Source organism: Myxococcota bacterium, assembly GCA_040387835.1.
Taxonomy (GTDB): Bacteria; Myxococcota; UBA727; order UBA727; family JABDBI01; genus JAZKCZ01.
Window position 1 is genome coordinate 433,937 of record JAZKCZ010000001.1, and the last position, 94,115, is coordinate 528,051.

The 94,115-nt window shown below is 47.2% G+C and carries 97 protein-coding genes, 1 tRNA gene and 1 pseudogene (1 of these 99 cut by a window edge); 47 read left to right on the top strand and 52 right to left on the bottom strand.

Annotated elements, in window-relative coordinates:
* The 7 genes from V4534_02145 to rfbB form a co-directional block, all read left to right on the top strand.
* Positions 1 to 160, top strand: the 3' portion of a protein-coding gene (locus V4534_02145) for a 5-deoxy-glucuronate isomerase (protein MES2503658.1). It extends 425 nt beyond the left edge of the window; only the last 160 of its 585 coding nucleotides appear in the window; the start codon falls outside the window, past its left edge; it ends in the stop codon at positions 158 to 160.
* Positions 157 to 828, top strand: coding sequence for an SDR family oxidoreductase (locus tag V4534_02150; protein MES2503659.1), 672 nt, complete (start codon positions 157 to 159; stop codon positions 826 to 828). The genes V4534_02145 and V4534_02150 overlap by 4 nt, the downstream gene beginning before the upstream one ends.
* A complete protein-coding gene (locus V4534_02155; protein MES2503660.1) occupies positions 825 to 2,015 on the top strand; it encodes a hypothetical protein in 1,191 nt (396 codons plus the stop codon). The genes V4534_02150 and V4534_02155 overlap by 4 nt, the downstream gene beginning before the upstream one ends.
* Before the next feature lie 172 nt (positions 2,016 to 2,187).
* The gene (locus V4534_02160) at positions 2,188 to 3,117 is read left to right on the top strand and encodes a glycosyltransferase family 2 protein (GenBank protein MES2503661.1); all 930 of its coding nucleotides are present in this window, start codon (positions 2,188 to 2,190) and stop codon (positions 3,115 to 3,117) included.
* Positions 3,107 to 4,249, top strand: coding sequence for a glycoside hydrolase family 57 (locus tag V4534_02165; GenBank protein ID MES2503662.1), 1,143 nt, complete (start codon positions 3,107 to 3,109; stop codon positions 4,247 to 4,249). Before V4534_02160 ends, V4534_02165 begins: the two co-directional genes overlap by 11 nt.
* Entirely contained in the window at positions 4,233 to 5,048 is an 816-nt protein-coding gene (locus tag V4534_02170) for a hypothetical protein (protein MES2503663.1), read from the top strand. The genes V4534_02165 and V4534_02170 overlap by 17 nt, the downstream gene beginning before the upstream one ends.
* Positions 5,045 to 6,019 carry a dTDP-glucose 4,6-dehydratase gene (gene rfbB, locus V4534_02175; protein ID MES2503664.1) on the top strand — a complete coding sequence of 325 codons (975 nt, stop codon included), beginning with the start codon at positions 5,045 to 5,047 and terminating at the stop codon, positions 6,017 to 6,019. The genes V4534_02170 and rfbB overlap by 4 nt, the downstream gene beginning before the upstream one ends.
* 20 nt (positions 6,020 to 6,039) lie before the next feature.
* Here rfbB and V4534_02180 read toward each other — a convergent pair whose 3' ends face one another.
* The 3 genes from V4534_02180 to V4534_02190 are packed head-to-tail and all read right to left on the bottom strand — an operon-like array spanning position 6,040 to position 8,097.
* On the bottom strand, positions 6,040 to 6,849 hold the full coding sequence (locus V4534_02180) for a methyltransferase domain-containing protein (protein ID MES2503665.1): 810 nt from the start codon (positions 6,847 to 6,849) through the stop codon (positions 6,040 to 6,042).
* Positions 6,850 to 6,877: 28 nt separating this feature from the next.
* Entirely contained in the window at positions 6,878 to 7,753 is an 876-nt protein-coding gene (gene rfbA, locus V4534_02185; GenBank protein ID MES2503666.1) for a glucose-1-phosphate thymidylyltransferase RfbA, read from the bottom strand.
* Between the two features lie 20 nt (positions 7,754 to 7,773).
* Positions 7,774 to 8,097 (bottom strand): EamA family transporter, encoded by a 324-nt coding sequence (locus tag V4534_02190; GenBank protein MES2503667.1) that lies wholly within the window; start codon positions 8,095 to 8,097, stop codon positions 7,774 to 7,776.
* Positions 8,098 to 8,116: 19 nt separating this feature from the next.
* Here V4534_02190 and V4534_02195 point away from each other — a divergent pair, with 19 nt between their 5' ends.
* The gene (locus V4534_02195; GenBank protein MES2503668.1) at positions 8,117 to 9,010 is read left to right on the top strand and encodes an EamA family transporter; all 894 of its coding nucleotides are present in this window, start codon (positions 8,117 to 8,119) and stop codon (positions 9,008 to 9,010) included.
* Here V4534_02195 and V4534_02200 read toward each other — a convergent pair.
* Genes V4534_02200 through ffh form a run of 3 tightly spaced genes read right to left on the bottom strand, consistent with a single transcriptional unit; the run spans position 8,949 to position 14,162 of the window.
* Complete coding sequence (locus tag V4534_02200; GenBank protein MES2503669.1) at positions 8,949 to 10,646, bottom strand: tetratricopeptide repeat protein; 1,698 nt, start codon at positions 10,644 to 10,646, stop codon at positions 8,949 to 8,951. The two genes, V4534_02195 and V4534_02200, sit on opposite strands and share 62 nt — an antisense overlap.
* 26 nt (positions 10,647 to 10,672) lie before the next feature.
* Complete coding sequence (locus tag V4534_02205; GenBank protein MES2503670.1) at positions 10,673 to 12,706, bottom strand: hypothetical protein; 2,034 nt, start codon at positions 12,704 to 12,706, stop codon at positions 10,673 to 10,675.
* Between the two features lie 13 nt (positions 12,707 to 12,719).
* Entirely contained in the window at positions 12,720 to 14,162 is a 1,443-nt protein-coding gene (gene ffh, locus V4534_02210; protein MES2503671.1) for a signal recognition particle protein, read from the bottom strand.
* Positions 14,163 to 14,220: 58 nt separating this feature from the next.
* On the opposite strand from ffh, the gene V4534_02215 reads away from it, so the two are divergent.
* Genes V4534_02215 through V4534_02235 form a run of 5 tightly spaced genes read left to right on the top strand, consistent with a single transcriptional unit; the run spans position 14,221 to position 17,079 of the window.
* Positions 14,221 to 14,502, top strand: coding sequence for an integration host factor subunit beta (locus tag V4534_02215; protein MES2503672.1), 282 nt, complete (start codon positions 14,221 to 14,223; stop codon positions 14,500 to 14,502).
* Complete coding sequence (locus tag V4534_02220; protein ID MES2503673.1) at positions 14,495 to 15,193, top strand: molybdopterin-binding protein; 699 nt, start codon at positions 14,495 to 14,497, stop codon at positions 15,191 to 15,193. Before V4534_02215 ends, V4534_02220 begins: the two co-directional genes overlap by 8 nt.
* A complete protein-coding gene (locus V4534_02225) occupies positions 15,190 to 15,984 on the top strand; it encodes a hypothetical protein (GenBank protein ID MES2503674.1) in 795 nt (264 codons plus the stop codon). The genes V4534_02220 and V4534_02225 overlap by 4 nt, the downstream gene beginning before the upstream one ends.
* On the top strand, positions 15,888 to 16,466 hold the full coding sequence (locus V4534_02230; GenBank protein MES2503675.1) for a Maf family protein: 579 nt from the start codon (positions 15,888 to 15,890) through the stop codon (positions 16,464 to 16,466). The genes V4534_02225 and V4534_02230 overlap by 97 nt, the downstream gene beginning before the upstream one ends.
* A gap of 55 nt (positions 16,467 to 16,521) precedes the next feature.
* Positions 16,522 to 17,079, top strand: a complete 558-nt coding sequence (locus V4534_02235; protein MES2503676.1) for a glycoside hydrolase family 19 protein — start codon at positions 16,522 to 16,524, stop codon at positions 17,077 to 17,079.
* Position 17,080: 1 nt separating this feature from the next.
* Here the strand turns inward: V4534_02235 and V4534_02240 are convergent, their stop codons facing one another.
* From V4534_02240 to V4534_02255, 4 genes are read right to left on the bottom strand one after another with little or no spacing between them, the layout of a single operon-like run.
* Complete coding sequence (locus V4534_02240; GenBank protein ID MES2503677.1) at positions 17,081 to 17,536, bottom strand: hypothetical protein; 456 nt, start codon at positions 17,534 to 17,536, stop codon at positions 17,081 to 17,083.
* A 32-nt stretch (positions 17,537 to 17,568) separates the two neighbouring features.
* Positions 17,569 to 18,525 carry a transketolase C-terminal domain-containing protein gene (locus V4534_02245; GenBank protein MES2503678.1) on the bottom strand — a complete coding sequence of 319 codons (957 nt, stop codon included), beginning with the start codon at positions 18,523 to 18,525 and terminating at the stop codon, positions 17,569 to 17,571.
* Positions 18,507 to 19,499, bottom strand: coding sequence for a thiamine pyrophosphate-dependent enzyme (locus tag V4534_02250; protein ID MES2503679.1), 993 nt, complete (start codon positions 19,497 to 19,499; stop codon positions 18,507 to 18,509). The genes V4534_02245 and V4534_02250 overlap by 19 nt, the downstream gene beginning before the upstream one ends.
* Positions 19,496 to 21,235, bottom strand: coding sequence for a transglycosylase SLT domain-containing protein (locus tag V4534_02255; GenBank protein MES2503680.1), 1,740 nt, complete (start codon positions 21,233 to 21,235; stop codon positions 19,496 to 19,498). The genes V4534_02250 and V4534_02255 overlap by 4 nt, the downstream gene beginning before the upstream one ends.
* On the opposite strand from V4534_02255, the gene V4534_02260 reads away from it, so the two are divergent.
* From V4534_02260 to folB, 3 genes are read left to right on the top strand one after another with little or no spacing between them, the layout of a single operon-like run.
* Positions 21,234 to 22,682, top strand: coding sequence for a trypsin-like peptidase domain-containing protein (locus V4534_02260; protein MES2503681.1), 1,449 nt, complete (start codon positions 21,234 to 21,236; stop codon positions 22,680 to 22,682). The genes V4534_02255 and V4534_02260 overlap by 2 nt on opposite strands.
* Complete coding sequence (locus tag V4534_02265) at positions 22,682 to 23,158, top strand: hypothetical protein (protein MES2503682.1); 477 nt, start codon at positions 22,682 to 22,684, stop codon at positions 23,156 to 23,158. The genes V4534_02260 and V4534_02265 overlap by 1 nt, the downstream gene beginning before the upstream one ends.
* A complete protein-coding gene (folB, locus tag V4534_02270; protein MES2503683.1) occupies positions 23,125 to 23,499 on the top strand; it encodes a dihydroneopterin aldolase in 375 nt (124 codons plus the stop codon). Before V4534_02265 ends, folB begins: the two co-directional genes overlap by 34 nt.
* Positions 23,500 to 23,557: 58 nt before the next feature.
* On the opposite strand, the gene frr is transcribed toward folB, so the two are convergent.
* Both frr and pyrH read right to left on the bottom strand, forming a co-directional pair.
* On the bottom strand, positions 23,558 to 24,115 hold the full coding sequence (gene frr / locus V4534_02275; GenBank protein MES2503684.1) for a ribosome recycling factor: 558 nt from the start codon (positions 24,113 to 24,115) through the stop codon (positions 23,558 to 23,560).
* Positions 24,116 to 24,120: 5 nt separating this feature from the next.
* A complete protein-coding gene (gene pyrH / locus V4534_02280) occupies positions 24,121 to 24,825 on the bottom strand; it encodes a UMP kinase (protein MES2503685.1) in 705 nt (234 codons plus the stop codon).
* A 67-nt stretch (positions 24,826 to 24,892) separates the two neighbouring features.
* On the opposite strand from pyrH, the gene larC reads away from it, so the two are divergent.
* On the top strand, positions 24,893 to 26,071 hold the full coding sequence (larC, locus tag V4534_02285) for a nickel insertion protein (protein ID MES2503686.1): 1,179 nt from the start codon (positions 24,893 to 24,895) through the stop codon (positions 26,069 to 26,071).
* Here larC and V4534_02290 read toward each other — a convergent pair.
* Entirely contained in the window at positions 26,068 to 27,324 is a 1,257-nt protein-coding gene (locus V4534_02290) for a dicarboxylate/amino acid:cation symporter (GenBank protein ID MES2503687.1), read from the bottom strand. The genes larC and V4534_02290 overlap by 4 nt on opposite strands.
* 67 nt (positions 27,325 to 27,391) lie before the next feature.
* Here V4534_02290 and V4534_02295 point away from each other — a divergent pair, with 67 nt between their 5' ends.
* Entirely contained in the window at positions 27,392 to 29,053 is a 1,662-nt protein-coding gene (locus V4534_02295) for a hypothetical protein (protein MES2503688.1), read from the top strand.
* A 1-nt stretch (position 29,054) separates the two neighbouring features.
* On the opposite strand, the gene V4534_02300 is transcribed toward V4534_02295, so the two are convergent.
* The 6 genes from V4534_02300 to gmk all read right to left on the bottom strand — a co-directional run bounded on the left by V4534_02300 (position 29,055) and on the right by gmk (position 35,594).
* Positions 29,055 to 30,119 carry a Fic family protein gene (locus V4534_02300; GenBank protein ID MES2503689.1) on the bottom strand — a complete coding sequence of 355 codons (1,065 nt, stop codon included), beginning with the start codon at positions 30,117 to 30,119 and terminating at the stop codon, positions 29,055 to 29,057.
* 77 nt (positions 30,120 to 30,196) lie between these two features.
* Positions 30,197 to 31,819, bottom strand: a complete 1,623-nt coding sequence (gene uvrC, locus V4534_02305) for an excinuclease ABC subunit UvrC (protein ID MES2503690.1) — start codon at positions 31,817 to 31,819, stop codon at positions 30,197 to 30,199.
* A complete protein-coding gene (locus V4534_02310; protein MES2503691.1) occupies positions 31,800 to 32,582 on the bottom strand; it encodes an ABC transporter permease in 783 nt (260 codons plus the stop codon). The genes uvrC and V4534_02310 overlap by 20 nt, the downstream gene beginning before the upstream one ends.
* A complete protein-coding gene (locus V4534_02315) occupies positions 32,579 to 33,505 on the bottom strand; it encodes an ABC transporter permease (protein ID MES2503692.1) in 927 nt (308 codons plus the stop codon). The genes V4534_02310 and V4534_02315 overlap by 4 nt, the downstream gene beginning before the upstream one ends.
* Complete coding sequence (locus V4534_02320) at positions 33,502 to 34,983, bottom strand: ABC transporter substrate-binding protein (GenBank protein ID MES2503693.1); 1,482 nt, start codon at positions 34,981 to 34,983, stop codon at positions 33,502 to 33,504. Before V4534_02320 ends, V4534_02315 begins: the two co-directional genes overlap by 4 nt.
* On the bottom strand, positions 34,983 to 35,594 hold the full coding sequence (gene gmk, locus V4534_02325) for a guanylate kinase (protein MES2503694.1): 612 nt from the start codon (positions 35,592 to 35,594) through the stop codon (positions 34,983 to 34,985). The genes V4534_02320 and gmk overlap by 1 nt, the downstream gene beginning before the upstream one ends.
* 30 nt (positions 35,595 to 35,624) lie before the next feature.
* Here gmk and V4534_02330 point away from each other — a divergent pair, with 30 nt between their 5' ends.
* On the top strand, positions 35,625 to 36,905 hold the full coding sequence (locus tag V4534_02330) for an amino acid permease (protein ID MES2503695.1): 1,281 nt from the start codon (positions 35,625 to 35,627) through the stop codon (positions 36,903 to 36,905).
* Here V4534_02330 and V4534_02335 read toward each other — a convergent pair.
* Positions 36,895 to 37,908: a hypothetical protein gene (locus V4534_02335; protein MES2503696.1), complete on the bottom strand. Its 1,014-nt coding sequence runs from the start codon at positions 37,906 to 37,908 to the stop codon at positions 36,895 to 36,897. The genes V4534_02330 and V4534_02335 overlap by 11 nt on opposite strands.
* Before the next feature lie 94 nt (positions 37,909 to 38,002).
* Entirely contained in the window at positions 38,003 to 41,056 is a 3,054-nt protein-coding gene (locus tag V4534_02340; GenBank protein ID MES2503697.1) for an error-prone DNA polymerase, read from the bottom strand.
* 37 nt (positions 41,057 to 41,093) lie between these two features.
* Here V4534_02340 and lexA point away from each other — a divergent pair, with 37 nt between their 5' ends.
* The 4 genes from lexA to V4534_02360 are packed head-to-tail and all read left to right on the top strand — an operon-like array spanning position 41,094 to position 44,033.
* Entirely contained in the window at positions 41,094 to 41,699 is a 606-nt protein-coding gene (lexA, locus tag V4534_02345; GenBank protein ID MES2503698.1) for a transcriptional repressor LexA, read from the top strand.
* Entirely contained in the window at positions 41,681 to 42,427 is a 747-nt protein-coding gene (locus tag V4534_02350) for a hypothetical protein (GenBank protein MES2503699.1), read from the top strand. The genes lexA and V4534_02350 overlap by 19 nt, the downstream gene beginning before the upstream one ends.
* Complete coding sequence (locus tag V4534_02355) at positions 42,342 to 43,619, top strand: DNA polymerase Y family protein (GenBank protein ID MES2503700.1); 1,278 nt, start codon at positions 42,342 to 42,344, stop codon at positions 43,617 to 43,619. Before V4534_02350 ends, V4534_02355 begins: the two co-directional genes overlap by 86 nt.
* A gap of 27 nt (positions 43,620 to 43,646) precedes the next feature.
* The gene (locus V4534_02360) at positions 43,647 to 44,033 is read left to right on the top strand and encodes a DUF4156 domain-containing protein (GenBank protein MES2503701.1); all 387 of its coding nucleotides are present in this window, start codon (positions 43,647 to 43,649) and stop codon (positions 44,031 to 44,033) included.
* A 5-nt stretch (positions 44,034 to 44,038) separates the two neighbouring features.
* On the opposite strand, the gene V4534_02365 is transcribed toward V4534_02360, so the two are convergent.
* Complete coding sequence (locus tag V4534_02365) at positions 44,039 to 44,713, bottom strand: hypothetical protein (protein MES2503702.1); 675 nt, start codon at positions 44,711 to 44,713, stop codon at positions 44,039 to 44,041.
* Positions 44,714 to 44,839: 126 nt separating this feature from the next.
* Here V4534_02365 and V4534_02370 point away from each other — a divergent pair, with 126 nt between their 5' ends.
* Positions 44,840 to 45,223: a DUF4156 domain-containing protein gene (locus V4534_02370; GenBank protein MES2503703.1), complete on the top strand. Its 384-nt coding sequence runs from the start codon at positions 44,840 to 44,842 to the stop codon at positions 45,221 to 45,223.
* Positions 45,224 to 45,255: 32 nt separating this feature from the next.
* On the opposite strand, the gene V4534_02375 is transcribed toward V4534_02370, so the two are convergent.
* Positions 45,256 to 45,729, bottom strand: a complete 474-nt coding sequence (locus V4534_02375; GenBank protein ID MES2503704.1) for a hypothetical protein — start codon at positions 45,727 to 45,729, stop codon at positions 45,256 to 45,258.
* A gap of 505 nt (positions 45,730 to 46,234) precedes the next feature.
* Positions 46,235 to 47,614, bottom strand: a complete 1,380-nt coding sequence (fumC, locus tag V4534_02380) for a class II fumarate hydratase (protein MES2503705.1) — start codon at positions 47,612 to 47,614, stop codon at positions 46,235 to 46,237.
* Between the two features lie 17 nt (positions 47,615 to 47,631).
* On the opposite strand from fumC, the gene V4534_02385 reads away from it, so the two are divergent.
* The gene (locus V4534_02385) at positions 47,632 to 48,300 is read left to right on the top strand and encodes a CYTH domain-containing protein (GenBank protein ID MES2503706.1); all 669 of its coding nucleotides are present in this window, start codon (positions 47,632 to 47,634) and stop codon (positions 48,298 to 48,300) included.
* On the opposite strand, the gene V4534_02390 is transcribed toward V4534_02385, so the two are convergent.
* Together V4534_02390 and V4534_02395 are read right to left on the bottom strand one after the other, a co-directional pair.
* Positions 48,297 to 48,833, bottom strand: a complete 537-nt coding sequence (locus V4534_02390) for an SRPBCC family protein (GenBank protein MES2503707.1) — start codon at positions 48,831 to 48,833, stop codon at positions 48,297 to 48,299. The two genes, V4534_02385 and V4534_02390, sit on opposite strands and share 4 nt — an antisense overlap.
* Before the next feature lie 18 nt (positions 48,834 to 48,851).
* Positions 48,852 to 49,319: a VOC family protein gene (locus V4534_02395; GenBank protein MES2503708.1), complete on the bottom strand. Its 468-nt coding sequence runs from the start codon at positions 49,317 to 49,319 to the stop codon at positions 48,852 to 48,854.
* 77 nt (positions 49,320 to 49,396) lie between these two features.
* Between V4534_02395 and V4534_02400 the strand changes: the two genes are divergently transcribed.
* A tRNA-Arg gene (locus tag V4534_02400) sits at positions 49,397 to 49,473 on the top strand.
* A 201-nt stretch (positions 49,474 to 49,674) separates the two neighbouring features.
* On the top strand, positions 49,675 to 49,953 hold the full coding sequence (locus tag V4534_02405; protein MES2503709.1) for a hypothetical protein: 279 nt from the start codon (positions 49,675 to 49,677) through the stop codon (positions 49,951 to 49,953).
* A gap of 196 nt (positions 49,954 to 50,149) precedes the next feature.
* Here V4534_02405 and V4534_02410 read toward each other — a convergent pair whose 3' ends face one another.
* On the bottom strand, positions 50,150 to 51,058 hold the full coding sequence (locus V4534_02410) for an alpha/beta hydrolase (GenBank protein ID MES2503710.1): 909 nt from the start codon (positions 51,056 to 51,058) through the stop codon (positions 50,150 to 50,152).
* A 228-nt stretch (positions 51,059 to 51,286) separates the two neighbouring features.
* Here V4534_02410 and V4534_02415 point away from each other — a divergent pair, with 228 nt between their 5' ends.
* The gene (locus V4534_02415; protein ID MES2503711.1) at positions 51,287 to 51,451 is read left to right on the top strand and encodes a hypothetical protein; all 165 of its coding nucleotides are present in this window, start codon (positions 51,287 to 51,289) and stop codon (positions 51,449 to 51,451) included.
* A 201-nt stretch (positions 51,452 to 51,652) separates the two neighbouring features.
* Here V4534_02415 and V4534_02420 read toward each other — a convergent pair whose 3' ends face one another.
* The gene (locus V4534_02420) at positions 51,653 to 52,489 is read right to left on the bottom strand and encodes a nucleotidyl transferase AbiEii/AbiGii toxin family protein (protein ID MES2503712.1); all 837 of its coding nucleotides are present in this window, start codon (positions 52,487 to 52,489) and stop codon (positions 51,653 to 51,655) included.
* Between the two features lie 2 nt (positions 52,490 to 52,491).
* Positions 52,492 to 53,076, bottom strand: a complete 585-nt coding sequence (locus V4534_02425) for a type IV toxin-antitoxin system AbiEi family antitoxin domain-containing protein (protein ID MES2503713.1) — start codon at positions 53,074 to 53,076, stop codon at positions 52,492 to 52,494.
* Between the two features lie 298 nt (positions 53,077 to 53,374).
* Between V4534_02425 and ubiG the strand changes: the two genes are divergently transcribed.
* Positions 53,375 to 54,085 carry a bifunctional 2-polyprenyl-6-hydroxyphenol methylase/3-demethylubiquinol 3-O-methyltransferase UbiG gene (gene ubiG / locus V4534_02430; protein ID MES2503714.1) on the top strand — a complete coding sequence of 237 codons (711 nt, stop codon included), beginning with the start codon at positions 53,375 to 53,377 and terminating at the stop codon, positions 54,083 to 54,085.
* Between the two features lie 103 nt (positions 54,086 to 54,188).
* Here ubiG and V4534_02435 read toward each other — a convergent pair whose 3' ends face one another.
* Positions 54,189 to 54,923 carry an endonuclease/exonuclease/phosphatase family protein gene (locus V4534_02435; protein ID MES2503715.1) on the bottom strand — a complete coding sequence of 245 codons (735 nt, stop codon included), beginning with the start codon at positions 54,921 to 54,923 and terminating at the stop codon, positions 54,189 to 54,191.
* Positions 54,923 to 55,414 carry a GyrI-like domain-containing protein gene (locus tag V4534_02440; protein ID MES2503716.1) on the bottom strand — a complete coding sequence of 164 codons (492 nt, stop codon included), beginning with the start codon at positions 55,412 to 55,414 and terminating at the stop codon, positions 54,923 to 54,925. The genes V4534_02435 and V4534_02440 overlap by 1 nt, the downstream gene beginning before the upstream one ends.
* Before the next feature lie 271 nt (positions 55,415 to 55,685).
* On the opposite strand from V4534_02440, the gene V4534_02445 reads away from it, so the two are divergent.
* Positions 55,686 to 56,426, top strand: a complete 741-nt coding sequence (locus V4534_02445; protein MES2503717.1) for a hypothetical protein — start codon at positions 55,686 to 55,688, stop codon at positions 56,424 to 56,426.
* Between the two features lie 189 nt (positions 56,427 to 56,615).
* Here the strand turns inward: V4534_02445 and V4534_02450 are convergent, their stop codons facing one another.
* Positions 56,616 to 57,296 carry a hypothetical protein gene (locus V4534_02450; GenBank protein ID MES2503718.1) on the bottom strand — a complete coding sequence of 227 codons (681 nt, stop codon included), beginning with the start codon at positions 57,294 to 57,296 and terminating at the stop codon, positions 56,616 to 56,618.
* Between the two features lie 85 nt (positions 57,297 to 57,381).
* Between V4534_02450 and V4534_02455 the strand changes: the two genes are divergently transcribed.
* Entirely contained in the window at positions 57,382 to 58,014 is a 633-nt protein-coding gene (locus tag V4534_02455; protein ID MES2503719.1) for an RING finger domain-containing protein, read from the top strand.
* 848 nt (positions 58,015 to 58,862) lie between these two features.
* Here the strand turns inward: V4534_02455 and V4534_02460 are convergent.
* Complete coding sequence (locus V4534_02460; protein ID MES2503720.1) at positions 58,863 to 59,780, bottom strand: Rieske 2Fe-2S domain-containing protein; 918 nt, start codon at positions 59,778 to 59,780, stop codon at positions 58,863 to 58,865.
* A 58-nt stretch (positions 59,781 to 59,838) separates the two neighbouring features.
* On the opposite strand from V4534_02460, the gene V4534_02465 reads away from it, so the two are divergent.
* A complete protein-coding gene (locus V4534_02465; protein ID MES2503721.1) occupies positions 59,839 to 60,051 on the top strand; it encodes an RNA-binding S4 domain-containing protein in 213 nt (70 codons plus the stop codon).
* Between the two features lie 353 nt (positions 60,052 to 60,404).
* Entirely contained in the window at positions 60,405 to 60,974 is a 570-nt protein-coding gene (locus tag V4534_02470) for a GrpB family protein (protein ID MES2503722.1), read from the top strand.
* On the opposite strand, the gene V4534_02475 is transcribed toward V4534_02470, so the two are convergent.
* Positions 60,930 to 61,835, bottom strand: a complete 906-nt coding sequence (locus V4534_02475) for an alpha/beta hydrolase-fold protein (GenBank protein MES2503723.1) — start codon at positions 61,833 to 61,835, stop codon at positions 60,930 to 60,932. The two genes, V4534_02470 and V4534_02475, sit on opposite strands and share 45 nt — an antisense overlap.
* A 24-nt stretch (positions 61,836 to 61,859) precedes the next feature.
* Positions 61,860 to 62,705, bottom strand: coding sequence for an aminoglycoside phosphotransferase family protein (locus tag V4534_02480; GenBank protein ID MES2503724.1), 846 nt, complete (start codon positions 62,703 to 62,705; stop codon positions 61,860 to 61,862).
* Between the two features lie 102 nt (positions 62,706 to 62,807).
* Between V4534_02480 and nfi the strand changes: the two genes are divergently transcribed.
* Positions 62,808 to 63,521: a deoxyribonuclease V gene (nfi, locus tag V4534_02485; GenBank protein MES2503725.1), complete on the top strand. Its 714-nt coding sequence runs from the start codon at positions 62,808 to 62,810 to the stop codon at positions 63,519 to 63,521.
* On the opposite strand, the gene V4534_02490 is transcribed toward nfi, so the two are convergent.
* The 4 genes from V4534_02490 to V4534_02505 form a co-directional block, all read right to left on the bottom strand.
* Positions 63,507 to 64,271, bottom strand: a complete 765-nt coding sequence (locus V4534_02490) for a YoaK family protein (protein ID MES2503726.1) — start codon at positions 64,269 to 64,271, stop codon at positions 63,507 to 63,509. The genes nfi and V4534_02490 overlap by 15 nt on opposite strands.
* Before the next feature lie 102 nt (positions 64,272 to 64,373).
* Positions 64,374 to 64,790, bottom strand: a complete 417-nt coding sequence (locus V4534_02495; GenBank protein ID MES2503727.1) for a PQ-loop domain-containing transporter — start codon at positions 64,788 to 64,790, stop codon at positions 64,374 to 64,376.
* A 59-nt stretch (positions 64,791 to 64,849) separates the two neighbouring features.
* Entirely contained in the window at positions 64,850 to 65,614 is a 765-nt protein-coding gene (locus V4534_02500; protein ID MES2503728.1) for an SDR family oxidoreductase, read from the bottom strand.
* Between the two features lie 18 nt (positions 65,615 to 65,632).
* Positions 65,633 to 66,193 (bottom strand): alpha/beta fold hydrolase, encoded by a 561-nt coding sequence (locus V4534_02505; protein ID MES2503729.1) that lies wholly within the window; start codon positions 66,191 to 66,193, stop codon positions 65,633 to 65,635.
* Positions 66,194 to 66,368: 175 nt separating this feature from the next.
* On the opposite strand from V4534_02505, the gene V4534_02510 reads away from it, so the two are divergent.
* Positions 66,369 to 67,586, top strand: a complete 1,218-nt coding sequence (locus V4534_02510; protein MES2503730.1) for a saccharopine dehydrogenase NADP-binding domain-containing protein — start codon at positions 66,369 to 66,371, stop codon at positions 67,584 to 67,586.
* Between the two features lie 185 nt (positions 67,587 to 67,771).
* Here the strand turns inward: V4534_02510 and V4534_02515 are convergent, their stop codons facing one another.
* Both V4534_02515 and mqo read right to left on the bottom strand, forming a co-directional pair.
* Complete coding sequence (locus V4534_02515) at positions 67,772 to 68,155, bottom strand: hypothetical protein (GenBank protein MES2503731.1); 384 nt, start codon at positions 68,153 to 68,155, stop codon at positions 67,772 to 67,774.
* Positions 68,155 to 69,603: a malate dehydrogenase (quinone) gene (gene mqo / locus V4534_02520; protein ID MES2503732.1), complete on the bottom strand. Its 1,449-nt coding sequence runs from the start codon at positions 69,601 to 69,603 to the stop codon at positions 68,155 to 68,157. The genes V4534_02515 and mqo overlap by 1 nt, the downstream gene beginning before the upstream one ends.
* 193 nt (positions 69,604 to 69,796) lie before the next feature.
* Here mqo and V4534_02525 point away from each other — a divergent pair, with 193 nt between their 5' ends.
* Genes V4534_02525 through V4534_02535 form a run of 3 tightly spaced genes read left to right on the top strand, consistent with a single transcriptional unit; the run spans position 69,797 to position 72,312 of the window.
* Positions 69,797 to 70,141 carry a hypothetical protein gene (locus V4534_02525; protein ID MES2503733.1) on the top strand — a complete coding sequence of 115 codons (345 nt, stop codon included), beginning with the start codon at positions 69,797 to 69,799 and terminating at the stop codon, positions 70,139 to 70,141.
* 60 nt (positions 70,142 to 70,201) lie between these two features.
* Complete coding sequence (locus V4534_02530) at positions 70,202 to 70,747, top strand: heme NO-binding domain-containing protein (protein ID MES2503734.1); 546 nt, start codon at positions 70,202 to 70,204, stop codon at positions 70,745 to 70,747.
* A 53-nt stretch (positions 70,748 to 70,800) separates the two neighbouring features.
* Complete coding sequence (locus tag V4534_02535; GenBank protein MES2503735.1) at positions 70,801 to 72,312, top strand: ATP-binding protein; 1,512 nt, start codon at positions 70,801 to 70,803, stop codon at positions 72,310 to 72,312.
* A gap of 11 nt (positions 72,313 to 72,323) precedes the next feature.
* On the opposite strand, the pseudogene V4534_02540 reads toward V4534_02535, so the two are convergent.
* Positions 72,324 to 73,448, bottom strand: a pseudogene (locus V4534_02540) (DEAD/DEAH box helicase).
* Positions 73,449 to 73,820: 372 nt separating this feature from the next.
* Here V4534_02540 and V4534_02545 point away from each other — a divergent pair.
* Together V4534_02545 and V4534_02550 are read left to right on the top strand one after the other, a co-directional pair.
* Positions 73,821 to 74,690, top strand: a complete 870-nt coding sequence (locus tag V4534_02545) for a hypothetical protein (protein ID MES2503736.1) — start codon at positions 73,821 to 73,823, stop codon at positions 74,688 to 74,690.
* 122 nt (positions 74,691 to 74,812) lie between these two features.
* Positions 74,813 to 76,117, top strand: a complete 1,305-nt coding sequence (locus V4534_02550) for a S8 family peptidase (GenBank protein ID MES2503737.1) — start codon at positions 74,813 to 74,815, stop codon at positions 76,115 to 76,117.
* Here V4534_02550 and V4534_02555 read toward each other — a convergent pair.
* Positions 76,114 to 76,947, bottom strand: coding sequence for a hypothetical protein (locus V4534_02555; protein MES2503738.1), 834 nt, complete (start codon positions 76,945 to 76,947; stop codon positions 76,114 to 76,116). The genes V4534_02550 and V4534_02555 overlap by 4 nt on opposite strands.
* Positions 76,948 to 77,082: 135 nt before the next feature.
* Between V4534_02555 and V4534_02560 the strand changes: the two genes are divergently transcribed.
* The 4 genes from V4534_02560 to V4534_02575 all read left to right on the top strand — a co-directional run bounded on the left by V4534_02560 (position 77,083) and on the right by V4534_02575 (position 82,300).
* Positions 77,083 to 78,573 (top strand): hypothetical protein, encoded by a 1,491-nt coding sequence (locus tag V4534_02560; GenBank protein MES2503739.1) that lies wholly within the window; start codon positions 77,083 to 77,085, stop codon positions 78,571 to 78,573.
* A 72-nt stretch (positions 78,574 to 78,645) separates the two neighbouring features.
* Entirely contained in the window at positions 78,646 to 80,184 is a 1,539-nt protein-coding gene (locus V4534_02565; protein ID MES2503740.1) for a hypothetical protein, read from the top strand.
* A gap of 46 nt (positions 80,185 to 80,230) precedes the next feature.
* Positions 80,231 to 81,676, top strand: a complete 1,446-nt coding sequence (locus V4534_02570; GenBank protein ID MES2503741.1) for an RNB domain-containing ribonuclease — start codon at positions 80,231 to 80,233, stop codon at positions 81,674 to 81,676.
* 39 nt (positions 81,677 to 81,715) lie between these two features.
* Positions 81,716 to 82,300 (top strand): hypothetical protein, encoded by a 585-nt coding sequence (locus V4534_02575; GenBank protein ID MES2503742.1) that lies wholly within the window; start codon positions 81,716 to 81,718, stop codon positions 82,298 to 82,300.
* Between the two features lie 142 nt (positions 82,301 to 82,442).
* Here V4534_02575 and V4534_02580 read toward each other — a convergent pair whose 3' ends face one another.
* The gene (locus V4534_02580; GenBank protein ID MES2503743.1) at positions 82,443 to 83,018 is read right to left on the bottom strand and encodes a hypothetical protein; all 576 of its coding nucleotides are present in this window, start codon (positions 83,016 to 83,018) and stop codon (positions 82,443 to 82,445) included.
* Positions 83,019 to 83,077: 59 nt separating this feature from the next.
* On the opposite strand from V4534_02580, the gene V4534_02585 reads away from it, so the two are divergent.
* Positions 83,078 to 84,007: a phospholipase A gene (locus V4534_02585; protein MES2503744.1), complete on the top strand. Its 930-nt coding sequence runs from the start codon at positions 83,078 to 83,080 to the stop codon at positions 84,005 to 84,007.
* Here the strand turns inward: V4534_02585 and V4534_02590 are convergent, their stop codons facing one another.
* On the bottom strand, positions 84,008 to 85,495 hold the full coding sequence (locus tag V4534_02590) for a hypothetical protein (GenBank protein MES2503745.1): 1,488 nt from the start codon (positions 85,493 to 85,495) through the stop codon (positions 84,008 to 84,010). It lies immediately after the preceding gene.
* 107 nt (positions 85,496 to 85,602) lie between these two features.
* Between V4534_02590 and V4534_02595 the strand changes: the two genes are divergently transcribed.
* Entirely contained in the window at positions 85,603 to 86,766 is a 1,164-nt protein-coding gene (locus V4534_02595) for a Fic family protein (GenBank protein MES2503746.1), read from the top strand.
* On the opposite strand, the gene trpA is transcribed toward V4534_02595, so the two are convergent.
* Genes trpA through V4534_02615 form a run of 4 tightly spaced genes read right to left on the bottom strand, consistent with a single transcriptional unit; the run spans position 86,735 to position 89,808 of the window.
* Positions 86,735 to 87,520: a tryptophan synthase subunit alpha gene (trpA, locus tag V4534_02600; GenBank protein MES2503747.1), complete on the bottom strand. Its 786-nt coding sequence runs from the start codon at positions 87,518 to 87,520 to the stop codon at positions 86,735 to 86,737. The two genes, V4534_02595 and trpA, sit on opposite strands and share 32 nt — an antisense overlap.
* Positions 87,517 to 88,692, bottom strand: a complete 1,176-nt coding sequence (trpB, locus tag V4534_02605) for a tryptophan synthase subunit beta (GenBank protein MES2503748.1) — start codon at positions 88,690 to 88,692, stop codon at positions 87,517 to 87,519. Before trpB ends, trpA begins: the two co-directional genes overlap by 4 nt.
* The gene (locus V4534_02610; GenBank protein ID MES2503749.1) at positions 88,682 to 89,056 is read right to left on the bottom strand and encodes a VOC family protein; all 375 of its coding nucleotides are present in this window, start codon (positions 89,054 to 89,056) and stop codon (positions 88,682 to 88,684) included. The genes trpB and V4534_02610 overlap by 11 nt, the downstream gene beginning before the upstream one ends.
* Entirely contained in the window at positions 89,053 to 89,808 is a 756-nt protein-coding gene (locus V4534_02615; protein ID MES2503750.1) for an RMD1 family protein, read from the bottom strand. Before V4534_02615 ends, V4534_02610 begins: the two co-directional genes overlap by 4 nt.
* Before the next feature lie 88 nt (positions 89,809 to 89,896).
* Between V4534_02615 and V4534_02620 the strand changes: the two genes are divergently transcribed.
* Entirely contained in the window at positions 89,897 to 90,754 is an 858-nt protein-coding gene (locus V4534_02620; protein ID MES2503751.1) for an oxidoreductase, read from the top strand.
* A 43-nt stretch (positions 90,755 to 90,797) separates the two neighbouring features.
* On the opposite strand, the gene mscL is transcribed toward V4534_02620, so the two are convergent.
* The 3 genes from mscL to V4534_02635 form a co-directional block, all read right to left on the bottom strand.
* Positions 90,798 to 91,190 (bottom strand): large-conductance mechanosensitive channel protein MscL, encoded by a 393-nt coding sequence (gene mscL / locus V4534_02625; GenBank protein ID MES2503752.1) that lies wholly within the window; start codon positions 91,188 to 91,190, stop codon positions 90,798 to 90,800.
* Positions 91,191 to 91,199: 9 nt separating this feature from the next.
* Complete coding sequence (locus tag V4534_02630; GenBank protein ID MES2503753.1) at positions 91,200 to 93,281, bottom strand: DNA translocase FtsK 4TM domain-containing protein; 2,082 nt, start codon at positions 93,279 to 93,281, stop codon at positions 91,200 to 91,202.
* Positions 93,282 to 93,303: 22 nt separating this feature from the next.
* On the bottom strand, positions 93,304 to 94,115 hold an 812-nt coding region (locus V4534_02635), incomplete at its 5' end, for an FAD-linked oxidase C-terminal domain-containing protein (GenBank protein ID MES2503754.1).

A 94,115-nucleotide genomic window follows, 5' to 3' on the forward strand; every position in this document is an offset into this window, starting at 1 on the left:
AGATGGCACCTCTGTAGACGCAATATGGCCCGTTGAAAATCAAACATTCAGTACCATTCCAATGGGGTATCACCCCGTAGTCGGCGAACCAGGAGTAAAGGTATCTTACGTTTGGGCCTATCTCGCAAAAAAGAAAGAATGGGAAAAAGTTACCGTATGACAAAAACCGCGGTCGTTGTTGGGGCTACGGGAAATATTGGGAAAGCTGTATGCCAAATATTGCGAGAAGCAGGATACGCAATTGATCCCACCTGGTTGGGAGCAGAGCGGCCAGATGCAACGCAAAAAGAGTCCTATCTTAACTTGCCTCCTAAGATAGATTTTGCTCTTTATCTTGCGGGAATTAATCATATCTCTAAAGCGGAAATACTATCGGACGAAGACTGGGATAAAGTGCATGATGTTAACCTCAAAGGCGCTTTCCTGTTTGCCAAAGCGGCCTTTCCCAGCCTGAAACAGGCTCCATCGTCCAGCTTTGTCACCATTTCCTCTATTATGGTTACCCACCCCTACCCCAATCGTCTAGCATACGCCACGGCGAAAGCTGGCTTAGAAGCTATGACCAGAGTTTTAGCGGTCGAATGGGGATCCTATAATATTAGCACCCATTGCCTACGACTTGGGCATATGAATAGCCTGATGAAGAGCACCAGCGCCAATCCTGCCTTACTTGCTGCAGCCCGTCAGCTTACTCCCACCAAACAGTTAATTGAGCCCTCTTCAGTTGCAAAGTATATTCTTTGGCTGGCCGAAGGTGGTTGCAAGTCCATTTCAGGGAGCGTTCTAGACTTCGACCCCGCATATACGATCAATCGGTGGCCACTATGAGCTCGAAACCAAAAGCAATTTGGGTTTTTGCCGGAGGGCCTATGCAAAAGCCCCTGGCTGAAAAAGTTAAGCAACGTGGCTATCAGCTGATTTTAACAGACCCATCCGAATTCCCATTTTGTGGGTCGGTTGCCGACAAGATAGTCAAACTTGATACCCATGATTTAAAGGGTAACTTAGATGCTTCCGAATCGATAGCCGAAGCATATGATGTTCGAGCTGTCATAACGGCTAGCTCCGACGCATGCGAAGGTCCTGCGTTATTAGCGCAAAAATTAGGCCTTTCAGGTGTCGATCCGGCAATTGCCCACATTTGCAGACAAAAGCACCTTACTCGTGCAGTTTTAAAGCAAGCCGGAATCCCTCAACCTGATATTCGATTAGCTCAAACGTTTGAAGAGGCGAAACAAATTGTCCAAGAGATAAAGCTTCCAGTTTGTTTTAAGGCTACTGACAGTTCCGCGAGCAGAGGTTTCTCAGCACTGCGCGTTGCAACAGATGTTAGTGAAAAAGCTTTTAACGACGCAAAATCCAATGGGAGCACGGGATCGATCATTATAGAAACCCTACTAGAGCCAATTGAGACCGAAATTGCTGAACAGTCCCTGGAAACCCTTTGGTATAATGGAAAGATGTATTGGCTTAATTGGGTCGATAGAATCTTCAGAAAAGATATATTTTCATACGATGATCTTGCCATCTATCAATCAGCTGACCTATCTTGGGGAATTGAAGTCGGACATTTGAACCCTGCCTTACACCCAAACCAAACCTTAGATGCCGTACGCGAAATGGTCTATTCTGCCGGGGTCGCCCTCGGTCTTCACCTGCAGAAAGGTGGGCACATTATGAAATGCGACACCATGTTAACGAAACAAGGGCCGGTTATCCTAGAAGTAACTTTGCGTTTATCTGGCGGTTGGGATTCGGGCGGTAGCTCCCTACTAAGAGGCGCCGATTTCATTGGCGGAGCAATCGAAATGGCGCTGGGTAGAGAGTTAACTCTAGATTTATACTATAAGTATTTCACTTTTAAATACCCAGCACTCCATGCAGCGGTATTAACAAAGATTCCGTCCGATTCTAAAGACTGTATGGGCCGAATGTTTTCGATTGGCGCAGGCAACTCAAGACAGCATGCGATCGCAAATGCCAAAGAAAGACTTGAGGCTGGATTCTTCGTCTAATTACTCCATTTAGCAGGTGGAATATGACCATAACAGCATATCGGAAATTAAGTCACGCAAGCAAATTGCGAGAGGAATCGTTGGAAAAGAACTTGAAGCGCGTCTTTTTTGCGACAAAAATTCGCTCAACCAAGCGGATGGGAAATTGTTCTTCAAAAGGTGAATGAGAGTAATGAAGTTATCCATTGTTTCAACGCTTTACAAATCGGAGTCCTATGTAGCTGAGTTTTGTGAGCGATGTGAACTAGCTGCCCAATCTCTTGTCGGCGATAGCTATGAGATAATTCTAGTCAACGACGGTTCTCCGGATCGAAGTTTAAGTTTAGCCCTAAAGGCACAGAAAACACTATCTAATTTAGTCGTATTAGATCTATCTAGAAACTTTGGGCATCATAAAGCTATCATGGCAGGTCTGCATGAAAGCAGTGGTGACAAAATTTTTATGATCGACTGTGATTTGGAGGTCGCACCAGAGTCATTAATCGATTTTTGGAATTCGTTTGAGCATGATGCTTCTGCAGACGTTATTGTCGCAACCGTCGAGTCAAAAGGGAACTCATTTTTTAAAGGTTTGCTGAGCAACGCTTTTTACTTCATCTACAACAAGCTGGTCGATTTAAAATTAGACAATAAAGAACTGGCAACAAGATTGATGAATCGAAGCTACCTTGACGCGCTACTCCAATATCCCGAGTATGAATTGTATTTAGGAGGACTACTGCATGATGTTGGTTTCAAACAAGTGAACATTTTGGTGTCCCGGACCTCCAACAAAGTTTCATCCTATTCACTAAAGAAGCGAGTAGACCTAGCACTGACTGCGTTGTTTTCTTTCAGCTCAAAGCCCTCACTCTATATTTTCTACTCAGGCATATTTTTCTCTGCCATATCCGTTGGTTATTCTGCATTTATTATATCTCAAAAGTTAATCAGCGGACGACCTTTACTGGGATGGACTTCTCTGATGGCTGCAATATGCGTCATTGGCGGTATCACCATCTCTTCGATCGGTATTATAGGGATTTACACTTCAAAAATATTTTTTGAGGTGAAGAATAGGCCATTATATCATATCAAAAAAATCTATCGCCATGGAAACTAGCGCAACTCAAGCTTGGGCCATTTTCTATTTAAATTTAATGTTCTCTTCCATTGAGGAAGAGCGGCGGCTTGAAGTAATCCAGAAATGCTATTGGCCGCTATTAAGGGTAATAGAAGAAACAGGATTTCCTTCCGGCATTTCCATGGCAGGATATACGCTGTCAGAAATTGGACGACTAGATCCGGCCTGGATAGCTGCACTTAAGAATTTGATGGAGCGGGGCTTGGTGGAATTTATTGCAGCCGGTCAATTTCAAATCATAGGTCCTTTGGTCCCTAACGCAGTCAATCGAGCCAATTATCGTTTGGGCAACACGACGTATAGAAATATCTTAAATCAAGTACCGAAGTTAGTCCTTGTGAATGAGCAATGCTTTAGTAATTCAATGATAGATCACTATATTGATGCAGGTTATCAAGGCTTTATTATGGACTGGGATAATATCCAGCTTGCCAATCCAGGACTTAACCCTTTGTGGCGTCATGCGCCCCAGATCGCAGTGAGTGCCAGCGGTCGTCTATTGCCAGTCCTTTGGGATCAATCGATCGCTTTTCAGAAATTCCAACGTTTTGTACATGGTTTAGACTCTCAAGACTTATACGACGAATGGCTCAATCGTTATCTTCAAGCAAAGCCAGCCGCAATAAGCATTTACTGCAATGATGTTGAGATTTTTGATTTTCGCCCGGGTCGTTTCGTCAATGAGCCCATACACACAGGGCCATCTGAATGGATAGCTATTGGAAAACTGCTATCGAGCTATCTTCATAACTCGCAGCTTAAATGTGTTTTACCTCACAAATTACTGACGAACTGTAATGCGAAGCCAGAAACAGCACTAAAATTGACGACGGCAGCAATGCCGATACCAACAAAAAAGCAGGAACACTATAACGTTTTAAGATGGGCAGTCTCGGGACGAGATAATATACATATAAATAGCAGGTGCTTAGCCTTGGCTCGAGCGTTGGACGACTCCAAATTAACCGAGGAGCCACACTGGGAGGAACTTTGTTATCTTTATGCCAGCGATTTTCGAACCCATATTACGGAGCGTCGTTGGCAATCTTATCTTCAACGGCTAGCCAGTTTTGAAAGTAGGTGGATTAAACCCAATGCCTACAACCAATAACAACACTTTGATCCGCATAGAAACCAATTCAATGGGTATCGAATTGAATACAAAACATGGATTAGACATTCAGAGGCTGTGGCTCAACAACGAACCAAATAAGGCTATTTTGGGTAGAATACCTCTAGGCTATTTTGAAGATATTCGGATCGGAAGTGAATTTCACAGTGGACATGTTGTTTTTCAACAACCCGGGCATTTGCTCAACAACGATTTGATCCCCTGTGTTGCAAATCTAAGCGAAACAGAAGGTTTCAAGAGGGTTCATACTCAGCTCCGAATGCCTTTAGGTCCCATGGAAAAGGAATATCGAATTTACAACGCGACAAATCGTGTAGATCTAATATGTAGACTTAATTGGACCTCATATCCGCATGGCTTGCTTCGGCTCGGACATATAACACTTCTTCCAGATGCTTTCGATGCTGGTAGCCTGTGGTACGCCACCCATAATGGTGGGCCAGCCTTGGAGAAATTTTATCTAGACGGGCCAGATTTCAACCAACGTCGACCTGTCTCATTCGGAGTATCTGCAACGACCGCGGTAGGAATGACCGAGAATATCATGTTAATTGGTGACAATAAATATCATTTAAAAATCGGCATTAAGAGAGAGGACTTAGCAGTAGTTCCGATGATTATTTGGCAAAAACATAGCGAGAGTTTTCTTATGCAAGTTAATTTCTCGGCGGGCGAGCTCGACGACACGAGGCACGGAAAGACAGCAGAGAAATCAAACCAACCATTAATATTTCATATGAGTCTGGAAATTTCGACTATGGATATGACAGAAAAATGAGCTCCGTCCTTCTGGTCTCAGGCGCAGCTGGTTTTATCGGCAGCTTTTTTGTGGAAGTGGCTATCGCTGCCGGCTATCGCGTTATCATACTAGATAGCCTTACCTATGCTGGCAAACTCGAAAATCTGGAGGCAGTTCTCGCGTCCACCCAAGCAGAGTTAGTAATCGGCAATATTTGCAATGGCGAGCTGGTGACAAGGCTTTTGACCACCAACAATATAGATGCCCTCATTAATTTCGCTGCCGAATCCCATGTAGATCGCTCCATTGAAAACTCCGCTCAGTTCATCCAAACCAACATCATCGGTACCTATACCCTCTTAGAAGCTGCTCTTACTCATTTCCAAAGCAATCCCAACTTCCGCTTCATCCAAATATCTACCGACGAAGTCTACGGCGAACTGGGCCCAACTGGTAAATTTAACGAAGAAACCCCCGAAAGGCCAAACTCGCCCTACTCCGCCTCGAAAGCCGCAGGCGATATGCTCGCGAACGCGTGGTTCCACACCTATGGCCTGCCAGTTATCACCACGCATTGCTCCAATAACTACGGCCCAAGGCAGGACTCCGAAAAGCTTATACCGCATTTGGTACGCTGCGCCCTGGAAGGTAAGAATCTACCTGTCTATGGCGATGGCACGCATGTGCGAGATTGGATTCATGTAGAAGACCATTGCGATGGGATTATGTTGGCTTTGGAAAAAGGCGCTCCTGGCCAAAACTATTGCTTCGGCGGCGATGCTGAACGAACCAGCCTACAAATTGCGGAGTTTGTCTGTGATACCATGGGCGTCGATAAGAGCCGCATTGAGTTCATTGCCGACCGCCGGGGGCATGATAGACGTTATGCCATTGATGATTCCAAAGCTCAGCGTGAACTAGGGTTTAAACGCAAGCACGAGTTCGAGCAAAGCCTAAAAGAAACCATCCACTGGTATGTAGAGCAATACAATTCGGTCCTTGTGCCTTAACAGCAAACTGCAGCTTAATTCTAGCTTTGCAGTACACCAATCAAACTGCTTCCTACAGGAATTTTGAGGCCTCGGTTGATAAATAATAATTCTGCGGCATTGATACCGTTGAGCACTCTCTGCGCAATTAAACCTGCCTGATGATTTTCTGACTCGGACCGAGTGACCTCAATAACAGGGCGTCTTCTACCAAAATGGTAGGGCATAGATCTCAAAAGAAATAGTGGCAAAATAGCATAAGAAAAAAAGTAGCTGGACCAAAGCCAATTAAATCCAGCTTGTTTTGCTAACTTCTTCATGGTCTTAGTCGTGTGGCGCCTGAAATGGCCAGCCGCCGAGTCAACATCAGACCAAAGGAATTGATAAGCAGGCACTGTGAAGTAAACATATGCGCCACGGGGAATGTGGTTTCTTAACTGAGTCATGAATTGGACGTCATCGTCAACATGCTCGATCACATCAAACAATCCGATGCCACCAACTCGGTTCGCAGAAAAATCAAAGTTCTGAAAAAACATATTATACACATTTGAAATGCCCCGGCTCCGGGCATTGAGGCAGCCCTGATATCCTGGCTCGATTAAAAATGAATCTCGCTCTGGGAAGGACCTGGCTATCTGTTGGAGTTGGTAGCCATTTCCGCCACCAATGTCGGCAAAACCATTTTCAAAGGGAAATTGCCTAATCACGCTTGAAATGACCTCATTTCGATGCCGAAACCAAAAGCTTAGGTCCTCTATTTTCAGACATTCGTCATTGCTACTATCCGGATATGAAATGCTAAGATCTTCCTTTCCCACCCACACGCCATTTTTATCAAGCTGCAACATAAGCTTTAAACTAACCTTAAATCGCCGGTTAAATCAGCAATAATTTTGTCAAATAGTTGGCGTATTCGTTTTTAGGGCCTAACTCTTCGGCGCGTTTGAGAATGTCTTCATCCGTCAGCCAGCCTCTTCGCCAGGCGATTTCTTCCAGGCAGGCCATCTTGAATGCTTGTCTGCGCTCTAAAGTTGCTACGAAGTTGCTGGCATCCAACAGGCTGTCATGCGTGCCAGAATCCAGCCAAGCGAAGCCTCTGCCTAGCATTTCTACATAGAGTTCGTTTTGTTGTAGATAGACGCGGTTTAGATCGCTGATTTCCAGTTCGCCTCTGGGTGAGGCTTTTAGGCTGCGCGCTATTTGAACCACTTGTGAGTCGTAAAAATACAAGCCTGTCACAGCCAAATCGGATTTGGGTTGTGCAGGCTTTTCTTCTATAGAAATCGCTTTGCCGGCTTTATCCAGCTGCACGACGCCGAACGCGGTGGGATTGTTGACTTGATAGGCAAAGACGGTGGCGCCTTTGGTCCGGTTTCTGGCGCGTTTAAGATGGTCGGATATGCCTTGGCCGAAGAATATATTGTCGCCTAGGATCAAACTCACGCTGTCTTGGCCAATAAACTCGGCGCCGATTAAGAAGGCTTGAGCAATGCCTTCGGGGCGGTCTTGCGTTGCGTAGGTGATATTTAGGCCTACGTGAGCCCCTGAGCCTAATAACTGTTGGTACGAGGGCAAATCACGTTCCGTTGAGATAATCAGAATATCTCGGATATCCGCCAGCATTAAGACTGACAGCGGATAGTAAATCATGGGTTTGTCGTAAACAGGCAACAAATGTTTTGAGATCACCTGGGTGAGTGGATGCAGCCTGGTTCCCTGCCCGCCTGCTAAGATGATGCCTTTCCAACCCATGAGATATTTTAGTATATAAGTTAAATGTTAATCAAGATGATGCCGATTAATATTAGGAAAAGGCCGGCCAGGCCGAACAGACTAATTTTTTCCGCTAGAAAATACCAGCTGACAAAGGTGATACCGCCGATGACGAAGGCTGCTGAAAATGGTTGAGCGAAGCTTAAGGGGATTTTTTGCAGACACCAGTAATAAACGATATAGGATACACCAAGCAGGCTGATGCTGCTAAAGACCATGGGGGAAAAGAAGCTCTGCCCTTTTAAGCTCGCGCATTTCATGACGTAGCTTCCACCTAAACTGAGTATGTTAGAAAGTAAAAGCGCGCCAAAATACGGATCCATGAGTAATTATTAACATAAGATGGCACCTCGATTCTTTCTACTGTCTGCAATTTTTCTCTGGGCAACGGCCTTTGTGGGCATCAGAGTTGCGTTGACGGATTTTTCTCCGGGCGCCCTTGCTCTATTTCGCTTTTTGGTTGCGGGTATTTGCCTGGTGCCGCCTTATTTGCGGGTTAAGAACAAATCTCGCATCGGGCTGCGGGAGTTGGGTTTGTTGGTTTTAATCGGGCCAATTGGCATGGGCTGTTACAGCGTTCTGCTCAATCAAAGTGAACTACAAATAACTGCAGGGATTGCTAGTCTGGTGGTCTCGTTGACGCCGGTTCTCTCGAGTTTAATGGCTATCACTTGGCTTAAAGAAAAACCTTCCACAGGTATGTTTTTGGGAATCTTACTGAGCTGTCTAGGTCTACTGCTTATCGCTTTTGAAAATATCACAGACTTCGAATATAACTGGGCCATTTTCTTGGTTGTCCTGGCTGTGGTTTGTGGGGCAATTCAGTCGGTTTCCCAAAAGGTGCTGCTGAAGAACTGGACGGCACTGGAGCTGGTGAGTTTTGCGATGTGGTTAACGTTGTTGGCACTTACGCCTTATACGTTGGACCTTGTGCACGAGATTCACACGGCTTCTTATTTTACAATTATTGCGTGTATCTATTTAGGGATCGTGCCAGCTTTTTTAGCGCAGTGGCTTTGGAGTCATGGGTTGTCTAAAGTGCCGTTGATACATGCCAATAGTTACTTGTTCACCATGCCGTTAATCACTGCGCTGATTGGTTGGTTGGCTTTGGGTGAAAAGCCTGGGCTATTTGGGGTACTTGGGGGCCTAGTGGCGCTTTTGGGTGCTTTTGTTAGCGTTCGTCAACGGTCAATGCCCAGAGAAGATCTTGAGTATATTGACTCCCCGGGTTAGCGGCGAAGGCTTTCCGAGCATGCTTCCTGGCGGTTGGTAAATCGCCGAGTCGCCAGCGTATCTGAGCTAAAGTCGCGTGCGCTTCGGAGAAATTAGGTGAGAAAGTGAGCGCTTTTTGCAGGACGGACTCCGCTTCTTTAAAGCGCTTGCTTGAGAAATAACAACGGCCGAGATTCGATAGAAACTGTGCGTCATCTGGCGACAGAGCCACGGCTTTTTCTAGAGCGATGATGGCGACATCTTGATGACCGCATTCCAGGTGGGCGATACCCAGTCCGTTGGCGATGTCTGGGTCGTCGGGCAAGAGCCGCATCGCTTTTTCCAAAAAAGAGATGGCTTCTTCGAACTGGCCGGTTTCGATGAGCGCTCTGCCTAGAGCATGGTTAATATCGCCGTCACCAAAGTTATAGCGATACGCCACACGGAACATTTCGACAGCCTTAGGCCAATTTTGGATGAGCTCGTAGGACAGGCCGCGCAAATACTCGGAGCGGCCAGGTGGTAGCGCCGATTTGGCTTCGCCGGCTGCTTCAACTAGATCGAAATATGGGCCTGGGATATCCCGCCAGGCAAAGTTGCCGCACGGGTGTTCGGGCAATTCTAGGAGTGCATCATATTCTAAAGCATCGACACCATCGGCAGATTGGTCGTGTACGAGAATATCTGCTTTATGCTTAAGATCTTTGATTAAACTTTCGGGTGTCTTGGGGTCCACAATCAAAATCGAATCTTCGCAGAAGCTCACAACTCGCACTTGGTCAATGTCCGGCCTAAATGGCTTAATCGCGCCTACCACGAGTTCCGGAAACGCTGCAATACTAGCGATTTGATCGCCAACCAAGACGGCAGCGAATAAGTCCCTGTCTTCGTGCAGATAGACGACGCAGTCAAATTTCCGAACGCCCATTTGGCGTTTAGATTCGCGCCAATAGTGTTCGAACAGTTGAGCAGAATCCCCAACGATGGGCCGTAGAGAATCTTCAAAAGCGCATTCTACTGCCCAAACGGATTTGCGATGCTGCTGAATTAACGCGCCAGGCCAGGCTTTTTGAAATCCTAATGAGCGCAGCGAAATTTGAACGGGTTTGCCTAAATACTGCCAATCGACTTCTCTTAAAGGCTCGGACCATTCGGAAATCATTCGGCGCGAAAAGAGTGCAGATTCGAGTGCAGGCTCCCAGGAAATCCCGGTTGGTAAAATGTTTTTCAAAGACTGCAGCAGTTTGAGCCGTTGGTTTACTTTTGCTTTATGGCTTTTGACAGTGGTCTCAATTTCTTGACCAAGCCAAAGGCTTTCGGAGGCAGGTCCTAAGGAATCTTCTTTGGCAAAGAAAATAACTTGCGTGCTATGCGTTGCACGCCACCCCGAATAAGCCGGATGCAGATGTTGGTTCTGGTGAATAATTTCCTGCCAGGTTAGGATTTGAAACCGATTGCTCGGATGCTTTCCTGGCAGAATATTTTGCTGAATTTCTTTGGCAATCTGTTTGGTTTCATGCTCCGAATAATGATAGCTCTCTGGAATTAATAAAATATAAACCCAGTCGCTGAGCATGAAAAATAGAATTGTTTGTTCTTCTTCGACTCGCTCAAAAGCGTCTCTAATTTTTTGCTTTAAAGCCAAAGAAGTTTGCATCGAATTAAGAGTCTAACATGAGACTCTTAGTGTTTTGGCCAAACTCCCAATAAAAAGCGTTCTCCCAGACTAATTGCTCTTGCCCGCTCGGCCATATCCGAAAAGCGAATTTTATCCGCCGGCCTGCTTGCTTTATTTCGAAGGTCATCAAAATCTGCCACTGCTTGCTCCGACTGACCAACTTGAGATTTAGCCAAAGCATAGAGCCTTTTAGATTCCTGTCCGACCCATCCTTCTAAGTTGGTTGGCATCAACAAAAGACCGGTATCGAAGTTTCCAGCTAAGATTTGAAATCGGGAGAGTAGGTACAATGCACTGTCTTTCGACAAATCGTTATCGTTTGCCTTGCCAAGAAAATAGCCTAATTTACCATAGGCGGCACCTGCCGTTAGGACGTCCTCAGGCTTTGCATTAAGAAGTTCAAGACTTGCTTTAGCGTAAGGCGCATCATTGACAAGTGCACTTTTAATGGCCAACTCGCGCTGACGATAGATGGGCAGTTCATCGGTCTTCAAAGCTGCCGTAGGATTTTGGGGAACTGCCTGAACTGTGGAGCCCTTTTCGCAGGTAGCGAGTAAAACAGATTTTTCCGAAAAATCGTTAGCAACGGACGGCAACGCATCAGGTGGTAGAGGCAAATTTTGGAGCTCGAGGCGGTAGGCATTTAAAAAGGAGTCTCTCAAGTTAACTTGCCCCGCCTCTGCTAACCTGCGCACCGCTTTTGCTCGACAAACTTGGGTATGGCACTGCTTATCAATCGTCGAGCCTAACAAAGCAGCCGAAGCGACATAAGCTCTGGAAGATGATTGGGACCAGAACGACCATAAATCAGTTTCCAACAGATTTTCAGGATGCTTTTCAAAGCCCAAGCGATACAGTGCTGCAGCTTGTTCTTTCAGATCCAGGTCATTTTGAAGGCTTAACTCAGGCGTCAAATAAGTCGCTAACCCTTCGGACAAGCCTAAGTTCGGCAAGACGCCAAAAACGCCAGGCAGGCCCCAGAGTGTGCCGCCAATCTCTCCGATCAATACATGGGCGATTTCGTGGCCTAAAGTTGGGTGAGGTATTTGCGAATGCGTAATATGAATCTGCCGGTGCGCAGGCAGTGTAAAGTGCACATGCTTTGCGCCCGTGTGATGCGCCAAAGAATCCATCGAATCATATAACCAGATATCTATCGAGCGGTGCGTTTCGATGCCTGTTCGCTGCTTTAATCGCTCGAGCCAAAAGCTTGCTTCCTGCAAAATGCCCTGCGCATGATCTTCGCCTACAGAGGCCAAGCGGGTATGCAGCGTAATTGGTCCGCGCACCAAGACATCGGGATAATCCTTTTTACGCTCACGCAATGAAGGCGAGATTAAAGCAGAGCTCTTAACTTGCACCACCAAGGCCGAAGCACCTAAAAAGAAAACCAGCCAAAACTGCGTTGCATGTTTTTTCCAAGGCATTCCCAAAACAAACAAAGCCGCCGCATAAAGCAGCGCGCTCATGCGATAAGCGACCAACGTAGGAGGAAGTTCCTGGCCCTTGAGCAAATCTCCAGCAAGCAAAAACCAATACGGGTCGTAAAAGCGCATCGATGGATTTGACCACCAGAGGGCTAGATGAAAGCCGGTATAGAGGGCCCAAATAGCCAGTCCTAAAACAACCGCAAAATGGAGTCTGCCGACCAGTCGTCCGAGCCAAACGCCCGTAACCAAACTCAAACAAAGCTGCGGCACTAAAATGGCGACAAAAGGCAAAATGCCTGATGACGGGCTGCAACTTTGAAAGCTCCAAGAATGAATTAAAATCGTCAAGAAATAACCAAGGACCGCAAAAAACACCCAGGTACCTTCACGGTAAACGTCATTAACGAAACCTTTATTGCTTCTTAATGCACCGCGGCAAATGCCAGCAATGTAGCAAAGAGGCGCTAAAAAGATGCCTAAGAAAAGAGCCGCTTCTCCGGTTGGCGTGCTTAAAAGTGGTGAGGACCAAGCAAATATCAATGCCGCAATTGATGCAAGCACCAAGAGCATGGACGCAGTCGACGGAAATCTATTCTTTTTCAGGTTCATTATCTCATTAAAGTTACCGTTTTTTATTTTTCTTACGGGCTAGCTTTTCTCTCCTTCTTTTATCCTTTCGGTCTGGTGATGGTTTTGGCATCGAAAAACCTGGGCTTGGTGCCATACTACGCATACCCATCGCAGGATTCAAGCCTGGCATTTTGCCTAAATTGCCCATCATATCTTTCATCATCTGAAACTGTTTCAAAAGCGCGTCTACCTCTACTTCGGTTCGCCCGGATCCAAGTGCAATCCGCTTTCGGCGGGATTTAAACTTAGCAATGACTTCCGGTTGCTTGCGTTCTCGAGGGGTCATGGACAGAATCATGGATTCAATCTTGCGCATCTGCCCTTCCCCATCGGCCGCTTTAATTTGAGCGCCCATTTGACCCATCCCAGGCAGCTTTTCCATTAGGCCGGCCAATGGTCCCATTTTGCGCAGCATTCGGATTTGATTTAGAAAATCTTGCAGTGAAAATTGGCCTTTGAGCATGCGTTCGGCATCTTTTTCAGCTTGGACTTTATCTACATGCTCTTCAAAATCCTGCACCAAAGACGCGATATCGCCCATGCCTAGGATCCGACTGGCCAAGCCTTCAGGTCTGAACTCTTCTAAATTAGCGGCCTTTTCGCCGGTTCCTAAAAACTTAATCGGCTTTTTGGTGATGGCCTTAATGGACAAGGCCGCGCCGCCGCGTGCATCACCGTCCAACTTGGTGAGAATAAAGCCGTCAATTTCCAGGCGGCGGTTAAATTCAAATGCCGTGGTCACCGAATCTTGACCAATCATGGCATCGACAACCAGCAAGATCTGATCCGGCTTCGCCAGATTTTTAATAGATTCAAGCTCACGCATCAACGTGTCATCTATGGCCAAGCGACCTGCGGTATCGAATATGACCAGATCGCAGCCCAGCTCACGCGCCCTTGCAAAGGCGTTTGCGCATAATTGCGGGGGCGCCAGCGCGGCATCGGCATACACTGGCACACTCATCTCGGCGCCCAAAATCTCAAGCTGTCTGACAGCGGCGGGCCGATAAATGTCTGCAGCCACCAACAACGGTTTGCGCGATTTCTTTTTAAAATAGGCAGCCAACTTGGCAGTGGTAGTTGTTTTTCCTGCACCTTGAAGACCAACCATCATGATGCTGCCAATAGGTTTGGACAGCTCCACGCTGGTGCTTTCGGGGCCCATCAAATTTACCAGTTCATCTTGGCAAATTTTAATAAAATGCTGAGCGGGGCTGACTTTGCGCTTTTGAAAAGCGGTGGTGACTTCTTTGCCTAGAGACTTCTCTTTCACCGCAGCCAAAAATTGTTCGATGACATCAATATTGACGTCTGCTTCCAAAAGAGAATCTCGAACTTCACTTAGCGCCGTGTTGATATTACTTTCTGTCAGGACAGCTTGCCCATTTAGAAAATTTCTGGCATTTCGAAAACCTTTAGATAACGTATCAAGCATGTTCGCCTTCTTAGCTTGGCGTTTGCTAAAAGCCAAATACCTGTTGTAGGTTTTAAAGATGCTGAAGAGTGAATTGATCGAACGATTAGGAGATGAATCAAAAGGCATCTCCGGAGAAGACATAGAAACCGTGGTCAAAACTATTTTTGACACCATGAGTGAAGCTTTATGCCAGCATCACCGTATTGAAATACGAGGTTTCGGATCTTTTTCCGCTAAAAAACGCCGTTCCAGAAACGCACATAACCCTAAGACGGGCGTCAAAGTAACGGTGCCAGAAAAATGGGTGCCCTTCTTTGTGCCCGGTAAAGAGCTCCGCGAGCGCGCCAACAATGCCTAGGGCTTCCGCGATTATCATTGGCAATGAGATCTTAAATGGCAAAGTTCAAGACGCCAACACTCAAACCCTTGCGCGGGTGCTCTTTGAGTGCGGCGTTGCCTTAAAATGTGTCGAGACCATCCCTGATCATACTGAAACCATCGTGGAGACTGTCAGAAAGCATAGCGCGACTTACGATTTGGTTTTTACTTCAGGCGGTATCGGGCCCACCCATGATGACATCACCTACGATGGCGTTGCGAAAGCTTTTGGTCAAAATCTCGCCTTGCATGCTGAAACCGTTCGTCGCTACAGAGAGTTTCACGGCAAAGAGCCCAATGAGGCAAGAAAGCGAATGGCGCTGCTTCCGGAGAACGCCGAAGTTTTTTTCAATGACGGCTTATGGGTGCCTACAGTTTATTTGAGGCCAGTTTATGTTTTGGCAGGCATCCCTGAATTATTTACCCAAATGCTGGAAGGCATTAGACACCGCTTCACCTATCAAAGTTTTGAACGAGCGCTGATTTATACTGACCGTTTAGAAGGCGATATTGCAGCTGAACTTGAACAGGTTCAACAGCAGTTTTCAGATGTTGAGATTGGCAGTTATCCTCAAAAACCTGGCTCTGACCATCGTGTGATGCTGAGCGTTGAAGGCGCAAACGCTGAACATGTTCGACAAGCGGCCGATTTGATCGAGAAGTTTGTTTGAATCAATACACCGCGTTTGGTCTAAAGATTTCCAGCGAAATTACGCTGCCTCCCTTACCATCCTCAGCGTTTGACGCGCCCGACATTTGCATCAGGCAAGGCCCAATTGATAACCCGACTTTCGCCATTCCTACCATTGGCAAGTTCCTGGTTGCTGGGATTGAGGAAATCATATTCGAACCAATGCCAGCTGCATCGCATAAAGATATAATTCCGTTTATTTTAGGCTCATGCTTAGGCATTTTGCTGCAAAGGCGTGGCAACTTAGTGTTGCACGGCAATGCCATCACAGCAGGCAATCAATGCGTCATATTCATCGGCCCCTCGGGAGCAGGCAAATCGACCCTCGCAGGTGGCTTTTTAAGGCAAGGTTACTCAATTCTGAGCGATGATTTATGCGTCATTACGCCTGAACACCAAGTATTGCCGGGTTATCCGCAAATTAAGCTATGGCGCGACTCTGCGCAAATGCTTGGGTATGACTGCTCAGGTCTAGAGCCTGTCTTTCAAAGGCAAGATAAGTTCGCGATTCCTATTGCCGATAATTTCACTGGATCGGCAAAGCCCCTCAAGCAAATTTATGTATTGGCGCCTTTTGAGCAAACGCCGTTTAGTTCACTCAAATCCCTTATCGACAATACTTACAGGCTAACGTTTATTGAAAGCAGCGAAGAACGTGCTAAGCACCTTTTACAATGTCAATCAATCTTAACAAATATCCCTCTAAAATCGCTCTCGCATCGAGCTCCCCTAGACGACGTGAACTTTTACAAAGCCTTGGTTTTGAATTAACTTTATTGGACCCCAATATTGACGAGTCTCAGCGTCCAGATGAAACGCCTGAAAATTTGGTGTTGCGGCTTGCGGTTGAAAAGGCCCAAGCAGTGGCTCACCTCACGGACCTGCCCATCATGGCTGCCGATACGGTCGTGGTTGTTGAGGGTGTTATCCTGGGCAAGCCGCATGACATCCATCACGCACGTGACATGATTTTGCAGCTGTCTGGCAAGGAGCACTTGGTACTGACGGGGTACGCCCTCTCCTACCAAAACCGACTAGTCAATAATCTGGCGCAAACAACAATTACATTCCGAGATTTGTGCGATTACGAAGTAGATAACTATCTGCAAACAGGCCAATGGGCAGGCAAAGCCGGCGCATGCACCCTACAAGGCGCCAGCGGCCCGTTCGTGAACAACATCAACGGCAGTCTTGCGAACGTCTTAGGCCTACCCCTAAACGAAGTCCTAGCCGCCCTACAAAAGGTTGCATAACCCCTCTCCCGAGCCACATTTGCAAACGCAGGTTGAAGATTTTATGAGTATTTCTATGAAACTTTTTAATTCTTTCGCTTTAAGTTTCCTAATTAGCTCATGCCTCTCTGCTGAAGAGGATTACTGTCTTGCTAGCCCGAGAGAACGCGCTCAAGTTTTCATCACAGAGCAGTTCAAACTGCAGAACTTTAATAACCCAATGCATCTTGCCTATATCCTTGCTACCGCAGAACATGAAACCGCCAATTTCACTTCGATGAAGGAAATTGGTGGTGAGAGAAAGAAGTACGCGCCTTGGTACGGGCGTGGTTACCCTCAGCTGACGCATAAGGCGAACTACGAGAAATATACTAGATTTCTTGGCGTTGATTTAATGACGAATCCGGATCTGATGCTTAGGGAAGACGTTTCGGCGCGCGTTATCGTTCATGGAATGATGTATGGCTGGTTCACAGGCGTGAATCTGACTCATTTTATCAATCCCAATCGATGTGACTTTGTTGCGGCTCGCATTACGGTGAATGCTAGAGACCGGGCTGAGAAAATTGCTGGGGTTGCTCGGAGGTGGGCAAAATGGTTTGGGAACAGGGAAAAGCCCTCTCCCGATTTTTAGCTTATTTTTTTAGTTTTTGTACAGCCTTTAGGCCGTCTTCGGTTAGTAGGTAGCGTTTGGTTTTTTTATCTTGCGATACTTGCTTAATATAATGGTTATGGCTGTGTACCATTCTCGAGACGTTAATTGGGTATAGCTCTACTTCGGCCGCTTGAAAGACTAACGCGCTGACGTCATGCACACTGATGCCATCATAATATGCAGCATCATCTGCGGCTTTAAATGCCCATAGGATCCACGCTAGGCTTCGTTTGCCATCAAGTTCTGCTTCTTGATGAAGCAAAGGCAAGTCATGTGGATGCAGGCGGCGGTAGATTTGGTCTGCGCGCTCTGAATAGATAGGCTCAAAGGATTTAGATATCTTGAGGTTATCTAATTTCTTTTCCGAAGTTTTGGCTTCGGGTAAGGAAGACTTGAACGACTTAAAGACCATCTTAAGCAAGCGTTTCATAACCATAGTTTTCGCTATGCCAAGGCCTAGACTAAAGTTCAATACGCCATTAGGCGGATTGCTTCCTCGTAGATCGCTTCGTTTGACGTCAAATAGTCTGCTTCCAGCGCCGGTGAATATGGCACAGGTGTGTCTTTAGAACCTAATACGCAAATGGGAGCATCCAGCTGTTCAAATAGGTTTTCAGCGATTTGCGATCCGATTGATTCAAGCACGCTGCCGCGTTTGGTGTCCTCGCCTACCAAAAGCACGCGGCCCGTTTTACGAATGCTTTGAGCGATAGCTTCGAAATCAAGCGGCACCAACGTTCGCAGGTCTAGGATTTCACAGTCGAGCTCACTCAAAGTTTTCAGTACTCGGTGCACATAAGCGCCGTAACTAATTACCGTCAGTTTGGATCCGGCCTTTCGAATCGCCGCTTTGCCGAGTTCGACCGGCTCGTCGCTCAAGTCTTCTCTTAGCGAGGGGTCGCGGTAAAGAGCGATATGCTCGTAGTAAAGCACCGGATCTTGTTCCCGACTGGCCGCGTGTAATAATGCTCGTGCATCTGATGGCGTGGACGGCGCAACGACTTTCAACCCTGGTGTTCGATAAAACCAAGCAGATGTGTCCTGCGAGTGAAATGGTCCAGCATGTCTCAGACCACCCCAAGGCATACGCAGAATAAACGGGGCTGGTTTGCCCAAGCGATAGCGTGCTTTCGCAGCATTATTGACCAGCTGGTTAAAGCCCGATGCCACAAAATCGTTAAACTGCATCTCGGCAATTGGCAGCAAGCCTTCCAAAGCCATGCCCACACAAGCGCCAATGATGGCATTCTCCGAAATAGGCGTGTTGATAAACCTTGGCCACAAGGCTTGAGGCATCGCTTTAAATAGCATGAAAACATTGCCATACGGCGGGGCCACATCTTCCCCAAGCACATAAGCTTTGGGATTTTGCTCTAAAATTTCCTGAATTCCCAAAGCGATGGCTTCTAAATAGGTTTTGGCCATGGACGAGATTTTACTTCAGCCAGTGCTGCTTCACAAGCTTGCAACGCTTTTTCTTTCATGCTGTCGATTTCAATGCTCGTACAAATTCCGGATGCAACAAGTTTGCTGGCGTAAGTTTTTAAAGGATCCTTTGCACGCCAATGCGCAAATGCCTTTGCATCCGCGTAGCCACCTGTTTTTAACTCCGGCAATTCAAAGCTCAGTGTTGGCTCTTGACCCAAATAAAGCATATCGTCGTGATGCGCATGCCCGCACATGCGCATGCTGGTAAGCTCGAGCATCACCGGCCCTTTGCCAGACTGGGCGTGCTTTGCGCCCCATGCAAATGCTTCATAAATGGCTTCGGGATCGGTGCCATCCAATGTTTTGGCTGGCATGCCATAACCGACAGCCTTGTCAGCGAAAGTTTGCGCTGCGGTTTGAGAGCCTAGTGGTGTGGATAAAGCTGTTTGATTGTTTTCAATACAAAATATCAATGGCAATTTTTGCACCGCAGCAAAATTAATCGCTTCGTGCCATTCGCCTAAAGAAGTGCCGCCCTCGCCCATAAAGCTGACCCCGATTCGGGATTCACCCTTAAGCTTCATCGCTAAGCCCATGCCGACCAATGTCGCAGTGCCAATGGCTAAAGGCGCTGCGGGAGATAGCACGCCTTGGTCCAAGTCACCGACATGCAAGTCCCTGCCATGAGACGGCAAGCCTGATTTCCCCGCCTGAGCATTTAACGCCAAAGCAATGTCGTTGTTGGTCATGGCTAAGATAGCGCCCAAGTCGCGTATCATGGGCGCGATGACGTTGTGTCCGCCTAGCTGTTTGATGGCGTACCCAGCAGCATAGATCGCTTCTTGCCCCAGGCTTCTAAACCCTTTGCCTTGAAAGCCTACGCTGGTCATAAACATGCGCTTCAGCGTATTATCTACTGCACGCGTTAAAATAATGCCGTACAGAATTTGCTTTTTATCAATGGGCGTCATGGCTTATTCTGGATCAAATAGAGAGGCTTTTTCAACCTGCCATTGAGCCAGGCATAACTTGCCCAAGCGCTGGTCACTTTCTTGACATAATTTCGAGTTTGCTCGTAAGGGATTTGTTCTACGAAATAGTCCATAGGAACGTCCGGCGCATATTGCTTCGCCCATCTCTGCACGGGTCCGGCGCCAGCATTATAGGATGCTATGATTTTGATAGGATGGTCCAACTTCTGGCTCAGCTCGTTCAAGTGCTTGGCGCCGGCGTCTATATTAACCAACGGGTCTAAAAGCTGGCTTTCGGTCAACTTCGCTGTGGTTGGCATAAGTTGACAAAGACCTACCGCGCCAGCCCAAGAAATAACGTCTTTGTCGAACATGCTTTCTTCTCTAGACAGCCCCATCAACCAATCCACGGGGATTTTTTCGAGCTCAGCTGCTCTATGATAGGCTTCAGAAAATGCCTTGGGGAAGGATAAATACCAAGGAAACTGCGTCACAAACTCCGGCTTGTTTGTTCTAGGAAAGGCAAGGCCCAAACCACGCATCGCTTGATGAGCCTTATCGGGGCGGTGTAGCTCCAAATAAGCGTTGGCCAGATTGAAGCGGTCGTTTTCGCCGCGATACTGCCGCATCAGTCTATCTACCACCCAAACCGCCTCTTGCGTCTTTCCATGCTCTTTCAGGCAAGACATGATTTGAAAAGTGGGATCCGCTTTTAGCGCCTGACTTGGCGGCAGCATAAAAACCGGGGGCTTTAACGACGATTTAGTCTTAGTTAGCTGAGCCGCCCAGTGGCCATAGTAATTAAAAGGCATTTCTTTAGCTAAATTTTGGAGGATTTCCTTACCCTCATGGCGTTGTTTACGGTCCGGATTTAGCTTCAGGCTTTCAAACTGCGGATACATCCGAAGGCGCCCTGACCAATACATGCCTTGAGGCGTTTTGAGAGTTTCAAACAAATGAATGGCAGGGTTCATCTGGCCCAGGCGGGCAAACTGCATCGCGCGCTCAAAAATGGTTTGCTCGCGCATGTCGCCTTTGGGATGCTCGTTAAAAATCTGATTTAGCACCTGAGCGCCATCCACTTCACGATCTAAATCTAAAAGTGTGTGCGCTTTCCATAAAAGTACGTCATCGGTAAAACTGTCGTTTGGATACTTGGCCAAAAAGTCATCTAAAACAGCAACCGCTGTTTCCGAAGGATTCATTGCCGCAATGCGAGCATTTAGAAAGAGCGCCTTCTTTTTAAAATCGCCTTCACAGGTATCCGCAGCCAATCGCAAAGTTTGACGAGCCTGAGCATAATTGCGGAGCTTTCGGTGAGCGAGACCTGTCAAATAGGTTGCCTCACAAGTATTCACCGTGGCTAAAGCGGCCACCACTTCAGCATTTCGATTCCAAGTGGTTAACACTCTGGCTCGTTGTAAAAGCTTATCGGCAGAAAAGTTTAGATTAGTGCAATAAGCTCTCGAGGCTTTTGTTTCAGCTAAATCTACACATAGTTTCTCATGCATATCTGCGGATTTTAAAGGGACTTCTGATAGAATTTCTGCTAACTTTTCACGACGCAGCATATCCAGATTAGCCGGCGCAATTTTAAGCGCTAATTCTACTTTGTTTTCAGTCGGCAGATTAAATACTTCTGTGTTCCAGAAATCGGCGGGGATCGGGCATATGGCGAGGGCCCATAAAATTCCCACTTGAAATTTGGTGCTAAAATAGTTTTTAATACGATCCATGAGAAAAATCCTACTCTTACTTAGTGTAACAATACCATCGTTGTGGTTAGTCGGCTTTTTTGGGGACAAACCGGCCGTAACGCCCAGTATCGCCAACGAACTTTGGGTCGAAATAACCCCAGAACAAAGTAAAAATTCGATTATTCCTATCCCTTCTCTGGCACCGCTCGTCAACCGCGTGAAGCCAGCGGTGTTGGTGGTTGCCACTGAATCGGTGATGCAGCGTAATCAGCAAGTGCCTCCAGGGTTTGAGGACCTTTTCCGCTTTTTTGGCCCAGGCGCAGGCGGCCCTAATATGAGGATGCCTGAACAAAAAAGTACCGGCCTTGGCAGCGGATTTATTATCCATCCATCCGGTCTTGCATTAACCAACAATCACGTGATTGAAGGTGCCAATAAAATCAAAATTAAAGTAGGCGGTGATTTGAAAGAATACGATGCTGAAGTGGTGGGTACAGACCCAGATACAGACGTCGCGCTAATTCAAATTAAGAGCGACAGAAAAGACTGGCCTGTTATCCCGCTAGGAAGCTCCTCTCGAATGCAAGTCGGAGATTTTGCGATGGCCATCGGTAATCCTCTGGGACTTGAAAACTCTATCTCTTTTGGGCCGATTTCAGCCAGAGGCAGAAGAGACATTCAACCTTCTGGCAAACGAGGCCTTTTCGATTTCATGCAGCTCAGCGCGGCCATCAACCCAGGTAATTCCGGTGGCGCTTTGTTAAACATGTCAGGCGAAGTGATTGGTATCAATACCGCCATCAGTGCCTCAGGTCAGGGCATCGCCTTTGCCATTCCAATTGATCAAGTCAAATTAATCCTGCCAGCGCTCAAAAAAGACGGTAAAGCCTCTCGATCAGGTATGGGCGTTAAAATCGAGAACGTAACGCCTGAACTCGCCAAAGAACTTGGCCTGGCGTACACCTACGGCGCCCTAGTGCGCGAAGTTATGCCTGGCAGCGCGGCCTCCAAAGCTGGCATTCAGCCTGGCGATGTTATCATCGAATTTGACGGCAAGGTTATTAACGACGCAAGCTCTCTGATGGTGGAAGCTGGTCTTGCACGCGTGGGCAAAAGCGCTCCCGTCAAAGTTTTTAGAGAAGGCAAGACTTTGACATTCCGCATCACCTTGGAAGCGATCAACAACAACAAAGAAGCGGCTCTGCCAAAAGCAGAATCGAAAGGCCTAGAAGAACTGGGAATCAGGGTCGCAAGTCATAAAGACCAGATGATTCAAGGTGCGCGCATCGTTGAAGTGAACGCTCACTCGGTGGCTGCTATGGTAGGCTTAGAAAAAGACGATGTGATCATCAAAGTAAATAATCAGCTGATTAAAGATGCCAACACCCTTGCCACTTTAGTGAAAAAGGTTCCAGCAGGCGGCATTTTAAGGGTATTGCTCAGACGAGGCCCAAGCACCTTGTTTGTCGCGATTCAAAAACCGTAATGTTAAGACTCATGCTCATGCGTCATGCGAACAGCCCTTTCGGGCCGCCTGACCATGAGCGCACGCTTTCTGAGGTAGGGCGTGCCAGTGTGCCTTTAATCGCTCAGCAGGTGGCAGATTTGGACTGGCTTCCAGAGCTTATTTACGTGAGCGATGCAAAAAGAACTCTGGAAACCTGCGCCTTGTTTATCAAAGCATTCACCCCCACTCCGGCTGTGCAGCAGGCCCACGATTTATATCAGGCGGATGCCTGGGGAGTTGTCGATTTTATTGCGCGCGTTAACCCGGTAGTTCAGACTTTTCAAATTGTCGGACATAACCCAACCATGGAAAAAACTTTGGAGATGCTCTGCGGGGTGCGTGAAAGCTTTGAACCCGCAAGCATCGCCTTACTGGAGCACCCTGGATCTTCTTGGTCAGAAGCGATAGAAGACGAGGATTCATGGAATCTAATACGATTTATATCCGCGACTTAAAGGTTGCTTGCATTATCGGCGTGCATGCCCATGAGCGAGAAGCGCCGCAAACTTTGGTTATCAACGTCAAGTTGCATTTAAGTAATTTGCGGGCTCGCTGCAGCGATAAGCTTGAAGATACGGTGGACTATTCGAAATTGGAGCAAGTTTTGGTGGAGACAGCTCAAACGAGTAGGTCTCAGTTAATCGAAAAACTGGCGCAAGTTTTAGCGGACGCGTGCCTGGCTTTCGATTCGCGGATCAAAAGCATAGAAGTTGACCTAGAGAAACCAGCGTGCTTAAAAAACGCACGGTCGGCCGGCATTAACGTTGTGAGCTATCAAATGTCACCCCGGCCTTGAGCCGGGGCCCAGCGCTGTGCAGAGGGCTGGATTCCGGCTCAAGGCCGGAATGACAGAATCAGACCGTCATGATTTCGGCTTCTTTGTGTTGTAGAAGCTTGTCGATTTCGGCGATGGTTTGGTCTGTTAAATCTTGGGTTACTTTTAAGCCGCGCTTTTCATCATCTTCAGACATGGTCGATTCCTTGACCGCGTCTTTAAACATCTCGTTCGCATCTCGCCTTGCATTTCTAACCGCTACTTTGGCATCTTCGCAACGTTGTTTGGCCTGTTTCGCAAACTCTCTTCGGCGCTCTTCTGTCAGCGAAGGCACTGGCACGCGCACCACGTCACTGTCCACCATGGGGTTTAGACCCAAGTTTGCCTCTGAAATCGCTTTTTCAATAGGCTTCAGCATTCCTTTGTCCCAAGGCTTGACCATCAATGAGCGAGCATCTGGGCAGCTCACGGTGGCGACTTGACCGATAGGGCTTGGGGTGCCGTAGTAGTCGACCCGAACGCCATCCAGCAGTGATACGCTGGCGCGGCCCGTTCTAATCGTCGCTAAATTCTTTTTAAGAGCTTCGATGCCTTTATGCATCTGGTCTTTGGCTTCGCTGCAAATATCGTCCAACATCTCGTCTACTCCTGTACCACGGTGCCGATTTTTTCACCGCTCAAAATTCGTTTAATATTGCCCGGTTCAGTCATATTGAAGACGTAAATTGGCATATTGTTATCTTTCGAAAGTGAGATTGCCGTTGAATCCATCACTTTTAAATCTTTGTTTAGAACATCTTTATAAGTCAGATTGGCAAACATCTGCGCGTTGGGATTATGGGCCGGATCGCTGTCATAGACGCCGTCGACCTTCGTGGCTTTGAAAATGGCATCGGCGTGGATTTCCATCGCTCTCAGCGCTGCGGTTGTATCGGTGGTAAAATACGGGTTTCCGGTACCAGCGGCGAAAATAACCACACGGCCTTTTTCCAAATGCCTAACAGCTCGTCTTCGAATGTAGGGCTCGCACAACTCAGACATGGTAATGGCCGATTGCACGCGCGTAGGCACCCCTTGTCTTTCCAAAGCATCTTGAAGGGCCAACGAGTTAAGAACAGTCGCCAACATGCCCATGTAATCCGCAGATGAGCGGTCCATGCCTTGCGTGCTCGCAGCCAAGCCACGGAAAATATTTCCGCCGCCAATCACAAGCGCTACCTCAATGCCCATGGCGTGTATTTCTTTGATTTCTTCGGCCATGCTTAGAATCACTTTGGGATCGATTCCGAAGCCTTGGCTGCCTTGAAGGGCTTCGCCAGACAATTTCAGTAGAATTCGTTTGAACATAAGACCATCTATTTTGACGAATTTATTTCAAGAAAACAAGGGCTGTGTTACAAATTAGCCAATCACTATGTCTTCTTCTCGTCTTTTACATTTCGACCTAAGCAATGGTTGTACCGGTCGATCACTTTGCGCTGCTCTGATCGACCTCGGCGTATCGGCCAATATCTTAAAGCAGGCATTTTCTGCCATTAACTTAAATGCCATTCAACCAGTATATTCAAATCATAATTTAGAATTTTTAGATGAGACTGGTCGTTCTATTGATAGCCCTGCCATCGCTCAGTCAAATATCTCTGATAAAAACACCGCCTTCAAAGCAAAACCAAAATGGCACTTATCCCTTTCGCATCAGGATGCACCTAAGATGGCGCTGCCTGATGTGGGTGATTTAGCAAAAAATCTAGACCCGATTCCAGCGGCGCTGTTTCAGAAAGCAAAACGCTTTCTCGAAGATGCCGGCCACCGCCCCAGCCTAGCCGATTACTGTGACATGGTCAGCTTTTGCGTTCTTTTGGCAGAGCTTGACCCCAGCTCAATCTCGGCCAGTCGCGTCCCTCTAGCGTTTTCACACGACAACCCGAATCGTAGCGTTATCTTAGCCCTCAGCGAATCAATCCCCGTGTTTGAAAAAGAATGGCCTGCGCCAACTTGTGATGTCACGGGTCTTGCACTTTTAAAGGCAAGCGCATCTCATTTTGGCGCAAGAGGCGAAAGCCAACTCCTCAAAATGGGCATAGCCAAAATGCCCGAAATCAGAGCGCTACTTTGTCAAAAAAACGTTACCACGGGACCTAAATTGGATGCCGTGGTAGAAATCAGCGCGCAAATCACCAATACGCAAATCCTATCCGAAATCATTCACAGGCTAAATCAAATTGGCACCAAGAAAGTCTGGACCACTCAAGTGATGGACCAAGGTTTCGGATCCAAAACGCTCATCAAAGCTATCGCCCTGGAAAGTGATAAAACCAAAGTTATCGAAGCTCTCTTGATTTTAGCAGAGGCCTCAGACGTTCAAGTTCAAACCATCGAACAGTTCAGCCTACTAAAGCGCGTAACCGCTGTCACCTTAGGCCGCTCCCAAAAACTCCAAGTTTGCAGAGTCAACGAGTGCCTCTGGGGCGAGCGAATTCTACGAGTCGATCCTTTGTTAGAAGATTTACAAGCTCTGGCCAAAGAATCTAACAGCGCCCAAGAAATCATTCGCGCAGACGTGTTAAGTGCTTGGAAGAAAAGCAACTCTTAAGCGGTCTTTATATTTTTACGTTCGCTATAATCAACAACTGTTGCGCAGACAAGATCTCCGCTGACATTCAAAACGGTACGACACATATCAAGCAGGCGATCGACTCCGAGCACCAAACCGATTCCCTCAACGGGAATGCCTACAGACTGCAGGACAATGGCAATCAACGGTATTGACCCGCCTGGAACACCAGCGGTGCCCATACCAGCTATAACCGACATAAACAAAACAACGATTTGTTGATCAAAACCGAGCTGAATGCCGAATATCTGAGCCAAGAACAAAACAGTCACACCTTCAAACAAAGCGGTACCGTTTTGATTGGCAGCCGACCCAATCGTCAAGACAAAGGAGCTTATATTCCTATCTAAGCCTAGATTGGTCTCCGCGACTCGAATCGAAGTTGGCAAAGTAGCATTGGAAGACGAGGTCGAAAAAGCCGTGACCATCACTTCACGAATCTGCGTAAAAAACTGCAACGGCGATTTTTTGGCATAAAGCTTTAAGATTAAACTAAAAACAACAAACTGTTGAACCGCAAGCCCTAGCAACACCACAACAACAAATTTACCCAGATTACCAATCAGCGAAAATCCAAACTTGGCAGTCATGGAAAACATTAGCCCGGCTACTCCAAATGGCGCCAGCATCATCGCAAAATCCACAATCTTCATCGAAACATCGCGTAAGCTTTCCAGCACACCAACCAGCGGATCTTTGGTTTGATCTTTTCCAACCAGCAATAAAGCGACCCCAAAAATCAGCGAGAACACCATAAAGGCAACCATGTCGCCCTCGAGCGCTTTGGTCGCAGCCAAGAGAGGATTTTTAGGGATAAGCGAAACCAACGATTCTGTAAAAGTCTGATTAGAAACCGGCGGCGGTACCACAGGCATCATGGGGCCAAGCTGTTTAATAATATTCGGGTCAAGCCCAGCGCCCGGTTGCAAAAGCGTCACCAAAACGAGCCCCACCAAAACCGATATGGGCGCTGCTATCAACGTATAGAGCAGCGATTTGACCCCCACCCTGCCCAATTTGGAAAAATCCTTCAACTCAACGATGGCAATCACCAAAGATGAAAAGACCAATGGCACCACAACCATAAAGATTAGGCGCAAAAAGAACTGACCCATCGGCTGAGCCACATACGCAATAACGACGTCAAGCCACGGGCCCTGCCACTGATGGCACAGCAAACCTAGGAAAGTTCCTAAAACTAATCCGAGAATAATCCAAAGCGGTCGGTTCATGTGGCTTGGCAATCTGCATGAATTGCCGATATTCATCAAGGGGTGTTAAAGTCGGCTATATGCTAACATGGAATCTATGGTCACTCGTCCAGGCAATTTTAACGCAGTTACTCATGAAATAACTGAAGTGGAGCACGAATCACAAACACAGCATTTAGAGCCCTCCCTTCTGCTTGAGTCGCTGCCGACGTCTAAAATCGCAGCACCCTCTGCGCCAGCGCCCAACTTTAAATCGATTCAAGAAGGGTGCGCTGATTTCGATGTTCCGGCTTTTTTAACCGGCAAATATGCTGACCCAAAGGCGCAAGCAAAGAATCATCAAGTTCTCGATCAGTCGGTGGCTTCTTTAAAAACATTGGCGCACAGCTACATTCAGCGTGGCTTATCCAAACCTGATGCATACAAACAAGTCCTGAGAGATATTGACTCGCATGATGATGAACAGTTCCAAAGCTATCGCGCCGCTCCAACAAAAACCGGACTTTCAGCGCCTAAAAGCACATACGCTGTCCGCACCGCTTTACTAAAAGCAAGTCTAGATGAATCCGGAGGCCTTGAAAGCTATCAAGTCTACATGCGGAATTCAGAGCAACTTTTAGCTGACCCCAGCAAGAAGTGGGAAGCTATTGAGAATCCTCGAAACTGGGTGTTTGAAGCTCAAGGTAAGCATGCCAACTATCTATTGTTCAGCTACGTGAAGGCAAGAGAATTGGCGAAAGGCGTCCGCAGCAGCGATAGAAGGTCATTGGTACTTTTGAAAGGCGGATTTGGCGCAGGCAAAACAGCTCATGCCAAAACCGAATACGGCTCGATGGTCAACGGTGTGGTCGCGCCGGATGGTGCTAAACGCGACGCAGGGCGAAAATCCGATGAAACGATTACCCATGCCGCCGTTCATGTTGAAGGTTCACAGATGGCTTACGAAGTGTTCGATGAACTCATTAAAAGCGACCTCAAACAGGTAGCATATGATTCTTCCTTAAGTAGACCTAGTGATTTAAAGGCCTATTTGGAAAAGGCTGAAAAAGGCCAGCGAGTAGCGCTCGTGCGCGATATTTCCAGGCCAGATACACTGCGCATGCTCACGGTCCTGAAAAGAAATGTGAATGGAGAAGATCCCAGAATTCCCGTACGCGACGTTATTGCCGGTGCTGTGAGAGACAAGGCCGGGCGCGCTGAAGTCATGAACACATTGATGAAACGTCAAACGGATTCTAAACACGAATATCATCTGGTTTGCGGCGGAGATGATGGTTCGCCATTTCGAGAAGTGGTTCAGTTCCTTTCAGATGGAACACCTCCCAGAATCTCCGATCCAAGGCTTTTGGAAAGCCAAGGGGTCAGGTGGGACGAAGCGAGCAGGCAATTTAAAGCGCTTCAAACAGAAGGTGAGCTCAAAATGACCCTGGAGACACAAATGCGGCGCTCTGTGAGAGAAACGCTGGCCGACTACACCGGACTTTCGACAAGGAGTAGCCAGGATTATGAGACCACTTTTACTAAACGCATCTTGCTTGATACGCCTCTTACAGGCGCAGATCCCCACGCTTGGTACACCGCCCTGAGCCCGCGAATGCGGCAAGCTATATCAGAGAGCGATTTCGTTGCAGTGATGAACACAATCGATTTTGCTACCTTAAGCGGAAAGCAGCCTATTACTTTTATGGACTTGCCTCTTGGTGCGGCTTTGGATTTCAACTCCAGGCTTCGCTCGAATCCATGGGCTTAGTTTACAGGCTTTTTTGGGAGCCTTGGCTATACCACACGCCTCTACCTTGGCCGTGGCGGTCGAGACTGCCCCCAGCCACCAGTTTTTTTAAGTGAAACTTAATTGAACTTTTAGGAGCATCTATGGCCAGTTCTATATCATGCATCGTTAGTCTCTCTTTCTGTTTAGAGAGTTCATGTATTTTTTCAGATAATTCAGGCAAACTAGATGTCTTCAAGGTCGTTTCAAATTTTGCTTCCAAGTTTCGTTTTTGCTTTTGTAGCGCTCCAAAAAAGAATCTCAGCCAAGGGTCATAAACGGGTTCATCGCCTTTTAAAGTTCCTTGAGTTCTTCTTAAAGCGATATAATAGCGATCTTTATTTGCTTCAATAACTGTTTCCAAAGACGAGTAAGGCACGTATTCGTATCCAGATTTTAGCAATAACAATGTTGTTAATATGCGAGATAATCGCCCATTTCCGTCCTGGAATGGATGAATCGCTAAAAAATGAACAGTAAAGATAGCGATGACCACCAACGGGTGCATGCTTCGATCTTCGAAATGATCGCGTGCCCAATCTACAAGGTCTTTCATAGCTCTAGGCGTATCAAATGGTGTTGCCGTTTCAAAAACAACGCCGATGCTTTTTCCGTCAGCGTCAAATGCCTCTACGTGATTCGAGAATTTCTTATAATCTCCACGATGCCTTTGATCCTTGGCCACATATTGAAGTAGACGGGCATGCAGTTGCCTGACGTAGTTTTCGGTTAAACGCAGTTCTTGGTACGATTCATAGACCAAATTAATGGCTTCTGCGTAGCCAGCGACTTCCTCTTCATCACGGTTTTTAAAAGAATTTAAATCAAGTCTTTCCAATAGCTCAGCGATCTCTTGGTCGGTTAGTTTTACGCCTTCTATCCGGGTGGAAGAGCCAATGCTTTCAATTGTAGCAACTTTTCGAAGGAGATTTAACTTTTCGCGCGGAATGCCCGCAGCGTTCGAAAAGCGTCCCTTAAATTCGTCCACTTCACTCAGGATTTGAACAATTTCAGAGGTGAGTTGAATCTCAACCGGCAATTGCGCCATTTTACACTCCTTGGCCGATCTTGGCCGATCTTGGCCGATCTTAGCCGATTAAGCGTAAAAAGGCAATAATTGGCGTTTTAAGGCTTCTGAAATATTCGTTTTTGGCGCTTGGCCCGGTGGGTTGTAATGGCAAAACGGTGAGCTTCATCTCGAATTCGCTCAAGCAAATACCGCTCTTTGCTGTGCTCTTTCAGCATGATGCCATCTTTGCGGTTAGGCAAAAACAGCCGTTCAGGATCCTTGGCAATGGCTGCAATGTTGAGTTCCAGACCCGCATCTTTCGCTACCGCGAGCGCAACCCCAAGTTGGCCTTTACCACCGTCGACCAAGAGCAAATCGGGGAAATCACCTTTCTTTAGTCTTCGGGTGAGCACTTCGCGCATCATGGCGTAGTCGTCTGTGCCTTCCACAGTTTTGATATTATACTTTCGATAGCGAGATTTTTCGGGAACACCGTCGATAAAGCAGACTTGTGAAGCCACGGCATCGGTACCTTGAAAAAGCGATACATCGAAGCACTCGATGACTCTTGGTATTGCCTGCATTTCGGCGCACTTTCGCAAGGCTTCTAGGCTGTCTTCATGCGATTGGATTCTTTTGAGGCGCTCCTCAAGAGCGTGTCTTGCGTTTTGTTCGGCGATCTCCAACAGGGTTTTTAAAGGGCCACGTTGCGGGGTGACAATCTTTGGAAAACCTTCGCCTGATGTCGGCAGACCGGAATCGCCTTCGACCAAAACCAGAGGACAAACCACTTGATGCGGCCAGTCTTCACTCGGCAGATTCGCATAAAATTGTGACAGAAATCCGGAAAACAAATCGCGCGTTGGGAACTCTTGCTCATCAAAAGCATAATGTTCAGCCCCCTCAACCCGGCCGGCTCGCACTGGCAGACGCACGATTTCTAAATATCCCGCTTGTCTGGCAACACCATAGATGTCCTCATTTTCTCGCTTACTTAAGCGATGAGTGGTTTGGCCCGTGGTGGAGTCTTTGATGGCTTTGACTTGGTCCCGGATTTGAGCGGCGCGTTCAAACTGCTCGCTTTCAACGGCTTGCCACATCAAAACCTGTAGGCGTTTTTCAACCTCGCGCGTTTGGCCTTTCAAAAACAAGCCCACGTTGTCCATTTCGCCGGCATACTCTGTCACGGGGAAAACGCATGGCGCTAAGCAACGGCCCATATCATGTTGAATGCACGGGCGGTCTCTATGGTCTATCACTCTGTCGGAACAGGTTCTGAGCTTAAAATGCTTATTGATTTGAGCGACAGTTTCCCTGAGTTTGGTTGCCGATGGGTATGGACCAAAATAGCGCGCGTTATCTTTATTCGGCTTCCGCACAATTTCAAGCCTTGGGAACTTGGCATGGAGTGCGCCTTTTTCCTTCGGCCTGGCCAGTCTCAAAGAGATAAAGCGCTTATCATCCTTAAGCAGGATATTATATTTAGGGTTATGAAGTTGAACCAGCGTCTGCTCTAGAAGAAGTGCTTCAGTATCGTTACGCACCACCACAACTTCGATCTTGTCTAAAATTCGGTCTAACCAGCCCACAAATGCGCGAGTGTCTTGGCCGGTGAAATAGCTGCGAATGCGGTTTCTTAAATTGATTGCCTTGCCGACATAAAATATTTTCCCAGCTTTGTTTTTCATTAAATAGCAGCCCGGGGCTTCCGGGAATGAATCAAACTGGATCTCTGGCATCGCGCAACCAATCTCCTAAGAAGTTAAACAATAGCACTGATAAGGCGATACAAAGACCGGGAAGTATCACTAAATGCGGCGCAACGAATAAATAGTTGACGCCCTGCTCCAAAAGAGCACCCCAAGAAGGCGTCCCCGGCGGCACACCCAAGCCCAAAAAGCTTAAACTTGCTTCTGCCAATATGAGCGATGAAATCCCAAAGCTACCCTGCACCCATAGAGGCCCCAAGATATTCGGCACGATATGCACAAACAGCACCCGCAGGGGAGACGCACCTAACGCAACCGCAGCAGTCACGTAATCGTGCTCTTTCACCACCAAAACTTGCGAGCGAGCCACGCGCGCATAACCAACCCAGCCAGTCGCACAAAGCGCAATGACCAAGTTCATCACCCCCGGTTTTAATACTGCCGCGATATACAGCGCAAGCAAAAGCCCTGGGAAGGCCATCAAGATATCCACCAGCCGCATCATAACGGTATCTACAAATCCACCCACATAAGCTGATACCGCCCCATAAATCACACCAAACACCATCGAGATGACCGTACAGGTAAGCGCAATGGCAAGCGAAATACGAGCGCCATACACAAGCCAAGTTAAGACATCGAAACCGTTCTCACCAAAGCCCAGACGCCCAGCTTCAAGACCCCTTAAATCAAGCGCCAAATTGAGGTCCAAACCGGCGCCACCTATTACCCATGGCCCAAGCAAAGCAACAAAAGTTAAAACGCCTAGACCTAAGACCAAGAAAGTTTTCACGACACCCTCACCCGAGGGTCAATGAGCCCGTAAACCCAGTCCGTCACCAAGTTTGTCACTACGTAGAAAAATGCGATCACCAAGACAACGCCCTGAACCATCGGCATGTCCAACTGCTGAATGCTCTCCAGCAACAACAGGCCAATCCCCGGCCAAGAAAAAATCTTCTCCACCACCACCGCGCCGGCCAATAAAGACCCCAGTTCCATGCCAATCACAGTTATCACCGGCATCAAGGCATTGCGCAGCGCGTGTTTAAAATAAACCACCCGCTCCGAAAGGCCCTTCGCCCGAGCCGTTCGGATATAATCGGTCGACATAACTTCTAAAATCGAAGCGCGCGTAAACCGCATCTGCACCGCAGCCATGGCAAAGCCCAAACTAAGCGCCGGCAACACCAACGACAGAAGGCCATCGGTCGCGCCGCTAATCGGAAAAATAGACCAATAGATCGAAAATGCTAATAAGAGCAAAGGCGCAAAGAAAAAGCGCGGAACGCTTATTCCTAATAAAGCCACCAGTCTCAAAAATTGGTCCAACAAGCGCCCACGCTTCCAAGCAGCCATAACGCCCAAGATGGGACCTAAGCATATGGCAAACAGCATCGATGCCAGCGCCAAAACACCGGTGTAAGGCAGTCGCCCAGCGATAATCGACATGACTGGTTCCCGTGTTCGGTAGCTGGTCAATTCATTGGTCGCGATTTTTTGAATGAAGTTTCCATACTGTCTCAAATAACCAACTCTCACGCCATGAGCATCGGTCAAACCCAGATCTCTAGAAAGCTGCATCCGCGCCTGTTGAGTCGCCTGCTCCCCTAAAATATGATCAACCGGATCGCCGGGCACCAGGCGAAGCATACCTGTCACAATCAGCGTTGCGCCAAAAAGCACCCAAAACACTTGAAACGCTTTAGATATCATTTGGCGCCTCCTGGAAGAAAGCGTGCCTTCAGCAGAGGTAAATAACTTTCCTGACGCGAGGGTACAAAGCCAGTCAACCGCAGGCTGCTCACGATGATATTGTCTTCAAACCAAAGCGGCACATAAGGCAAGGACGCCTGCAACCGTTTTTCTATCAGCCCGTAAAGCACTTTGCGGCCGGCCACGTCAAATGTCGCCTGCGCTTTTTCAATCCAAGCATCAACCTCACCGTCCCGAAAAGCCACCCGATTACCACCGGCCTTATCGGCATCTGGAATATTGCCAGAGTGAAACACCCATTCAAATAAATTCGGCTCCACCACAGGCGACCAAATAGCGCTGACCAAATCAAAATTACCCTGACGAATATTCTGAAAAGCCGTGGCCCAGTCTTGAATACGGATATCCAAATCAATACCGATTTGCTTCAGCTGATGCTTATAGATCAAGCTAAAACTCTGCCTAAATCGGTCTGTGCTGGCAAGCAAAGTAAGCTTAATCGGAAGCTTTAACCCTGTCTCTTTCAAAAGCCTCTTTGCCTCGATGGGATCATAACGAAGCGGCATTAACTTGGAGTCTTTGGCCCAATGCCCTGATGGCAACATGCCAGTCGCTTTACTTGCCAAGCCCTGAAACTTCGCATTTAATATCTCGTCAATATTAATGCCCAAAGCGATGGCTTTTCGAACTCGCACATCCGACAGAGGCGACTTGCGAAGGTTCATCGCCAAATAGGCATATCCAAGGCCTGGCGCTTTTTGAATCTGGATTCGGCTGGCATACTTCTCCAAAAGCGGCAGTTGAAAGGGCCTAATATTGCCCATGCTTAAATCCGCCTTGCCTTTGACCAACTCGAGCAGACGCGTGTTGTTATCCCGCACCACTCGAAATTCGAGTTCATTAACCCCGGCCTTACCCTCAAACCATTTATCGAAGGCGCTTAAACGCCAAGTTTCGGTGACTTTATTATAGCTTGTGAGTCGGTAGGGTCCTGAGCCAACCAGTTCATGTCGACATTTCGCAGTCCTGCCGTAGCATTTTGCTTTCGATACAATGCCAAGACCGGTGAGCTCCGCCACAAATGGCGCGTATGGCTTTTTAAGTTTGAACTCAATCACTCGATTGGACAGCGCATTCACGCTTTCAACAAATTTGAGCTTATCGACCTTGGAGGACAGCACGTCATCGCTTCCCAGATCGCTAAAAGTATAGACGACATCTTTTGCTTCGAGTTTGGTGCCATCATGAAAGTATAAGTTAGGCCGTAAAGTTACCAGGTAAGTCAGCGCATCTTTTTGAACGACAGACTCGGCCAAATAAGGCCGCGGCAATAGATCATCACCCATGGTTAGTAGAGGGGCAAAAAGCAGCTCACTCATGCTCGACGCTACAACACTGTCGGCAAAACGGGGATCAAGGCTTTCAGGGACACTATTGACAATAATATTAAGTGCCAATGTGGCAATCAACGCGAACATTACTCTCCTAGGAGCTTTTTACGAATCTTCTCTCTATCAAAACCATTCAAACGGTGAGTTCTCACAATGGCTGTTAAATCGAATAAAGCTCTGTCTAGTTTCTCATTATTAATAACATAATCGTAAGTTTTAAGGCCAATGCGAATTTCCTGGCGCGCTGCTTCTAAACGTTTTTGTATTTTTTCTTCGGGGTCAGTGCCGCGTCCGCGCAGGCGATTTTCCAACTCTTCGAAAGATGGCGGCAGAATAAAAATCAAAACCGTATTGGGAAAATGCTTTTTAATCTGAAGGCCACCTTGAACATCGATGTCGAAAATCACATCCCGGCTGTCGTCCATTTTCTTCTGGGTCCATGCAATGGATGAACCATAGCGATGGCCATGGACGGGCGCCCATTCCAAAAAGGCATTTTCTTCAATCATTTTGTCGAATTCAACATCATCCACAAAATAGTAGTCGACGTCTTCTTGCTCATGGCCGCGTCTGGGGCGCGTGGTGTGAGAGACACTAATCTCTAGATTAGACATACTGTCCACCAAAAGATGCGCCAAGGTGGTTTTGCCTGTGCCACTTGGAGCACTTAATACTACTGGAAATGCATGTCTCGCCATGTATCTATTTGTAGGCTATGAAACGCCCTCATGCAACAACTTAGCCATCATTCCAACCATAAAATCGGCTTTTGGTCCCTGTTTGCGATTGTGACTGGTAGCCAAATCGGCTCTGGTATTTTTATGCTGCCAGCCAATCTAGCGCCATTTGGCTGGTATGCGCTTTTGGGTTGGATAATCTCTGGCGTTGGCGCGATCGCCCTCGCCTTGGTATTCGCGGACTTATGCGCGCTGATGCCTAAGACGGGCGGGCCTCACGTGTACGCACGAGCAGCCTTTGGCGATGTGGCTGGTTTTTTTACCGGCTGGACATATTGGGTGGTTTCATGGGTTTCTACGACGGCGGTGATTGTAGCAGCGGTAGGCTACTTGACCCCGCTTTTGGGCACTTTGACGCCCAATGCCGTTTTGGCTCTGCAGGTGGTTTTGTTGTTTGCGGTGACTTTGCTGAATTTGCAGGGTGTCTATGCGGCTGGCATCACCGAATTTGTTTTGACGGTGCTTAAATTTGTCCCGCTGATTGTTTTGCCGGTTTTTGGCATTGTCTATTTTAATGCTCAAAATATTCAAATGGCAGATGGCTTGGCTGCCGTTTCCGTGCCGGATATTTTAAGTCAAGTTGTGTTGCTAACGCTTTGGGGCTTTATCGGTCTGGAATCCGGCACCACACCAGCGGGTTCGGTTGAAAATCCCGCTAAGACCATTCCAAAAGCGCTTGTGTTTGGGACCATCGCGGTAGCACTGGTTTATGTGGTAAACAGTTTGGCTATCATGGGCTCTATGCCAAGCGCCCTTTTAGCCCAGTCGAAGGCGCCTTTTGCAGATGCTGCGCAATATTTGCTCGGGGGCAGTTGGCATTTGCTTATCTCTTTCATTGCATCGATTCTATGCTTGGGCACTTTGAATGCTTGGATGCTGGCCAGTAGCCAGATTGCTTTAGGCCTGGCTCAGGATAGGCTTGGACCTGCTTTGCTTGGCAAAACCAACCGGCATCAGGCGCCTTTTGTGGCTTTGTTAATCAGCACTTTTGGTATCTTGCCATTGTTGTTTTTAACCACGCATACGACCTTGGCCAGTCAGCTGGCCATGATTATTGATTTTTCTGTGACGGCCTTTTTATATGTGTATGTGATTGCGACCTTGGCATTTTTGAAAAAAGCTCGCGGGGTTCAATGGGTATATGGCTCACTCGCGCTGGTCTTTTGTTTATGGATATTATGGCAAACTAGTTTGCAGACTTTAGGCATAGCTGCTTTATTTGCTTTGAGCGGCGTGCCCGTTTGGTTTTTCAAAAAGGTGATCACGAACTAAGCTTCAATGCGATATTTTGCATGATCGCAGTAAGTAGATTTACGACTGCTTCGCATCTTTTTTTTACTTCTGTTGCGATGATATCCATCGAAGAGTAAGAGCTTTGCCCAGTCGACTTAATAACGGTTTGCGAAATGTTGTTTTTCCTTGTCATTTTGTCCATACCAAAAAGGAAAAGGGTCATTTGAGCGAGTCTACCTTTGACGCAGATTTCTGCCGGGGCTTGTCTGCATGATAGACCTCGCATTTTTTTATAGATGACATGAGAATATTCTTTGGCACTTTGCAAACTTCCATCTGCAATCTCAGAGAAGTGGATTTGAACCTCCGCCATCATAAAATCATCGCCATTTTGGTAGTGAATATCGGCGTGGACACCAACATAGCCGTTTAACGACATACCGCCGTCCCCAAATTTGTTGGTAAAAACAACGCTATCTGGAAATTCCTTTTTCAGTTCCTGAACTGCCGATATCATTTGCGAAGGCGATTCAACCACAATGGTTCCTCTTAAAACATCACTGATTTTTGCAACCGGATCTTCTATGTCAGCATTTCTTAATCGGTCTAATTTATAATTAATACTTCGTTTGGATTTGATGGCGTGTTCGTTATTAGGTCCAAAGGAAACTCGAGTGCCAGGCATTTTGTTGACTACATCACTCAATTTCTTCTTAAAAGCCGGTGCATTGTTTGTTGCCGCCGCAATAAGGTGATCGGCATTTTCATACTTAGGAGAGTTTCGCCAATGTTTAGCCTCCTCTAGGGTCTTGAGCGTAGGCCCGATATCACCCAACACATTTTTAATGGCAGTTCGATTATTTTGCCAATATTCTTCAATAAGCTTAGCGTCCGATGGGACGAAACAATCAAGTTCATGGTCCAACTGCACGGCATAGGAAGAATAAAAATGCTGTAGTTCCCAATCAAATTTAGTCTTCGCTGCCAACTCAGAAATACCAGCTAAGTTAGCAAATAAAAAATACCATTGAAAAATCTTCACACATTCTCCCCGACAGCACCGTCGCCATTGATTAATAATGGATTTTCTATACACACAATCTAAGCCAATTGCAACTTGGGGGGAATTTGCAAACTTATTGATATTCCCGTCGACCCCATAGGCTACCAAAGACGGGCATACTGGCTGGGGCAAAGTCCATTTTTGCCAATCGATGCGCTAACACATGGATGACCCCGTCTTTTTTCTGCAGCTTTCCCTCTATGGCCAAGCTTTCAAAAACCAAGGTCTCTTGGCGGTAAAGATCACAGACGTCTGGCGTAATCACAATGTTCGCAAAACCAGTCTCATCTTCTAAAGTATGAAACACCATACCACTAGCGGTAGGCGGCCTTTGGCGGATTAGCACCAACCCTGCTACTTTGACGATGCTGCCGTCATTAGCCTGCCTCAGATCTGAGTGTCTTAAATAGCCCTTGGATATTAGTTTCTCACGCCAAAAAGCCACCGGATGATTTTTGAGCGACAGCCCTGTCTTTTGATAATCTCGCAATACTTCTTCGAGTTCGGTTAATACTGGCAAAATAACCGGCTCTTCCGGATTTTCTGATGCAAACGCCAATAAAGGCAAAGGCTTTAAATCCAAGCCCTGCACTGACCAAGTAGCTTGCTGCCTTTTTTGCTTAAAAGAGCCGTAAGCATCTGCGGATGCTAAAACTTTGAGCGTTCGCTCAGAAATGCCACTGCGACGCGCTAAATCTGCTGCATTGGCATAGCCATCGCCCCGACAAGCCACCAGCCATTCGATTTCATCCGCACGAATGCCTGCAATTTGCCTAAAACCAAGACGCAAATCACCCTTCACCAGCTGGTTATCCCAGGTGCTGAAATTGACATCGATGGGCAGAATTCGAACGCCATGGCTTTTGGCATCAAATAAGATTTGAGAGGGACCATAAAAGCCCATGGGTTGGCTGTTAAGCAACGCACAAGCAAAAGCCGCCGGGTAATGACACTTTAGCCACGCGGACACATAAGCCAGCAAAGCAAAACTGGCTGCGTGCGATTCCGGAAAGCCATAATCCCCGAAACCTAAAATCTGCTGAAAGCATTGATTAGCAAATTGGGCATCATAACCATTTTTAACCATGCCCTGAACAAACTCATCCTCAAAACCCGTAAGCTTCCCTGATTTTTTAAAAGTTGCCATGGCGCGCCTTAAAGCATCTGCCCTCCCCGGCGTGAAGCCAGCGCCCACAATGGCCACTTGCATGGCCTGCTCTTGAAACAGCGGCACGCCCAAAGTGCGTTGCAGCACCGATTCAAGCGCTTTCGAGGGATAACTGACGCGCTCTAAACCATTGCGACGTTTCAAGTAAGGATGCACCATGTTGCCTTGAATAGGCCCCGGCCTTACCAAGGCAACTTCTATCACCAAATCGTAATATTGCCGCGGCCTCAATCTGGGCAACATGCTCATCTGCGCACGACTCTCGATTTGAAAAACCCCTAAGGTATCAGCCCGGCAAATCATGTCATAGGTCTTGGTGTCATTCACCGGCACATTGGCCAGGGAAAGCTCTCGGTGATAATGCGTTTTAATCAAATCAAAGGAGCGCCGAATGCAGCTAAGCATGCCCAAAGACAACACATCTACTTTGAGCATTTTTAAGGACTCGATATCGTCCTTGTCCCATTCAATGAAAGTTCGGTCATCCATGGCCGCATTGCCAATCGGCACCAGCGCTTCCAAAGGACCGCGAGTCAAAATAAAACCGCCCACATGCTGGCCTAAATGCCTCGGAAAGCTAAGCAGCATCAGGGCCCAATGAATCAGCTCTGGGTGCTGACTTTTATCCACATCTCGCAGAGACATAGCGGTTGCTTTCGCTAAGAAATCCTCGATTTGCTCCAAGGGTATGCCCAAAGCTTTGCCAACATCTCGGATCGCACTCTTTTTACGATAAGTAATGACCGTAGCGGCAATGGCAGCTCGGGTCCTGCCGTAACGCTGATAGAGATACTGAATCACTTCTTCGCGGCGTTCATGTTCAAAATCGACGTCAATATCAGGCGGTTCATCCCGCTCTTTACTCAAAAACCGCTCAAATAAGAGCTCAACCTGGTCCGGATTAACCGCTGTAATTCCTAAGCAATAGCAAACGGCAGAGTTAGCGGCAGAACCCCGTCCTTGATACAAAATCCGCTTTTGTCGTGCAAAATCAACAATGTCATACACCGTCAAAAAATACGGCGCGTATTGCATTTCAGAGACAAGCTTTAGCTCATGCTGCAAACTTTGCATCACTTTAGGCGGAACACCATCTGGATAGCGCCACTTGGCTCCTGCCCAGGTCAACTCTTCTAAATAGGCTTGTGCATTTTTGCCCTCGGGAATTGAATCTTCCGGATACTCATATCGCAGCTCATCCAGCGAAAACTTGCAAATTTTGGCCACCTCCAGGGTATTTTCCAAAGCCTGCGGGTACTGGTACAAAATACGCGCCATTTCAGCCGGCGATTTAAGATGTCTTTCGCCATTACCATAAAGCCTAAAGCCTGCTTCCTGAATGCTGCATTGATGCCGAATGCAAGTTAAAATATCCTGCAAAGCCCGCCGCTGTGATTCGTGTCCATGAACATCATTGGTGGCAATTAATGCCAGGCCATATTTAAAAGCAAGCTCACCGATTTGGTGCAGCCTTTGAGCACCAGCAGGCTGAAAATTAAACGAGATAGCAACATAAAAAGGCGAATCCAGAGCAGCCTTCAAGGTCCCCAGTTGAAATTCAAAATCAGCGTCTATTTGCTCAGGTGGGACAACAATCAACACCTGACCTTCACAAAACTCTAATAAGTCCGCTCGATATAAATGACACGCGCCTTTTTCAGCGCGTCTTTTTCCCCGAGTCAAAAGCGTGGTGAGGCGCCCATAAGCTTGTCTATTTTTTGGATAGCATAAAATGGAAGGCGTATTATCCGCAAAGTCCAAACGACAACCAATCAGCAGTTTCAGGCCACATTCCTTGGCAGCCACATGAGCCCGCACCACTCCAGCCAAAGTATTGCGATCACTGATACCAATGGCTGCATGCCCCAGCGCCTGCGCAGCCATGACCATCTCTTCCGGATGTGAGGCACCCGTTAGAAAGGTAAAATTAGTGGTGACCTGCAACTCTGCGTAATGCATACTTGACAGGCATACAACCGTATGCCATTTTAGTCAAATGGAGAAACTACCCCCTAAACAAAAGCAAGTATTGCAGTTGGTGGAACGATTTTGGCGAGAGCATCAAATGTCTCCCTCAATCCAGGACATCGCCCAAAGTTTAGGCGTGATTAGACCCACCGCTTACAAGCATCTCAAAGCGCTCAAACAAAAAGGTTATTTGAGCCATCTAGCGGGCGTGGGCCGAACCTGGAAATCACTCTCCCAAGAAGTCGAAACCTGGAGTGTGCCTTTGCTGGGCCACGTTGCTGCCGGTCAGCCATTATTGGCCGTAGAACATATTGAAGATCGCATCCCGGTACAAAACCCTGAGCAAGCGCTGCAATGTTTCGCCCTCAGAGTCAAAGGCCAAAGTATGGTGGAAGGCGGCATCTTTGATAAAGATATCGTCATCGTCAGAAAGCAATCCGGTGCCCACGATGGCGATATCGTGGTGGCGTTGGTAGATGGTGAATCTGCCACGGTTAAAAAATTCAAACGCTTCACCAGCCAAATAGGGCTCTTGCCCATGAACCAGCATTTCGATCCCATCATTGTGGATTCAGACCGTGTATCGATTTTAGGCAAAGTCATTGAGGTGAGGAGATGGTTGGAAAGACCGTAGCCTTAGATGAACTTCGAGAACGCATCCGCGCCTTGGAAGGACACGTGTTTCTTCCCCCCTTTGAAAAAGGGGGGCCAGGGGGGATTTTACCCCAAAACGCCGGCCTCCACGAATACATCGCCCTGCAAAGCGAAAATGCGGCCCTAGGCTGGATGGTTGCCACCTTAAAAAAGCTGGGCACCCCTCAAAAGCCAATTGTCTGGATTTCCCAAAGACCTTCTTTATACCCACCCGGTTTAAGTGATTTCGGCCTCCCCCCGGAGCAAATCTTATTTATCCAGGTAGCAAACCCCAAAGAAGCCTTATGGGTGGCCGAAAAAACACTAGAAGAGCTCCCAGCCTTGGTGGTCGGAGAGAACCTAAAGCTCAATTTAACTACCGCACGCCGGTTGCAACTAGCCTGCGGGAAATTGCAAAACATGCTGTTTCTGCTGCACACAGAGAAAATACCCGCGCCATGTCACATTGCTATGACACGCTGGCATATATCAACACGCCTAAGTTCTGACGCTCCAGGCTTATTCTCTCAGCATGGCGTAGGGCAGATGCGTTTTCGAATTGAATTAGTAAGATGCCGAGGCGCTATGGCGCCGGCGGCATGGGATGTAGAGTGGAATGACAAAGAGATGGATTTCAATCTGGTTGACGAATCTCAGCGAAGAAGACGGCAATTTGAACATCTTGTGCCAGAAGGCCAAGAAATACGCCCCGCTTACCGCTTTGGATGAGCCAGATAGCCTACTACTTGAAGTATCAGGCTCTGCGCACCTCTTTGGCGGCGAAAGAGCGCTATTGGATCAAATTGAACTCGATTTTGAATCCTTAGGCCATGAGACTCAGATAGCCATCGCCCCCAACCCTAAAGCGGCCTGGGCACTCAGTCATTTAAAACCCGGTATCTGCGTTGACGAACCAAACCTAACCCAAATTCTAAGCCCCCTGCCCACCCACTGTTTAAGGCTTTCTCCCAAAAGCTATTCTCTCTTAGAAGAACTCAAAATCCAGACTATTTCGGAGCTGTTAAACCTGCCCAGAGCGCAGCTTTTCAAACGCTTGGGCCGAGAAACCCTGCAAAGCCTCGATCAATTAATGGGCTCAGCTTTAACTTTGATAGAAAACGTCCCCGAAACCCAAACCTTTAAGCTCAGCCAAGATTTTACCGACTCTATCCGCACCTCAGAAACCCTCGAGCGTTTTTTATCGGATTTACTACGAGATTTATGTCAAAAACTTGAATCCGCCAGCATAGGCGCAACCCAAATCCGCATCACGCTCACGCATGTCACCCGTGAACAAACCACCTGCACCATCGGTACCGCCACTTCAAGTCACGAGCATGCACACCTAGACAAATTACTGAAACTCAAAATCACCCAATTCAATCTAGGCCTAGGTATTGACCGCATCAGCCTAGAAGCCCTAGAAACCGCCCCCATATTCACCAACCAAACCACCATCCCAGGCTGTCATCCCGGGCTTGACCTGGGATCCAGCCCCAATCTCTCCGCCTGGAAAGACCTAATCACCAACAAAATAGGCCCCGAAGCCCTCTTCCAATTAATCCCCACCCAAAGCCACCTCCCCGAACGCGCCCAAGAAAAACAATTAATTCCCCAAAAATACATCCCCAGCCCACACCCCACCGGCACCAGACCCCTCCGGCTCTTAGACCCCCCAGAACCCATCGCCGCCATGGCCCTGCTACCAGACAACCCACCCGCCCAAATCCGCTGGCGGGGCAGTGTCATGAAAGTGGTCAAAGCCGATGGCCCAGAACGAATAGAATGTGAATGGTGGCGAGATCCAGCCCCCATCCCTGCCAGAGATTACTACCGGGTAGAGAACAAAGACGGCCTCAGATTATGGGTATACAAACAAGGCAGCCCGCCTAAATGGTTTGTGCACGGCCTATTTGCTTAGCGATAAAAACCATATATAGTGCATATTATGTCACGCTTATATGTTTCAATTGCTTGCTGCCTACTCGCTTCATCCTGTATCACTCATCTAAAATCAGGCGCAGAACGCATCATTGTGAGTCGAACACCAGCACCGAAAGGCTGCAAATACCAAGGCCAAGTCATGGGCAGCCAAGGCAACGCTATCGTCGGCGGCGTCAAAAGCAATAGAAAATTAGCCCTAGGCGCAATGAACGATCTAAGAAACGAAGCATTAGCTCTAGGCGCAAACTACGTTCAACTTGAAACAAACCAAGCCGGAATGACCGGCGGCGGCGGCACCCTCAACGGCTCCGGCGGCAGCAGCCTCCAGATGACCGACGTCACCAACGTCGGCAATGCTTACACATGCAACCCAGAAGAAATCGGCCTTTAACCTTTCTAAATAGAGACCGGCGGTTTAGGAACCAATTTCACTCTCTCCAAATAGAGTCGCGCCGCCACAGGACTCGTTTTGGCAATTCTCGCAGCAACTCTATCAAAAAATTGTTGCGACTGCTTAGGACCATGATTAAAAGTAATGGTCCGATGCGAAACAACGACATTTAACTCCGGAAATTCGGAAGCAATCTCACGTTCGATTGAACCAAATTCGCCATCCACACTACGGCAATAAGGTTTTCCAGCAGCTCGTAAACTAGGAGCCAACGCCACAGGCTGAATTGGAGGATTAATCGGTATCGCTTCATATAGAGGGAAAAAAATCAAATCATTTTGGTTATCTGCAGATACCGTATTCGCCACATGCACCTGGTCATCCCCCTGATGGGCAAGCACATTAATCGTCAGAGACATTAGATGGGCTGCCAAATCAGGACTATCAAATGACACAACAAAACCACTTGGTAATAACGAAGCAACACTGTAATGCGCAGAATTAAACTGCAAATGCTGCAAAATATAAATCAATTGAGCCATTAGAACTTCAGAAGACAACTGAAGGTAGGCAGGAGGAAATCGAACACCAACATGGCTCTTTGGCAGAGTGGAGTTATTAGCACTCAAAGAAAACCCAGACATGAAAAGCAGGTAAATCAAGGCCGTATTTTTAAACATTTTATCCCTTTATAAAAAGATAAAAAAGCATAAATCCTACATTTTGACAACTTGCAGGACACGCAGCCTTAAACCATATCCTCAGGCTTAACCCGCTCGTCAAACTCTGCAGCGGTCATCAAGTTCATCGCCAGGACCGCTTCTTTCAGCGAAACCGCTCACCTCAAATCTGGAGCAGACCGCGTCATCTTAACCCGCAACGCAGCTCCCCAAAGCTGCAAACACCTGGGTCAAGTCATCGGCAGCCAAGGAAATATGCTCACCGGCACCATGACCAGCAACAAAAAGCTAGCCGAAGGCGCGATGAACGACACCAGAAATAAAGCCCATGCTTTAGGCGCTAACTATGTCCAGTTAGAAACCAACCAAGCCGGCATGAGCGGCGAAGGTGGCACGCACAAAGGCTCAGGTGGTAACAGTTTCAAACCGCCGATATCACCAATATCGGCAATGCCTACCACTGCTTTCCAGAGGATATTGGCCTCTAATGCGGAATCCAGGTTTCGATAACCCGGATTTTTTTATCGCAAAACCAGCAGGGTTTATTGATCAACTTGAATGCAGTACAGGTTAGCTGATGCGGAACTGCAAAGTTGGGTAGCACTTCCGTTGGAAAACCAGTTAGCTGGAATCGGACTCATGGCTGGGTCTGACATATTCACACTCAAATTGGCGCTTTTGCTTGACCAGTTAGCGCAATTTAAGCCAGAGGCCACATCATTGAAATTAACTGCTCCAGTCCATGCGAATTGCCCCGTTGGCGTTTTGTTTTCAGTAAACGTAATACCCACGAGAGGAGGATCGGTGAGAAGAGCCGATAGGCTTTCCGAAAACACCTTTGTAGCGGTACCGGCTGGAGTATTGAGAATGACCGGATGATCATATAATATGCGAGATTGGATTCTGGTATATGCACTGCTAGTATCGCTAGCAATCATTGCCATCCAGATGCCATTTAGTTTATTAGGTGTTGCTCCATTGGCAGCATCTTGGCATAATTTGTCGGCATCGCTCACACTTGCAAATGATGTGCCTTCAGGCGTGTAAGCAGCTCCAGACAAATAAGATTTAACGGAAGTGAATACGAGCCTTCCAGCTTGGCAAGTTCCGGATACACAAGCATTGTCAGTTCCGGTGCAGATGGCGCCTGTACTTCCACACTGACATTTGCCCGGGCCTGTGCCAGCGGCAACATATCCGACGCAATTATTACTTGCGCCTATGCAATTGGCCGCGGCAGTGCATTCAGAACCTGACAATGCTCTGCAAGATTTTGTTCCAGCATCACAGATTTGCCCAGAGTCGCAATCCGAGTTGGCTGTACAGGTTTTTTCACTATTACTACAAGATGTTGAAAAGGCGATCAGGACTAATAGAAATCCAAGGTGTCTTATCATATTTTAGTATTCTCCAGATAAAACGATATTTGAAAATCGATCACGGAATCAATTCTTTTTCCTAAATTTCGAAGACATCGGTCTATAAAGAAGCTCTTCCAAAGGGCTGGATTGCCATATCGTCTTAAACCATCTCTTCTGGCTTCACACGCTCATCAAACTCTTCAGCCGTCATCAAGTTCATTGCCAAAACGGCCTCTTTCAAAGTGGTTCCTTCAGCGTGTGCCTTCTTCGCAGCCTTCGCAGCATTGTCGTAACCAATATAGGGGTTCAGAGCCGTTACCAGCATCAGAGAGCGACCTTTCAGCTCCTCAATACGGGGCAAGTTTGCGGTCATCCCGCTCATACAATTCTCATCGAAACTAAGACAAGCGTCAGCGAGTAACCGAATCGACTGTAAAACATTATAGATAATCACCGGCTTAAAGACGTTCAGTTCAAAATTTCCCTGACTTCCCGCCATCATCACCGCTTGATGATTGCCCATCACTTGGCAGCAAATCATGGTCATTGCTTCAGACTGTGTCGGATTAACTTTGCCAGGCATTATCGAAGAGCCCGGTTCATTCTCAGGGATATTGATTTCTCCAAGCCCGCCCCGAGGGCCACTAGCCATCCATCTCACATCATTCGCAATCTTCATGAGCGCACAAGCTAACGTTCCTAAAAGCCCCGACAACGAAACCAAGGCATCGTTACCCGCTAAGGCCGCAAACTTATTGGGCGCCGTCACAAATGCATAACCAGTGACCAATTTTAAACGTTCAGCAATTTGATGCGCGTAATCCGGATGCGCATTAAGCCCCGTGCCAACCGCAGTCCCACCTGCGGCTAACTCGCAAATCTGTGGGCTAAACGTAATAATCGCTTCTTTGGCAGCTTTTAGCTGGCTACTCCAACCACTAATTTCCTGACCTAAAGTGATAGGTGTTGCGTCCTGCAAATGCGTGCGTCCCATTTTAACCAAATTGCTATACTCACGAGCCTTCGCATCCAAAGTTGAAACCAACTGCTCGAGAGCTGGAAATAGGCGCTCGTGCAGACTTAACACAGCCGCCACATGCATTGCGGTTGGAAAAGTATCATTGGTGCTTTGACTCTTATTAACATGGTCATTCGGGTGAACGGGTTTTTTGCTGCCAACAACCCCGCCAGCAGCTTCAATTGCTCGATTAGAAATCACTTCGTTCAGGTTCATATTTGTTTGTGTGCCTGAGCCGGTCTGCCATACCGCCAAGGGAAACTGGTCATCCAACACACCATCCGCAACTTCCCCCGCTGCCTTTTGAATCAACTGCGCAATTTCGGGCGAGAGTTCTTTAAGTTCAGCATTCACATAAGCCGCCGCCTGCTTCACCAACGCATAAGCCCGGATAAACTCCGGTTGAAACCGCTCATCGCCAATCTTAAAATTCCGCAAACTTCGCTGGGTCTGTGCACCCCAGTACGCTTTTGCAGGCACTTCAATCTCACCAAAGCTATCTGTTTCAATGCGTGTACTCATGCTAGCCTCCTACCACCATGATTCGTGAAATTGAACTCAAATACCGCTTCGAAGACCTCAGCGCTTTTCAAAAAATGCTATCTAGCTTGCCCGCTCCGACTCGAATTGAGAAACAAACCAACAACTTCTTCGACACACAAAGCCTCAGCTTAAAAGCCGAACATATTTTTCTTAGATTGAGGCAATCAAACGAAGATTTCTATTTCACCTGCAAAGCCAAGCCCGAGAATATGGCGAAGCCTTCTGACACGCTGTCCATTCATGATGAATGGGAAGAAAAGCTTGCAGACGCTGACGCACAAGCTCTGTTTACAGGCCAAGAACATCCTCTCAATCTTTTAAAACGGTCCTGGCCCAATGAATCAGAAAGCTCAAAACAGACCCGGCAGTCCTTATTAAACCGCATTAATAATCTAAACCTAACCCAGCCAATCGCTTGGGTAGGCAGTTTTAAAAACACCCGCACCCATGTAGCCTTCAATATTTTAAATCAGCCTTTGGACTTGGAATTCGATGCCACCGACTTTGGCAGTCGCATTGACTACGAAGTTGAGTGCGAACTGCCCGCCACCATGGACCCGACTCATGCGGAATCAGAACTCCAGGCGCTGTTTGAACAAGCAGGCGTTCAAGCCGGAGCATCCTCTGGCAAAGCAGAGCGATTTTTCAAGCTGAATCGCTCTTAGTTTTCGACTGAAACCTGCAGATTAAGCTGTTCTAAGCCATAAGCCATCTGCTTTTTCATCATCAAACCGATCAAAAACCCTTTCCATCTTTCGAAAAAGTTAATGCCTTCACCTCGATCAATCCAAGTAACTTCGGTCTGACCATTCAATTCACGAAATACAAATTCGCCAATCAAGCCTGAAGTCGAGCCGTTCATATCCATGATTAACTGATATACAATCCCTTCAGCAGCATCCGCCTTGGTAATATGCAAATTGCCATTACCCATGTCCTTGCTGACCCAGTTCCACTGAGCCCCAACGCCCTCTTCAGGACCTGAATAGGTGGAAATCATGCCATATTCAACATCTTTCCAAGGCGACCATTCTTGCCATTTTTTCAAATTGGCCACTTTGCGGTATATCTTAAGCGGGCTAGCTGCCATCACTTTGGACTGTGAGATTTCCCACTGCGCTGGCAATAACATGCCGACCACAACAAATATAACCACTAAGAAAGCAACGATAATTGCGAGTATTTTTAGGAATTTCATCTAAATAGAGTAACTCCGTTACTTTTGCTCAGCAACCTTTTTAAGTTCAGCAATATCAAATTTTTTCATTTTCAAGAACGCCTGCGTGACGCGCGCAATTTTCGCATGGTCTTTCGAAGCCATCATTTCATTCATTATCGTAGGTACAATCTGCCAAGAAACGCCAAACTTATCTTTCAACCACCCACATTGCTCGGATTCAGGCACGGCAGAGAGCTTTTCCCAATAAGTATCAATTTCTTGTTGAGTTTCGCAGGTCACCACAAAAGAAATCGACTCGTTAAACTTAAAGAAGGGCCCAGCACTCATCAAGGTAAAATGCTGCCCGAAAAGCTCTACATCTATGATTTCAACCTCTCCTGATGGCGTGCCGCTTAAAGTGGTCGCATTCACAATCCGCGAGCCTGGAAATACACTTGTATAAAGCTCTGCCGCCTGGCGCGCCTCTTTATCAAACCAAAGATGAGGTGTAATTTTATTAATCATGGGATCAACAATATCACCCAAGGGCCGTTGACAGCAAAACAGCTCCGTGAGAAAAGCAAACCTTCGTTAACGAAAGCGCACCCGTAGCTCAGCTGGATAGAGCATCAGACTACGAATCTGGGGGTCACATGTTCGAATCATGTCGGGTGCACCAATGTTTAAGAAACTCGTTTTAGTCTGTCTCCTTTCACACAGTATTTCCACGCCGGTTTCTGCAAATATCATGTTGCCGACTTTTACCAAAGAAAACGGCAAATGGATTATGTATGGTTAACAACTTTATCAGGCGACTAGGCCGATTGCCGAAATTATTTTCCAGATAACTTTTTGGGCAGGAAAATTACCAGAGGCACCATTGAAACAAGCCTTAACTGATGTTCTCAGCGATCGAGGCAAAGCATCTGGCGTAGCCAGCGATAGCATAGGCACTGACCATACACTCTACCATGCATCAGCAGGTCTAGATGGAGCTACTGCCACCCTTCTTTATGTAATCATTAATGGTGTCAGCCACATAATCGCAATCGCGCAGCACGTAATTGTTAAAAAATGCCAAACTCCGGCTTATGACGTTCTTTGCCACGATCCAGCTTACAAGATGAACCCTCAAGGCATCAGGCTTTTAGGGATTTAATTTTATCGTTCCTTGCTGCGGAGCGTACCAGAACCTGATCAGCATTAAACCAAACAGGCAATCTTGGCAGAATACACGCTTCGCGATATGAGGCTCTACCTGAAAACATCAAAACCAGCTTGCCCACGATTGAGCAGTTGGAGACTGAATTGTCGAAAGGATTTAAAGAAAAATAAAACAGCCAATCCGACCCCTGTCAATGACAAACGGACGGCTTGCCGGCAATACATTCGGTGACCGGATGCGACTTCCTGTAATCTTGCACCATATCTCTAATCGCATCGACAATAATTTGCGGTTGGTACAACGGAATCATGTGCCCACTTTCTTTCGCAATGAGATGGCGGCTATTACTAGAAAGCTGAACCAATTCCAGTTGTAGTTCGGGCCATACTTTGTTCATTTGTTTGATTTTTGCCGCGTACTCCTCATCCATATCCGCTGTAACTCCGTCCGGCTTGCCTTGACTAACCACGATGAGAGGTTTGTTGCCGAGTTTTCTGTCCATTTTCTTTAAATCATCAGCGCTGCCGTCTACAGACTTACCTTCTGCTGTTGTCGCTTCCTCGATATTGGATCTCATCATCAAGTCAAAAGCATATGTAAGCTGAACATCAGAGAAGTCTGGTGGAATAGGATATTTGGTTTTGTCCTTCTCTATCACCCAGTCTTTGACGAAGTCGAAATGCCTGGCGAAAAAAGTCTCCAAACGTTGCCAGAGAGACGGTGATTGGTCGGGAAAACGCGGCAACCGTTTATGTTGCTCTTCATGCACAGAGTCCACCAGAATCAAACCTTTAACCTGACTCGGATATAGCGCCTCAAATACTCGAATAAACATGCCTCCTAAGGAGTGTCCTACCAGTAAATACGGTGGTTTGATCCCTGCCGCATGCAAGAGCGTTTGCAATTCTTCCGCAACGACTTTTCCAGTCCTAGGATTGGGTCCTAATTCGCTGAGGCCATATCCGGCGCGATCATAGCTGCAAACGCGTGAATATTGAGCAGCTGCTCGTTGCACAGGCCCCCAAAGATACCAAGGGCAACCAGACCCTGCCTCTAAGATCACGGTTGGACTGCCGCTCCCGAGACAGTATAGATGCATTCTGACGCCCCCCTACATCGACAAGCTCGTCAGTCTCGTTCAAAGCGGCAGCTTCTGAAGGAGAAACAAAACGTGGCCACGCCGCTGAACTTGGTTCGGCACAGGCTGTTAATGAAAACAAAAGTAGTATTTGAAGAGCAATAGGTTTCATGTCTGGCTTATTTTAACAAAATAGTCTTTGAGTTGGTTCATTTGCCCCTGTTTACTGCTCCTGCGGGCTGTTGCACAGTGGGTTTCCGATCGGCCTGGCTTCACGAAATCTATTGGAACGTTCTGAAATTCGAAGTTGGCTATTGGCTTCGAACAAGTAAAGCTGGTCAAGGCGTCATGACAGAGACAGTCGATGCATTGACGTTGGAACAATTAGAAATACATGTGTGTATTCGAGGTTAGTGTGACCAGATATGATTTTCCACAAAAGGTGCTTTGATCGTGACTCCATGGAACTAGAAGCCGCCGCGCTCGTGTTTTATGATGAAGCGGGCTGTGTACGGCTTTTAGGTCGTGATGAGAATACATGCACTCTGAACATCGAGCAGGTCGTTCCCGGGACAACCTTGAAATCACTGTTTCCATTTAGAGATGATGACGCTGTCAAGATGGTAATTTCTTCAAAAAATCGTTCAGGGATTCAATCACCTCAGCAATATCTCGGGGAGCATCCGTCAGCTTTTCTCTTATCAGAAAATGAGCCCAACGGATTTGTAGCACCTCAATCTGAGCTGCGTCAAAGAATATGCCCTTGGGCACTGCCGTTTTTCGATTCTGAAATGTCGCTTCGATAGCAGCCTTCAACTTTTGCGGACTCTCCAAACTCTGGCTAAGCTTCAACAAATCGTAATAATCTTTCATACGCGAGTTGGTTTCTTTTTTGGCCGAGGCAATGTGTAGCTTCTCCGCAAAAATCGATTCCGGTGGATAAGTCAGGATCGAGAAATCCTGGCCCATAAGCGGCATGCCTTTATAATGCATTCTCGGCAGTGTCATTTTTACCGGATCTACAACGTCGCCAAGCGCCAAATCCATTTGAACTTTTCCGCGCACCTGACCTAGTTGAAACGGACAAATTATCCGAGCACCTGGCTCTTCCAAGTCTGGATGGCTAAGTACTTCGGCCTCTGCCCTGCCCCATGTGACACCGTCATCCAATGGGATATCCAGAATTGCATGAATCACTTTGAGCAGGTCATCAGTCCGATTGCTGAGCTGCTTAATCGAAAAGTCAATGTCACGGGTTTTACGACTGGTCTCAACGAGGTAGACCAATAGCGAGCCGCCCTTGAATATGAATTGCTGAGAGACAGGAGATTGGCTGAGTCTGGCTAAAAACTGCTCCGCGCCAAACCGATCGAGAAGCACTTGAAGCTCGACATTCTTTTCTTTGGCCATATTCAGCAATTTGGCCTTAAGGCTGGGTATATTCACGCTCATATTTACTCATCCGCCATAAGAGCTGTCACAATTTTATCAAGTGGCTTTCGCATCTTCCTAGCATAGTCGCAAAGCTTAGATACATTTTTGTCTTTACGTTTAAGATAGCCCTTCAGAGCTTTATAGGCGACTTCGTCAGATTGATATTTGAATGCATCGACCACCGTTTTTTCGATATCGTAGATTCGGACATCATGTTTACCAAAGCGATGCACGGTAATTCCAAGCACGTAATTGAGGCCGCGCGCGCGAGTAACGCGGTAACGCGGGTCCTTCAGCTTCTTATTGAAAGGAAGCGTAATGCATATTTGCCTCTCTTCTTGGTCTGTCAGCTTGTAATAGCTGAGAGCAGAAATGCCTGAAACTACAGCGTCTGGGTTTAGGGCGCAGACTGGGCGATACTTTTTGAGAGGGTCTGTGAGCCAATCGATATCATGGGCATAGATGCCTCGGTCGATCCGAAAAAGTTCCTCTTTAGCGACCATCCTAGTGAGCATCATGGGGCTAACGCCAAAGTTCCGTGCTTCATCAAGCGTGATAAAGTCGTTCTTTCGGAGCAGTTTTTCTAGCATACCTTGGGCATTCATAACCCTATGTTAACAAAGTTCCACAATTTTATCAACATGGAACCCTACTAACATTTCCTTGGAGCCTAACTGTAGCCGATGGAACGAAAACGGGCGTATCTCGGCAACCGTCCACGAAATCTGAATCTCAGATTTTGCCTTTATTTTTAACATGTTAGAACACCAGCGAACAATGGCGAATTCACTCCAATGCGAACTACGAATCTGGGGGCCGTCGCTCGACAAGTAAATCGAGACCATCTGGCAACTGAACCCGCTAAGATATAATATTCATTCTATTTTATGATAATATATTTCGATGTTCAAAGATTTAAAGCGCCACAATCGCGAAACTGAACTTCGCTGGGATGATGAGAAAAAACTGGCTCAATGGCAGCAACTAAACGCCCATCGGTTTCGATATTTTGACCTATTTGTGCCTAGCTGGAAAGGTTTAAAAGTCCTAGATTTAAACTGTGCCGCAGGTTTTAGCAGCGAATTTTTAGCGCGGCAGGGAGCGGTCGTCGTTGGCACTGACCCTTCGTCCGCGTTAATCAAGACAGCCCAAAATCATGCCCAGTTGAGGCCGTTAGAAATTGAATATCGTCCATGGATAGGAGAGAGCCTACCCTTCGATGATAGTTCATTTGACATAGTTATGGGCGTGGATGTTTTAGAGCATGTAGCCGATGTGAGAAAAGTCATATCAGAAATCTTCCGGGTGTTAAAACCCAATGGCTTTTTGTTATTTGATGGGATTAATCGAACTTTTTTTGCCAAAATGAAAATGATTTGGCTTCTAGAATATATTATTGGCGAACTTACTCTCGGCTCTCATGATTGGCGCAAATTTGTTAAGCCTGAGGAACTCCATCATCTCTTAACCCAGCATGGGTTTGGCGAAATCACATTTAAAGGCTTTGATATTCGCGGAAAAAATCGAAAAACGGGGGAGCTAAAAATAGTATTGAATGATAGTTTGTCGGTGCAATATGTCGGCAAATGCGTGAAACAGCCGACGTCATTTTGAGGCATTGGTGCGTCGTCAAGGTATTTGTCGTTGAGTATGTTGCTGATGCAGATAAACGACTGTGCCCAAAGCAACCCACAAAACGATGTTTTCAAACGTGGACTCAACAATCAAAGTCTAAAAACAATGACGCATGGTCAGAAACTTCGTCTTTCATGACTTCAAAATGATTGACGCTGATTTCTGGCGACACAAAAACATAATCAGCAAACTTCTCATTTTTTTGATAGAAACTTGTTCTTGTAGAAGTGATATTGTGGGTCTTAATCAGATTGGTCATCCCGACTTCAAGAATCTTCAAGCTTTCAGTGTCGGGCTTTAGGTTAAAATCGCCACATAGGATTTTAGGCCCATCGCAAGTATTCAAGAAATCTTTAATGTTCTTGGACTGGGTGATTCTCTCATGCGTGTCCGTTTTACCTTGGCCATTCCATAGGCCATGCACATTCGAGACTGTATAAGTCTGGTTATTTTCTTGAAAGCGAACCCACTGCAAATTTCTCTGATGTGTCGGACCCATGCCCGGATAAATTGGGTTATCGTGGATTTTGACTTCGCCTTCATCAATAACGCGAATTGAGTTTCTGATAAACACGCCAATGCCGTAGGAGTTATTCACAACAGGCTTGAAATAACCCTGATGATTCGGCAAAAGGGCCCCAATATCTGAAAATATATCCAAACTGACTTCGAAGCCATCGAGTGTGCATGTTGTATGGGCAGCATTGTGATAAACTTCCTGAAGACAGAAAATATCGATTTCTTGGTGTATTTCTATGAAGTCCAACAGGGGCTGGCGAATGTGGCCGCCCCAAATATTCAGTGTGACAAGTTTCATTAATTCTTTAACCCGATATAAATATCTAAAACGGTTTTCTCACGATCCGAGGCTCGTTCATCGTAGATTTCGAAATCTGTCAGGTAAGACCGTTCCCCACCCAGTTCCTTAGAAGACATATTCCAAATAGCAAACCATGGCTCTCGAACCACCTGTGGCATAGCTCCGGGTCCGTTGGTAAATTTTGCATAAAGCTGTGCCGGTATGGTGAGTTTTTCAAAACCAACTGGCGCTGAGCTAAAGTCACTTACCTCTTCACCAATAAAATAGGTGTAATCGCCCGTATAATCGCTTTCGTAATTGGTATAAGCGCAGAAAGTTGTGCCTGGTTTTTTGCGATTTTGTATTTGATTCGCCAATGCTCCATGAAAATAGCGCTGAATACAGCCGAGGATTTTACCGGTCGCAGGGTCTATTTCTGTCTCATTATTCGTCCGAATTGAAACGCCAACCAGCTTAATTTCTGGTAGTTGGATAGATTCTTGATGCATAGATGCATTTAAGTGCAGATTTCCACATTTGCCAACAGGCTGGCAGTCACTTTGGAGCTCGTACAAGGCAGCCTTCTTTTTATTAAATCGACAATTTCAGGAAAAGACTCTTTGATTCGATCGCCACGGTTCACATGTCTTGAGATGAAATGGCAGCTCGGATTTGCTAAACCGATATGTTGGCGGCGTTGACATCAACAGCCTTAGTTGTTTTCAATGGAAAATCGCTTATAAAAACATAATGAACAGAGCAACATGTAACCGTCTATCGATGCGTATTTTTTTTTGCATTGCCGTTTTTTCAGCAACTCTGAGCGCCTGGACCCACTTGGAATTAGGCGCAGGAAACTATGGCGCTGAAGGCCATACCAGAGGTTCTCAACAAATGACGGTTTTAAAGAAACTCATGGCAACCGAGGCGCTCAACTACGTTCATGAGTTGCCCGAAAGCTACGATTATTTGGACCGACAGGCACAGTACAAAGTCTTATTTGATACCTTAGATGGATTAATCAAACGCCATGGACATGATGACGGGACTTTCTATGTAAATGACTTATTTTCGGATTATGCGGAGTTTGCAGCCGCTAGATTGTCTGAGTACGCACAGCAGCAAGGGCACAAAAACTTGAAAATCGAAGTGATTGCTGGAGATTATGAGAAAACAGAATTCCCAGGAGCCCCCTATGATAGCGTTCATTTAAAAAACGCAGAGGTCTCATTTTATCACGACCAGATGGATGGCGATGAAATGAGCTCAACGGAACAAAGTATCGACGCTGCCCGGCGGGTCTTACAAAAACTGGCGAATCTTTCTAAAGATGGCCTTTATTTCAACGTTGTTTTTCACTCAAGTTTTATTCCTGAAAATGAAATGAAGGCCATGGTATCTGGCGAGTTCTACCAAGAGACCCAAAATTGGCCGCGATTCTACTACTACTTTCCCGAAGGCCAAGGGAAAGTAATTCCATTAGTGAAAAACCTATTCATTGCGCGCCATGAACAATTCTAGGCCGGGTTCAGACATAACATGTAACAAGTTTGCTTCAGCATGGCACGAGCTCCTAGAATCCTGGTTCCACTTACATGGTACCCAATCACGAAATGTTACATGTTATGTCTGACAATTGCCCATCCAATATACGTATCTAAATGGTGTTGTGTCGACTCAAGTCTATTATCCTATGTAGGCAAGCCTGCCTTATAATCGCAAAAGCGGTAAGTTCCCGCCCGCTGCTGAAGGCCCTGGGCCGGAGTGAGATCCCGGAGATGACCACGCAGCATAATTTCGGCGAGGTTGGTAACGCTGCGCATTCCATAGAAAATTTTGGTACTCGGCATTTGTAAGTTGGATGTGGGGAGATCCGTCTATGTATGTTACGGAAATGCCTTGTAGATGAGCATATGCGATTTGATTCGGATACATTAATGGAAAGAAGCCTATGACTTCAATGGATTGTGGCGCCATTACTGAGTTCGGGATGGACGAAAAACTCGGTGCATGCCCCATTTTTTTGGGCCTGGCATATTCAATGGTCCAGCCACTCTTTGAATGGGGCTCAGTGAAGAGCTCGACTCTACCATGCTCACGATAGCCATTAAAGCCGCCTACCATATTAATTCGTTTGTGGTAGCTTACCAGCCAACTTGCTTGCTCGCCGCTTACTTGAGCGAACAGCGTCCCTGCAGAACGGCATTCGAAGCTGTCTGCCTTAAAGCCTAATCCTGCTAAAATGTTGGCGACAATACTAATCATCTCGGAATCTATCCACTTTTTTGAGAGGTTTCCGATGAACACTCGCTTTTGTTCATGAGGGGGAGGATCTCCTGCGGATAGGCTGACGGCGATTAGAAAACCAAGCAGAAATTTGTATTTTGACATGTGTCGAATATGCATTCGGGGTTGACCCTGTCAATTGGCGCTTTTTTACCATTGTAATTCTGCTAACATTCGTTAAATAGAACCAATGAGATTAATGCTTATTTTGCTGACATTAAATCTGTCTTTTATTAACCATGCGCATTCTACAAACGAGCAAGCTCTCGAAACTTGCCCGTTGCCCATTGAGGAGAAATCGTGGCTATACAATTTTGACAGTTTAGGGACGGGCATCGAACTATTTAATGCGCTCGCAATGCTTGTTATACATAACAAATTTGAGCTTACTCATGACAAATTTATCGGTGTGCGACCCTATGCAAACGTTTTGATGACTTCGCTGACATTGGGGCGACTCGTTTCGTATTTCACAGGTGCCAATGAATATTACAGCTATTTTTGCTATGCTAGCAGCGCTTTGATGATCGCCTCTATAACTGCAAGTATTCATTCAACATGGAATTCGGTCATGCTACGGCTGCCCTTGCCAGTTTGGCTGTTGTCCGCCGAACAGCGTGCCCTAAAGTTTACTGAATTAATGGGAAAAGTTATAAAAGGCCGGGGTACCTTCATGGAGACAACATGCACAATTTGCACAGATGACTACGTACCAGGTAATGCGATTTCTCACCTTGATTGTGGGCACGACTTCCACACAGACTGTCTAACTCATTGGATTCAAACCTTGCCGGGAGATTTGTGTCCATTGTGCAGGAAATAGATTGAAGTATGGTGGCGCGCCAATGGCTGCGTTCTTCCGTCTTTAGCGGCCCAAGCATTGACTTTAGTTTCGTTTTTGAGAAACAATCGTGCATGATAAAAACCGCCACACTTTTGTTTCTATTGAGCATTGCTAGCATCGCATCTACGAATATTTGCCAGGACTGTACGGCCGCCTGTCAGACAAGTGAGCTACTGCCCAGTAGCGTCGGCGGGGTTCCCAAAGAAGTCTTTTGCCGGACCTATACGTCTGCCTGTCAGGCATGCGTGGATTCAAAAGATAAGCCAAAGTCGTCAAGTTGCTTGATGGCAGAGTCTATTTGTCTTTATGTCGCTTCTCCTAAGCTCACTCCCGACTGTAGTCGATGCGAGAGTGCCTGTCTCGCCGATCCAAGAGTCCCGGGCGTCATCAACCCGCCTGCAAATCCCAGTCTATCGATTCAAAAGGCAGATTTTTGCCGCAACACAGTGGCTCAATGTGTTGACTGCGCAACCCTTTTACCTACTGACGACAAAGCGCGTTTTGGTTGCAACAGGGTCATGGCCACTTGTTTATATCTGGGTTCAGCTGATTTGTAGCAGGCGTTGTTGGCAGACGGGTAGCATTCGACTGTCCGTTGATGTCTTGAAAGTCTGTGCGACTTTCAAGTGTTGGTGGCTTTAGGCTTCTGCAGGCATTGTCTGCTCCAATGCATAGTGCAGACCGGGTTTTGCCTCACGAAGCAATTTCTTCAATTTGCTACGAAATAAAAGGCCCGCTTTATCAGTGCTCATATGCGCTTCCGTGCTGCTATCCAATGGGAAGTAAGGATCCGTAGATTCGAGCGCATATCGATCTTCATCTAATATTCATCGTTCAAACGAAATTAGCTCCTCCACAGAGACATCTGAATCTTTATCATCCCTAAAGTGGAATTGCAGGACCTGAATACGACCGTCATCAATTGGGGTTGGATGATTGATGATAACGTGTTGCAAACCACTTGGATAAGTTAGCTGTAAACGGATTATAAACGGAGCAAACCAATTCACATTCATCACCCTTGAAGTTACCTCTACTTTGGAACGAGTATTCTTTTGTTGCTGTCCAACTGTGCGCACACTGATTTCTGAACATAAGTGCAGAGAAGTAGAGCTGGTATCATTCAGTTCGTATGTTAACGGTAACGCCACGTCAGGATTGCCAATAGTACCTTTATGCACCACGGCGAAATGTCCCATATCAAGTTCATTCTCGATCACTCGTGGACTGGACGTGTTCCATGTTTCATTAAAGCAGTGGATTTGCCGAAATGCTGGATTTATTGCTTCAGGAAAATCAGGAATAGAGTAAACCGGCTCACCTAAACAGACCCAAGCGTACCCATAACGCTGCTGACACAGGTATGCTTGCACTTTATAGTTTGCCGGCACCTTGCGCTCGCTAAGCTGCGGCATATGAACACAGGCGCCAGAGGGAGCAAATTCCCAAGCATGATAGGGGCATACCACGCAACCATTCTTGACTGTCCCGCGGGAAAGTTTTGCTGAACGGTGACAGCAACGATCCTCAAGTGCGGCAGGCTCGCCATTTTCATCGCGCCATAGCACAATTTTTTGTCCCAATAACATGAAGGGCTTTGGGGTATCCACCAGTTCAGCCATCGGCATAACGGCGTACCAAAAATTGCGTAAGTTCGGCTCTTGAGTAACCAGCATTTCGCCTCCACTGGTTAGAGGCACGGTCTTCGAGAACCGTTTTTTTATAGGGCGCTCTTCATGATCCATGCCAAAGTGGTGCCAGGCCGCCTTGTTAATCGTTACGAGTTGGTTAGCATCTAAATCTATGCAAGAATTTAGCTTACAAGAGCACGAGTATATACCCCTCTGCGATCTGTTAAAAGTGTTGAACCTTTGCCAGAGCGGGGGGCAGGCAAAAATGCTCATCTCTGAAGGGGCTGTTAAGGTCAACGGCCAAGTCGAGCTGAGAAAGCGATGCAAACTACGAATCGGTGATATTGTCCAAATTTCAGGACAAACCGTTACCGTGATAGCGTAGGATTTGAGCTATCTAGCCTCACGACCAGGCGTTTTCGATATTAAGCGATAATTATTTCAATATATGATACCGAAATAGTATCATATAAATGTGGCAGAAAGAATCGGCAATCTAGTGGTTCCAAGGGACCCCAGGGAAACGAGCGATTCAGAATCCAACTGGGCAAGACTATTGAAGATTTGAAAGCAAAGGTCCTGTCAGGGACAGCACCCGCGGCAGCACCGGCTAATCGCATGAAAGCCCTATTTAAGAAGCCATTGAAAGTAGGCGCCGGTTAAACCTAGGATCCATCTTAGAATCATGAGCACGGGCTGCTTGCTCGAAACTTGTTATTTTGGTAATTAGGCGCCCTTATGGATGAGCACCAACTTGCGTTTAAAATGAAAGACTTTGGCTTAGGCCTTCGCAGAAAAACCGTCGAAATCGCGCCTTACAATTGGGCCTGGGCTTCGGCTTTTGATTGGCTTGCGCAAAAAATCGAGCTTCAGTTGCGCCAAAGGGGCGGATACAAAATTGAACACATCGGCAGCACTAGCGTTCCCGGTATGACGGCTAAGCCTATTTTGGATGTCCTGCTCATCTTCGAATCAGATATGGCCGTAAATAGCGTTATCCCTTTGTTAGAACAACTGGGTTTTGTCTACAAGGGTGACGCTATTAGCCAAGTCCAGCAGACCGAATCCGATCCAGGAAGGCACTTTTTTGCTCTCTATGACCTGGAAGGTAAAATCGACTATGCTCATTTACATTTATTTGCCGAAGACCACCCTGAATGGGAGCAAAAGGTGTATTTTCGAGACGCTTTAAGAAAAAATCCAACCTTGGCGCAAAAATATATTCAACTAAAACAAGACTTGATGAACGCTAATTCTACCCGTTTAGAATATACGCTCGGCAAGGACGCTTTTATTAATAGCCTTTAATCCCAATTTTTTGCCCAAGACAAATGCAATCCCCCTTGTGAGAGCCGCCGGAAAGACGGTGTCATGATTTTCATCGGCAAATACAACAAACGCCACTTTGAAATCTGAGCTTTTCTTGCTTTCAAGTAATCGGGCAAATCGCTGTGTCTCTTCGAGCATTGGATGTTCGGTGTTGTATTTAGTGGTTTCTCTTGAACCAACACCAAAGAATGCCTTGCCTTTGATTTCCTCAATAGGCTGCTTCTGCTTGAAGATAAAGCCATGATCATACCAAAGCGAAGGACTTACAATGATGTAGCTTTCAAAGATTTTAGGCCTCGAAATAAGCATCCATGCGCTGAACAGCCCACCATAGGAATGGCCTACCAGCGTTTTACTGTCAGACAGCTTGAACTCTTTTTTCAGGAATGGAACCAGCTCTTTCTCTAGAAAGTCAGCAAACTGGGGAGCACCACCAGAATGCTTTTCAAACTCTGGACCATAACCGCCACCAAGAACACGTGTTGGCGTGTAATCTCTCGTTCGATTAAGACGATAATTAGGCGGACCATCATAAGCAACGCCAAAGACAAGGGTCTCAGGAATCCGTTTTCTGTCGCTTAGGTGTTCCGTAATCTGTTTGGCCAGCGCGAAGCTGTAGTCAGCATCTAACATAAAAAGCGAGGGGTATTTTTTACTACTATTAACTTTATAAGTCGCCGGAACATTGATGTAGATGCGATAATTTTGACCGGTGAACTTAGAGTGAATCTTTCTGATTTGCGTGTTTGGCAATACGACGGATTCAATCTGAACTGCCTTAGCGAAGCCAATGCTGGCTATAAGAAGGCCCAGGATAAAATATTTCTGACATGGATTCATGTGTTATTGAGTAACAGATCTGGCCTAGAGGGTCCATGCGAGTACTTCTTCGATTACTCGTTTCGATTTGTCTGCTGTGATGAGCGCCTTCCAAAGAGCCCACCCCCGAGCTCGCTCCCAGGTGGCCTGATCGAGCGAGAGAGCCTGGCGAAATACCTCCCGGCTCTCATCCTTAAATAGCGTCCATGCAATGACTAAATCGCAGGCGGGATCTCCTATACCCATACAACCGAAATCAATTACAGCACTCAGCTGTCCAATTGAGACCAGCAAATTGGTAGCAGCAACGTCTCCATGAACCCAGACACGAGAACTTTGCCAGCTCGAAGCCAGAGCGGTTTCCCATATCTGTGTTGCAGCTTTGGAATCGATCTTGCTGCCGCAAGTTGCGATTGCTTGTCGGGTTTCGACATCATAGGTCTCCAGTGAGCCGCCACGATGGAAGTTGTGCGTCCCTGCAACAGGTCCACCTTTACTGTCAATCTTCTGAAGTGCAGTCAGGAATTCCGCTAAAGACCTAGCGAACTGGCTTAAATCAGCAATACGCTCAAACGAAGCGGTTTCGCCGTCGATCCAACGATAGATAGACCAATGCCAGGGATAGCCTTCGGCAGGCTTTCCCATTGCCAAGGGTGTGGGGATAGGAAGAGGAAGATGGGGGGCCAACTTGGGCAACCAACGGTGTTCTTTTTCTACCTGGTCGGCATAACCTGTGGCACTAGGCAGGCGTACGAGCATGTTATCACCCAAGTGGAATGTTTTGTTATCCCAGCCGCCAAATTCGACTGGCTTCACTGACAGATTTGCCCATTCGGGAAATTGCTCTGCAATTAAGCGGCGTACCTGGTTAGTATTGAGTTCGTATGCCATTTGCCCCTTTGCCGAGATATTCATAATACAGCAAACAACACGATTTCCAAATACTCCTCCGATATTTGGCGCATTAAATCTTGAGTGCTAACTTGATATCCAATGATACCTAATCACTGGCTCGCTCCATCAACCCCTGCCGAAGCAAGAATAGCGCAAAATGAAATGGCAGCTCGGATTTGCCTAAACGATAATTTTTTGCAAACCATTCGGTATGTTGGCGGCGTTGATGTCAGTAATATGCCCCTTGACCCGGCTGAGATGATTTATTGTGCTTCTGTTGTTCTCTCGTATCCAGATTTAACTGTTCGAGAAACAAAAACCCAAGAAGGGCAGCAGAAATTTCCCTACATCCCCGGTTTGCTTGGCTTTCGAGAGGCACCCACCCTTGTAAAGGCTTTCAACAAATTGGCGTTAAGACCTGATGTGATTATGGTAGATGGTCATGGCATCAGCCATCCACGCCGTTTAGGGGTCGCGACTCACCTGGGATTGCTACTCGACATCCCGACCATCGGTGTGGCTAAGTCAATTTTGGTTGGCGAGCCAGCCTCAACACTGGGGGAAGAACCAGGGTCTATGACGCCTTTGGTTTGGAAAGGACAAGAGATTGGTATGCTATTGCGCTCTAAAAAACGATGCAAACCGCTTATAATTTCAGCAGGTCACAAAATCACATTAACGACTGCATTAGATTTGGTTTTAAAATGCCTTCATGGTTACCGACTTCCTGAGCCAACGAGACAAGCTCATCTTGCCGCGAATGTATCCCGCAACATGACTTCTATCAACGCCAATACTTTACCGCTTTTCTAACGCCCGCAAACGTTCTAGCTCATCCAGCGTTCTACTCACTAATCCAACGGCCAGAAGGACAATAATCGAAGTAAAAAAAGGCACCAATAGTCCACGGTAGTTAAGTTGTTCACAGACGAGCACCGAAAGAATTGAGCCGCTTGTAAATCCAATAAAAATTAATATTCGGGAAAGATTGGCTCCCTGACTAATCTCAAGCTCTTTTCTGTGGAGGTTTCCCAGATAAATGCGCGCAAGGTCGGAGCCGATATCTGTGCTGATTCCCGTTAAGTGAGTAGTTTTGATCTGTCCTCTGGTCATAATGGAAAAACATGCGTTCTGAAGACCGCAAAGAAACGAAAGGGCGAAGAGCAGAATGAAGTCTCTTAGTGTTACAAGCTCTTCACCAAAAGGCCCGAAGAGGCCATTGCTGCCAAAAAAGACTAGAAGGATAAGAATGATTGGCATTGCAGCAATCAAGTACTCAAAATGGGGTCTTTGGCCTTGCTCAATCCTTGCAATCGTAAATACACCGCTCGTGAATGCTCCCAGAATAAATGAACCTGGAAAGGCTAAAAGTTCGAGAGCAAACAAAAAATTTGTCCCTGCAAGTGACAATCCGATCTGGGTTCCAAAACCGGTTACATGTGAGACGTACCGACCGCATGAAAGAAATCCAAAGGCGTTGATAAAACCAGCTTGAAATCCTAAAAGACCCCACAAAAAAATATAGGGTTTGCGTGTAAATTCTTCCCGTTCTAACCGATACATGCCGCTCCTCTATGATGGTGTATATAGCGGCGAAAATAAAATTTGGAAATCGCTGCTTGTAGCGCTAGACGTGGTGGCCTAGACGCAAGCAGCGAGAATACATCAAGCGCGGACTGCGGCGACTTGATCCACTACCGGCAGCATCCCATACATCCATTTAAGATATATAAAAGCGGCTGTGAAGATGCCATTGAGGGTCGAATGTCCCAGCACGATCCAATCTCTTTTAAAAAACGCATAGACTAAATAGCAAAACGTAGCGGCAACACGTGTGCCAAGAGAGCTTTGGGAAATATTTTTTGCGTCTTTAGTCTGATAAACTCTCCATATCTGCAACGGCGTGCTCATAGTCGATAGAACAACGGCAGCAATTCCAAACAACTGAATTATAACCGTTTCAGTCAGAGATGCCTCATAGGCAGGAGGCGTACTCTTAGATTCAGAAGGTGCCGCTGATCCTGAATCCCCGACCGCGCTTACGCTGACCACGATTACCAAGAAAATCAACATAAGTTTCATGGTTATTTCATACTCGTCACAAATCCATTATCAATGGGTTGGGTGGGGACAAGATGGCTCTAGCCACCCCATGAAATGCCACCATCCACTGTTACTGCTATGCCGGTGATATATCGCGACGCTCGGTTACAGGCAAGCAGCAGTATAACTCCATCTAAATCACTGGGGATGCCTACAAAACCCAGAGGATTATCAGCAGCCATCATTTTTGGATCATATTTGTCTGTCATCGGCGTGTGAAACCAGCCAGGCGCGATGCAATTGATACGGATTTGGTGCGGGGATAGCTCCCCTACAAGAGCCTTGGTCAACTGAATCACCCCGGCTTTCGAAGCGCTATAGCCCGTGGATCCCGCGCTGAGGCAATTCTGGCCGTTGACACTCGAAATATTGATAATCGAACCGGGGATTTTCCATGCCTTCATGTGACTAGCAACCGCCTTAGTTATATGCCAAAGACCAGTCAGGTTTGTTTGAATATTGGCTTCAAAACTCTCTTCGGGGACTTCATTGAAGATAAAAGTTTTTTGGGCAACGCCAGCATTGTTGACTAAGATATCAATGCGTTCGCCCTGGTTAGTCAGACGCTCTATCGCCGGATAGATTTGTTCTGGCTTAGAAATATCCAGAATCAGCAGGTCTACTTGGCCGCCTTGAGACTGCAGCTCGGCTTTAAGTATTTCGAGTTGTTCCTTGCGCCGTGCCGCAATAATTACTTTGGCGCCAGCTTTAGATAAGCATTTAGCAAAACCCCAACCAAGGCCACTAGACGCTCCAGTTATAAGAGCAGTTTTTCCGGACAAGTCAAAAAGTGCCTGAGTCATGCTTGAAATGGCCTCGTATTAAACATGTTTGCCAATGAGCTGAACAATTTCTGGGAACGATTCTTTGACCCGGTCTCCACCGAAATGGCCTTGGTCGCTATATTCAAAATACTCGGGAGCTAACATGTCTCGAATATGGCGCGGTTCCTCAATAGGAATCCACGGGTCGTCAGTTGAGGCAAACAGAGCAACCCAGCTTTGATTTTGCTTAATCGCTGCCCAGTTCCAAGGCCGGTCAAAGTAGCCGCTAAGTTTTTCATTTTCGTTATCCAAGTCAGTGTAATAGGCTCCGACCAATACGGAGCCCAAAATCTTATTGCTTTCTGCAAACCGCATCGCAGCGATGGCACCTGAGGAATGGCCGATTAGAATGGTATTTTTATCCGCGCCGAGCTCATCTTTCAAAAAAGGAATCCAATATGATTCACGTGCCAAGACGTTATCGGGAAATTCGCTGGCAATCACGGTCAAGCCAAGTTGTTTTAACTCGCGTTTCAGGTACGGAAACCAACTGTCATTGGGGCCACCCCCACCATTGCCTGGTATGAAAATTACTTTGGTATTTGAGATGGCAGTCATATGTGCCCATATTTATCCTAAAACCCAAAGACAGCAACAAGTGACTGTCCTGTTGCGATCCTAAGTGTGGGAAACCCGATTCGGAATATTCATCGCCAGGCTAACCGTTAAGAACGCCAAGAGCTGATTCTTGCCCTGCATCGAATCATTCACGCTTTCACATGGACTCGGACAAATGATCACAAAACCCTATGATTTGGTTCTTTTCGGCGCAAGTAGTTTTGTGGGGCAAATCACTGCACGTTATCTTGCTCAACACTATGGTTCAGGAAGTAACCTAACTTGGGCAATCGCAGGCCGCTCTCAGCAGAAGCTCGCGGAGCTTAAAAGCAGTTTTGGCCTAAAAGGCAGCGCCTTACCTATTATCGTTGCAGACGCCAATTCAGAAGGTGAACTTGTTGCCATGTGTAAGCAAGCAAGGGTCGTTATTTCTACCGTTGGGCCGTATGACTTATACGGTAGTAAATTAGTCGATGCATGCGCCAAGACAGGCACAGATTACGTTGATTTAACCGGTGAGAATCTTTGGGTTAAATCGATGATTGACCAGCACGAAAAGGCCGCTCAAAAGTCTGGCGCTCGAATCATCCATGGCTGCGGCTTTGACTCTATTCCAAGCGATATGGGCGTCTGGTTCTTACAACAGCATCTTAAAAACACTTTTGGAGAGACAGCAAACCATATCCAAATGCATGTACGTGCCATGAAGGGCGGCTTTTCCGGCGGCACCGTGGCAAGTCTGAGCAACCTGTTCGAGAAAGCTAGTAGTGATAAGAAACTGTTGCGCAAACTTTCGGACCCATACCTACTTTGTCCGCCCAATACGCCGCGCCAAGCGGGTCAAAAGCCGATTAGCAGCGCAAGCTTTGATAAGAAAACTCAATCCTGGATAGCGCCCTTTTTCATGTCACCCACCAACGAAGGCGTGGTACTGCGTTCCAATATGTTTAATCATTACGCTGATGATTTCGTATACCAAGAGGCCATGAGCTTTGGCAACAAAACCAAGAGTTCACCAATGGCCTACCTGGTAAGTGGCTCTCTAAAAACTTTTTTAGGTGCTATGGCGCTTAAACCCACCCGAACTGCCTTAAAATGGGTACTTCCAAAACCTGGCGAAGGCCCAAGCAAGAAATCGCAGGAAGCAGGATATTTTGATTTACGCTTTTTTGCCGAAACCCGCACTGGACGCGTCTTAAACGCCCAAGTTAAAGGGATCCGCGACCCTGGATACGGTGCAACCGCAAGAATGCTTGCAGAGGCAGCCATTTGCCTAACTCAAATGCCTAAATCTGATAACACCGGTGGAATTTGGACACCGGCCTCCATATTCGACCAGCGGCTTATCGATCGTCTGACCCAAAATGCGGGTATGACATTTCAAGTGCTGTAAGTTGAACAACAAATACTTACCCTAAAAACACAATTAAATTTCCACGCAATGCTATACTGTTAATACAGGAGGAAACACCATGCCTACTAAAAAAGCTTCGAAGAAAAAAACCACCAAAAAATAGTCACCATTAATCCCCAGCAGGAAATCTTTTTAATGAAATCTACTGGGGATTATCGAATTGCTTAAGCTGCTTTGAACGGAAGTACTGCGCCCGGATCCAGAACGACATACAGGCGGCGCCAGGGGTCGTTATTTACTAATTTCCACGAGTGACCACTGCCTGCTGTGTCCTCTGCCAGCAAGACGTCGCCTGGCCTCAGTGTAAAATGTTGCCCGCCACGTGTCTGAAAGTCCAGGATACCACTTAAGGTAATCACCAGTTGACGGGTCGGTGCGTCATGCCATTCAAATGCACCGCCGGTTGGTGTTTCTTGAAAGGAGGCCTTAGTCACCGGGAAACTACCGCTTTCGATGTCCCCGTTGGTGCCCAGTTTTAAATTTATAACGCCTTCTTCGAAATAAGAGTTCTCGTCCTCTCCTGTCCAGATGCGGATACATTTTATCATCAGTCTAACCCTAAGACAGCAGCCGTATCAGCTCGAATTTTGCGGCATAGCTCCGCATCATCAACCAAAGACTGACCATAGGAAGGGATGATTTCCTTAAGCCTAGCCAAGTCATTAGGAAAGCATTTTTCCAGCATATTAATGGCGATAAAAACTGCCGTAGAAGCGCCTGGAGACGCGCCCATCAGACCAACCAGTGAATGGTCCGATGCTGAGATCAGCTCAGTCCCAAATTCCAAAACGCCGCCCTGCTTGGGGTCTGGCTTTATCACTTGAACGCGCTGACCAGCAACTTCCAATTTCCAATCTTCAGTCTTTGCTTGTGGATAGTATTCTTGTAAAGCGGCAAACCGATGTTTAGAAGATTGGAATACTTGGCCTATCAAGTATTTGGTCAGACTCATATTCTTCAAGCCTACAGCTATAAGAGACTTTAAATTGCTCAGCTTAAGTGCTCCGAAGAAATCCCATAAAGAGCCACGCTTTAGGAATTTGGTCGAAAATCCAGCATATGGGCCAAATAGGACAGATCGTTTTCCGTCAATCACGCGCGTGTCCAAATGCGGTACTGACATCGGGGGTGAGCCGACAGACGCCTTGCCATAAACTTTCGCTTGATGCGCATCGCTGACTGCAGGATTATCGCACCTGAGCCAGATACCGCTGATAGGGAAGCCTGCGTAGCCTTTTATTTCAGGTATACCAGCCTTCTGGAGCAAGGAGAGCGTTCCCCCGCCGGCACCCAGGAAAACAAAACGGGCGCTGGTTGCGCTGGTTTCGCCAGTTTGATTATTCTTAACTTGAACATGCCATCTTCCATCAGATTCTCTATGCACGTGCGTGACATGATGTAGGTACTGGATTTTAACGCCGGCATCACTCAGATGCTGCATTAAACTGCGTGTCAAAGAGCCGTAATCGACGTCCGTTCCGGTATTCATTCGTGTGGCTGCCACGATTTCACTGGGAGAGCGCCCCTGCATGACCAGCGGGATCCATTCATTCAGCTTGCTGTGATCTTCTGAGTATTGCATCCCCGCGTAGCAATGATGCGCGGAGAGCGCCGCATGGCGCTTTTTCAAAAACGCGACATCTTTTGCCCCCCGGACGAAACTCATATGAGGCACTGGATGAATAAAAGTTTTAGGATCCGAAATGACTTTGCGTTGAACCAGATAGGACCAAAATTGTCGTGACAAATCAAATTCGATATTAACTTCCAAAGCTTTAGAAATATCGACGCTGCCATCTGAGCGTTCGGGCGTGTAGTTGAGCTCGCAATTCGCCGCATGACCCGTGCCAGCATTGTTCCAAGCATTGGAACTTTCCAAACCAGCATCTTCCAAGGTCTCGTATATCTCAATACTCAACGCGGGGTTCAGTTCATTCAAGAATACGCCTAAGGTTGCGCTCATGATTCCAGCACCAACCAGAACAACATCCGCCATAACTTCCCCCTGCGCCTATTTTAGTTAAGGCGTTTTTCGATTTAGTGTTTTAACCGTAACACCACTACTGAGGGGGTTTCAACTAAGCCCAAAGACGCTGTTCTCTGAACTCCAGCATTCGATCAATAAAGGCGATAGCCCGTTCAACGGGTTCCGGACCGCCAAAAATGTTGCCCATTGAATATTGCTTAGTATGACAAAGATTTTAATGACCTGCCTACTGTCTTTATTATGTGTCCAAACAGCGATGGCCGAGCTGACCGTATCTCCCAAAATACTCGAACGAGCACCCGAAGGGGTGCTGTTATCGGTTTTAGTGACCAGGGCTACCCCCCACCAGAAACTCGGCCTCTATACCCTGCCCGCCAAGAAGCTTATGGGCATCGGCTTCGTTAATTCAAATGGCGTTTTACAGTTCCCCTCTGTGTTAATTGCTTACAAAAGCATGGAGCATTTCGAAAATGGTCGCTATAGATTGCATTTGCTCGTGACCGACAACAAAAGCGAAAATAGAATAATTACTTTGCCAATGATTTAACTTAGTATCATTTTCGAAAAACTTTGACTTTCAACCGGACACCGGGATACTAGGCAGGGGATGAAGGGAATTGTATTCAACCTGCTTGAGAGCTATATCGTGTCTGCAGGCGGGCAATCTGCGTATGATGACATCCTTGCTAAATGCAAGTTGCAAACGTCCGAACCCTTTGTGGGGCCAGGCACCTACCCTGATTCGGATTTTATGGAAATGGTGGTCAAGGCTGCCGAACATTTGAACATTTCCCTGCCAAATGCTGTTCGCGGGTTTGGGCGATTCTGCTTCCCCAGACTGGCAAGTAAATTCTCAACTTTTGTCACACCCTTTGAAAATGACCCTAAGGGTTTTTTAAAGACCATTGACAACGTTATTCATGTCGAGGTGCGCAAGCTTTATCGAGACGCCATCACGCCGGAATTCGTTATCAGCGATACCGGTCCCAATCAGCTTTTGATGGCTTATAGCTCTCCTAGAAAGCTTTGCATCTTCGCTGAAGGACTTCTTGACGGCGTTGGCGATTATTTCAAAAAGCCTCTCCAATACACCCAAGCCACTTGCATGCATGAGGGTGCTCCTGCCTGTAACATCGAGATTCAATTCCTGTGAGCGCTTCCAACTCTGAAAGCGTTTTACAACAGAAAATTGCCATTCTTGAACGGATGATTGAGGATAGCAGCCGCGATCTTTTCACGGCCAACGTCGATTTGCAAAAACAGGTTTCCCTTTTTGGAAGTCTGCTGGACGCGCTGCAAATCGGTGTGTTAGGCGAATTGCCTGACGGTACAATCTGTTTTGCCAATGCCTACTTCTGTAGGCTGTTCGATATTAACGGCTCCCCTCAGGAACTGCTGGGATTTCCCCATGCACAGATTTCTGGGCTAGAACAAGCAATCCCCCAGGCACGAATATTGGCGGAAGAGATCACTTTAAAAAATGGCAAAATTTGTGAACGCGACTACATCCCGATCGTGGATCAAAATAAGCAGTTGATAAACCATCTTTGGATCTATCGCGATGTTACTGACCAACGGAAGCTGGAAACTCAGCTGCGCCAATCGCAAAAAATGGAATCCATTGGCCAGCTCGCCGGGGGCATTGCCCATGATTTTAACAACTTGCTGACTGTGATTATCGCTCAGACCGAAACAATCAAAACAGCAAATTCTGTGAACCCACAAGAAATGGAGCGGATCAAGACCATTTCGACCTGCGCTGAACGGGCGGCAAGCTTAACCAAACAACTACTAGCCTTCAGTCGTCAGGAAATAATCCACGTTTCGATTCTCGATTTCAACGCAACCATTGCTAATACAGTGAAGATCTTGAGCCAGCTCATTGGCGAAAACATACAAATCAAATTTCGTCCGACGAACAATGGCCTTCCTGTCAAGGCAGATAGAAGTCAAATCGAACAAATCTTAATGAATCTGGCTGTCAACGCCCGCGATGCCATGCCCAATGGAGGTGAGCTGACCATCGAAACCGGCCTTATTGAACTTCCTGAAAAGGGCCGCATGGCCATGCTTGCCGTCAGCGATACAGGCGTAGGCATGGACCAAAAAACCGTTGAGAAAATTTTTGAACCATTCTTTACCACCAAGGCAGTCGGCAAAGGTACTGGTATGGGCCTGGCAACTGTGCACGGCATTGTTCAGCAACATGGCGGCTCAATTTCTGCTCAAAGCGAACCGGGTAGCGGAACAACTTTTAAGCTTTATTTCCCGTGTATAGAAAATCAGGTGCCTGCCGAACCAGAATCCATTGTACCTTCCATCACTAGCGCGCCCGCAGAAGGGACCGGAACAATTTTAGTCGTAGAAGATGAAGATATGGTCCGTCAGATCGTGGTCGATATCCTACAAAGTAACGGATACAAAGTTCTGCAAGCCCCAGATGGCATCGAGGCACTAAAGATTTACGCAACCTATAGCGGCCCCATTGATTTGGTTTTGACTGACGTGATTATGCCTAACATGGGCGGAGCCGACCTTGTGGCCAAACTCAAGGCTCAGCACAAAGTCCCCCACACCATGTTTATGTCAGGCTACACCGCAAATACCATCGCTGAGCAAGGCATTTTGCCGCGAGATGTCAACTTTATCCACAAGCCTTTTGTTAAAAATGATCTACTGCGCGCCGTTCAAGAAGCGATAAAAACTTCAAAAACCTAGCGATATCCTTGGGGCTCAAATCCCGGAATCACTTTCCTTGGAATCTCTGCCTTCAATAGTCTCTCAATGTCACGCAGCAGCTTGTGCTCGTCCATGCAGACCAGCGACACAGCCGCGCCTTCACTGCCGGCACGGCCAGTGCGGCCTATGCGATGGACATAATCCTCAGGGACATTTGGCAGTTCATAATTCACAACGTGGGGCAGAAGGTCGATATCGAGACCGCGAGCGGCAATATCGGTCGCGACCAAAACGCGGATACTGCCGGCTTTGAACTCCGCCAGAGCACGGGTCCGCGCGCCTTGGCTTTTATTGCCGTGAATAGCAGATGCTGTAATGCCATCTTTGTTGAGCTGCTCAGCCAGGCGATTTGCGCCGTGTTTGGTTCGGGCAAAAACCAACACCTGCTTCCATTTTCCCGACTTGATTAAAAACGATAAAAGCTCGCGTTTACGCTTGCCATCCACCGGATGAATGACTTGAGAAACCAACTCGGTAGCGGCATTTTGCCTAGCCACTTGGATCATTTTAGGCTCGTGCAGAAAGCCTGCCGCCAAAGTTTTAATCTCATTTGAAAAAGTCGCCGAAAATAGCAAATTTTGTCGCTTTTTAGGTAAGAGCGCTAAAATCTTACGAATATCCCGGATAAAACCCATGTCCAACATGCGATCGGCTTCGTCCAAAACTAAAATCTCTACTTTGGAGAGATCAATTGTCCGCTGTGAGACGTGGTCTAGTAAACGCCCAGGAGTGGCAATCACAATATCTGCGCCCCGGCGCAGCCTGTCAATTTGCGGTCCAATGCTCACGCCGCCAAAAATTACGGCTGATTTCAGAGGTAGATATTTACCGTAAGTGGACACGCTCTCAGCTACTTGAGCGGCCAGTTCTCTCGTTGGTGTCAGAATCAACGCGCGTGCTACCTGAGTCTTCATGGGAGAGGCGCTCAAGCGTTGCAACAGAGGCAAGGTAAACCCTGCCGTTTTGCCCGTGCCGGTTTGAGCGCCGGCCAAGACATCAAATCCAGCCAGGATTGTTGGAATAGCTTCTCGCTGGACGGGTGTCGGTTCGGTATAGCCCTGTTCAGTCAAAGCACGTTGAATTTCAGCCGAAAGCCCAAAAGTATTAAATGTCATCCTATTTACCTAAATGCCAAGGCATCTAAATAAACGGGCCTCGGGTCAGCCACCCTAGCACGCTATTTTGATTTTTTCTTTTCCAATTTAGCAGCTTTCTTTTCTTTAGGTGTTTTAGCGGGTGCCTTTTTAGGTTCTCTTCTTGAATCTTGTTCTTTTGCCATACATCGTTCTCCTAAGGTTGTTTAACCATTATATCACCTACAACAACTTTTTTGCTTTTGGTAATAATAAAACGTCAGATGGTTTATTATTGACACTATGGTGAAATCAGTATCTCCTGGACACCCCGAATTGTCGTTCGATCGCGAGCGCTCAGAACCTTTGCAGTCTTCGCAAATAGACAGGCTAGACATAAGCCCCACGCAACCTGTGACAATCCTTGATGCGCTGAAGACATTGACAGTTCCTCGCGAGATTTTGAGGCTGCATGACAGCCTAACCCATACCACTCCCCTTGAATCCGAAGCATTTAGCAAAGCTTTGGTGGCTTGCGACCCAAAAAATTTCCCTGATATGAAAACGATTGGTCGTGCACTTTTAATTATCAATCCATCTCACCTCAAACGCGCTATTGCTAATAATCTGCTGGCGCACGCAACAGCAGTCAATTCGCAGCTCAATGATCCTCTGTACCCACGGATATCACATGTAATACAAGACATAGCGGACCATCATGGAAGGGCTGCTAAGTTAGGGCTAACAGTAAAAGAATATTTTGCATTGTTAAATATTCTGGTAACGACAGAAGATACCGAAACAATCATTGCAAAACTTCGAGAAGAAGGGCTTAGCGGACTGAACATCAAAGAACTTAAATCTGTTTCCAGGGCCAGTGTACTCGTTGGATTGTCACCGATGCACCCACGCCTCGTCGAATTAAAAGACAAAATAATGGCGGTTATCACTGAGAAGCTGACAGATAACATTCACAACACGTTAGCAACTTTAGATTGGGATAGGAGCTTTTTAGATCTGGTTAAGCATCGCAATCAACTTTTGAAACTTGAGGCTAGCGTACTAAGCTTTAAGCTGGATAAAACTTTAGAGCAGCCCAGTATTTTAACAACGCTAATCAACCATCGACTTCAAGAAATCGAAACATTCAAATCAGCTACAGGCCCCGACTTGCCGCTTGACCTAAACAATGAAAGCGCTCATTTAAACTTGAAGTCGCAAGAAGCACTGGCATCGGAATATAGGCGCTATTTGGCGGAGCGTCCTAAGCCACTGACAGATTAAAACTAATCCAAATTAAAATCGATCCATCCAGACGACCGGGTGCGAGTAAAGAATGAGATTTCCACTGGAGGTTCTTTGTCCTCGGTCGTGAAACCCAAATCCAGTTCGTATTAAGATTACTTATGCGACTGACCAGATTTGCTTTTTCAATGCTTCTATCATCAACTTTGGTCGCAGTAATTCCGAATGACCCTCTGCTTCTCCAACAGTGGGCGCTGGGCCCAGCGGGCATTAACGGCATCAAAGCTCAAGACAAGATGCCAGTGACAAAACTCGTTGCCGTGGGAATCATCGGTACCGGCCTGGATTATAACCATCCTGATTTAAAAGATAATATTTGGGTTAACCCTCAAGAAATTCCAAATAACCACATTGACGATGACAACAACGGATACGTCGATGATGTTTACGGAATTAATACCATAAATGGCACGGGCGATCCCATGGATGACCATGGCAATGGCACACAAATTGCCGGCATCATCGGTGCGGTTGGTAACAATGGACTGGGCATATCTGGTGTTATACCTAAAGTTGCGCTGATAAGCTGCAAAGCACTCGACGCAGGTGGCAACGGAACGATTGTTAACACGCTGGAATGCTTAAACTACTTTTTGGACCTAGTAGCCCGGAACAAGGATGCTTTAACCTTGGTGGCAGTCCATAATTCTTGGTCGAAAAGCGCGCAAAATAGGCCTTATCCCGAAGTGGTTCAAGAATACCAAAAGCAAGGTATTTTATATATCACTAGTGCAGGTAAAGATGGTCAAGACAACGATCAAATCCCCGTATTCCCAGCCAATTCAATCGAGGCAAATGCAATTTCAGTTGGCGCAACCGATCGCTTCGGCGCCTTGGCCAAATTTTCTAATTATGGCAAACACTCCGTGCATGTATTGGCACCGGGCGAGGATATCATAACCACTATTTTAGGAGGTAAATTCGCCGTCGTCACCAGCACTTCTGCAGCTGCCGCCATCGTTACCGGCATGGCTGCATATTTAAAGGCAGATCAGCCTACTCGGGATTATGTCTCTATTAAAAACTTGATCATGGCAGGCGGCGAGCCTATCCCTTCAGCGTCCGCAACCACAATATCCGGCCGCCGAGTTCGCCAAATAGATTCCAATGGAAGAGGGTCTCTTTCTTGCCACAACCAACTAATTTCAACCCGAACTCAGCCAAAGACCAATGAAGTCACTCTAAAACTCGGCACTGCTCTACAACTTGCGATCCGCAACATCAACTGTGACCAGCCAGCGCCTCCCCCTGCCTCGACACCACCATATCTCAACGATCTAGGTCAAGATGGAGACGAAGTTGCCCATGATGGACGATATACAGGCCAATTCAGGCCCACGACCGTAGGCACCTACAAACTACCTTTTTATCAAGATGATATTTTAACTGTTCATGTTGTGAATTAGCTTGGACGCTCATGCACCCAAGGTCCGACCCGATTTTCAACCACTTGTCTATATAACAATTTTAAAGCCGGCTCCGTGAGTGATGAAGGAATGGCGCTGATACCAAGCTGAACGGCGGCGTCTGCCGTTAACACTTTCATCAAACTGTCGACGCTTTTAGCACCGTCCTTCATATCCCGTGTAGGTAAAACAACTTGATTTAGAAGTTTTGAGAATTGTAGATTACGAAATTGCGCCTGCTGCTCATTTTCAGGTTTTAAAGCGTCACTACCTAAAAATAGCCTTTCTACGCCTTTTCGGTAGGCAAGCGTTGAGCCTAGCTTTTCTCGCAGGCCCTTACTAAATAAATGTCGTTTCATACTGCTATCTGGAAGCGCCATCTCCGAAATGCGGTCCGCCACAGATCTAAGATTTTCCTCCGTTGTGGGCTCGAGATGATTGCTTTCCGCTGTTTGCCCGGTTTGAAGTTGTGCACCATATTCAGCCAAAGCTTGAGTGACATTCACCAGATGGTGGTAGGTTAGCAGCGGATCCAATCGCCCTTCATGTGCGGCTGCCACCAAGCCATCTAATCCGGACTCAGCGATCGAAAAGGAAACATGTTGTTTGGGAGCCCGCAAGAAACTTTGCGAAGGTTTCAATGACTGTTTCATTCTTTCCACATGTTCGGCAAACGGCGCTTTAAGAAATGAAGGTTCGAAGTCCGCTACCCACGATGCGCCGGCAACCACAGCGCTAAATACGCCGATCTTCTTGGCAACCAAGGCCCCGGCGGCATATCTGCCAAATACGTCTTGGGACTTAGAGCCGACTGTCTCATCGGTATTCATTCTCACTAAATTGGCTAAGCTTCTGGCGACACCTTTCATGGTTCCAACTATAACATGCTACCACCAGGGAATGAGCCGTCACTTTGAACGGCTGCTAAAGCCAAGATGTTCAAACTTTATTTGGCCTGCTTATTGATGTCTATTCAAACAAGCACTTTATTTGCCCAGTCGGCTCCGCGTTTCGAGTGGACGCTCAGGCAAATCAATTGGCATCAATGGCTGACGAAATCAGCCAATCGCGAAGCTCTTGCGGATCAATTGGATATACCCAGAGCATATCTCGAAGCCATATACCAGTCGAATAGCCCCGGCTGGCTGACAGAACGTTCTTATTCAAAAGCCACGGTAGATGCTCAAGGCCTCAAATGGATTTCTGTCAGCGTGAATCAAAATTTTTGTATTGGTAAGGAAAATAGAACTAGCCCGGCGCCTGCAGAATGGGCCGAAGAACAAATTCTCTCAATCAATGCGATGTTTACGCGCCTTAAAATCCCCATCAGACTATTTAAAGGGGACGATTTAACAGAACACGGTGGCGTGGTCATGGTCCAAACCGAAAACACAGGTAGCCTTTGTTCAAGCTCCAGTGCGACTGCTTGTAGCGGTTATAATCCAACCGAAGCTATCAGCTGTGAAGTTTACCCCTTCATACCGCTTTGGAAGAAAATCTTTTTCCCCAGTCTGAAGGAACACTTGCTCGAACATGAAGGCGGTCATACCTTCGCCCAAGAGCACACCGATAAAATAAACGCCCTGCCCAAAGATCCAAGAATGAAAGCCAGCGGATCGCTCCACACGGTCATGTATTCTGAACCCACCTGGGTGGAGCAATATTTTGTGGCACCAGTCGCAATTTTAACCCGCCAAAATTCTGAAGGCGAACGCGGCCCGTTAGACGAACTGCAGACGCTACTATATTATGGGACGACAGCGAATATTACTGACTTATCGCCCTACCAAGTGCTTTCGCCTGAAGCGGAAATCGCCAAAAACGCTTTTTTCCATGCCTTTTTGCCGGAAGTTGCCAGCTACTCGGTTGGTAATTTTGTATCGCACTTAGCCCTATCGGACCGAAAAATCTTAGCCGCCACCAAAGTCGCCAGCTTTATAAGCAGACTTTTTCTAATGGAACCCTGGAAAGGAATGACTAACTTTGTACTTGGCGTGGCACCCAGTCATGTGGTCCAAGAACTCTCGGTGCCTATTTCTCACCTGACCGACATGTACTATTTTCCGATTCGAACCGTTTTGGACTTTCGGTATTACGCAACATCGGCGCTTTTTAACATCTTTTTTTTCGAACTTCCTGGAGCCGTGATTGGTTCTTGGTTAGGTTTTGGCATCAGCAAATTACTTCCTACTAGATGGCAACGGCCTTCATTTTCTATCAACCGAGCTTGGCCACCGAATCTTTTTGCTACCATTTTGGCCAACTATCAGACGCGCTGGGATAACTGCTGTCCAAACTGCCTTTGGTGGCTGAAGACACCTTTAATTGGCGTCCTTGCTGCCGACAGGGTGGCGGCAATCTGGATTCTCATGGTTAAGCAGCGACTGGGAATACCCAGCTTGCGTTGGTACCGCGGCACCATGCCCGATACCTTAAACGCCCCTATGGAGCCGTAATTTAAATAATTCAATTGATTTAATCACAATTTCAAATATGTTATTTGCAATTGTTTAAATGTTGGAGAATTTGTGAAGATTACAATTGTTTTATTTTATTTTATTTCCATTATTACACATGCTCAAGGCTCTGCAGTAGTTGGACGTTCAAATGCTGTTCATTGGTCTATCGGTGCATCGATCGCTTCTAAGCATGCAAGCGGTGTTCGAATTCTAGAACAGGCCGAGCAGCGCGCTTTGAGCTTTGTCGATAAAATTCTGTCATGGACAAAAAACCTCCCCCACGAAGAAAAACTAACACGAGCCAAGCGCATCAGTAATCTGATCTTCCAAATCATCGAAGCGCGCTCACAGGTAGGCAACGATAATTTGATTGAGACGCTTGAAGACGAGTTGATGGATTTGGTAGAGCAAGAGCCAGGTAAAACAACGCCCCAAGAAAGCGAGTCCAAAAAAGGGCCTAGTATTACGATATTGGCACAAAAAAAACCGTCAGAAATCGTGCCTGGTATTAGAATGGCGGGACAAGGAGACCTGAGGCCAGCGAATGGCGCTTCGTCCTCCACCGATTCGGAAGGAGCCGGCCCAACTCAGGGTTCGTCAGAGTCTCAAGATGGTGAAACAGACACTGAAAGTTGCGACAATCGCTTTCGGTATGCACCCCCCCAATTTTCCTTCGATGCATCAGCATCTACCGATACAGACAGTGATGCCCATGATTGCGCCGCGTCTGCTTCACCCCGTAAATCTCGCCGCAAAACGCGCCTTTCGGCTCTGCCAACGCCTGAGCGAGCAAGACAATCAACAAGGCCTCCCTTGGCAGCAGAGCCTCATACGCCAACCACCCCTCCTGCTCCAGCAATATTATGGACGCCTCAAGGATCCAGATCTTGCACGCCGGTCAAAACGGTGCAGATTATGCCTACAGCAAGGGAGAAATTTTTGCGGTTTTTAAGCACAGCCTCCGCAATTTATGGCGGTGCGCAACTGATTCGCCATCTGGGTAACGACCCGCTCATTATGAGAGAAGCCCATTGGATGGAAGCGAATAGCGGACATTTTGTTTCAGATGACCATGGTGCTGAGCGACTTAGGTCATGGACGGAAGATCCACATGTAACTGCTTCCTTTCCTGAAACAGCAAGCGATCTCGCAAGAATTAGGCATCTCAATGCAGAAGAACGAATCGATCATAGAGTCACTTTTGAAACATCGTCTAACGAAAATGTTCGTCTAAATAGGCAAGGCAAAATTCTTAAAAATAACGATTCTATCTTTGTTATAGGTGCTGGGGGTAGTCTATTTGTTGGACCAGAAATTCCGGGACACTTTCATCACTCAAGCTTCTTTGGCGGTGGAGCTATCGTTGGAGCAGGCAGCCTTGAAACGGATTCACAAGGCTTTCTAACTCGGATTTCAAATGACAGCGGTCACTATCGCCCAGCTACTATAAACAACTTGGCAGTTTTAGAATCTCTTCAGCGGCAAGGTGTCAATTTAAACAGCGTGATTTTCGAAGAAGTCAGCAATACTTCGTTTTATAATCCTTCATATAATGCGCAGCTTTATCTAAGTAAAAAAGGCATCATGTCAGACAACGACAGAATTTAGATGCTTTGACGACGACTACAGGTCCGCGTTTTGCTATGTTCTTCGCATGAGTGCAAACTTGCTGAAGGATATCGCCCGCAACGCCATGATTTCTCATGGCCTCCAGCCTGATTTCTCGGTCGAGGCTATGAGAGAGCTGGCGGATATCTCTGCGACGAATCGTCAAGCTGATGCCACAGACTTAACGCAGCTTGCTTGGTGCTCGGTTGATAATGACGATTCTAGGGATCTAGATCAGCTCACCGTGGCAGAAAAGCTGCCTGATGGCTCCGCCAAGATCTTGATAGCGATAGCGGACGTGAGTGGGCTAGTACAAAAAGGCAGCGCCATCGATCAGCACGCCGAACAAAATACCACTTCTGTTTACACAGATGCTGAGCTTTTTCCCATGGTACCCGAAAAGCTGTCTACAGATCTAACTTCTCTCTCTGAAGGAGAAGACAGGCTGGCCGTCGTTCGTGAACTTGTCGTCAGTACCGCTGGCGACACGACCACATCCAAGGTTTATACCGCCTGGGTGCGAAATCAGGCTAAGCTCGCTTATAATAGCGTCGCTGCTTGGCTTGACAAGCTAGGACCATTGCCGCCGGCTGCAGCTAAAGTTCCACTGTTAGATGCCAATTTAATTTTGCAATATGAATTTGCCCAAAAAATGAGGCGCCTAAGATACCAGCATGGGGCATTGGATTTGGAAACGATGCAGCCCCATGCGATTTTGGAGTTTGGCAAAGTGAAGGCCCTGGTGCGAGAGCCTAAAAATAGTGCCAAAGAAATGATTGAAGACTTCATGATTGCGGCCAATAGCGCGACTTCAGTATTCTTAACCCAAGCGGGTTATCCAAGTCTGCGACGGGTGGTACGTTCACCTGAACGTTGGGGGAAAATTGCGGAAGTTGCATCTCGTCTGGGGACCAAGCTCCCAGACCGGCCTGACTCCAAGACTTTGGCTGAGTTTCTCGCAGAAAGACGCGTTAAAGACCCTTTAAGGTTTCCAGATTTGTCACTAACGGTCATTAAACTTATGGGGCGAGGCGAATATTTGGTGCAGCGGCCTGGAGACGAATCTTTTGGGCACTTCGGTCTGGCGGTAGAGAACTATACCCATTCAACCGCCCCCAATCGGCGGTTTCCTGATTTAATGACACAACGCATGGTAAAGGCCGCTCTTAAAAAGCAAGAAGCGCCCTATACGATAGAAGAGCTGAATCATTTGGCTTTCCATTGCACTTCGATGGAGAATGCGGTGGATAAAGTGGAACGGCAGGTAAGAAAATCGACCTCTGCACTTTACCTCTCTTCGCAAATAGGCGAAATATTCGAAGGTATTGTAACGGGTGCGTCTGATAAAGGCACTTGGGCACGCATTTTAAACCCCCATGTTGAAGGGATGATCGTTAAAGGACAAAAGGTTCTAGATGTAGGTGACCGCGTGCGCTTAAGACTATTGAGTTGCGATGTAGAACGCGGTTTTATAGACTTTGGTTGTGTGTAAGAGGGTGGACATTTCAGACACAGTTGTTAATATCGTTTAATGAGTAGACTGATATTATCGATATTTTCAATGCTATTGTTAACTTCTTTGGTGCACGCAGAGCAGCCCGAGCCCGAACATGTACCGGAAAGAAATGAAATATTTATTAGTGCCAACACAGTTCTTGATGTCAGAGCGATGGGTATGGCAATGCCTGGGCTCGAATTCAAACTCGGCATCCCAGTATCTGAAAACTTCTTTCTGACACTGCCCGTCCGGGTTTACTCGATGCGTCTCTCGCATAACTTCGAAAAATGGACCAACTTCTTTGATATCTCAAGTGGACTAGGCGTTCGTTGGCAATGGTCCGTGGTCAAATGGCGTTCACTGGATTTAAAACACTACGTTGAGCCAAGCATTCGAGCTGGTTACAACGACTGGATTGTTAAAGGCGTTTGGCTATCCGGCTACCTGCAATCTGGGATTATCTTGATTACCAAATATGGCCTATTTTTTGGTGGCGGTTTCGGTATTTCTGCGGGCGGATATGTATGGGCTGAAGAAAAGTTTCTTCATCCCGACACCTTTAAACGCGGCGCCTTTTTGGGCGTAGAAGGCTTTGGAACACTGGGTTATAGTTGGTAAGCGTCATTTTTGATTTTTTAAAGTAGCCTGTGTTATCTTGCCCATAAGGAGAAACTTATGGGAAAATATATCATCGCTTGGCTACTTGGGGTACCACTCGGCGTTTTAGCTATTATATGGCTTATCGCTCGAGTGTTCTAGACTACCTCTTTTTACGAGCCATCATGCTACCGCTTGCCGAGGCGGCTGCGCCTAGGCCAAGCGCGCCAAAGGCAATCCACCAAGCCAGAACTAAAAGCGCTTCTGCGTGTTTATCGGTGGGTGTGTCTTTCTCTTTTTTATCGGGTGTATCCATGCTGGTGATGGCTTTGCCTTGAAGTATCTTAATATCGGTAACGACGACCGGCGGTTTAAACCGGCTGACGCCTCTTCTGACTGTCTCGGTCACGCTGGCCATTGAGACCATCATCACTAATATAATCGACATCAATGCCCAGCTACACAAGCTGTGGATCAGCGAATCAAAAGCAATTTTTTGGTGCGAAATCCGTGCCGCAATAAAACCCGCTATATAAAAAGATTTGATCAATACCAAGACCACAACAATGCCGATGAATATCAGCATTGAGTTGCTTGGAAATTTTTCCAAATCGACACTCATACCCAAGGCAGCGCCCAGTGAACCTAAAGTAATGAGATAGCCCAAACCAATCAGCGCACCGATTACAATTGCGCTGGCACTCACTTCGATTTTCGTTCTTAATCCTGCCTCAGTCATATAAACCTCCGTCGCAAGGAGCTTAGCACAGCCATTTCTTCGGATGCCAGCTATAACAGATGATGTTTACCAGAATTTCATTTTTCTCGATCTTAATATGTCTTCAGCCTTGGTCTTTAAACGCCGAAAGCCTAGACGCCTCGCCAAGCCACCCAGTCATGAAAAACAAAACCAGTGTGACGCTGGCCTCGATAAGCCCTGAAGCATCTTCAGCCGCTGTCGGCAACTTCCCCACGGTAGGCGGTAGTTACGGACTCGAGCAATTTTGGAATCATTTTGCGCCCCATGAACCGATGTATTTTATTGGTGGCTGGCTGTCGCCGAACATTAAGCTTCAGTATAGTTTTCGATATCGTATTTTTAACCCAAGAGCGTCTTGGGCATCAAAGCACGAATGGTTGAAAGGTTTTAATTTGGCCTATTCTCAAACCTCCACTTGGGACGTGAGCGACCCACAACAGTATTTTTTCTATGATAGTAGTTATCGCCCAGAAGGATTTTATTACCTGGAAAGCCTGCCATTTATTCGAGTTCCAGAAAAATGGCAGCTTGGATTGCAGGCTGGGGTGAGTCACGAATCCAATGGGGTTAAAAACCCTGACCATCGCTCGTTAAACTCTGTATATTTCAGGCCAACTTTTACCATCGCTCATAGCGGCAACGATTTATTTTGGACGATATCGCCGCGTGTAAACTATTATTTCTTGGTCGATCGCAATGAAGATTTAGCAGATTATCGTGGCTATGTTGACTTTCGAACCGCTTTTGGACTCAGAGACAGCGTCCAACTTGCAGCCATCGGCCGATTAGGACAACACTTTGATAAAGGCAGCGTACAGCTAGATCTAACCTACCCCCTGACCAAATTGCTTAAAGGCAATATCGATATTGCCTTAGAGATTCAGTATTTCGTTGGCTATGGCGACACCCTGCTGAGTTACAACCGCTTCAGCAATATTCTACGCGGAGGCATCGCCATCGTCAGGTAGCTACTGAGACCTGGCTACCAATGCTTCCACAATCTTGGTCAGTGGCTGCCCTGCCCTGGAAGATGTTCTGGCCGCGTTGCGCCAGGCCGGTGGAACAGCACCATTGCCGTTCCATAAAACAGCCTCTGCCATGGCATTTAGCTCATCATCGCCAGCCGTCCTAGGCTTAAACCCTTGCACTGTGGTCCAGAGGAAATCTGGATGCTGCCGATGATACCACTCGCCACCAATAATATTGCCGTTGGCATCTTGTTCAAGATCGTAAAAATATTGAACCGCTTTATGCAAATCTTGGGCGGCGGAATCTGTCACATTGTGGTTCGGAGCGGTTTCAGCGACATAAGATACAGTCATTGCAATACCTGTCACGTAAACCGTATCTGGCGAGCGATGCGCCGCAAAATAATCATTGGTAAACTGGCTGCGGGGAATGGTGGCTTGTTCTAAAGTTGCAGCGCCTACTCGGGTTTGCGGATTGAAATAGGTGTACTTGTAAGCGTAAACCGGCTGATTCCAAACTTCGTAGTCATAGGTCGTATCCATCACAAAGCCACGGTCCGAAATGCCGATTTGATTCACCAAAGCTAAATGCAGGCCCGCAGGATTGGTGTCGAAGCATTGCGAAAGCAACGTGCGACCGTTTCTATCTGTGCCAGGGTTAGAATTGGTGCAACGCGTTCCCAGAAAGCGGGTATCGGTCGGCGTGCGGTCCCATAGCAACGAAGCCAGTGCTTTGGTGTCAGACGGGTAAAAAATAATTTCTGTTCGGCCATCTGCTGCAACCATGCGAATGGCTTTGGCAGGTCTTGCTACGAACAATGAAGCCGGCGCCCAACCACCGCATAGACCCATCCAGTTCTGCACGAAGCCCAGCGATCTTTGATGAGCGGCGCCATCGCCAATCATCGCCGCGGTTAATCCCCAAGTAGAATCACCCACCAACAAGTCATATTTTTCAGCGGGTGACAGAATATCGACATTTTGGATTTGATTGCGGTGCGCAGAAACAATGTAATTCGCGTTGGTGCGCCAATCTTTTGAAAACGGAAAATAGCGGTCTGCATAGCGCTTCGCAATCGTGGTCGTGTAAAACGGCCAATAATCGTCTGACCAAGGGTTGATCGATAGTTGCCCTGTCATAAGGCGGCGGTTCTCAATCGATTTCAAATCTCCCAAAGTAAAGTTATCCACAAACGTCTTGGCATCATTTTGAGCATCCATTACAGCCCGAATGCCAATATATTCAGACGAATCCACCACGCGCTTGCGCATCATATCTTTTTCAAACACGTCCCGCTGGGGCGCGGCAGTTTGAATTGGTGTAAAAGTATCCGGATTGAACTTGGCAATATTATCAGGGTTCGCGATAAACTCGGCCGGGTTTTTATCGAACTCCCGCAATTTCTGATTCACCCAGTCATTAGGCGCAGCAAACGCGCTTAAACTCAGCATCCAAATACTAAAGGCGATATTGATACGATGCGTCATGTCACTCTCCTGTTTCGTTAGAGTGACGACGTCAAAATTGTGTTCATTGGCCGTGAGCCGAATCAGCCTATCATTCGGCTCATATCTGTGTTATATTTGAGCCGAATATGATGAATAATCGGCTCATGCCCTATAATTGGCAACAACCAGATTGGCCAGGTTTTTCTTATGAAATCAAGCACCTAGATCCGCTTTTAATTCAATATGCCCAGTTAACAGGCCGCCTTTCCGGACATTTAGACGGCCTACCACCCGAGCTGAAAAATGACACATTAATTGAGTTCATGGTCAACGAGGCGCTAAAAAGCGCCAAAATAGAAGGCGAGCAATTGGCCTTCGAAGATGTGCACTCCTCTATCCGCAATCAGTTAGGTCTAAACGCCCATAAAACATTGGTTCAGGATAACCGCGCCCAAGGCATCGCCCAAATGATGCTCAACCTAACGGACACAATCCCTGAGCCGCTGTCAGAAAATATGCTGTTTGAGTGGCATCGCATGCTCTTTTTAGGCCAAGAAAAGAATCGCCGCCTAGAGATTGGCCAATGGCGCCAGCATGAGGACTCGATGCAAATCGTCTCTGGCGCCTATGGCAAATGGACTGTGCACTTTGAAGCACCTCCCTCTGCGCGTGTTTCAGTCGAAATGCAAGGTTTCATTAAGTGGTTCAATGCGACCGGCCCTAAGGGCTCACACCCCATTATCCACGCACCCATCCGAAGTGCCATCGCACATCTTTATTTTGAAAGCATTCACCCTTTCGAAGATGGCAACGGGCGTATTGGTCGTGCGGTAGCAGAAAAGGCCCTGCTGCAGCAATCGCCTTTTATCAACGTCCTAAACCTATCTACCGCCATTGAAGCTAAAAAAAGCGCTTATTACGAAGCCTTAAAAAAAGGGCAACGCCGCAATCAAATTACCCCTTGGCTCGAATATTTTGTAAAAACCTTGCTCACAGCTCAAAAAATGGCCGAGAGCACGGTGATCTTCATCATCAATAAATCGATTTTTCGTAAAAAAGCTCTGACGCTTGTTAGCGAAAGACAGCTCAAAGTCATCGATCGGCTGCTCAAAGAAGGCCCCGCAGGTTTCGCGGGAGGGCTGACTGCCAAAAAATATGAAACAATCGGCCAATGCTCCAAAGCGACCGCGACCAGAGAGTTAGCAGATCTTCTCGAAAAGGGATTTTTACTAAAGCTGCCTGGCGGTGGCCGAAACACAGCATACCAGCTCAATCTGGCTAGTCCCGAGTCGCCTGTTTCATCTGCTTAACGAAATCCCCAAGCCGACCCGGCTCATCAACACCAAGTTGCACAATCGCAGAGCCTGATATGGCTCCAGCCGCGCCCTGTGCCAACGCTTGTTTGACATGTTCCGGCTTTGAAATTCCAAAGCCAAGCATCATCGGCGGCGCGCCATATTCACGAAGCTTTTCAATCAAAGCAGAGGCGCTCAAAACTAATGTTTCATTGGCGCCTGTCACTCCCGCCCGAGTAACGCCATAGACATAGCCTTTGGACCACTGAGCGATTGTTTTAAGCTGCGCGTCACTGGCATTGGGCGGCGCAATTAACACCGGATCTACGCCAGCTTTATAGGCCGCTTTGCAAAAAAACTCTGCTTCCAGTGTTGGGACGTCTGCTAACAGGACTGAATCAACGCCCGATGCTGCGCATTGTCCATAAAACCAATCTTCGCCACGCGCGACACACAAGTTCGCGTAAGTTAACAAACCGATAGGTACTTGTGGATACTTTGCCCTGATTTTGCTCAGCAATTCAAAACAGGCATCCAAATTGGCATGAGCATGCAGTGCTCGCATGGCAGCGCGTTGAACAACAGGCCCATCTGCCACGGGGTCTGAAAAAGGAATCCCAAGCTCGAGTGCATCTGCCCCGCTTTCAACCAGTGTGACAATGCGCTCAAAGCAAGTTTTTAAATCCGGATCACCCAGCATCCAAAAAGGCACGAAGGCGCCTTCTTTTTTTCTCGCCAACCCCTCAAACATGGCTGCGTAGCGACTCATAGCTTCACCTCACCAATGGTTTTGACGGGCAAGACTTCCTTTTCCAAATGTTTGAGCACCGTTTGCATGTCTTTATCGCCACGCCCCGACAGATTGACGAGTAGCTCTTGCTCCTTGTCAGGATTGTCACGGGCCAGTTTCATTGCGTACGCAACAGCGTGAGATGGTTCTAGAGCCGCGATAATGCCCTCACATCGAGCCAATTCATGAAGTGCGTTCAAGGCGCCCTCGTCCGAAATAGATACGTATTCAGCGCGGCCACTGGCCTGCAAATTCGCATGCTCAGGCCCCACTCCAGGATAATCTAGGCCCGCAGAAATCGAATGCGCTTCCGCAATCTGCCCGTCACTGTCTTGCAGCACTTTGGTATAGGCTCCGTGAATAATCCCAGGCGTACCGTGTTGTAACGTCGCGCCCCGCTCGGGCTCCACCCCAATCAGCTTCACCCCACGTTCAGGGATAAACTCGGCAAATATGCCCATGGCGTTGGAGCCACCGCCCACACAGGCGATTACCGCATCCGGAAGCCTACCAATGCGCTTTTTAATCTGCGCTTTTGCTTCGATGCCAATCACCCGCTGAAACTCTTTAACCATTTCAGGAAAAGGCCGTGGCCCTGCAACCGTGCCGAGTGCGTAATGCGTATGCTCGTAACTCGCTGCCCAATCTCTCAAGGCTTCGTTAATGGCATCTTTCAAAGTTTGCGCGCCTGATTCTACCGAAATAACCTGCGCCCCCAAAAGTTGCATCCTGAAGACATTCAATCGCTGGCGCTCCACATCTTTGGCGCCCATATAAATGCACGTTTCAAAGCCAAATAAAGCACCGACAAGTGCGGTCGCCACCCCATGCTGGCCCGCGCCAGTTTCGGCGATCAAGCGCTTTTTGCCCATCTGCCGTGTGAGCAACGCCTGACCTAACACTTGATTGGTTTTATGCGCGCCCCCATGAACCAAATCTTCGCGTTTTAAATAGATTTTGGTTTGCGTGCCTTTGGTTAAATTACGACACAGATAAAGCGGCGTGGGCCTGCCAGCATACTCTTCTAACAGATTTTTTAGCTCTGCCTGAAAATCGGCGTTGCTTAAGCACTTTCGAAAAGCGTCTTCCAGCTGCAATAAAGCCGGCACCAGAATTTCGGGAACGAAAATACCGCCAAACTCACATTTCATGCACGCATAACTCCACCAGCACGCCACCGGTTTTTTTAGGATGGATAAAAGCCACTTGGCTTTGATGCGCTCCGGCCTTAAATCCATCAATGGTTTCTAAATCTGGTGAAATCGTATCACCTTCAAAGGCAAGATGGTGCAAACCGGCCCCGCGTTTCGTCAAAAAGCCTGAAACTTCACTATTTTCGTGCAAAGGCTCAATTAACTCGATGCGGGTATCGCCAATGGGCAAAAAAGCCACCCGGATGCCCCGCTCAGGCATCTCTTCTTGATGGGTGCATAAAAGGCCCAAAGATTTTTCGAAAAATTTCAGACTATCTTCGAGATTGGTAGTAACAATCCCGATGTGATCGAGCTTCGTCATAGGACATGCAATATGTCTTTTAGGATCGTAATGCAAACCTCGAAGCAAATCCAAAGCACGATAACCCATTCTTGTGCAAAGAAGTAACGCGTGTTCACTTCCTGGCTTAACACTTGGACCAAGTCTTTAATAATATCCAGACGCTTATTTAAAACGGTCACTCGAGCCGTTATTTCTAGATCCTGCGCCACCATGCGATAAAGAGGCTCAAGCTCGGAGTGTTCCCAGAAAAAGTCCGGCGTATCAAGAATATCTGTATATAGATTGATGGCATTACGCTCTAAAATCAGCTCACCCATCATCTGCGTCAGCTGTTTACGCGACAACGGAATTCTGCCTTTAAGCGCCAAGTATTTAGGAACATCGCTCACGCTGGCAATGCGGCCGGCAAGCTTCTTCTCAAAGATTTCAAGCTTCACGGACTGAGCGAGACCGTGCGAAAACGCCAACTTGGTAATCACATCATCAGAGGGCAGCGTAATATCATCTTTTAGAATCTTAGCGATTCGGCCGATAGAATACCTAGATTCTTCAATTTCGATTTCGGGTACTGGATCAACTTCAAAAGCGGTCAGCCTAGATAAAACATCTTTTTCTTCTGCAACGCCAAGCCCCCACATCACCACCGTTCCAGATGAGAAATAAAACACGTCACCGCGTTCCAAACCCTCAAAATGATGGATAACATGGCTACTTCTAAAGTAGCTCACCTGCGCTTTTTGAGCTTGAAGTTGCTCCAAAAGGGCCTTCATTTGATATGATGTAGCAGTACAATAAGCGCTGCATCGGCGAAATGCCTTGATTTCATTTATTTCTGTCTGCATATAGGATCCCCAAAGTATGAGTGATATCAAAAAAATCAGACCAATAGAAGGTTTTATTACCCAAACAATTCAGGAGACATCCGATACCTGGACACTTCACATAGATGTCCCGCCTGAAGATCGAAACTATTTAGCCGGTCAATTTTTAAGTATCCCGCCGCAACAGTTTCCAGAACTTTCAGAAATGCTCGCCTATTTGGAACATAAAAAAGGCCGCAAAGAAGTCATCAGAGCCTACTCCATGGCCTCTGCGCCGCACGAAGATACTGTCAGCATCACGATTAAACCTGAGCGTTTTTATCCCGAAGAAGAATATCCGCCTATTTTATCGCCTTTTCTGGCGTCACCACACATGCTGGGCCGTAAACTCAAATTTATGGGATACACTGGCCCTTATACATTGCCAGCGAACCTGGAAGAACAAACCTCCGAGGTTTTACACCTGGTTGCAGGCTCAGGCGCAGTGCCAAACTTCTCTTTGCTCAAAGACCAGCTCATTCAAAATAAAAACCCGAGCGTTCATCACACCTTAATAGACGTTAATAAAACCTTCGAAGATATCATCTATCAAAAGGAGCTCGAAGAACTCGCAGCCGCGTATCCGAATCGTTTCACCCTAGTGCACATGTTAACCCGCGAAGAAAGACCAGGCTATTTATCCGGCCGGCCAACTTTGGAATTTCTGAGATCGCACATCAAAGACCCTTCCCGCGTACTGGTATACGCCTGCGGCTCCGCCATCACCAAATGGCAGCGCAAACACGCAGAAGCCACAGGAATCCCCGCTCAACCAAGATTTATCGAAGGCGTGTCCGACTTAATGAGCAAACTAGGCGTAGACAAAAAACGCTTCAAACACGAATCCTACGGCTGAGGTTGTCCTACCCTCTCCCACACGTGGGAGAGGGTAATACAGGCTATTTCTTCAGAAGGTCGCGGATTTCTATCAGAAGTTTTACTTCATCCGTTGGGCCTGTGACTGGCTTTTCGGCTTTCTTCTGAAGCTTGAGTATTTTGACAAGCTTCACCACACCGAAGATGGACACAGATACGATGAGAAAATCAAATATGGCTTGCAAGAAGTTGCCGTAGTTAATCGTTGCCGGTACCTTCCCTAAGATAGCAGGCAATGTGACTTTCAAATCCGTAAACCGGATGCCGCCGATAAGATAGCCGATTGGCGGCGTCAAGATGTCGGCAACCAACGACGAAACGATTTTGCCAAAGGCAGCGCCCATGACGACTGCAACCGCTAGGTCAATCACGTTGCCGCGGGATATGAAATCTTTAAACTCGTGCTTGATGCTCATTTTACCTGCCTACCCTAAAAATATCTCTCTATCGCCTTTGGCACTCATGATCGGCCCTACATGCCCATCACGCTCCATTTGTTCTACCATCTTAGCAGCGCGATTATAACCGACGCCTAATTGCCGTTGAATCCAGCTGGTAGAGCATTTCTGCGTGCGGCGCACCACTTCGATGGCTTCTTGGTATTTATCATCGCCGCCCTCAAAGACGCCATCTTCCCCGGTCAACGCCTCTTCTGGTGGCGCTTCGGCGATGGTCATATCGTATTCGGGCTTGCACTGTGACTTCCAAAAATCGACCACCCTAGAGAGCTCTTTCTCAGATACATACGCGCCATGCACCCGGATAACTTCGCTGGTTCCAGGCGGCATAAGCAACATATCACCGCGACCCAACAATTTTTCCGCGCCGGAGCGATTAATAATGGTTTTAGAGTCATAGGACGATGCCAGTCTAAAGCTCATCCGCACTGGGAAGTTTGCCTTAATCACACCAGTAATAATATCCACACTCGGCCTTTGAGTTGCAAGCATGACATGGATACCAGCCGCCCTAGCCTTTTGTGCCAGGCGCATGACCAATGCTTCGACATCTTTTCCTGCGACCGCCACCAAATCCGCGTATTCATCCACCACCACCACGATAAATGGCATCTTCTGCGTGCTATCGACTTTTTCGTTATACCCAGTGATGTCTCGAACCCCGATTTCATTCATTTTCAAGTAGCGATTATCCATTTCACGCACGGCCCATTTCAGCGCCTGAGCCGCTTTCTTGCTATCAATAATCGGGGGCAACAGCAGATGCGGGATGCCTTCATAAATCCCAAGTTCCAGCATCTTCGGGTCAATCATCAAAAAGCGCACTTCATCAGGCGTGGCTCGGTACAAAATCGAGCAAATCATGGCGTTAACGCTGACTGATTTCCCCGAACCCGTGGTCCCAGCCATCAACACGTGCGGCATGTCCGCCAAGTTCACGAAGTAAGGCTTGCCTTCAATGGTCTTGCCCAGAGCCATGCACAGCTTGTGCGGATGTTCCCGATAGCTCGGATGTCCGACGATTTCCTTCAGATAGACAGTTTCACGCTGGTCGTTTGGAATTTCAATGCCTACCGCGCCTTTGCCCGGAATCGGTGCCACAATACGCACATGAACAGCCGTCATTGCCATCGCAATGTCATCGGCCAACACGGCAATTTTAGACAATTTGATGCCTGGCGCAGGGACAAATTCAAAACAAGTCACCACCGGCCCTGGCCTGATTTCACGCACCTGCCCTTCAATGCCAAACTGCATAAAAGTTTTTTCAAGTCGCTCTGCTTGTGCGCGCATCAATCGCTCATCCAACTGAATCGGCGGTGGCGCATCATAATCTAAAAGCTTTATCCCTGGCAGCTCGAAATTCTGGCTAACTTTAGGCGTCTCTACATTATCGAAAGCCTCAACCTGGCGTTCTATAATCTGCAACGAGCCTGGCGCAGATGGCGCCGCCGGAGGCAAAGAAGAAACCGCTGCGACCATTGGCTTCATCACCACAGGCGGCGGAATGCTGACAGCCGGGGATTCGGGGCTCACGCGCCGAGGCATCCGAAGCCCTTCAATCCATAAAACCACCCCGACCAAAAACAAGGTCAAGCTCACCAGCCACATCCCAAGCTGCGATATGACGGAAATCAAAGCGCGATGTAGGCCATAACCGAGTAATCCGCCCCAAGGAAATGACACGCCAAAGGTACCTGTGCTCACTTCTTCCAAAATTATCGAAGCTGCCACAACCAGCAAAACGCTGCCAATAATCTTGGTCGGTTTATGCCAAATCGGCCTGCGCCAAAACGAAGCCATCCCTGCAGCGAAAAATAGAAACGGCAAAGCAATCGCTAAAAAGCCAAACAAAGTATAAAACAAATTGGCAATCAGCGCCCCGCCTGGCCCAATCCAATTTTGTATCCGATAACTGCCGTAGGCGTAGATGCCATTGTCCGCAGAGGAGAATGACAACAGCGAAAAGCCAACCAGCACGCCCAAAGCGCAAAACGCGATGCCAAGTACATCAGGCAAAATCGCATAATTCTTTTTAACCGAATCCATATGGCTTATTCTTTACTAGAATTTAGAATATCTTTCCAGGATTTAACATCCCATCTGGGTCCCAAACTTTTTTAATCGCCTGTTGCAGCGCAATCACACTCGGCGTTTGCTCCAAAGACAAGTAGGCTTTTTTGGCAAGCCCTATACCATGTTCGCCAGAGATAGTCCCGCCTAATTGGACAGTTAGTTCAAATAGTTCAAGCAACGCTTTATCATGATTCGTCTCTTGTTTCATCAGCAATTGTGCATGCAGATTACCATCTCCCGCATGCCCAAAAACAGCTGTGTCAATTTGATGCCTCTGTCCAATGGCTTGAAGTCCCTGAGAAAAAGCTAAAATCTGAGAACGCGGCACCACGATATCTTCTGATATCTTATATGCTGCGCGCTTTTTAAGCCTCACACTCATTTGGCGGCGGTGCTCCCAAATCTCTTCTCTCTGCTTTTCGCTTAAAGCGACTTTAGAATCGGTAGGGTTCGCCAAAGTAACCAACTCACTCAGAATATTTAAGACGGATTCATCCTCATCGCCATCACACTCAATCACCAGTGCCGCATAGCCTTCCATACATGACGCATCCATGTACTCGAGCGTCTTAGGCAAAAAGCCACTATGCAATATTTTGGTGACCGCCTGCAGGGCCATTTCATTCGAATCAAACTGTAATAAAGCCGTTTGCAAAACCCGAGGCTTCGGCAGCAAAGACACGGTAATCTCAGTCACCAGCGCCAGCGTGCCTTCACTACCAACCACCAACGATACCAAGTCATAACCAGCAACACCTTTCACCGTGTTTTTGCCGAGTCTCATGACTTCACCAGACGCCAGCACCA

What these genes read in the sequence shown, in the direction of transcription:
- V4534_02570 (MES2503741.1), top strand. Translation starts at nt 80,231, where the DNA reads ATGAGTGCAAACTTGCTGAAGGATATCGCCCGCAACGCCATGATTTCT.
- V4534_02505 (MES2503729.1), bottom strand. Translation starts at nt 66,193, where the DNA reads ATGACTGCCATCTCAAATACCAAAGTAATTTTCATACCAGGCAATGGT.
- V4534_02435 (MES2503715.1), bottom strand. Translation starts at nt 54,923, where the DNA reads ATGAAACTTGTCACACTGAATATTTGGGGCGGCCACATTCGCCAGCCC.
- V4534_02155 (MES2503660.1), top strand. Translation starts at nt 825, where the DNA reads ATGAGCTCGAAACCAAAAGCAATTTGGGTTTTTGCCGGAGGGCCTATG.
- V4534_02590 (MES2503745.1), bottom strand. Translation starts at nt 85,495, where the DNA reads ATGACGCATCGTATCAATATCGCCTTTAGTATTTGGATGCTGAGTTTA.
- V4534_02195 (MES2503668.1), top strand. Translation starts at nt 8,117, where the DNA reads ATGGCACCTCGATTCTTTCTACTGTCTGCAATTTTTCTCTGGGCAACG.
- V4534_02510 (MES2503730.1), top strand. Translation starts at nt 66,369, where the DNA reads ATGATCACAAAACCCTATGATTTGGTTCTTTTCGGCGCAAGTAGTTTT.
- V4534_02470 (MES2503722.1), top strand. Translation starts at nt 60,405, where the DNA reads ATGGATGAGCACCAACTTGCGTTTAAAATGAAAGACTTTGGCTTAGGC.
- V4534_02530 (MES2503734.1), top strand. Translation starts at nt 70,202, where the DNA reads ATGAAGGGAATTGTATTCAACCTGCTTGAGAGCTATATCGTGTCTGCA.
- V4534_02525 (MES2503733.1), top strand. Translation starts at nt 69,797, where the DNA reads ATGACAAAGATTTTAATGACCTGCCTACTGTCTTTATTATGTGTCCAA.
- V4534_02515 (MES2503731.1), bottom strand. Translation starts at nt 68,155, where the DNA reads ATGATAAAATGTATCCGCATCTGGACAGGAGAGGACGAGAACTCTTAT.
- V4534_02595 (MES2503746.1), top strand. Translation starts at nt 85,603, where the DNA reads ATGATGAATAATCGGCTCATGCCCTATAATTGGCAACAACCAGATTGG.
- V4534_02260 (MES2503681.1), top strand. Translation starts at nt 21,234, where the DNA reads ATGAGAAAAATCCTACTCTTACTTAGTGTAACAATACCATCGTTGTGG.
- V4534_02255 (MES2503680.1), bottom strand. Translation starts at nt 21,235, where the DNA reads ATGGATCGTATTAAAAACTATTTTAGCACCAAATTTCAAGTGGGAATT.
- lexA (MES2503698.1), top strand. Translation starts at nt 41,094, where the DNA reads ATGGAGAAACTACCCCCTAAACAAAAGCAAGTATTGCAGTTGGTGGAA.
- gmk (MES2503694.1), bottom strand. Translation starts at nt 35,594, where the DNA reads ATGGCGAGACATGCATTTCCAGTAGTATTAAGTGCTCCAAGTGGCACA.
- V4534_02495 (MES2503727.1), bottom strand. Translation starts at nt 64,790, where the DNA reads ATGAAACTTATGTTGATTTTCTTGGTAATCGTGGTCAGCGTAAGCGCG.
- V4534_02630 (MES2503753.1), bottom strand. Translation starts at nt 93,281, where the DNA reads ATGGATTCGGTTAAAAAGAATTATGCGATTTTGCCTGATGTACTTGGC.
- mqo (MES2503732.1), bottom strand. Translation starts at nt 69,603, where the DNA reads ATGGCGGATGTTGTTCTGGTTGGTGCTGGAATCATGAGCGCAACCTTA.
- V4534_02445 (MES2503717.1), top strand. Translation starts at nt 55,686, where the DNA reads ATGCGTATTTTTTTTTGCATTGCCGTTTTTTCAGCAACTCTGAGCGCC.
- V4534_02200 (MES2503669.1), bottom strand. Translation starts at nt 10,646, where the DNA reads ATGCAAACTTCTTTGGCTTTAAAGCAAAAAATTAGAGACGCTTTTGAG.
- folB (MES2503683.1), top strand. Translation starts at nt 23,125, where the DNA reads ATGGAATCTAATACGATTTATATCCGCGACTTAAAGGTTGCTTGCATT.
- V4534_02455 (MES2503719.1), top strand. Translation starts at nt 57,382, where the DNA reads ATGAGATTAATGCTTATTTTGCTGACATTAAATCTGTCTTTTATTAAC.
- V4534_02575 (MES2503742.1), top strand. Translation starts at nt 81,716, where the DNA reads ATGAGTAGACTGATATTATCGATATTTTCAATGCTATTGTTAACTTCT.
- V4534_02610 (MES2503749.1), bottom strand. Translation starts at nt 89,056, where the DNA reads ATGACGAAGCTCGATCACATCGGGATTGTTACTACCAATCTCGAAGAT.
- mscL (MES2503752.1), bottom strand. Translation starts at nt 91,190, where the DNA reads ATGAGCATCAAGCACGAGTTTAAAGATTTCATATCCCGCGGCAACGTG.
- V4534_02535 (MES2503735.1), top strand. Translation starts at nt 70,801, where the DNA reads ATGATTGAGGATAGCAGCCGCGATCTTTTCACGGCCAACGTCGATTTG.
- V4534_02585 (MES2503744.1), top strand. Translation starts at nt 83,078, where the DNA reads ATGATGTTTACCAGAATTTCATTTTTCTCGATCTTAATATGTCTTCAG.
- V4534_02215 (MES2503672.1), top strand. Translation starts at nt 14,221, where the DNA reads ATGCTGAAGAGTGAATTGATCGAACGATTAGGAGATGAATCAAAAGGC.
- rfbB (MES2503664.1), top strand. Translation starts at nt 5,045, where the DNA reads ATGAGCTCCGTCCTTCTGGTCTCAGGCGCAGCTGGTTTTATCGGCAGC.
- V4534_02440 (MES2503716.1), bottom strand. Translation starts at nt 55,414, where the DNA reads ATGCATCAAGAATCTATCCAACTACCAGAAATTAAGCTGGTTGGCGTT.
- V4534_02300 (MES2503689.1), bottom strand. Translation starts at nt 30,119, where the DNA reads ATGGCGCAATTGCCGGTTGAGATTCAACTCACCTCTGAAATTGTTCAA.
- V4534_02290 (MES2503687.1), bottom strand. Translation starts at nt 27,324, where the DNA reads ATGAACCGACCGCTTTGGATTATTCTCGGATTAGTTTTAGGAACTTTC.
- V4534_02220 (MES2503673.1), top strand. Translation starts at nt 14,495, where the DNA reads ATGCCTAGGGCTTCCGCGATTATCATTGGCAATGAGATCTTAAATGGC.
- V4534_02395 (MES2503708.1), bottom strand. Translation starts at nt 49,319, where the DNA reads ATGATTAATAAAATTACACCTCATCTTTGGTTTGATAAAGAGGCGCGC.
- V4534_02365 (MES2503702.1), bottom strand. Translation starts at nt 44,713, where the DNA reads ATGTTTAAAAATACGGCCTTGATTTACCTGCTTTTCATGTCTGGGTTT.
- frr (MES2503684.1), bottom strand. Translation starts at nt 24,115, where the DNA reads ATGTTGGACGATATTTGCAGCGAAGCCAAAGACCAGATGCATAAAGGC.
- fumC (MES2503705.1), bottom strand. Translation starts at nt 47,614, where the DNA reads ATGAGTACACGCATTGAAACAGATAGCTTTGGTGAGATTGAAGTGCCT.
- V4534_02390 (MES2503707.1), bottom strand. Translation starts at nt 48,833, where the DNA reads ATGAAATTCCTAAAAATACTCGCAATTATCGTTGCTTTCTTAGTGGTT.
- V4534_02360 (MES2503701.1), top strand. Translation starts at nt 43,647, where the DNA reads ATGTCACGCTTATATGTTTCAATTGCTTGCTGCCTACTCGCTTCATCC.
- V4534_02330 (MES2503695.1), top strand. Translation starts at nt 35,625, where the DNA reads ATGCAACAACTTAGCCATCATTCCAACCATAAAATCGGCTTTTGGTCC.
- V4534_02620 (MES2503751.1), top strand. Translation starts at nt 89,897, where the DNA reads ATGAGTGATATCAAAAAAATCAGACCAATAGAAGGTTTTATTACCCAA.
- V4534_02170 (MES2503663.1), top strand. Translation starts at nt 4,233, where the DNA reads ATGCCTACAACCAATAACAACACTTTGATCCGCATAGAAACCAATTCA.
- V4534_02230 (MES2503675.1), top strand. Translation starts at nt 15,888, where the DNA reads ATGTCAATCAATCTTAACAAATATCCCTCTAAAATCGCTCTCGCATCG.
- V4534_02180 (MES2503665.1), bottom strand. Translation starts at nt 6,849, where the DNA reads ATGTTGCAGCTTGATAAAAATGGCGTGTGGGTGGGAAAGGAAGATCTT.
- V4534_02350 (MES2503699.1), top strand. Translation starts at nt 41,681, where the DNA reads ATGGTTGGAAAGACCGTAGCCTTAGATGAACTTCGAGAACGCATCCGC.
- V4534_02320 (MES2503693.1), bottom strand. Translation starts at nt 34,983, where the DNA reads ATGTTCGCGTTGATTGCCACATTGGCACTTAATATTATTGTCAATAGT.
- V4534_02460 (MES2503720.1), bottom strand. Translation starts at nt 59,780, where the DNA reads ATGGATCATGAAGAGCGCCCTATAAAAAAACGGTTCTCGAAGACCGTG.
- V4534_02165 (MES2503662.1), top strand. Translation starts at nt 3,107, where the DNA reads ATGGAAACTAGCGCAACTCAAGCTTGGGCCATTTTCTATTTAAATTTA.
- V4534_02480 (MES2503724.1), bottom strand. Translation starts at nt 62,705, where the DNA reads ATGGCATACGAACTCAATACTAACCAGGTACGCCGCTTAATTGCAGAG.
- V4534_02450 (MES2503718.1), bottom strand. Translation starts at nt 57,296, where the DNA reads ATGTCAAAATACAAATTTCTGCTTGGTTTTCTAATCGCCGTCAGCCTA.
- trpB (MES2503748.1), bottom strand. Translation starts at nt 88,692, where the DNA reads ATGAAATGTGAGTTTGGCGGTATTTTCGTTCCCGAAATTCTGGTGCCG.
- V4534_02580 (MES2503743.1), bottom strand. Translation starts at nt 83,018, where the DNA reads ATGACTGAGGCAGGATTAAGAACGAAAATCGAAGTGAGTGCCAGCGCA.
- V4534_02205 (MES2503670.1), bottom strand. Translation starts at nt 12,706, where the DNA reads ATGAACCTGAAAAAGAATAGATTTCCGTCGACTGCGTCCATGCTCTTG.
- ffh (MES2503671.1), bottom strand. Translation starts at nt 14,162, where the DNA reads ATGCTTGATACGTTATCTAAAGGTTTTCGAAATGCCAGAAATTTTCTA.
- larC (MES2503686.1), top strand. Translation starts at nt 24,893, where the DNA reads ATGTCTTCTTCTCGTCTTTTACATTTCGACCTAAGCAATGGTTGTACC.
- V4534_02615 (MES2503750.1), bottom strand. Translation starts at nt 89,808, where the DNA reads ATGAAGGCCCTTTTGGAGCAACTTCAAGCTCAAAAAGCGCAGGTGAGC.
- V4534_02425 (MES2503713.1), bottom strand. Translation starts at nt 53,076, where the DNA reads ATGAATGCCCAAGGTATGCTAGAAAAACTGCTCCGAAAGAACGACTTT.
- V4534_02475 (MES2503723.1), bottom strand. Translation starts at nt 61,835, where the DNA reads ATGAATCCATGTCAGAAATATTTTATCCTGGGCCTTCTTATAGCCAGC.
- uvrC (MES2503690.1), bottom strand. Translation starts at nt 31,819, where the DNA reads ATGCCAGAGATCCAGTTTGATTCATTCCCGGAAGCCCCGGGCTGCTAT.
- V4534_02560 (MES2503739.1), top strand. Translation starts at nt 77,083, where the DNA reads ATGTCTATTCAAACAAGCACTTTATTTGCCCAGTCGGCTCCGCGTTTC.
- V4534_02190 (MES2503667.1), bottom strand. Translation starts at nt 8,097, where the DNA reads ATGGATCCGTATTTTGGCGCGCTTTTACTTTCTAACATACTCAGTTTA.
- V4534_02500 (MES2503728.1), bottom strand. Translation starts at nt 65,614, where the DNA reads ATGACTCAGGCACTTTTTGACTTGTCCGGAAAAACTGCTCTTATAACT.
- V4534_02245 (MES2503678.1), bottom strand. Translation starts at nt 18,525, where the DNA reads ATGGCCAAAACCTATTTAGAAGCCATCGCTTTGGGAATTCAGGAAATT.
- V4534_02420 (MES2503712.1), bottom strand. Translation starts at nt 52,489, where the DNA reads ATGAGCGTGAATATACCCAGCCTTAAGGCCAAATTGCTGAATATGGCC.
- V4534_02490 (MES2503726.1), bottom strand. Translation starts at nt 64,271, where the DNA reads ATGTATCGGTTAGAACGGGAAGAATTTACACGCAAACCCTATATTTTT.
- trpA (MES2503747.1), bottom strand. Translation starts at nt 87,520, where the DNA reads ATGAGTCGCTACGCAGCCATGTTTGAGGGGTTGGCGAGAAAAAAAGAA.
- V4534_02315 (MES2503692.1), bottom strand. Translation starts at nt 33,505, where the DNA reads ATGATATCTAAAGCGTTTCAAGTGTTTTGGGTGCTTTTTGGCGCAACG.
- V4534_02235 (MES2503676.1), top strand. Translation starts at nt 16,522, where the DNA reads ATGAAACTTTTTAATTCTTTCGCTTTAAGTTTCCTAATTAGCTCATGC.
- nfi (MES2503725.1), top strand. Translation starts at nt 62,808, where the DNA reads ATGATACCTAATCACTGGCTCGCTCCATCAACCCCTGCCGAAGCAAGA.
- V4534_02240 (MES2503677.1), bottom strand. Translation starts at nt 17,536, where the DNA reads ATGGTTATGAAACGCTTGCTTAAGATGGTCTTTAAGTCGTTCAAGTCT.
- pyrH (MES2503685.1), bottom strand. Translation starts at nt 24,825, where the DNA reads ATGTTCAAACGAATTCTACTGAAATTGTCTGGCGAAGCCCTTCAAGGC.
- V4534_02385 (MES2503706.1), top strand. Translation starts at nt 47,632, where the DNA reads ATGATTCGTGAAATTGAACTCAAATACCGCTTCGAAGACCTCAGCGCT.
- V4534_02340 (MES2503697.1), bottom strand. Translation starts at nt 41,056, where the DNA reads ATGCATTACGCAGAGTTGCAGGTCACCACTAATTTTACCTTTCTAACG.
- V4534_02555 (MES2503738.1), bottom strand. Translation starts at nt 76,947, where the DNA reads ATGAATACCGATGAGACAGTCGGCTCTAAGTCCCAAGACGTATTTGGC.
- rfbA (MES2503666.1), bottom strand. Translation starts at nt 7,753, where the DNA reads ATGGGTTGGAAAGGCATCATCTTAGCAGGCGGGCAGGGAACCAGGCTG.
- V4534_02295 (MES2503688.1), top strand. Translation starts at nt 27,392, where the DNA reads ATGGAATCTATGGTCACTCGTCCAGGCAATTTTAACGCAGTTACTCAT.
- V4534_02150 (MES2503659.1), top strand. Translation starts at nt 157, where the DNA reads ATGACAAAAACCGCGGTCGTTGTTGGGGCTACGGGAAATATTGGGAAA.
- V4534_02465 (MES2503721.1), top strand. Translation starts at nt 59,839, where the DNA reads ATGCAAGAATTTAGCTTACAAGAGCACGAGTATATACCCCTCTGCGAT.
- V4534_02265 (MES2503682.1), top strand. Translation starts at nt 22,682, where the DNA reads ATGTTAAGACTCATGCTCATGCGTCATGCGAACAGCCCTTTCGGGCCG.
- ubiG (MES2503714.1), top strand. Translation starts at nt 53,375, where the DNA reads ATGTTCAAAGATTTAAAGCGCCACAATCGCGAAACTGAACTTCGCTGG.
- V4534_02250 (MES2503679.1), bottom strand. Translation starts at nt 19,499, where the DNA reads ATGACGCCCATTGATAAAAAGCAAATTCTGTACGGCATTATTTTAACG.
- V4534_02160 (MES2503661.1), top strand. Translation starts at nt 2,188, where the DNA reads ATGAAGTTATCCATTGTTTCAACGCTTTACAAATCGGAGTCCTATGTA.
- V4534_02550 (MES2503737.1), top strand. Translation starts at nt 74,813, where the DNA reads ATGCGACTGACCAGATTTGCTTTTTCAATGCTTCTATCATCAACTTTG.
- V4534_02410 (MES2503710.1), bottom strand. Translation starts at nt 51,058, where the DNA reads ATGCATCTATACTGTCTCGGGAGCGGCAGTCCAACCGTGATCTTAGAG.